This is a genomic window from Sphingobium sp. WCS2017Hpa-17, assembly GCF_031843765.1.
Lineage (GTDB): Bacteria > Pseudomonadota > Alphaproteobacteria > Sphingomonadales > Sphingomonadaceae > Sphingobium.
In genome coordinates, this window is record NZ_JAVTIV010000004.1 from 112967 (window position 1) to 228309 (window position 115343).

The 115343-nt window shown below is 64.6% G+C and carries 109 protein-coding genes, 1 tRNA gene and 1 riboswitch (2 of these 111 running past the window's edge); of the genes, 30 read left to right on the plus strand and 80 right to left on the minus strand.

Going from position 1 to position 115343, the window contains the following annotated elements; translation table 11 throughout:
• The 27 genes from gcvPB to RQH62_RS09375 all read right to left on the minus strand — a co-directional run.
• Positions 1-1006 carry the 5' portion of an aminomethyl-transferring glycine dehydrogenase subunit GcvPB gene (gcvPB, locus tag RQH62_RS09245; protein ID WP_311268471.1) on the minus strand. It extends 566 nt beyond the left edge of the window, so 1006 of the gene's 1572 nt are visible here — the first part of the coding sequence; its start codon is at positions 1004-1006; its stop codon lies beyond the left edge, outside the window.
• The gene (gcvPA, locus tag RQH62_RS09250) at positions 1003-2361 is read right to left on the minus strand and encodes an aminomethyl-transferring glycine dehydrogenase subunit GcvPA (RefSeq protein ID WP_311268472.1); all 1359 of its coding nucleotides are present in this window, start codon (positions 2359-2361) and stop codon (positions 1003-1005) included. Before gcvPA ends, gcvPB begins: the two co-directional genes overlap by 4 nt.
• A gap of 174 nt (positions 2362-2535) precedes the next feature.
• Positions 2536-2907 carry a glycine cleavage system protein GcvH gene (gene gcvH / locus RQH62_RS09255; protein ID WP_311268473.1) on the minus strand — a complete coding sequence of 124 codons (372 nt, stop codon included), beginning with the start codon at positions 2905-2907 and terminating at the stop codon, positions 2536-2538.
• 67 nt (positions 2908-2974) lie between these two features.
• Complete coding sequence (gene gcvT / locus RQH62_RS09260) at positions 2975-4123, minus strand: glycine cleavage system aminomethyltransferase GcvT (protein ID WP_311268474.1); 1149 nt, start codon at positions 4121-4123, stop codon at positions 2975-2977.
• 177 nt (positions 4124-4300) lie between these two features.
• A riboswitch (glycine riboswitch) is annotated at positions 4301-4400 on the minus strand.
• A 501-nt stretch (positions 4401-4901) separates the two neighbouring features.
• Positions 4902-6062: a deoxyguanosinetriphosphate triphosphohydrolase gene (locus RQH62_RS09265; protein WP_311268475.1), complete on the minus strand. Its 1161-nt coding sequence runs from the start codon at positions 6060-6062 to the stop codon at positions 4902-4904.
• A gap of 144 nt (positions 6063-6206) precedes the next feature.
• The gene (locus RQH62_RS09270) at positions 6207-6716 is read right to left on the minus strand and encodes a hypothetical protein (RefSeq protein WP_311268476.1); all 510 of its coding nucleotides are present in this window, start codon (positions 6714-6716) and stop codon (positions 6207-6209) included.
• A gap of 313 nt (positions 6717-7029) precedes the next feature.
• Positions 7030-8985: a tetratricopeptide repeat protein gene (locus RQH62_RS09275; protein ID WP_311268477.1), complete on the minus strand. Its 1956-nt coding sequence runs from the start codon at positions 8983-8985 to the stop codon at positions 7030-7032.
• 221 nt (positions 8986-9206) lie between these two features.
• Positions 9207-10667, minus strand: coding sequence for a cell division protein FtsZ (gene ftsZ / locus RQH62_RS09280; protein WP_311268478.1), 1461 nt, complete (start codon positions 10665-10667; stop codon positions 9207-9209).
• A gap of 107 nt (positions 10668-10774) precedes the next feature.
• A complete protein-coding gene (ftsA, locus tag RQH62_RS09285; protein ID WP_311268479.1) occupies positions 10775-12058 on the minus strand; it encodes a cell division protein FtsA in 1284 nt (427 codons plus the stop codon).
• Between the two features lie 6 nt (positions 12059-12064).
• Positions 12065-13009: a cell division protein FtsQ/DivIB gene (locus tag RQH62_RS09290; protein ID WP_311268480.1), complete on the minus strand. Its 945-nt coding sequence runs from the start codon at positions 13007-13009 to the stop codon at positions 12065-12067.
• Complete coding sequence (locus RQH62_RS09295) at positions 13002-13952, minus strand: D-alanine--D-alanine ligase (protein WP_311268481.1); 951 nt, start codon at positions 13950-13952, stop codon at positions 13002-13004. Before RQH62_RS09295 ends, RQH62_RS09290 begins: the two co-directional genes overlap by 8 nt.
• 124 nt (positions 13953-14076) lie before the next feature.
• The gene (murB, locus tag RQH62_RS09300; RefSeq protein ID WP_405053533.1) at positions 14077-14991 is read right to left on the minus strand and encodes a UDP-N-acetylmuramate dehydrogenase; all 915 of its coding nucleotides are present in this window, start codon (positions 14989-14991) and stop codon (positions 14077-14079) included.
• Positions 14973-15170, minus strand: coding sequence for a hypothetical protein (locus RQH62_RS09305; RefSeq protein ID WP_311268483.1), 198 nt, complete (start codon positions 15168-15170; stop codon positions 14973-14975). The genes murB and RQH62_RS09305 overlap by 19 nt, the downstream gene beginning before the upstream one ends.
• Positions 15170-16594, minus strand: a complete 1425-nt coding sequence (gene murC / locus RQH62_RS09310) for a UDP-N-acetylmuramate--L-alanine ligase (protein ID WP_311268484.1) — start codon at positions 16592-16594, stop codon at positions 15170-15172. Before murC ends, RQH62_RS09305 begins: the two co-directional genes overlap by 1 nt.
• A 127-nt stretch (positions 16595-16721) precedes the next feature.
• On the minus strand, positions 16722-17903 hold the full coding sequence (gene murG, locus RQH62_RS09315) for an undecaprenyldiphospho-muramoylpentapeptide beta-N-acetylglucosaminyltransferase (RefSeq protein ID WP_311268485.1): 1182 nt from the start codon (positions 17901-17903) through the stop codon (positions 16722-16724).
• On the minus strand, positions 17900-19102 hold the full coding sequence (locus RQH62_RS09320) for a putative peptidoglycan glycosyltransferase FtsW (RefSeq protein WP_311268594.1): 1203 nt from the start codon (positions 19100-19102) through the stop codon (positions 17900-17902). Before RQH62_RS09320 ends, murG begins: the two co-directional genes overlap by 4 nt.
• 49 nt (positions 19103-19151) lie before the next feature.
• The gene (murD, locus tag RQH62_RS09325; RefSeq protein WP_311268486.1) at positions 19152-20495 is read right to left on the minus strand and encodes a UDP-N-acetylmuramoyl-L-alanine--D-glutamate ligase; all 1344 of its coding nucleotides are present in this window, start codon (positions 20493-20495) and stop codon (positions 19152-19154) included.
• Between the two features lie 4 nt (positions 20496-20499).
• Positions 20500-21573: a phospho-N-acetylmuramoyl-pentapeptide-transferase gene (mraY, locus tag RQH62_RS09330; RefSeq protein ID WP_311268487.1), complete on the minus strand. Its 1074-nt coding sequence runs from the start codon at positions 21571-21573 to the stop codon at positions 20500-20502.
• A complete protein-coding gene (gene murF / locus RQH62_RS09335; RefSeq protein WP_311268488.1) occupies positions 21573-22964 on the minus strand; it encodes a UDP-N-acetylmuramoyl-tripeptide--D-alanyl-D-alanine ligase in 1392 nt (463 codons plus the stop codon). Before murF ends, mraY begins: the two co-directional genes overlap by 1 nt.
• A gap of 106 nt (positions 22965-23070) precedes the next feature.
• On the minus strand, positions 23071-24525 hold the full coding sequence (locus tag RQH62_RS09340; RefSeq protein WP_311268595.1) for a UDP-N-acetylmuramoyl-L-alanyl-D-glutamate--2,6-diaminopimelate ligase: 1455 nt from the start codon (positions 24523-24525) through the stop codon (positions 23071-23073).
• Entirely contained in the window at positions 24525-26228 is a 1704-nt protein-coding gene (locus RQH62_RS09345) for a penicillin-binding protein 2 (protein ID WP_311268489.1), read from the minus strand. The genes RQH62_RS09340 and RQH62_RS09345 overlap by 1 nt, the downstream gene beginning before the upstream one ends.
• Entirely contained in the window at positions 26228-26878 is a 651-nt protein-coding gene (locus RQH62_RS09350; RefSeq protein ID WP_311268490.1) for a colicin transporter, read from the minus strand. Before RQH62_RS09350 ends, RQH62_RS09345 begins: the two co-directional genes overlap by 1 nt.
• The gene (gene rsmH, locus RQH62_RS09355) at positions 26875-27825 is read right to left on the minus strand and encodes a 16S rRNA (cytosine(1402)-N(4))-methyltransferase RsmH (RefSeq protein WP_311268491.1); all 951 of its coding nucleotides are present in this window, start codon (positions 27823-27825) and stop codon (positions 26875-26877) included. Before rsmH ends, RQH62_RS09350 begins: the two co-directional genes overlap by 4 nt.
• Complete coding sequence (locus RQH62_RS09360) at positions 27822-28319, minus strand: division/cell wall cluster transcriptional repressor MraZ (protein WP_311268492.1); 498 nt, start codon at positions 28317-28319, stop codon at positions 27822-27824. The genes rsmH and RQH62_RS09360 overlap by 4 nt, the downstream gene beginning before the upstream one ends.
• Positions 28320-28505: 186 nt before the next feature.
• A complete protein-coding gene (locus RQH62_RS09365) occupies positions 28506-29807 on the minus strand; it encodes an ABC transporter (protein WP_311268493.1) in 1302 nt (433 codons plus the stop codon).
• Positions 29808-29837: 30 nt separating this feature from the next.
• Positions 29838-30149: a hypothetical protein gene (locus RQH62_RS09370; protein WP_311268494.1), complete on the minus strand. Its 312-nt coding sequence runs from the start codon at positions 30147-30149 to the stop codon at positions 29838-29840.
• Between the two features lie 41 nt (positions 30150-30190).
• Positions 30191-31186 carry a cysteine synthase A gene (locus RQH62_RS09375; protein WP_311268495.1) on the minus strand — a complete coding sequence of 332 codons (996 nt, stop codon included), beginning with the start codon at positions 31184-31186 and terminating at the stop codon, positions 30191-30193.
• A gap of 196 nt (positions 31187-31382) precedes the next feature.
• On the opposite strand from RQH62_RS09375, the gene RQH62_RS09380 reads away from it, so the two are divergent.
• Both RQH62_RS09380 and RQH62_RS09385 read left to right on the plus strand, forming a co-directional pair.
• Positions 31383-32369: a cell wall hydrolase gene (locus tag RQH62_RS09380; RefSeq protein ID WP_311268496.1), complete on the plus strand. Its 987-nt coding sequence runs from the start codon at positions 31383-31385 to the stop codon at positions 32367-32369.
• 362 nt (positions 32370-32731) lie between these two features.
• Complete coding sequence (locus RQH62_RS09385; RefSeq protein ID WP_056683165.1) at positions 32732-32860, plus strand: entericidin A/B family lipoprotein; 129 nt, start codon at positions 32732-32734, stop codon at positions 32858-32860.
• A gap of 309 nt (positions 32861-33169) precedes the next feature.
• Here RQH62_RS09385 and tatC read toward each other — a convergent pair whose 3' ends face one another.
• The 9 genes from tatC to RQH62_RS09430 form a co-directional block, all read right to left on the minus strand.
• The gene (tatC, locus tag RQH62_RS09390; protein WP_311268497.1) at positions 33170-33949 is read right to left on the minus strand and encodes a twin-arginine translocase subunit TatC; all 780 of its coding nucleotides are present in this window, start codon (positions 33947-33949) and stop codon (positions 33170-33172) included.
• The gene (gene tatB, locus RQH62_RS09395; RefSeq protein ID WP_311268498.1) at positions 33946-34416 is read right to left on the minus strand and encodes a Sec-independent protein translocase protein TatB; all 471 of its coding nucleotides are present in this window, start codon (positions 34414-34416) and stop codon (positions 33946-33948) included. Before tatB ends, tatC begins: the two co-directional genes overlap by 4 nt.
• Before the next feature lie 26 nt (positions 34417-34442).
• A complete protein-coding gene (locus tag RQH62_RS09400) occupies positions 34443-34688 on the minus strand; it encodes a twin-arginine translocase TatA/TatE family subunit (protein ID WP_056683173.1) in 246 nt (81 codons plus the stop codon).
• 28 nt (positions 34689-34716) lie between these two features.
• Positions 34717-35310 carry an SMC-Scp complex subunit ScpB gene (scpB, locus tag RQH62_RS09405; RefSeq protein WP_311268499.1) on the minus strand — a complete coding sequence of 198 codons (594 nt, stop codon included), beginning with the start codon at positions 35308-35310 and terminating at the stop codon, positions 34717-34719.
• Positions 35307-36098 carry a ScpA family protein gene (locus RQH62_RS09410; protein ID WP_311268500.1) on the minus strand — a complete coding sequence of 264 codons (792 nt, stop codon included), beginning with the start codon at positions 36096-36098 and terminating at the stop codon, positions 35307-35309. The genes scpB and RQH62_RS09410 overlap by 4 nt, the downstream gene beginning before the upstream one ends.
• Complete coding sequence (gene nagZ, locus RQH62_RS09415) at positions 36095-37108, minus strand: beta-N-acetylhexosaminidase (RefSeq protein ID WP_311268501.1); 1014 nt, start codon at positions 37106-37108, stop codon at positions 36095-36097. Before nagZ ends, RQH62_RS09410 begins: the two co-directional genes overlap by 4 nt.
• 66 nt (positions 37109-37174) lie before the next feature.
• Positions 37175-37897 (minus strand): SPOR domain-containing protein, encoded by a 723-nt coding sequence (locus RQH62_RS09420; RefSeq protein WP_311268502.1) that lies wholly within the window; start codon positions 37895-37897, stop codon positions 37175-37177.
• A gap of 13 nt (positions 37898-37910) precedes the next feature.
• Positions 37911-39638: an arginine--tRNA ligase gene (gene argS, locus RQH62_RS09425; protein WP_311268503.1), complete on the minus strand. Its 1728-nt coding sequence runs from the start codon at positions 39636-39638 to the stop codon at positions 37911-37913.
• Positions 39639-39798: 160 nt separating this feature from the next.
• The gene (locus RQH62_RS09430; RefSeq protein ID WP_311268504.1) at positions 39799-40407 is read right to left on the minus strand and encodes a hypothetical protein; all 609 of its coding nucleotides are present in this window, start codon (positions 40405-40407) and stop codon (positions 39799-39801) included.
• 174 nt (positions 40408-40581) lie between these two features.
• On the opposite strand from RQH62_RS09430, the gene ispH reads away from it, so the two are divergent.
• From ispH to rnhA, 3 genes are all read left to right on the plus strand, one after another.
• Positions 40582-41541 (plus strand): 4-hydroxy-3-methylbut-2-enyl diphosphate reductase, encoded by a 960-nt coding sequence (gene ispH / locus RQH62_RS09435; RefSeq protein ID WP_311268505.1) that lies wholly within the window; start codon positions 40582-40584, stop codon positions 41539-41541.
• Positions 41542-41662: 121 nt separating this feature from the next.
• Positions 41663-42640, plus strand: coding sequence for a homoserine kinase (gene thrB, locus RQH62_RS09440; protein ID WP_311268506.1), 978 nt, complete (start codon positions 41663-41665; stop codon positions 42638-42640).
• A complete protein-coding gene (gene rnhA / locus RQH62_RS09445; RefSeq protein WP_311268507.1) occupies positions 42637-43083 on the plus strand; it encodes a ribonuclease HI in 447 nt (148 codons plus the stop codon). The genes thrB and rnhA overlap by 4 nt, the downstream gene beginning before the upstream one ends.
• 9 nt (positions 43084-43092) lie before the next feature.
• Here the strand turns inward: rnhA and RQH62_RS09450 are convergent, their stop codons facing one another.
• The 3 genes from RQH62_RS09450 to RQH62_RS09460 all read right to left on the minus strand — a co-directional run bounded on the left by RQH62_RS09450 (position 43093) and on the right by RQH62_RS09460 (position 46271).
• Positions 43093-43884, minus strand: coding sequence for a nucleotidyltransferase family protein (locus tag RQH62_RS09450; protein ID WP_311268508.1), 792 nt, complete (start codon positions 43882-43884; stop codon positions 43093-43095).
• Between the two features lie 40 nt (positions 43885-43924).
• On the minus strand, positions 43925-45418 hold the full coding sequence (locus tag RQH62_RS09455; protein ID WP_311268596.1) for a M23 family metallopeptidase: 1494 nt from the start codon (positions 45416-45418) through the stop codon (positions 43925-43927).
• 226 nt (positions 45419-45644) lie between these two features.
• Positions 45645-46271 carry a glycosyltransferase family 29 protein gene (locus RQH62_RS09460; RefSeq protein WP_311268509.1) on the minus strand — a complete coding sequence of 209 codons (627 nt, stop codon included), beginning with the start codon at positions 46269-46271 and terminating at the stop codon, positions 45645-45647.
• Between the two features lie 261 nt (positions 46272-46532).
• Between RQH62_RS09460 and RQH62_RS09465 the strand changes: the two genes are divergently transcribed.
• The 5 genes from RQH62_RS09465 (at position 46533) to RQH62_RS09485 (ending at position 52151) form a co-directional block, all read left to right on the plus strand.
• Positions 46533-49337, plus strand: coding sequence for a helicase-related protein (locus tag RQH62_RS09465; RefSeq protein WP_311268510.1), 2805 nt, complete (start codon positions 46533-46535; stop codon positions 49335-49337).
• Complete coding sequence (locus tag RQH62_RS09470) at positions 49330-49626, plus strand: RNA-binding S4 domain-containing protein (protein WP_311268511.1); 297 nt, start codon at positions 49330-49332, stop codon at positions 49624-49626. The genes RQH62_RS09465 and RQH62_RS09470 overlap by 8 nt, the downstream gene beginning before the upstream one ends.
• 147 nt (positions 49627-49773) lie before the next feature.
• Complete coding sequence (gene fdxA, locus RQH62_RS09475; RefSeq protein WP_120250657.1) at positions 49774-50112, plus strand: ferredoxin FdxA; 339 nt, start codon at positions 49774-49776, stop codon at positions 50110-50112.
• 243 nt (positions 50113-50355) lie between these two features.
• Positions 50356-50883, plus strand: coding sequence for a CarD family transcriptional regulator (locus RQH62_RS09480; protein ID WP_184266835.1), 528 nt, complete (start codon positions 50356-50358; stop codon positions 50881-50883).
• 122 nt (positions 50884-51005) lie between these two features.
• On the plus strand, positions 51006-52151 hold the full coding sequence (locus tag RQH62_RS09485) for a pyridoxal phosphate-dependent aminotransferase (protein WP_311268512.1): 1146 nt from the start codon (positions 51006-51008) through the stop codon (positions 52149-52151).
• Between the two features lie 45 nt (positions 52152-52196).
• Here the strand turns inward: RQH62_RS09485 and RQH62_RS09490 are convergent, their stop codons facing one another.
• The 10 genes from RQH62_RS09490 to RQH62_RS09535 all read right to left on the minus strand — a co-directional run bounded on the left by RQH62_RS09490 (position 52197) and on the right by RQH62_RS09535 (position 62426).
• A complete protein-coding gene (locus RQH62_RS09490; protein ID WP_311268513.1) occupies positions 52197-52454 on the minus strand; it encodes a hypothetical protein in 258 nt (85 codons plus the stop codon).
• Positions 52455-52534: 80 nt separating this feature from the next.
• On the minus strand, positions 52535-53038 hold the full coding sequence (locus RQH62_RS09495; protein WP_311268514.1) for an asparaginase domain-containing protein: 504 nt from the start codon (positions 53036-53038) through the stop codon (positions 52535-52537).
• Positions 53039-53099: 61 nt separating this feature from the next.
• Complete coding sequence (proC, locus tag RQH62_RS09500) at positions 53100-53912, minus strand: pyrroline-5-carboxylate reductase (RefSeq protein ID WP_311268515.1); 813 nt, start codon at positions 53910-53912, stop codon at positions 53100-53102.
• Positions 53913-53916: 4 nt separating this feature from the next.
• Entirely contained in the window at positions 53917-54423 is a 507-nt protein-coding gene (locus tag RQH62_RS09505) for a YbjN domain-containing protein (protein ID WP_311268516.1), read from the minus strand.
• A gap of 42 nt (positions 54424-54465) precedes the next feature.
• A complete protein-coding gene (locus RQH62_RS09510; RefSeq protein WP_311268517.1) occupies positions 54466-54777 on the minus strand; it encodes an accessory factor UbiK family protein in 312 nt (103 codons plus the stop codon).
• A 44-nt stretch (positions 54778-54821) separates the two neighbouring features.
• Positions 54822-55370 carry a TspO/MBR family protein gene (locus tag RQH62_RS09515; protein ID WP_311268518.1) on the minus strand — a complete coding sequence of 183 codons (549 nt, stop codon included), beginning with the start codon at positions 55368-55370 and terminating at the stop codon, positions 54822-54824.
• Between the two features lie 25 nt (positions 55371-55395).
• The gene (locus tag RQH62_RS09520) at positions 55396-58500 is read right to left on the minus strand and encodes an efflux RND transporter permease subunit (RefSeq protein ID WP_311268519.1); all 3105 of its coding nucleotides are present in this window, start codon (positions 58498-58500) and stop codon (positions 55396-55398) included.
• The gene (locus RQH62_RS09525; protein WP_311268520.1) at positions 58500-59561 is read right to left on the minus strand and encodes an efflux RND transporter periplasmic adaptor subunit; all 1062 of its coding nucleotides are present in this window, start codon (positions 59559-59561) and stop codon (positions 58500-58502) included. The genes RQH62_RS09520 and RQH62_RS09525 overlap by 1 nt, the downstream gene beginning before the upstream one ends.
• A 97-nt stretch (positions 59562-59658) precedes the next feature.
• Positions 59659-60396, minus strand: a complete 738-nt coding sequence (locus RQH62_RS09530) for a TlyA family RNA methyltransferase (RefSeq protein WP_311268521.1) — start codon at positions 60394-60396, stop codon at positions 59659-59661.
• Complete coding sequence (locus RQH62_RS09535) at positions 60396-62426, minus strand: protein-disulfide reductase DsbD domain-containing protein (RefSeq protein ID WP_311268522.1); 2031 nt, start codon at positions 62424-62426, stop codon at positions 60396-60398. The genes RQH62_RS09530 and RQH62_RS09535 overlap by 1 nt, the downstream gene beginning before the upstream one ends.
• Positions 62427-62503: 77 nt before the next feature.
• Between RQH62_RS09535 and RQH62_RS09540 the strand changes: the two genes are divergently transcribed.
• Positions 62504-64189: an alkaline phosphatase family protein gene (locus RQH62_RS09540; RefSeq protein WP_311268523.1), complete on the plus strand. Its 1686-nt coding sequence runs from the start codon at positions 62504-62506 to the stop codon at positions 64187-64189.
• A gap of 73 nt (positions 64190-64262) precedes the next feature.
• Here the strand turns inward: RQH62_RS09540 and RQH62_RS09545 are convergent, their stop codons facing one another.
• From RQH62_RS09545 to RQH62_RS09590, 10 genes are all read right to left on the minus strand, one after another.
• Positions 64263-65483 (minus strand): hypothetical protein, encoded by a 1221-nt coding sequence (locus RQH62_RS09545; RefSeq protein ID WP_311268524.1) that lies wholly within the window; start codon positions 65481-65483, stop codon positions 64263-64265.
• A 207-nt stretch (positions 65484-65690) separates the two neighbouring features.
• Positions 65691-66698, minus strand: coding sequence for a serine O-acetyltransferase EpsC (gene epsC, locus RQH62_RS09550; RefSeq protein ID WP_311268525.1), 1008 nt, complete (start codon positions 66696-66698; stop codon positions 65691-65693).
• A 93-nt stretch (positions 66699-66791) separates the two neighbouring features.
• A complete protein-coding gene (locus RQH62_RS09555) occupies positions 66792-68120 on the minus strand; it encodes an ATP-binding protein (RefSeq protein WP_311268526.1) in 1329 nt (442 codons plus the stop codon).
• Entirely contained in the window at positions 68117-68827 is a 711-nt protein-coding gene (locus RQH62_RS09560; RefSeq protein WP_056683259.1) for a response regulator, read from the minus strand. Before RQH62_RS09560 ends, RQH62_RS09555 begins: the two co-directional genes overlap by 4 nt.
• A gap of 181 nt (positions 68828-69008) precedes the next feature.
• Positions 69009-69866 carry a TorF family putative porin gene (locus tag RQH62_RS09565; RefSeq protein ID WP_311268527.1) on the minus strand — a complete coding sequence of 286 codons (858 nt, stop codon included), beginning with the start codon at positions 69864-69866 and terminating at the stop codon, positions 69009-69011.
• Between the two features lie 293 nt (positions 69867-70159).
• On the minus strand, positions 70160-71656 hold the full coding sequence (locus RQH62_RS09570) for a SulP family inorganic anion transporter (protein ID WP_311268528.1): 1497 nt from the start codon (positions 71654-71656) through the stop codon (positions 70160-70162).
• Between the two features lie 3 nt (positions 71657-71659).
• Positions 71660-72358, minus strand: a complete 699-nt coding sequence (locus RQH62_RS09575) for a carbonic anhydrase (protein WP_311268529.1) — start codon at positions 72356-72358, stop codon at positions 71660-71662.
• A gap of 183 nt (positions 72359-72541) precedes the next feature.
• The gene (locus RQH62_RS09580) at positions 72542-73252 is read right to left on the minus strand and encodes a response regulator transcription factor (protein ID WP_311268530.1); all 711 of its coding nucleotides are present in this window, start codon (positions 73250-73252) and stop codon (positions 72542-72544) included.
• A complete protein-coding gene (locus RQH62_RS09585) occupies positions 73249-73737 on the minus strand; it encodes a hypothetical protein (protein ID WP_311268531.1) in 489 nt (162 codons plus the stop codon). Before RQH62_RS09585 ends, RQH62_RS09580 begins: the two co-directional genes overlap by 4 nt.
• A 104-nt stretch (positions 73738-73841) precedes the next feature.
• Positions 73842-74366, minus strand: coding sequence for a hypothetical protein (locus RQH62_RS09590; protein ID WP_405053534.1), 525 nt, complete (start codon positions 74364-74366; stop codon positions 73842-73844).
• Between the two features lie 219 nt (positions 74367-74585).
• Here RQH62_RS09590 and RQH62_RS09595 point away from each other — a divergent pair, with 219 nt between their 5' ends.
• The gene (locus RQH62_RS09595; protein ID WP_311268533.1) at positions 74586-75554 is read left to right on the plus strand and encodes a magnesium and cobalt transport protein CorA; all 969 of its coding nucleotides are present in this window, start codon (positions 74586-74588) and stop codon (positions 75552-75554) included.
• On the opposite strand, the gene RQH62_RS09600 is transcribed toward RQH62_RS09595, so the two are convergent.
• On the minus strand, positions 75532-76596 hold the full coding sequence (locus tag RQH62_RS09600) for a LacI family DNA-binding transcriptional regulator (RefSeq protein ID WP_311268534.1): 1065 nt from the start codon (positions 76594-76596) through the stop codon (positions 75532-75534). The genes RQH62_RS09595 and RQH62_RS09600 overlap by 23 nt on opposite strands.
• Before the next feature lie 257 nt (positions 76597-76853).
• On the opposite strand from RQH62_RS09600, the gene RQH62_RS09605 reads away from it, so the two are divergent.
• The 7 genes from RQH62_RS09605 to RQH62_RS09635 all read left to right on the plus strand — a co-directional run bounded on the left by RQH62_RS09605 (position 76854) and on the right by RQH62_RS09635 (position 88506).
• On the plus strand, positions 76854-79229 hold the full coding sequence (locus RQH62_RS09605; RefSeq protein ID WP_311268535.1) for a TonB-dependent receptor: 2376 nt from the start codon (positions 76854-76856) through the stop codon (positions 79227-79229).
• A 64-nt stretch (positions 79230-79293) separates the two neighbouring features.
• Entirely contained in the window at positions 79294-81009 is a 1716-nt protein-coding gene (locus tag RQH62_RS09610) for an arylsulfatase (protein ID WP_311268536.1), read from the plus strand.
• A gap of 17 nt (positions 81010-81026) precedes the next feature.
• Positions 81027-82715: a glycoside hydrolase family 3 N-terminal domain-containing protein gene (locus tag RQH62_RS09615; RefSeq protein ID WP_311268537.1), complete on the plus strand. Its 1689-nt coding sequence runs from the start codon at positions 81027-81029 to the stop codon at positions 82713-82715.
• The gene (locus tag RQH62_RS09620) at positions 82709-84634 is read left to right on the plus strand and encodes a glycoside hydrolase family 3 N-terminal domain-containing protein (RefSeq protein WP_311268538.1); all 1926 of its coding nucleotides are present in this window, start codon (positions 82709-82711) and stop codon (positions 84632-84634) included. Before RQH62_RS09615 ends, RQH62_RS09620 begins: the two co-directional genes overlap by 7 nt.
• An 8-nt stretch (positions 84635-84642) precedes the next feature.
• Positions 84643-85575, plus strand: coding sequence for a formylglycine-generating enzyme family protein (locus RQH62_RS09625; protein WP_311268597.1), 933 nt, complete (start codon positions 84643-84645; stop codon positions 85573-85575).
• On the plus strand, positions 85572-87215 hold the full coding sequence (locus tag RQH62_RS09630; protein WP_311268539.1) for a sulfatase: 1644 nt from the start codon (positions 85572-85574) through the stop codon (positions 87213-87215). The genes RQH62_RS09625 and RQH62_RS09630 overlap by 4 nt, the downstream gene beginning before the upstream one ends.
• 34 nt (positions 87216-87249) lie before the next feature.
• On the plus strand, positions 87250-88506 hold the full coding sequence (locus RQH62_RS09635) for an MFS transporter (RefSeq protein WP_311268540.1): 1257 nt from the start codon (positions 87250-87252) through the stop codon (positions 88504-88506).
• Between the two features lie 6 nt (positions 88507-88512).
• Here RQH62_RS09635 and RQH62_RS09640 read toward each other — a convergent pair whose 3' ends face one another.
• The 7 genes from RQH62_RS09640 to RQH62_RS09670 form a co-directional block, all read right to left on the minus strand.
• On the minus strand, positions 88513-88701 hold the full coding sequence (locus RQH62_RS09640) for a hypothetical protein (RefSeq protein ID WP_311268541.1): 189 nt from the start codon (positions 88699-88701) through the stop codon (positions 88513-88515).
• Between the two features lie 110 nt (positions 88702-88811).
• Positions 88812-89393, minus strand: a complete 582-nt coding sequence (locus tag RQH62_RS09645; protein ID WP_311268542.1) for a thioredoxin family protein — start codon at positions 89391-89393, stop codon at positions 88812-88814.
• A gap of 80 nt (positions 89394-89473) precedes the next feature.
• Positions 89474-89550: transfer RNA gene (locus tag RQH62_RS09650), tRNA-Arg, on the minus strand.
• 34 nt (positions 89551-89584) lie between these two features.
• On the minus strand, positions 89585-90064 hold the full coding sequence (locus RQH62_RS09655) for a DUF1178 family protein (RefSeq protein WP_311268543.1): 480 nt from the start codon (positions 90062-90064) through the stop codon (positions 89585-89587).
• The gene (locus RQH62_RS09660; RefSeq protein ID WP_311268598.1) at positions 90061-90891 is read right to left on the minus strand and encodes a carbon-nitrogen hydrolase family protein; all 831 of its coding nucleotides are present in this window, start codon (positions 90889-90891) and stop codon (positions 90061-90063) included. Before RQH62_RS09660 ends, RQH62_RS09655 begins: the two co-directional genes overlap by 4 nt.
• Before the next feature lie 5 nt (positions 90892-90896).
• Entirely contained in the window at positions 90897-91154 is a 258-nt protein-coding gene (gene grxC / locus RQH62_RS09665; RefSeq protein WP_311268544.1) for a glutaredoxin 3, read from the minus strand.
• Between the two features lie 49 nt (positions 91155-91203).
• Positions 91204-91941: a ComF family protein gene (locus RQH62_RS09670; protein WP_311268545.1), complete on the minus strand. Its 738-nt coding sequence runs from the start codon at positions 91939-91941 to the stop codon at positions 91204-91206.
• 41 nt (positions 91942-91982) lie between these two features.
• Here RQH62_RS09670 and RQH62_RS09675 point away from each other — a divergent pair, with 41 nt between their 5' ends.
• Positions 91983-92834, plus strand: coding sequence for a methyltransferase domain-containing protein (locus tag RQH62_RS09675; RefSeq protein WP_311268546.1), 852 nt, complete (start codon positions 91983-91985; stop codon positions 92832-92834).
• An 18-nt stretch (positions 92835-92852) separates the two neighbouring features.
• Here RQH62_RS09675 and RQH62_RS09680 read toward each other — a convergent pair whose 3' ends face one another.
• Both RQH62_RS09680 and RQH62_RS09685 read right to left on the minus strand, forming a co-directional pair.
• Positions 92853-93635: a DUF4019 domain-containing protein gene (locus RQH62_RS09680; protein ID WP_311268547.1), complete on the minus strand. Its 783-nt coding sequence runs from the start codon at positions 93633-93635 to the stop codon at positions 92853-92855.
• Positions 93636-93874: 239 nt separating this feature from the next.
• A complete protein-coding gene (locus RQH62_RS09685; protein WP_311268548.1) occupies positions 93875-94741 on the minus strand; it encodes a metallophosphoesterase in 867 nt (288 codons plus the stop codon).
• 71 nt (positions 94742-94812) lie between these two features.
• Here RQH62_RS09685 and RQH62_RS09690 point away from each other — a divergent pair, with 71 nt between their 5' ends.
• Together RQH62_RS09690 and RQH62_RS09695 are read left to right on the plus strand one after the other, a co-directional pair.
• Entirely contained in the window at positions 94813-95706 is an 894-nt protein-coding gene (locus RQH62_RS09690; protein WP_311268549.1) for a YegS/Rv2252/BmrU family lipid kinase, read from the plus strand.
• Between the two features lie 67 nt (positions 95707-95773).
• Positions 95774-97714 (plus strand): HAD-IIIC family phosphatase, encoded by a 1941-nt coding sequence (locus RQH62_RS09695; protein ID WP_311268550.1) that lies wholly within the window; start codon positions 95774-95776, stop codon positions 97712-97714.
• A 60-nt stretch (positions 97715-97774) separates the two neighbouring features.
• On the opposite strand, the gene rpsI is transcribed toward RQH62_RS09695, so the two are convergent.
• The 4 genes from rpsI to RQH62_RS09715 form a co-directional block, all read right to left on the minus strand.
• On the minus strand, positions 97775-98314 hold the full coding sequence (gene rpsI / locus RQH62_RS09700; RefSeq protein ID WP_311268551.1) for a 30S ribosomal protein S9: 540 nt from the start codon (positions 98312-98314) through the stop codon (positions 97775-97777).
• Positions 98314-98793: a 50S ribosomal protein L13 gene (gene rplM, locus RQH62_RS09705; RefSeq protein WP_084438944.1), complete on the minus strand. Its 480-nt coding sequence runs from the start codon at positions 98791-98793 to the stop codon at positions 98314-98316. Before rplM ends, rpsI begins: the two co-directional genes overlap by 1 nt.
• Positions 98794-98927: 134 nt before the next feature.
• Positions 98928-99710: a hypothetical protein gene (locus tag RQH62_RS09710; protein WP_311268552.1), complete on the minus strand. Its 783-nt coding sequence runs from the start codon at positions 99708-99710 to the stop codon at positions 98928-98930.
• Positions 99707-100738: a COX15/CtaA family protein gene (locus RQH62_RS09715; protein ID WP_311268553.1), complete on the minus strand. Its 1032-nt coding sequence runs from the start codon at positions 100736-100738 to the stop codon at positions 99707-99709. The genes RQH62_RS09710 and RQH62_RS09715 overlap by 4 nt, the downstream gene beginning before the upstream one ends.
• Positions 100739-100887: 149 nt before the next feature.
• Between RQH62_RS09715 and RQH62_RS09720 the strand changes: the two genes are divergently transcribed.
• Positions 100888-102921, plus strand: a complete 2034-nt coding sequence (locus RQH62_RS09720; protein ID WP_311268554.1) for an ATP-binding protein — start codon at positions 100888-100890, stop codon at positions 102919-102921.
• A 4-nt stretch (positions 102922-102925) separates the two neighbouring features.
• Here the strand turns inward: RQH62_RS09720 and RQH62_RS09725 are convergent, their stop codons facing one another.
• On the minus strand, positions 102926-103558 hold the full coding sequence (locus RQH62_RS09725; RefSeq protein ID WP_311268555.1) for a 2-dehydro-3-deoxy-6-phosphogalactonate aldolase: 633 nt from the start codon (positions 103556-103558) through the stop codon (positions 102926-102928).
• Positions 103555-104460 carry a 2-dehydro-3-deoxygalactonokinase gene (locus RQH62_RS09730; RefSeq protein WP_311268556.1) on the minus strand — a complete coding sequence of 302 codons (906 nt, stop codon included), beginning with the start codon at positions 104458-104460 and terminating at the stop codon, positions 103555-103557. The genes RQH62_RS09725 and RQH62_RS09730 overlap by 4 nt, the downstream gene beginning before the upstream one ends.
• 138 nt (positions 104461-104598) lie before the next feature.
• On the opposite strand from RQH62_RS09730, the gene RQH62_RS09735 reads away from it, so the two are divergent.
• From RQH62_RS09735 to RQH62_RS09750, 4 genes are all read left to right on the plus strand, one after another.
• The gene (locus RQH62_RS09735) at positions 104599-106401 is read left to right on the plus strand and encodes an IlvD/Edd family dehydratase (protein ID WP_311268557.1); all 1803 of its coding nucleotides are present in this window, start codon (positions 104599-104601) and stop codon (positions 106399-106401) included.
• 137 nt (positions 106402-106538) lie between these two features.
• Positions 106539-108116 carry an aldehyde dehydrogenase (NADP(+)) gene (locus tag RQH62_RS09740; protein ID WP_311268558.1) on the plus strand — a complete coding sequence of 526 codons (1578 nt, stop codon included), beginning with the start codon at positions 106539-106541 and terminating at the stop codon, positions 108114-108116.
• Positions 108113-109036, plus strand: a complete 924-nt coding sequence (locus RQH62_RS09745) for a Gfo/Idh/MocA family oxidoreductase (protein WP_311268559.1) — start codon at positions 108113-108115, stop codon at positions 109034-109036. Before RQH62_RS09740 ends, RQH62_RS09745 begins: the two co-directional genes overlap by 4 nt.
• A gap of 17 nt (positions 109037-109053) precedes the next feature.
• The gene (locus tag RQH62_RS09750) at positions 109054-109788 is read left to right on the plus strand and encodes an FCD domain-containing protein (RefSeq protein WP_311268560.1); all 735 of its coding nucleotides are present in this window, start codon (positions 109054-109056) and stop codon (positions 109786-109788) included.
• Between the two features lie 13 nt (positions 109789-109801).
• Here RQH62_RS09750 and RQH62_RS09755 read toward each other — a convergent pair whose 3' ends face one another.
• From RQH62_RS09755 to RQH62_RS09770, 4 genes are all read right to left on the minus strand, one after another.
• Positions 109802-110491 (minus strand): amino acid racemase, encoded by a 690-nt coding sequence (locus RQH62_RS09755; RefSeq protein WP_311268561.1) that lies wholly within the window; start codon positions 110489-110491, stop codon positions 109802-109804.
• Between the two features lie 76 nt (positions 110492-110567).
• A complete protein-coding gene (locus RQH62_RS09760; RefSeq protein ID WP_311268562.1) occupies positions 110568-111218 on the minus strand; it encodes a hypothetical protein in 651 nt (216 codons plus the stop codon).
• The gene (locus tag RQH62_RS09765) at positions 111215-111508 is read right to left on the minus strand and encodes a hypothetical protein (protein WP_311268563.1); all 294 of its coding nucleotides are present in this window, start codon (positions 111506-111508) and stop codon (positions 111215-111217) included. The genes RQH62_RS09760 and RQH62_RS09765 overlap by 4 nt, the downstream gene beginning before the upstream one ends.
• Positions 111509-111542: 34 nt before the next feature.
• The gene (locus tag RQH62_RS09770) at positions 111543-111668 is read right to left on the minus strand and encodes an aa3-type cytochrome c oxidase subunit IV (protein WP_311268564.1); all 126 of its coding nucleotides are present in this window, start codon (positions 111666-111668) and stop codon (positions 111543-111545) included.
• A 152-nt stretch (positions 111669-111820) separates the two neighbouring features.
• Here RQH62_RS09770 and RQH62_RS09775 point away from each other — a divergent pair, with 152 nt between their 5' ends.
• From RQH62_RS09775 to RQH62_RS09785, 3 genes are all read left to right on the plus strand, one after another.
• Positions 111821-113266 carry a sigma-54 dependent transcriptional regulator gene (locus RQH62_RS09775; RefSeq protein ID WP_311268599.1) on the plus strand — a complete coding sequence of 482 codons (1446 nt, stop codon included), beginning with the start codon at positions 111821-111823 and terminating at the stop codon, positions 113264-113266.
• Positions 113267-113333: 67 nt separating this feature from the next.
• Positions 113334-113975, plus strand: a complete 642-nt coding sequence (locus tag RQH62_RS09780) for a hypothetical protein (RefSeq protein ID WP_311268565.1) — start codon at positions 113334-113336, stop codon at positions 113973-113975.
• Between the two features lie 41 nt (positions 113976-114016).
• Complete coding sequence (locus RQH62_RS09785) at positions 114017-114460, plus strand: GNAT family N-acetyltransferase (protein ID WP_311268566.1); 444 nt, start codon at positions 114017-114019, stop codon at positions 114458-114460.
• A gap of 393 nt (positions 114461-114853) precedes the next feature.
• On the opposite strand, the gene folP is transcribed toward RQH62_RS09785, so the two are convergent.
• Positions 114854-115343, minus strand: partial view of a dihydropteroate synthase gene (folP, locus tag RQH62_RS09790; protein ID WP_311268567.1) — the 3' portion only. Its footprint extends 626 nt past the window's final position; only the last 490 of its 1116 coding nucleotides appear in the window; its start codon lies beyond the right edge, outside the window; it ends in the stop codon at positions 114854-114856.

Here is a 115343-nt window from a genome sequence, read left to right on the forward strand (position 1 = left end):
GCACGAACTTGTCGTCCTGCTTTTCGACGAAAGGCAGCGGGGCGAAGGGCGTGAGCGCTTCGGACAGCACGACCGGGCCGGAGCCGGGGCCGCCGCCGCCATGAGGGGTGGAGAAGGTCTTGTGCAGGTTGATGTGCATCGCGTCGACGCCCAGGTCGCCGGGGCGGACCCGGCCGACGATGGCGTTGAAGTTTGCGCCGTCGCAATAGACGAAGGCTCCGGCGGCATGGACCGCATCGGAGATCGTCTTCATGTCGCGTTCGAACAGGCCACAGGTGTTGGGGTTGGTGATCATCACCGCCGCAACATCGGGGCCAAGGCGGGCCTTGAGCGCTTCCAGATCGACGCGGCCATCCGGGGTCGCGGGAATATCCTCGACCTTATAGCCACAGAAGGCGGCGGTGGCGGGGTTGGTGCCATGGGCGCTTTCGGGGACGAGGACGACGCTGCGCGCGTCGCCGCGCGCTTCCAGCGCGGCGCGGATGGCGAGCAGACCGCACAGTTCGCCATGGGCGCCGGCTTTGGGCGACATCGCGACCGAATGCATGCCGGTCAGCGTCACCAGCCAGGCGGCCAGTTCATGGATGACGGCCAGTGCGCCCTGCACGGTGGACTGCGGCTGGAGCGGGTGGATATCGGCGAAACCGGGCATCCGCGCGACCTTTTCATTCAGGCGCGGGTTGTGCTTCATGGTGCAGCTGCCGAGCGGGAACAGGCCAAGGTCGATGGCATAGTTCTGGCGCGACAGGCGGGTGTAGTGACGCACCGTTTCCTGCTCCGACAGGCCGGGCAGGCCGATGCTGTCGGTGCGGGCGAGCGCACCGAGGCGGCGCTCCACCTTCGGCGCGTCGGCGAAATCAACGCCGGTGGTGTCGGTCGATCCGATCTCGAAGACCAGCTTTTCCTCCAGCATCAGCGCGCGGTTGCCGGTGGCGGTTGTGGGGGCCATATGCGCGTCCTCGACGGCTTGCGGGGTGGTCGGGCGACCTTCCTTGAGCATGCTCATGCCAGTTCCTCCTCAAGCGCGGCGGCAAGACTTTCGATATCCTCCGCTGTAACGGTTTCGGTCACGGCGACGACCAGGCCGTTGCCGATGGCCGGTGCGTCCGGGAACAGGCGGCCGAGCGAGACACCAGCGAGAATGCCCTTGTCAGCGAGGGTGCGGACGACTTCACGGGCATCCTTGGTCAGGACCAGCGTGAATTCGTTGAAGAAGCTGTCGTTGAGCAGCGTGACGCCCGGCACCTTCGCCAGACGATCGCCAGCCTGTACGGCGAGGCCGTGGTTCAGGCTGGCGAGGTCGCGCAGGCCGCGTTCGCCCAGCAGGGTCATGTGGATGCTGAAGGCCAGCGCACACAGGCCGGAGTTGGTGCAGATGTTCGACGTCGCCTTCTCGCGGCGGATATGCTGCTCGCGGGTGGAGAGCGTCAGCACGAAGCCACGCTTGCCCGCAGCGTCGACGGTTTCGCCGCACAGGCGACCCGGCATCTGGCGGACATATTTCTGCTTGCAGCCGAACAGGCCCAGATAGGGACCGCCAAATTGCAGGCCAACGCCGATCGACTGGCCTTCGCCCACGACGATATCCGCGCCCATATGGCCCGGCGCCTTGATCGCGCCAAGGGCTACAGGTTCCGTGACAACCGCAACCAGCAGCGCGCCGGCCGCATGGGCCGCGTCGGCCAGCGGGGTCAGGTCAGCGATGCGACCGAGAATGTCGGGATATTGGACGACGACGCAGGACGTATCCTTGTCGATCGAGGCGATCAGCGCGTCGATGTCGGTCGCGGCATCCAGCGTCGGCGCTTCATGCACCAGGGCGTCGCCGGTGAACTTCGCCATGGTGTTGGCGACCGAGACATAATGGGGATGCAGGCCCGACGAGAGCAAAGCCTTGCCGCGCTTGGTGATGCGGCGGGCCATGCCGATCGCTTCCCAGCAGGCGGTCGAGCCGTCATACATGGAGGCATTGGCAACATCGACGCCCAGCAGGCGGGCGACCTGCGTCTGGAATTCGAACAGCACCTGCAACGTACCCTGCGCGATTTCCGGCTGATAGGGCGTGTAGGCGGTCAGGAACTCGCCGCGCTGGATCAGATGATCGACGCTGGCGGGAACATGATGTTTGTAGGCGCCGGCACCCAGGAAAAAGGGCGCCTCCCCTGCCGACAGATTCTTGCGTGCCAGCGCGCCCATGTGGCGCTCGACCGCCAGTTCGCTGGCATGGTCGGGCAGGCCGGCGATGGTGCCGCTCAGGCGGGCCTCTGCGGGCACATCCACGAACAGGTCGTCGATGGACGACGCGCCGATGACGGACAGCATGTCCTGCCGGTCGGTGTCGGTAAGGGGTAAGTAGCGCATTTCGTTTTTCTCCTCCTCCCTATTAGGGAGGGTTGATCGGAGTCACGTGCCTCCGATCAAGGGGTGGGTCGCAAGCGGAGCGAGCGCTGCTCCGTGGCGATAGGGCAGTCGCTCCCTGCGGTCGCGACCCACCCCTTCCCCCTCCCTAGAAAGGGAGGGGCTTATTTTTGTTGCTTAGAGGCTCGCCACGAACTTCTTGTAGGCGGCTTCGTTCATCAGGCCCTCCAGCTCGCTGGTGTCAGCGATGCGCAGTTTGAAGAACCAGCCATCTTCTTCGGCATCGCTGTTGACCAGCGCGGGCTCGTCTTCCAGCGCGCCATTGCTCTCGACGACTTCGCCCGAGATCGGGGCATAGACGTCGGATGCGGCCTTGACCGATTCCACGACGGCGGCGTCGTCGCCCTTTTCGAAGGTCGTGCCCTCGGCAGGCAGTTCGACGAACACGATGTCGCCCAGCTGTTCCTGCGCATAATCGGTGATGCCAACGGTGGCGATTTCGCCCTCTACGTCGATCCACTCATGTTCGTCGGTGAAATAACGGCTCATTTTCTACTCCCCAGAAGTGATTTGCTTGAAAATCACGACCACCAAAAAGGTCAAAAAATATGCAGACTCAGGCCTTGCGGCGATAACGATGCGGAACGAACGGCATCGGCGCAACCACCGCGGCGATGCGCTTGCCGCGCACTTCGATTTCCAGCGCGGTCCCTTCCGCGCTGTGCGGCAGGCTGACCCAGCCCATGGCGATCGGCGCGCCCACGCTCGGCGCGAAGCCGCCGGAGGTGACTTCGCCGACCTGAGTGGCGCCGATATGGATGGTCGCGCCTTCGCGGGCCGGCAGACGGCCTTCGATCTTCAGACCCACGCGCCTGGCGCCGGGACCATCGGCCAGTTCCTTCATGACGCGGGCATGGCCGATGAAGCCACCTTCCTCGCGGCGGCGCTTCTGAATCGCGAAGCCCAGGTCCGCGCCGATGGTGCTGACGGCGGGCGACAGGTCATGGCCGTAGAGCGGCAGGCCGGCCTCCAAACGCAGCGAATCGCGCGCGCCAAGGCCGATCGGCTTGACCTGCGGCAAGGCGCACAGCGCATCGGCCAGCAGGGTCACGTCGTCGGCCGGGATGCTGATTTCAAAGCCATCCTCGCCGGTATAGCCCGAACGGCTGATCCACAGCGACACGCCGCGCCAGACGAACGGGCCGGACTGCATGAAGATGAGGTCGGCAGTTTCGGGAATGAGCGCAACGAGCGCCTCGCCCGCTTCCGGTCCTTGCAACGCCAGCAGCGCCTGATCGGCCATATGGTTCATGACGACCGCATCGGGCAGATGTTCGATGATCCAGCCGATATCATCATATTTGGTCGCGCCGTTGACGACCATATAGATGTCCGCACCATCGAAGGCATCAGCGCCGAGGCGCGATACCATCAGATCGTCGAGGATACCGCCGTCTTCGTCCAGCAGCATCGAATAGCGCTGACGGAAGGGCTTCAGCCCCGCAATGTCGCTGGGCAGGATATGTTCGAGCGCGGCGTCCACGCCTTCGCCGCTGAAGGTCAGCTGACCCATATGGCTGACATCGAACAGGCCGGCATGTTCGCGGGTCCAGCTATGTTCGGCCATGATGCCTTCATACTGGATCGGCATATGATAGCCGGCAAAGCCGACCATGCGCGCGCCACGGGCGCGGTGCCAGGCGTCGAGCGGGAGCGCTTCGAGCGGCAGGTCTTCGAAATGCGTGGCGTCTTGCGTGCCGGACATGAGCGGCCTTTCCATGCAGGAGGTGGTAGCGACAGCATAGACAGGCCCGGAGTCGGACCTGTGACAACTGCCACCCCCTCTGTCACGGAACCTGAGAGCTTTGACCAGCGGCCTTGCGGCCACATGGCTTACCCCTTCGGTGGGACAGCATCAGCCGTCCGCTTTCCAGAGTGCCTTGCGCGCGATGCGGTCCTTTAACCTGAGAGATTCCGGGGCGGTTGCTCCTTCGGTGACGGGGTGGCCTCAAAGGCTTCCCATGCTCTCCCGCATCATGCCCGGCGAACGAATCCGCCGGAGACGGATGTCGCATTGCGTCAAACGCACGGGCGCGTCAATCGGCTTGTTCTTCCTGCGCCAGACGCTGTGCCATGGCGCGGGCGGCGGTGCGGCAGGTGTTCAGTTCGGCCTGCGCGGCGGGATCGGTCAGGGTCAGGTCGGCAAAGCCCCCTCCCCTTCATACAGCGCCAGGAACCGTTCGACCCCGTTGAAATTGGAGTCTGCAATCATGCGATGGAGAAGGTCGACCTTGTCCGCCCAGACGCGCGATCATGGCGACGCAGCAGGCGGGAAAGATCGTCGAGCTGGGCGGCGAAGGCCGCGATCTGGGGGTGAAGTGCCATGGCGCGTAGGTACAAGGATGCGGTAGCGGGCGGCAAGGTGTGGGGTAGGAACGGATCGTTTCCGATCCCCCTCCACCCGTTCGCCCTGAGCCTGTCGAAGGGCGTTGCCAGCGCCCCGGCCCGACAGGCTCAGGGCGAACGGAGGTGAGGTAGTAGAGTTACGCCTCCACCACCATCTTGCCGTAGATTTCCGCATGGCGCTTTTCGGCGTAGCGATCGGTCATGCCGGCAATGAAGTCGGCGATGTGGCGGCTGCGGCTCGGCTCCTCCAGCGCGCAATCGTCGCGCCATTCAGGCGGCATCAGCGCCGGGTCGGCCTGATAGGCGGCGAACAGGTCGGTGACGATCACCCGTGCCCGGTCGGCCGCCGCCAACTGCTCGGGATGATGATAGAGGGTCGCGTACATGAAGCGCTTCAAATCACGCTCCTGCGCGGCCAGTTCCGGCGAGAAGGCGACGAGCGTGCGGCCGAGCGCGCGGACATCCTCGACCGTCTCGACACCCGACTCCGCGATATTGGCGCGGGTGGACGCGATCAGGTCATTGGCCATGACGCCGATCTGCTCGCGCACCAGTTCGCGCAGCAGACGGTCGGGCGCGACATCGGGATAGCGGGCGCGCACCCGATCCCAGCAATGTCGGACGAAAGGAACGTCCAGCAATTGGTCGAGCGTCAGCAGCCCGGCGCGCAGGCCATCGTCAATGTCGTGATTGTCATAAGCGATATCGTCCGAAATCGCGGCCAGTTGCGCCTCCAGCGAGGCATGGCTGGTAAGGTTCAGCGGGAAGAGCGCATCCAGTTCACGCATTGCCCAGCCGGGATGGTCGATCGGACCATTATGCTTGGCCAGCCCCTCCAGCATTTCCCAGCTGAGGTTGAGGCCCCGGAACCGGGGATAGGGGCTGTCGAGCAGCATCAGCGTGCGCAGCGTATGAGCGTTGTGGTCGAAACCGCCATGCGCGTCGAGCGCCTGCTCCAGCGCGTCTTCGCCCGCATGGCCGAAGGGGGGATGGCCGATGTCGTGGGCGAGGCAAAGAGCTTCGGTCAGATCTTCGTTGAGGCCCAGCGTGCGCGCGGTGGTGCGGCCGATCTGCGCTACCTCCAGGCTGTGGGTCAGGCGGACGCGGAAATGATCGCCATCGGGCGACACGAACACCTGCGTCTTGTGGCGCAGGCGGCGGAAGGCGATGGAGTGGATGATCCGGTCGCGGTCCCGCTGAAACATGTCGCGCGGCCCCCGCACCTCCCCGCCCGGTTCGGCATGGAGGCGGCCACGGCTGGCGTCGGGATGGCAGGCATAGGAGGCAAGCGTCGTCATGCCGTGCCTGTTAGCCCAAAGCGCGGCGGGTTTGAACGGCTAGTGAGAGGTGGTTGCAGATTTGCAGCTTTGGGTGGGTAGGCGACTGTCCACTTCCGGCAAAGTTTGCATGAAATGCGACATTCGGGGGCTGTCAGGCGGCGGCTACATCGCGATTTCACAACGCTGCATGAATTCATTCCATTTCGCACGCGCTTTGGAGTCCATCTCTACCGCCATCGTGTAACCCGTCGTAAATAGAGACATCATCTTGCTCTTGCCGATCTCCTTGAGTTGCTTATCCGTTTTCGAGAGGCGGATTGTAAGGTCCCAGCCAACCGCAGGGCTTTTCGCGGCCTCAGCAGGAATGAACTGCGGATCACCCTTTCCACCAAACAAGGCCATCATAGCAGCCCCCTCCGGCATAGTTGCGCCCGCGTTATCGCCAATCGGCTTGCCTGTCTTTAAATCGATAAGCTGTGTAACGCCGGTTTCGGTTATGATCACTTCATTCCGCGTGCATTCGAAACGATAAGAAACTGGACTGCCAGCACCAAAGGTAAGAACTGCACCGCGACTATCTGCCTCATGACGAAGCTCCCAGTCCGCAGCTTGTGCGCTCGCCGGAACTATGAGCGCAATTGCAATGCAGAACGTCTTCAGGTGTGGTGACATGGGCTGCTTCTCTCGGATTTTCTATCTTCTTCTAGTCGATAGCAAATCTGCGCGCTCGTCAACTGCATGAGATCACAAGGAGCAATATCGCCAACGCCGAATGAACGGCCCATTAGCCTTCATGGATACGGCCGTTTTGAGAGACACAGCATGACTGCTCGGACGGCAACAAATGGTCGATACGAGACATATCTTATTTCGTCATGCCGGGCTTGACCCGGCATCCCGTTTTCTCCGCAAGCGTCAGAAAAAGCCCCCCGGATCAAGTCCGGGGTGAAGGAAGTTAGTCGTAAATCGACCTTTTAAAGCAAGCTCACTCGCCCGCTAGTTTCTCGACCACCTCACCGGCTTCGCTGCGCCAGGCGAAGACGTCGGCGCCGTCCTTTTTCAGGCTGGCTTCCAGTTCCTTGGCGCGGGTGAAGCTGGCGAAGGGGCCGACCAGCAGGCGATTGGTGCGGCCCCAGCTGGCACTCCACGCACCTTGGGGGGCCAGGATCGTGTATTTCTTGCGCAGGCCCTTCATAGTGAAGCCGAGTGCCCCCTTGCTCTGGCCGACGCCGACCTGAAGCCAGTTGCGCGAGGGGTTGGCGGCGAGACGTTTCTTTTCCTCAGCTTCGGCCCTGGCCTTTGCATCGGCCTCCGCTTTGGCCTTAGCAGCCGCGTCCTTCTTCGCCTTGTCGGCGGCGGTCTTGGCGGCAGCCTGACGTTCGGCGCGGCGGGCGGCCTGAAGCGCGGCCACTTCGTTCAGGTCGACGGCGGCGACGCTCGACTGACGCTCGGTGTCCGGAACGTCGATCGCGTGGATGATGTCGGCCAGCGTGCGGACCATTTCGGGGTCAGGCTGCTGCGTGGCGGCGGACGGCTGGGGAACCGGAGCCGGCGGGGCAGCAGCGGGGGGCGTTTCTTCCGGTGCGGGGGTCGCGGGAGCCGATGCGGCCGACGTTGATGCAGCCGATGTGGGCGGCGTAGGCATAGGTGGCGTCGGCGTGGGCGCTTGGGCCAGCGTGATCGCGTTCAATTGCGATCCGCTGCTGGACGGCGGATTTTGCGGCGACGTGGCGCGGGGCGCGCTGGTTTCGATCGAGTCAAAGCCCGGTGCCGGCGGACCCTGCACCGTTGCATTGGGCGCTGTCGCTTGCCGCACGGGCGGCGTGGCGGGTTTCGGTTCCGGCGTGCGTGTTTCAGGCAGAGGCTGGATCTGCGGCCGCGCCTGCGGCGCAGGCGCCGTGCGGCTGGGTTGTGGCGCAGGCTGTTGCAACATCGGCTGGCGGGCGGACTGCGGCACCGGCGGCTTGGTTTCCGCCTGTGCCACCTGTGTCTGCGCCGGACGGCGGGCGACGGCCAGACGTTCGGCGCGTGCCTGACGGGCGGCTTCACGCTGCTGGCGACGCTGTTCGCTGCGGCTGAGCGGTTTCGTCTTCTCAGGCGTGGCGGCTGCGACCGTCACCGGCTTGCTATCCGGAACGGCGATGCCGGGCGCCGGGGGCGTCGGCGTGATCACGGCGATGCTGGTGCCGATCTGCTGCGGGAAATGACCGAAATGCACCGCTGCGGCCTTTTGCGCGGCGGTCAGATAAGGCATTTTCTGCATATAGGGTGTAATGGCGCCGGCCAGCTGCGCGGGCATGGTCTGCTGCGCCACCTTCTGGGCCTCAGTCTGCTTGTTGTTCATCGCCAGGATGAACGCCTTGTAGCGCCAGGCAGCCCGGTCGCTCTTGTAGAGGAGGGGTTCGAGGATTTTATCCGACGCAGCCACCTGCCCTGCGATGCCGAGCGAGGCCGCGTAGCGGCGCACCAGTTCGTCATCATTGGGCGTGCGTTGCAGCGCGGCCTGATAGTCACGTTGTGCGCCGGCCTGATCGCCGGTCATGTCCTTTGCCAGACCGCGATCGGACTGGATGGTGGTGTCGGGATAGCCCAGCCGGGCCGCCTGATCGAACAGGCGCAGCGCTTCGGTCGGGTTCTGCATCTTGAGCATCACCCGTGCCAGCCCGGCCTTGATCCGGCCATTGCCGCTCTCGATCGCGTCGGCGCGGGCATAGAAGCCGGCGGCGGCGCGGGGATCGTCGAGCGCCAGTGCAGCTTCGCCCGCACCGATCAGCGCCGCCACGTCGCGCGGGTTGGATGCGAGCTTTGCCAGATTGGCGTTGAGATCGGCAGCGCCCAGCGGGCGGACAAGCTGAGACTGGTCGAGTTGCGCCTGCGCCACGCCCGCCGGCAGCGCGCCAGCAAGACAAAGTCCGAAAATCCAGGGAGAATTCTGTTTCACATCCAGGCCTTAGAGCGTTCCGAAGTCGGCCGGGACAGCCGACGGCTGGCAGAACGCGGAAAACAAGAGATATTCAGAGCATCGTCCGATTCAATCCCGGCCGACGGTCTAGACGATCCCTTGCTGAATAGGAAATTGGTGCAACGAAAAAGCGCGCCGGGTCGCCCCAGGCAACCGACAGCGCGCTTCTTCATGGTTCCACGGCCGGAGCCGCGCAGAAATTACTGGTTGCTCTGACGATTGAGGAAACGGGGAATGTCCACGCCCGGTGCCGCATCATCAGCGCCCGCCGCCTTGTCGGCACCACGGGTCAGGCCAGCCATGCGCTCGAATAGCGTACCGCCGGTGGCGACGCGCGGTGCCGGTGCGGCGGGGGCGGCAGGTGCCGGCTGTTCGGCCGCTTCGGCGCCGAGGATCAGCTCATCTTGCCCCGCATCCTCATCATCGAAGACGGCGGCCGGCTTGGGCTGTGCGAAGGATGGTGACGGGGCGACGGGGGCCGGCGCTGCCGGCACATCCAGTTCCAGCGTTTCGGGCTGCGGCACGGGGGCCGGAGCAGGCGTCGGCGCAGGTGCGACGACGGGAGCGGGCTGGGCCACGACAGGCGCTGGCGCAGGCTTGGGCGCGGCAGTCGCAGGCTGCGACTGGGGCACCGAAACCGACGGGCGGTTGGCGAAGCTGAACGGCTGAGTCAGCGGCGCGGCATTGCCGCCCGCTTCGGCTTCGATACCGGTGGCGACCACCGACACGCGGATCTTGCCGTTGAGGCCGTCGTTAAAGGCGCTGCCCCAGATGATGTTCGCGTCCGGATCGACCAGTTCGCGGATATGGTTGGCGGCTTCGTCCACTTCCATCAGGCGCATGTCATCGCCACCGACGATGGAGACGATCACGCCCTTCGCCCCGCGCATCGACACGCCGTCCAGCAGCGGGTTGGCGATTGCCTTTTCAGCGGCCTGAAGTGCACGGCCGTCGCCCTCGGCTTCGCCGGTGCCCATCATCGCCTTGCCCATTTCGCCCATCACCGAACGGACGTCGGCAAAGTCGAGGTTGATGAGGCCGGGCATGATCATGAGATCGGTGATGCTGCGAACGCCCTGTTGCAGCACTTCGTCCGCCATCTGGAACGCTTCCTTGAAGGTCGTGTTCGGATTGGCGATCAGGAAAAGATTCTGGTTCGGAATGACGATCAGCGTATCGACATGCTTTTGCAGTTCTTCGATGCCGGCATCGGCCGACTTCATGCGGCGATTGCCTTCGAAGGTGAAGGGCTTGGTCACGACGCCGACAGTCAGGATGCCGCGATCGCGCGCAGCCTTCGCGATGACGGGGGCCGCACCCGTGCCGGTGCCGCCGCCCATGCCGGCGGTGATGAAGCACATGTGGGCGCCGTTGAGCGCCTCTTCGACCGAAGCGATGGTTTCTTCAGCAGCCGCCTTGCCGATTTCCGGGCGCGAACCGGCGCCCAGACCTTCGGTGATTTGCGGGCCAAGCTGAATACGCCGTTCGGCTGGCGAGCTGTTCAGCGCCTGCGCATCGGTATTCGCCACGATGAAGTCCACGCCTTCGACCGAAGCGGCAATCATGTTTGCGATGGCATTGCCGCCCGCGCCGCCGACGCCGATCACCGCGATCCGCGGCTTCAGTTCGTCCACATGCGGTGGGCTGATTTCAATGCTCATATAGTCTGCTCCCTCAGCTTCCTCGTCAGGAAGCAACGCCGTCATACAATGTTAACACCAGAAAATAGCGTATTTCACCAGCTATTTTCGTCTTTTTAGCATTTCGTCTAATAGTTCGTCTTCATCGCGCGCATCATGCGTTGCCACCAGAGCGGCGCACCCAGACGATGCACCGTTTGCGGCGCAGGCGCCATCGTGCGGAGATCAACCGGGTTGGAAGCGCCGTAAAGCGCGAGTCCCGCCAATGTCGCGAAGGCCGGGCCACTATGCGCTTCGGGCATGGCGGACAAGCCCCTTGGTCGCCCGACACGCACGGCGCGGCCCAGAGCGCCCTGCGCATAATCGGCAATGCCCTTCATTTCCGCGCCGCCGCCGGTCAGAACGACCTGACGCCCGGTGGAGTTGAAGCCCATGCCGGCGAGCGCCGCATTCACCTCCGTCATGATCTGGTTCAGCCGTTCGCAAATGACGCCGACCAGCGATGCGCGCGTGATCTTGCCCCCTTCCGCATTGGGTCCGGCGGCCTGCCCCGGAATCGCGATTTCGCCATGGGGCGGCGCGATTTCGATCATCTCACGGAAATCGCGGGGGTTCTGCATAGCCGAGCCATAGAAGCACTTGATCCGCTCCGCCTGGCTGCGACGGATGCCGAAGGCCGAAGCGATGTCGTCGGTAATGTCCGCCGCGCCCATCGGGATGGAATGGAGGCCAACGAGCATGCCGCCGGCATAGAGCGACACATTGGTGACGCCCGCGCCTATTTCCACCAGCGCCACGCCCAGATCGCGCTCTTCCTCCGACAGGCAGGCAAGACCCGTCGCGATCGGCGCGGCGACGATAGAATTGACGTTGAGATAGGCGCCACGCACGCACAGGTCGAGATTGGCGAGCGGCGCGCCGTCCGCCAGCACGACATGGATATCGACACCGAGCAGGTCCGCGTGCATGCCGAGCGGCTTCTTCACCGGCACCTTGCCATTGATGGTGAAGCAGGTCGGCTGCGCGTGCAGGATGATGCGGCCGTCGGGGTCTATGCCTTGCTGCCCGGTGGTAAGGAGATCGTCGATATCGGGCTGTTCGATGCGATAGCCGCCCATGTCGCGTTCCACCGTGACGACATCGCTGACGAGGGAGCCGCCCGAAAAGCTGACCCACACATCCTCGATATTGGTGCCCGCGACCCGTTCCGCCTGCTCCACGGTTTCGCGGACGGCCAGTTCGGTGCGCTCCATGTCGGCGATGAAGCCGCGACGCACGCCACGGCTTTCCCGCTGACCCGTGCCCAGGATCGCGAGTTCGCCGGTGTCGGTGCGACCTGCGATCAGCGCCGACACTTTCCAGGAGCCAATGTCGATCGCGGTAATGAGCTTTTCGACCTTGGGCTGCGCCATCTTGTCTTAGCCTTCCTCGCCTGCGTCCGGCGCCTTGGCGGTGGCCGCTGCGGCGTCGGTCGGCTTTTCCTCGACCTTGCCCTGCGGCAGGCGCAGGACGAAACGGTCGGGGTCGCGCATGTCGAATTTGACGATGCCCCGGCCCAGCAGCCGGTTAACGCCATCCATGCGCGCGAAATTCACCAGGGCACCGGCCGAATCCTTGTCGCCCTCCGGCAGGGAGAGCGTCTCACCCGATTGAAAGCGCAAGTCCCAGCGGCGGTTCCCGACCCAGGTCGCCCCGGCGAGCATGGGTTTGAGCGCAGGCGCGTTTTCCATCAGCCGGTTGAGGCCGGCGGTCTGTCGATTGGCATTGGGACCAACGACCAGCGGCAGATCCGGCATGGCGCTCGCCGACACCGACTGGAGCACGACACCCTGCACGTCGATCAGGTGCAACTGCCCTTCATGCTGCCACACGGCAACGGGGTCGCGTTCGACGATGTCGACCACCAGCGTATCGGGCAGGCGGCGGGAAATGCGTGCATCCTTGACCCAGCCGAGCTTCAGCATGTCGGCCCGCACCTTGGGCAGGTCGAGCGAGAGCATGGAGCGGTCCACCTGCCCCAACGCGATGTTATAGACGGGCAGTTCGTCCATCCGCTCGACACCGCGCACCTCGACCTTGTCGACTTCGAACCCGGCGCGGGCGGCGATATCCGCTGCCTGCTGCCGGGCCATGCCGGGCAGACCCGCGAAGATGGCGATGGATACGACGATGGCGCCGAAGATGCCGACAATCGCCCAGCTGGCCATGCGTTGCAGGGTCGCTTCACTAACCGGCAGCATTTCGACCAGCCGGTCGAGGCTGCTCTGGCGCTTGAGCGCGCGGCCACGGCCGCCTTTCGTCGCCCTGCCCTTTGCGCTGCTCAGCCGTGCGGTGCCGCCGCGCCGGATGCGTGCCTCAGCCATCGTCATGCCCCCCGGCGCGGTCCAGCGCCTCTGCCACAATAGTCTCTACCAACGTAGCATAGTCAATGCCCAGCTTCGCCGCCTGTTCGGGGACGAGGCTGAGCGAGGTCATGCCCGGCTGGGTATTGACCTCCAGCAAGAACAGCCCCTTGATGCCCTGTTCGTCATCCCAGCGAAAATCGGCGCGCGACGCGCCCTTGCAGCCGAGCAGCTGATGCGCGCGCAAAGCCAGCGCCTTGCAGGCTTCGGTGATTTCGGCCGGTATTTCGGCGGGGCAGACATGTTCGGTCATGCCGTCGGTATATTTGGCGTCGAAATCGTAGAAGCCGCTCTTGGGGCGCAGTTCGGTGACCAGCAGAGCTTCGTCCCCCAGCACGGCAGTCGTCAGCTCGCGACCGCGAATATAGGGTTCGGCGAGCAGTTCGGGGAAATCCTGCCACGGCCCGACGCTATCGCGGGCGATCGGGTTGCCGTAATTGCCCTCCGCCGTGACGATGGCGACGCCGACCGAGCTGCCTTCATTGACGGGCTTGAGCACATAGGGACGCGGCAGCGGATCGGCGGTGAACAGGCTTTCGCTCTGCACGATATGGCCGCCGGGCATGGGGATGCCATGGGGCACCAGCGCCTGCTTGGTAAGCTGCTTGTCGATCGCGATGACCGATGTGGCAAGGCCGCTATGGGTGTAGGTGAGGCCCATCAGGTCCATCATGCCCTGCACCGTGCCGTCTTCGCCGGGGACGCCATGGAGCGCGTTGAAGATTACGTCGGCCTTCGTTTCGGCCAGCCGCGCGGCGACGTTGCGGTCCATGTCGATCCGCGTGACTGTATGGCCACGTGATTCCAGCGCCTTGGCCACGCCCTCGCCCGACGACAGCGAGACGGGGCGCTCCGCCGACCAGCCGCCCATGAGGACGGCGACATGCCAGGGACCACGGCTCATAGGTAACACTCCAGAAGGTTCGTCATGCCAGCGAAGGCTGGCATCTCACTGCCTTTTGACGCAGCGGAAGAAGAAAAGAGAGATCCCAGCATTCGCTGGGATGACGGAGTGAGAATATTGCGCATCACTTCGCAACCCCGACACGCTGGATTTCCCATTCCAGTTCGACGCCGCTCCTGGCCTTCACGCGGCGGCGGACTTCCTCGCCCAGCGCTTCGATGTCTGCGCTGGTCGCCTCGCCGGTGTTGAGCAGGAAATTGGTGTGTTTTTCGCTGACCTGCGCGCCGCCCAGTTGGAGGCCACGACAGCCCGCTTCATCCACCAGCGCCCAGGCCTTGTGCCCGTCCGGGTTCTTGAAGGTCGATCCGCCGGTCTTGCTGCGCAGCGGCTGACTTTCCTCACGCGCAGTGGCGATGCGATCCATTTCGGCCTGAATTGCGGCGGGCTCGCCCGGTTCGCCCCGGAAAGTCGCGCTGACGACCACGGCGCCGTCGGTCAGGTTGGAATGGCGATAGGTGTAATGGAGGTCGCGGGCGAGCAGCGTGATCTGCTCGCCGGAGCGCAGCACGACCTCACACGACAGCAATATGTCCGCCGTCTCGCGGCCATAGGCGCCGCCGTTCATACGCACGAAACCGCCGACCGTACCGGGGATGGAGCGCAGAAATTCAAGGCCCGCTATCCCCGCGTCGCGCGCGGTGGAGGAAACGAGGATGCCCGACGCGCCAGCGCCGCAGGGCAGTGTGACCTCATCCAGCCGGTCGACCTTGGCGAAGGGCTTGCCGAGGCGCACGACCACGCCCGGCACGCCACCGTCGCGCACGATGAGGTTGGAGCCGAGGCCCAGCGCCATCACAGGGACATCTGGGTCCAGCATGGCCAGGAAATCGGACAGGTCGTCCGCATCCTTGGGCTCGAACAGCCATTGCGCCACGCCGCCCGCCTTGAACCAGACGAGCGGCGCCAGCGGGGCGTCAGCCTTGAGCGTGCCGCGAACGGGCGGGAGGGCCGTGATGGTCGTCAACCGCGCATGCCCCACAGGTTCATCCAGCCTTTCATCGCCTTCATGCTCGCCTGCCCCGCGTCATGCGCAGCAAGGCTGGTCTGGACCTGCTTCTGCGCGGCCTCCACCATGTCGCGCGCGACCTCCACACCCTGCATCTGGGCATCGATCATGCGCTTCTGCATTTCCAGGCCTACGGCGAACAGCTCGAACATCAGACGGCTTCCTTCACGCTGTTCACGGCGGCGGCGAGGCCCGCCGCCCATTTGGTGATATCGCCAGCGCCAAGGCAGATGACCATGTCGTCGGACTGGATATCGGCGGCGATGACCTTGGCCAGATCATCGGCATCGGCCACGGTCCCGGCGTGGCGATGACCGCGCCGCTTGAGGCCCGCGACCAGCGCGGCGCTGTCCACATCCTCGATCGGCTGTTCGCCAGCGGTGTAGACGGGGGCGGCGTAGACGATGTCGGCGTCATTGAACGCCTGCTGGAACTCATCCATCAGGTCGCGCAGGCGGGTGAAGCGGTGCGGCTGGACCACGGCGATGACGCGGCCCTTGGCGCCTTCGCGTGCGGCGGCGAGGACGGCCCTGATCTCGACCGGGTGGTGGCCATAATCGTCGATGACGGTGGCGGTGCCGCCCGCCACTTCGATCTCGCCGACCTTGGTGAAGCGGCGCTTCACGCCGCCGAACTTGGCGAAGCCGGTCTGGATGGTCGCATCGTCGATGCCCATTTGCAGCGCCACGCCGATCGCGGCCATGGCGTTCAGCACATTGTGACGACCGGGCATCGGCATTTCGATCCCCTCGATCCGGCGGGTCGACCCGTCGCGCTCGCGGATCTGAATGTCGAAGCGGTTGCCGCCGGGAATGGGCTGGACATTGTCGCCGCGAATGTCGGCTTGGGCCGAGAAACCATAGGTCACGATACGGCGGTCCTGCACGCGCGGCAGGATCGCCTGCACTTCGGGATGATCGAGGCAGAGCATCGCCGCGCCGTAGAAGGGCACATTGCCGACGAACTCGACGAAGGCGTCCTTGACCCGGTCGAAGCTGCCATAATGATCAAGATGTTCAGGATCGATATTGGTGACGACCGCGATCGTGCCGTCGAGACGCAGGAAACTGCCGTCGCTCTCGTCCGCTTCCACGACCATCCAGTCGCTGTTGCCGAGGCGCGCGTTGGAGCCATAGCTGTTGATGATGCCGCCGTTGATGACCGTGGGGTCCACGCCGCCGGCGTCCAACAGTGCGGCGACCATGGAGGTGGTGGTGGTCTTGCCATGGGTACCGGCGATGGCGACGGTCGATTTCAAGCGCATCAGTTCGGCGAGCATTTCGGCGCGGCGGATGACCGGGATACGGGTTTCCAGCGCCAGTTCGACTTCGGGATTGCCGCGCTTGATCGCGGTGGAGGTGACGACCACGGCAGCGTCGCCCAGATTTTCGGCCTTGTGGCCGATCATCACCTTGATCCCCTTGGCGCGCAGCCCTTCCACGACATAGCCTTCCGCCACATCGCTGCCCTGTACGCTGTAACCCAGATTATGCATCACTTCGGCGATGCCGGACATGCCGATGCCGCCGATGCCGATGAAATGGATCGTGCCGATGTCTGTGCCGACACCCTTCATGCTTTTGTCTCCGGAACCATACCGTCATCCCAGCGAAGGCTGGGATCTCTTTGTTCTTCGAGAGTGACGGGGAAAGAAGAAGTGAGATGCCAGCCTTCGCTGGCATGACGGAAAGAGGAAGCCATCATCACGCCGGCACACCCTGCAAATTCAGCGTGGTCGGGGTCGGGCCGACCTTGACCGGATCATTGACGATGGGCGCGGTGCCGATGCTTTCCAGCAGGTCGGCCATGTCGCGCGCCGCGTGAGGACGGCCGCAGTTGCGGGCGCGCTTGGCGGCGTTTTGCAGCGCGCCGGGTTCCAGCGCCATCTTCTGCATCTGCTTGGCCAGTTCGACGGCGGTGAAGCGGGCCTGCGGGATGGTGCGAGCGCCGCCGGCTTCGGTCATTTCCTTCGCATTGGCGGTCTGATGATCGTCCATCGCGCTGGGCAGCGGGATGAGGATCGCAGGGCGACCGGCGCAGGTGAGTTCGGCCAACGTGGACGCGCCAGCGCGGGCGATCACCAGATGCGACCAGCCCAGCTTTTCGGGCACATCGTTGAAATAGGTTGCAAGGTCGGCGGGTATTTCCATGTCCGCATAAGTTTTGCGGACGCGCTCGATATCTTCGGCGCGGCATTGCTGCGTGACTTGCAGGCGGCGGCGCAATGCGACCGGCAGCATCGACAGGCCTTCAGGCACGACGCTGGACAGGATGGAGGCGCCCTGGCTGCCGCCGATGACCAGCACGCGAAAGACGCTTTCGTCGGTCAGCGCGGGAAATTCCTCCTCGCGCAGTTGCTTCACTTCTTCGCGGACCGGATTGCCGATCAGGTGGACCTTGCCCGCATAGGCGTTTTTGAGGCGCTGGACGTCGGGATAGGCGGTGGCGATGGCATCAACCCGGCCGGACAGGATGCGGTTGACGCGGCCCAGCACGGCGTTCTGTTCATGGATCGCGGTCGGGATGCCATCGGCCAGCGCACCGAGCAGCGCGGGCATGGCGGGATAGCCGCCAAAGCCGACCACGGCGGTCGGGCGGAAGGTTTCGTTCAGGCGGCGCGACATCGCGCGGCCGGCCAGGATCGCCTTGAGCGCGCCGGGCCAGCTGAGCGGATTCTTGGTCATGCGGCCGGCGGGCATGATGTGGACCTGCGCCCGATTATCAGGGGCTTTATCGAAGATGCCGGGGATCTTCGCGCCGCGCTCATCGGTGACGAGCGCGACATGATGGCCGCGCGCCATCAGTTCCTCCGCCACGGCGTGCGCTGGAATCATATGACCCCCCGTCCCGCCGGCGGCGAGGACGAAGTGACGGGAAATGCTCATCGACCACTCCATTTGACGACCGTGTGCCGACCCATGAAGGGGTTGCGCCGCGTGAATGCGAGCAGCAGGCCGACGCCGATACAAAGCGCCAGCATAGAGGAGCCACCGTAGCTGATAAAGGGCAGCGTCATGCCTTTTGACGGAAATATCTGCGCATTGACGCCCATATTGATGATCGCCTGAAGCCCGAACTGGGTGGTGAGGCCGGCGGCGGCGAGGATGGTGAAATTATCTTCTTCGTCCAGCAGGCGCAGCAGCACGCGCACCACGATGGCGAGATAGACGCAGGCGATGGCGATGCAGGCGAGCAGGCCGAATTCTTCGCCGATGACCGAGAAGATATAGTCGGTATGCGCTTCGGGCAGGCGGAACTTGTTCTGGCCACCGCCCGGCCCGACGCCGGTAAAGCCGCCATGGGATATGGTGCGGAAGGCGAGATCGGTCTGGTCCGGGCCGGCATCAAGCTGGACGCCGATGCCAAGGAAATCGTTCACGCGCTGCCGGCCATTTTCATAGAACATGTAGACCGCGACCAGCCCCGCCAGCGCCACGCCACCCATCGCGCCGATGAAGCGCATCGATACGCCCGACAGCAGCAGCAGCACGCCAAGGCAGGCGCAGAAGATCACGGTCTGGCCAAAGTCCGGCTGACGCATCAGGACCAGCGCGATCAGGCCGGTAACGCAGAAGCTCAAGGGCACGACCGGCAGGCTCATATCCTTGGCGCGCAAAGACAGCAGCCATGCGAGCGACACGACGAAGACGGGTTTCAGGAATTCCGAGGGTTGGAAACGGAATCCGGGCAGGTCGATCCAGCGCTTGGCCCCGTTCACCGTCGATCCCAGGATCGGCACGCACAATAGCATGACGAAGAAGAAGGCGCAGCCGAAGATGGCGAGCCGCCGCGCCTGCGGCCGGGGCAGCATGGAGATGATGAGCATGATCGGCAGGCCGATGAACACCCACATCAACTGGCGATAGAAATAGATGAGCGGATTGACCGCGACCGAGGCGGTCGACCGGTCGATCGCGGCCACGGGCGATGCCGCCGCGACCGCGACCAGCCCGATCGCCATCAGCGTGACGATCAGCGACAGGAGGACGCGGTCGATTTCCCAGAACCAGATGGCGAGCGCCGTCCGTTCGCGCGGCACGGTGCGGGTGCGGAAACCCTTCACCAGTTCGCCAGCCTTGAACATCCGTGTCGTCCCTTCCCTGCCCATCGTGTCGCCCCCGACTTGTGGTGGTTTATTCGGCAATAGAGTCCAGCGCCGCGACGGCGGCGGCGAAGGCATCGCCGCGCGCTTCGAAATCGCGAAACTGGTCGAAACTGGCGCAAGCGGGCGACAACAGCACCACATCCCCCGGCTGCGCGATGCGCGCGGCGCGGCGGACGGCGGCGCTTAGCATTTCACTGTCATCCACCGCCATATGCGGCCGCAGCAGATCGGCGAACATATGCCCCGCTTCACCGATGGTATAGGCGTGGGCGATGTTGGCGAAATGCGGGACGCACTCGTCCAGATTGTCCGACTTGGCGACGCCGCCTAAAATCCAGTGGATGCGTGGGCGTCCGTCCTTCGCGGGCCATGCGGCGAGCGCGGGCGCGGTGGAGGCGGCGTTGGTCGCCTTGCTATCGTTGACGTACAGGACGCCATTGTGGGTGCCGACCGCCTGCATGCGGTGGGGAAGCGAGGCGTAGCTGGTGAGGGCTGCTTTGGTCGTTGCCGGGTCGATGCCAAGTACGGCCGCAGCCACCATCGCAACAGCGGCATTTTGGGCGTTGTGCGGACCTTGAAGCGCAGGCCAACCCAGCTGTTCTATCGGATCGACTTGCGACGAGACAACCTCGACCACGTCCTGCCCATCGCCACGCATGTTGCATACGTCGTTGATGATGGACTGACTCGATCCATCCTCCGCAGCAATCACCGCGCTATGACCAGCCGACTGCATCGCGAACAACCGCGCCTTGGACGCGACATAGCCTTCGAAGCCGTCATAACGATCCAGATGATCCGGCGTGATGTTGAGCAGCACCGCGACGTCGCAGTCCAGGCTGTGGGTCAGGTCGATCTGGTAGCTGGACAGTTCCAGCACATAGACGCCCACGCCGTGCAGGTTTGGCTCCAGCGGCGGCTGGCTGAGGATCGGCAGGCCGATATTGCCGCCCATCACCGTGGGGAAACCCGCCTGCTCGATGATATGGTGGATCAGCGCCGTGGTGGTCGACTTACCGTTGGTGCCGGTGATGCCGACGACCTTGTGCGGCGGCAGCGTCGGTCGGGCGAGCGCGAACAATTCGATATCGCCGATGATCGGCACGCCAGCGATCTTCGCGCGCATCGCGATGGGGTGACGATTAAGCGGCACGCCCGGCGACACGACGATGCCGTCGAAGCCGGCAAGGTCGATCTCCATCGGATCGCCCAGTTCCGCCTTGCGCTCGACCAGCGCGCGGGCTTCTTCCCGGCTGTCCCACGCGACGACACGCGCGCCGCTGGCGACCAGCGTGTCGACCGTGGCGAGGCCCGAACGGGCGAGGCCCAGAACGGCGTAGGTCTTTCCCTTGAAAGCGTCCGAAACGATCATCCGCTTACCTCAGCTTCAAGGTGGCAAGGCCGGCGAGCGCCAGGATGAAGGCGATGATCCAGAAGCGGATCACGACGGTGGGTTCGGCCCAGCCCATCTGTTCGAAATGATGGTGGATCGGCGCCATCTTGAACACGCGCCTGCCGGTGCGTTTGTAGAAGAAGACCTGGATGATGACCGACAGGGCCTCCACGACGAAAAGCCCGCCGATGATGCCCAGCACGATTTCATGATGGGCGGTGACGGCTATCACGCCGATCGTGCCGCCCAGCGCGAGGCTGCCGGTGTCGCCCATGAAGACGGCGGCCGGCGGCGCGTTGAACCAGAGGAAGGCGAGGCCCGCGCCGATGATCGCGCCGCAAAGAATGGTGAGGTTGCCGGCGCCCGGCACATGGGGGATGCCCAGATAGGCGGCGAAGTCCGCGCGGCCGACCAGATAGACGATCAGCATGAAGGCGAGGCTGGCGATGATGACCGGCATGGTGGCGAGGCCGTCCAGCCCGTCGGTCAGGTTCACCGCATTGCCGAACGCGACTATGACGAAGGCGGCGAAGCAGAAGTAGAATGGCCCAAGCTCGATAGCGGGGCCATTGTAGAAGGGCACGTAGAGCGCGGTATTGCCATGCTGATGGACGATCATCCACGCGGCCACGCCAGCGATCAGGAACTCGGCGGCCAGTCGCGCCTTGCCCGACAGCCCCTTGTGGCTGGCCTTGGTCACCTTGTCATAATCGTCGAGGAAGCCGATCGCGCCGAAACCCAGAGTCACGAACAGGCAGGCCCACACATAGGTGGATTCAAGATCCATCCACAGCAGCACCGAAATGACCATGGAGGTCAGGATCATCAGGCCGCCCATGGTCGGCGTGCCACGCTTGGCCAGATGGCTCTGCGGGCCATCGTCGCGGATCGGCTGTCCCTTGCCCTGACGGACGCGCAGCCAGCCGATGAATTTGGGACCGATGACGAGGCCGATCAGCAGCGCAGTGAAGATCGCAGCCCCTGCCCGGAAGGACAGGTAACGGATCAGGTTGAAGATGCCTGCGAAATCCAGGGTTTCGGCCAGCCAGTAGAGCATTAGTTCGTATCTCCGTCACGGACGCTCTCGGCTAGGGCGGCGACCAGGCGGGACAGACCCACGCCGTTGGAGCCCTTGACCAGGATCGCGTCGCCCGCGCGCATTTCGGTTTGGATGAGGGGGATGGCCGCCGCCGTGTCGGCGACATGGACAAAGGGAATGACGCCGGCCAGCGCATCGGCCAACGGAGCCATTTCCGCGCCGACCAATATGGCATGATCGACCCTGCCAGCCTCCAACGGTTCGGCGAGGCCGGCGTGGAGTTCGACGCTGCGGTCGCCCAGTTCACGCATACCGCCCAATATGGCGATGCGGCGATCCGCCTTTTCGCGGCCAAGCTGGGTCAGCGTCGCCTTCATGGACAGCGGATTGGCGTTGTAGCTTTCGTCGATCAGCAGCGCTTCGCCGCCAGCAATCGGCAGGATGCGCCGCTCGCCCCGGCCCGGCAGGCCCGGCATTTCGGCGAGCGCAAGACCGGTTGCGGCAAGATCGCCGCCCACCGCCTCGACCGCAGCCAGCACGGCCAGCGCATTGGACACCCAATGGTCGCCCGGCGCGGCGACGGTGAAGCAGAGTTCGGCGCCCGGCAGGGTTGCCGTGACCAGCGTGCCACCGCCCGGCGCGGGCACAGCTTCGCGCGCGCAGACATCGGCCTGCGGGCTGGTGCCGAAGGTCAGGATACGGCCGGCATGGCGCTCCGCTTTGTTGTAGAGCGTGGCCACATGCGGGCTGTCATAGGGGATGATCGCGGTGCCGCCGGGTTGCAGCCCCTCGAAGATTTCCGCCTTGGCCTCGGCGATCTTCGCTTCGGTGCCGAAAAATTCGATATGGGCCGGCGCTATGGCGGTGACGATGGCGACATGGGGACGGACTTGTCGTGTCAGTGCGGACAGTTCGCCGGCATGGTTCATACCCATTTCGAACACGCCAAAAGCGGTATCGCGCGCCATGCGCGACAGGCTCAAGGGCACGCCGACATGGTTGTTGTAGCTTTTGACCGAGCGATGCACGGCACCCGGCGCGGCACGATCCAGCGCCTGGAACAGCGCCTCCTTCGTGCCGGTCTTGCCGACCGATCCGGTGACTCCGATCACCTTGCCATTCATGCGCTTGCGCGACGCCTTGCCCAACGCTTCGAGTGCGCGGGCGCTGTCGGGGACGAGGATATGGGGATGATCGACCGCTTCGCTGACGATCGCACCGGCAGCCCCCTGACCGAAGGCCTTGGCGACGAATTTATGGCCATCGGTCGCCTCGCCCTTCATTGCGACGAACAGGTCGCCCTGCCCCACTTCGCGGCTGTCGAAGGCGACGCCCGAAACGGCAAACGGCGCCGACGCGGCGCCGCCTGTGGCCTCGGCGATTTCGGCGGAGGTCCAGAGGGCGGTCATTTGCTGCTCCTCTGCATAAACGTCCGTTCGTGCTGAGCCTGTCGAAGCACTTGCACGCCCTTCGACAGGCTCAGGGCGAACGGACGGTAGTGGACGATTCCCTTATTCAACCCGCGCACTCCCGCGCCACGGTGACGTCATCGAAGGGGAGGACGCGGTCGCCGATGATCTGGCCCTGTTCATGGCCCTTGCCGGCGAGCAGGACGATATCGTCCCCGCCCGCCTGACCGATGGCAGCGGCGATGGCGGCGCGGCGACCGCCGATTTCCTCGGCCTGCGGCGCGCCCGCCAGCACGGCGGCGCGGATCGCAGAGGGTTCTTCCGAACGGGGATTGTCGTCGGTGACGATGACATGGTCGGACAGTTCCGCCGCGACCTTGCCCATCAGGGGGCGCTTGCCCGCGTCACGATCGCCGCCGGCGCCGAACAGGGTGATGAGCTTGCCGCGCGTATGCGGGCGCAGCGCCTCTATCGCGGCCTTCAGGCCATCGGGCGTATGGGCGTAATCGACATAGACGGGCGCGCCCGCCTTGCTGATGACCGCGCGTTCCAGCCGCCCCCGCACCGGCTGGACCCGGCCGAGCAGTTCCATGACCTTGGCCGTGTCACCGCCGGTCGCGATGACGAGGCCGGCGGCGGTCAGCGCATTGGCCGCCTGATAGGCGCCAATCAGCGGCAGGTTGACCTTGTGGATCTTGCCATCAGCTTCGACCTCCAGCGCCTGACCCAACTGGGTCGGGGTGCGGTTGGCGAGCCGAAGAGCCTGCCCCTGCACCCCGACGCTCAGCACCCGAAGCCCCCGCTTCGTAGCGCGCTGGATGACCTTGTCCGACCATGCGTCGTCGGCCCAGACGACCGCCGTGCCATCGGCCGACACGACTTCGTCGAACAGCCGCATCTTGGCGTCGAAATAGCTGTCCATGTCGCCATGATAGTCGAGATGGTCGCGCGACAGGTTGGTGAAGGCGCCGGCGGCGACCGGCAGCCCTTCGGTCCGATACTGGTCGAGGCCATGGCTGGAGGCTTCAAACGCGGCATGGGTGATGCCTTCGCGCTTCAGACCCGACATGTTAGCAAGGAAGGTGACGATGTCCGGTGTGGTGAGGCCGGTCGACACCTGATCCACCGCCGTAGTCACGCCCAGCGTGCCGATCGACGCGGACTTGTGGCCCAGCATGCGCCACAACTGGCGGGCGAGTTCGACCGTGCTGGTCTTGCCATTGGTGCCGGTGACGGCAACGGTCACGTCCGGGAAGGGCGCGAAATAGCGGGCGGCCATCAGCGCCAACAGGCGGCGCGGATTGGCGTGGGCGATATGGATCGCCCCCTCGACCTTCGCCTCCGGTCGGGCGACGATGGCGACCGCGCCGGCCTTCACCGCATCGGGAATATAATCCTCGCCATTGACGCGCAGGCCCTGGAACGCGCCGAAGACGGTGCCGGGCGCGACCTTGCGATTGTCGATGGCGAAGCCGGTCACAGACGCGTCAAGGCCGGCAGTGCCGCCGACCTTGTCCGAACCATCCGCATCCAGCCCCTCGATAAGCGACCCGAGGCGCATCATTCTTTCTCCTTGTCGCCGTGCAGCAGCGGCATCAGATCCGAGATATCCACGTCACGGCTTTCGTCCGGCATCACGCCCAGCATCGGGCCAGTGCGCTCCACCACCCGCTTGACCACCGGGGCGGCGGTCCAGGCAGCGGTGCGCAGGCCATATTGACCGGTCGCCTCGTCCATGATCGCGACCACGACATAGCGGGGATTATCCATCGGGAAGGCAGAAGCGAAAGTCGTCACGAGCGAAGTCTTGTTATAGCGCCCCTCCTGGGGCTTTTCGGCGGAACCCGTCTTGCCGCCCACCCGGAATCCCTTGGCGTCGGCGCTTCGTCCTGTACCCGCCGACACGATCATCCGCAACAGTTGCCGCATCCGCGCGCTGGTGGCGGCGGTGAAGACGCGGCGCCCTTCGGGCACTTCGTCGGGGCGCAGCTTGCGCATGGTGGCGGGACGCCAGATGCCGCCATTGACAAGCGCCGCGTAGGCCGCCGCCAGATGCAGCGGCGTGACCGCGATGCCATGGCCATAGGCCGTGGTCATGCTGGTGATGCGGCCCCAGCTGGACGGCCAGATGCCCTTGGCCCGTTCATTGAACTCGATCGGCGCGCGCTGGTCGAAATCCAGGCTGCGGAACATCTTCTGCAACGGCTCCGCGCCCATTTCGTCGGCGATGCGCGCGGTGCCGATATTGGAACTGTGCACCAAAATTTCCGGCACGTTGATCCAGCGGCCAAGCGAGTGATCGTCGCGGATGCGGAAGCCGGCGACGGCGAGCGGCGCGGTGGCATCATAGCGCTTGCTCATCGACGTAACGACGCCGGCATCCATGGCCGCCGCGATCGACAGCGGCTTGAAGGACGAACCCAGTTCGTAGCGGGCCTGCACCATATGGTTGCAGAGCGGCGATTCGCTGCACGTCTTGCCCGCGTAATTTTGCAACTTGTTCGGATCGAAAACGGGGATGGAGGCCATGGCGATGATCTCGCCGGTATTGGCGTCCATGATGATGCCGCCCGCGCCCTTCGCTCTGGTCTGTACCAGTTGCGCGTACAGTTCACTTTCCAGCGCGCCCTGCACCCGGCTGTCGATAGAGATGGCGAAGGGCTTGCCCCGCTGCGCCGCCTGCGTCAGCCGGTCGTTGAAGGCGGCCTCCACGCCCATGCCGCCTTCCCCTTCGGCATTTGGGGCAAAGCCCAGCACATGGGCCGCCAGCGTGCGCTGCGGATAGAGGCGCTCCTTCTCGCGCGGAAATTCGATGCCGATTTCGCCCAGCGCGTTCACCGCTGCTACTTCTTCGGGCAGGGCACGACGGCGCAGATAGGCCCAGCCACGGCCGGTCAGCTTCTTGTAGAAGGCCGCTTCGGGTTCATCCGGGAAGATTTCGTGCAGCTTGCGGGCCAGTTCGCCCGGATCGCCAATCAGCTTGGACGGGCGCACCGCCACCGAATAGGCATCCATGGTGCGGGCCAGCGGCACGCCGTTGCGATCGACGATGTCCGCGCGCGCAGGCAGGAAGGGCGACAGGCTGCCGTCACCCGCATTGCCATGCGCAAAAATGCCGACCCAGACGAGTCGGCCAATGACGATGGCGGTGATGAGCATGAACAGGATCAGCAGCAGCATCAGCCGGTTGTGGGCGATGGCGGTCAGGTTGACCCGCGCTCGCCCGGCCCGTTCGCCGCCCGGCTGGACAATGATCGTGGCCATCAGCGCGCCTCCTTGCGCTTCTCGCGCGCCGCCCGCGCGCTGAGATCGCCCAAGGTGCTGTCGTCCAGCAGCTTGGCATCGAGCATCGCCATCCGCTCCGCCTTGCGCGCGATCGGATTGGGCTTCGACACATCGGCATCGGCCTTAGCCTGCTGCGCGGGGGTACGGGGCGCAGGCTTGGGCAGCTTGTCGACGGCGTCGGCAGCATGGGCTTCGCGGATCACCGCGATATCGCTGCGGATCTGCGTCGCGGCCGGACTTTCCGGGGCCTTTTGCGGGGCAGACGGCAGATCGGCCGGGGTTTCGACCATCGCCACCATCACCGGCGGCGCGACATAATCGGGACCGTTGGGCTGCACGCCGTCCAGATGGGCCAGCGCGCGCTCACCACCCAGATATTGCTGGGCGCTGGGCGTCGAATACATGAAGTCGTCCTGATTCCAGCGTTCCAGCTGACGCATGGAGGCGCGGGCGCTGAATTCCGTTTCCAGATAGCGAATGTCGGCCTTTGCCCGTGCAATCTGCGCCCGGACCTTCATCAGCTCGTTACGTTCGGTCGCGACCTTCAGCGACACCATATAGGCGCCCAGCGCACCCAGCGCGACGAGGATCACCCAGATCAGGCTCTGCAACCTCTTGACGGCGATCATGAGCGGGCACTCCGGGCGGAAGAGGACTGGGCGGGGGCAGATGTACGAATGGCGGCGCGCAGCGTGGCGGATCGGGCGCGGGGGTTGCGCGCCAGTTCGGCCTCGCCCGGCTTCACCGCCTTGGCGGGCTTGGCGAAGGTCGGCTGCGGCCCGGCGGCCCGTTCGGGCAGATGCCGCGAACCGCCGCTGTCGCCGCCGCTACGATTGCGCAGAAACTGTTTGACGATCCGGTCTTCCAGACTGTGGAAGGTGACGATCGCCAGACGACCGCCCTCCTCCAGCAGCGCTTCGGCCGCGTCCAGCGCCAGTTCCAGCTCCTCCAGTTCGCGATTCACATGGATGCGGATCGCCTGGAAGGTGCGGGTCGCCGGGTCTTTCTTGTCATGCGGCTTGTGGCCCAGCGCCTTGCGGACGACGGCGGCCAGCTGACCGGTGCGCTCCAGCGGGCGCGCGTCCACGATCGCGCGGGCGACACGGCGCGACTTGGGCTCGTCGCCATAGCGGTAGATGACGTTGGCAATCTCTTCCTCAGACGCCGTATTGAGGAAATCGGCGGCGCTCATGCCGTCCTGGCTCATCGTCATGGTGAGCGGACCGTCGGACTGGAAGGAGAAGCCGCGCTCCGCCCGGTCGAGCTGCATCGAGGATACGCCGATATCGAGCGTGATGCCCGACACTTTGTCGACGCCGCGCTCCGCCAGCAACTCCGCCATGCGCGAAAATTCGCCGGGGATCAGCGTGATCTGATGCGCGTCGGCCACCGCCTGCCCTTCGCGGATCGCATCGGGGTCGCGATCGAAGGCGAAGACGCGGGCGCCGGCGCGGGCCATGGCGCTCGAATAGCCACCCGCGCCGAAGGTGCCATCGACATGGATCTCGCCGGGGTTGACGGCGAGGGCATCGAGGACTTCGTCGATCAGGACGGGAATGTGCGGGGCGTCACTCATTTGGCCGCCCCTTCCACGCGTGCGTCGATCCAGCGACGGACCTTGTTTCGGATCAGCGCCGGGCGGTCCGAGCTTTCGACCAGCGCCTCGGGCTTCCAGATCTGGAAGTAACGCCCCACGCCATAGAAGAAGATCGCGTCCGTGATGCCAGCTTCTTCCTTGATATCGGGGTGGAGGAAGAATCGGCCGGCATCATCGAAATTCACGTCCTCGATCGTGCCGAGGCGATTTTCGCGTTCCAGATCGGCGTTGAAGTCGCGGCCGGCCTCATAGGCCTGACGCTCCAGCTTCTCGACCTCTTCGAACAGAAACTGCTTGTGGGACAGGCCAAAGCCAGTGGCGCAACCATTGTCGAAATGAACCGACAGGCACAGGCGATTGTCGCCGCCGCTCGCCTGTTTGACCAGCTTGCGCATCTCCAGGGGCAGCACGAAACGGCCTTTGCCGTCCGCGACGCTGAATGCGTTGCCCGAATAGAGAATGACGTCCGACACTCTGGCGACCTGGTCCCTTGTTTTCGGGGCACAGGCCGCCCGTCGCCGGAATCACGAGAACACCATCCAGCGCACAGGACAACGCAAAGCCTGACGAACCCCAATGCCTGTTTTCCTACCAAGCATGGGGGTGGACTGCAATGGGAAAGCATGGGTGGTGATGGGAAAAGACGGTGGAATACGGGACTAACCGGATTTGTTATCTTTCAGGCCATCACATTCCCCTTCTGTTCTGGGGCTGAAACCCCGCCTTTCCCCGCCAAAGACCATCGCGCCCAGCATCGCCCATATCGTCCCAGCCAAAAGCGCCCACCTGAGTCCCCGGATGACGTCGTGCGACTCCCCCATCCAGCGCCGGTCGCCGGTGATGGCAGCGCCACCCAGCCAATGGACGACGCGTGCGGGCGTATCGGCCACCCAATAGCGGGGGTGGAGGGGGTAAGCGGGATCAGCCAGCCAGAGCCGGTCGTCGATCGGATCGGCATCGCCCAGCAGCAAAACCGCACCCTTCCCCATGGGCTTGCGCTGCACGATCCAGTCACCCGGCCCCACCCAACGCCCGTCCGCGCCCGACTGATAGGCCTGCACGCCCGACAGGGTCACAAGATAGCCGTCGGGCGTGCGGTAGCGGATTTCCTCATCCTTCACGGCGAAAGGCCTGAAACCCCAATGGCCGAGCAAAGGCTGCAACAGGCTGGCGGCGGGCGCGCGGCGGCGATCCCCCAGCGGCAGGTCGGACGGCCAGCGCAACAGGGGGTCGGCCAGCACCAGCGCCGTCCCGCCATCCCGCACCCATTGGTCGATCGCGACGAGCTGCACAGGGGTCAGCGCGCGCGGCTGGGCCAGCAGCACGCGGCGGGCGCCGGATGCCTTGAGTTGCAGCGGGTCGTCCAGCGGCGTGACGATGAAGCGGGCACGCAAGATCGTGACGATCGGCGCGTCGCGCGGCCCATCCCGTCCCGCTTCATCCCAGAAGAGTGGCAGGCCGCTGATGACCGCAAGGGTGGGACGATCCGGGACAGGCCGGATCGGTTGCGCCGGGCCGCGCCAGAGGAGGAGCACGGCGCAGGCGATCAGACCGATTCCGACAGCCGTTCGTTTCGAGCGTGTCGCGAAACGCATGGACGGCGCTGACAGCTTCTCGACTTCGCTCGAAGCGAACGGAAAGGGACTAACTAACGCGCCGCCGAACATGGAGAGCAACGCTACGGTCAGCAGCTCGGCCGCCGCCAGCAGATCCGGCGCGCGCGCTGCCGCCAACATGCAGAAGACCAGCGCCATCCCGACGCCACCCAGCGCTACCCAGACCTGCATCACCCAATCCCGGCGCGCGAGCAGCAACCCCACCGCACCAAGCACCAAGGCTGCCGGCAGACCCCAATCCCAGGGATCGGCCTGTCCTGTCAGGAAAGCGCGCCGCAACCCCACCAGAAAAAGAGCGACCGACGGCAGCCAGAACCACAGGAATCGCTTCAGGCCGGCCTTCATCGGCAGTCATGCCATCGCGATCGCATTGCCTTAGCGCTGCTGTTGCGCGGGGTCGCGGTCCATGGGTTTGCGGATATTGGGATCGGGCTGAAGGTCGGGCACGATCGGCGCCTGCTCCGGCGCGGGCTGTACGCCGAGTTCCGCCAGCGGTTCCTTGGGCGAGACGGCATTTTGCGTCTGGCTCAGCGTCGGCACCACCGGAGGCGGCAACGCAGCATCGTCCATTCGCGCCTTTTCGATCACGATATTGGCGAGGCCGACCAGCAGCACGACGCCCGCCAGACCGGTGAGGCCGATCTGGACGCGCTGCAACCCTTCCTGACGGCGGGGTGTTTCAGCCATGCTTGCGCTCTTATTGCCTTCGCCGCGACCCGTGTCGACGATCATGCAGTCTGCGCGAGCCAGGGGAAGACCGTCAAGCCCTTAGATTCCAGCCATTGCCGGTTGTAGAGGGTCGACAGGTAGCGGAAGCCGGTGTCGCACAGGATCGTCGCGATCCGCTTGCCCGGCCCCAATTGCTTCGCTAGCGCCACCGCGCCGGCGACATTGATGCCCGACGACAGGCCCAGACACAGCCCTTCCTCCGCCAGCAGGCGGCGGACCCAGAGCAGCCCGTCTTCATCGGAAATGCGGAATTGCGTGTCGATCGGCGCGCCGTCCAGATTGGCGGTGATACGCCCCTGACCAATGCCTTCGGCGACTGACGAACCTTCCGCCTTCAATTCGCCATGGGCGTAATAGTTGAACAGCGCCGCGCCATGCGGGTCGCTCAAGGCAATGGTGATCGCCTCATCCTTGGCCTTGAGGCCCAGACCCACGCCCGCGATCGTGCCGCCGGTCCCTGCCGCACAGGTGAAGCCGTCGATCCGACCGTCCATCTGCGTCCAGATTTCCTCGGCTGTACCGACGATATGCGCCTTGCGATTGGCAATATTGTCGAACTGGTTGGCCCAGATCGCCCCTTCCGTCTCCTCCGCCAGCCGGCGCGAGGTGTGGACGAAATGGCCGGGATTCGAATAGGGCGCCGCTGGCACCGTCACCAGTTCCGCGCCCAGCGCGCGCAGCGTGTCCATCTTTTCCCGGCTCTGCGTCTCGGGCATGACGATGATCGACTTATAACCCTTGGCATTGGCGACCAGCGCCAGGCCGATTCCGGTATTGCCCGCCGTCCCTTCGACGATCGTGCCGCCGGGCTTGAGCAGCCCTTTCTCCTCGGCATCATTGACGATGAACAGCGCAGCGCGATCTTTCACGGACGCACCGGGATTGGCGAATTCGCATTTGGCGAAAATGTCGCAGCCCGTCTCCTGTGAGGGGCCGGCGAGGCGCACCATCGGCGTATTACCGATCAGCGCGAGACTATCTGATTGAAGCAGCATGGATACCCGCATAGCCCGGCGCGAGCGGCTTTGCCAAGCAAGGGAATGATGATCGGGGCAAAGCGCGCATTTTAACCTTTGCGCGCATCGCCGTCCCATCGCGGCACAGGGGCAATTGCGGGGAGGAAAGAATAAGGATTTTCCGCTAAGGGCTTGGCGGCGGGCGACAGCGGGTCGCTGCTATAATGGGTTTGATATGCGGTTGCCGGCGCAGATGCGGGGATGGAGGGGGCATGGCGCAATCTTGGCGATCGCACTGCTGCTGCTCGTCGCGCCGCGCCTGATCACCGCCGCGCCGCTCGACATGCTGGGCGGCGATCAGGATATCACCCATGCCGATCCGTCCGAGGAATCCGCGCAGAATTTCCCCGGCTCCGCGTTTTTCTATGCGCAGGGTGCGTTCGATCCGGTGCCGGGCGTCGCCACGGTGCAAAGCGAGCATGTGCTGGGACTGGACGAGGCGAAGGCGGCGCCGGCGATGGTGTTTCGCGGGCTGACCGGCATCGATAGCTATCGCGCGCTCAACTGCCTGACATCGGCCATCTATTATGAAGCGGCCAATGAACCGGACGACGGCCAGCGCGCGGTGGCGCAGGTGGTGCTGAACCGGGTGCGTAGCCCGCTCTGGCCCAACACGGTCTGCGGCGTCGTCTATCAGGGGTCAGAACGCACCGACTTTCGATGCCAGTTCACCTTCAGCTGCGACGGCGCCATGGCGCGGATGCCGGCCGCCGCCGCGTGGGTGCGGGCACGGCGCGTTGCGGAACAGGCGCTGGCCGGCCATGTCTACACCCCGGTCGGCCTGGCCACCCATTATCATACGCTGGCGGTCCGGCCCGAATGGTCATCCAGTCTTCAGGCGGTGGCGGTGATCGGCGCGCACATTTTCTACCGCAATCCGGGGTTCAACGGCACACCCGCTGCCTTCCGCATACCCTATCTGGGGCGGGAGACGATTTCCGGCCCGGCCCGCACCAGTTGGCCGGCAAAGCCGGTCGTGCCGGTGGAGACACTGGCGCCCGCTTATGTCCCACTGCCCTCCGCCCCGCTGCCGGCCGGCCCGGCACAGGGCACGCCGCCTGTCGGATGGACGCCCGCTCCCAAGTCGCGGCAGGCCGATGACGGTCTGCCGGAATCCACCATCCGGCCGGAGTATCGCAACACAGGCCGGCCGCTGATCTGATCTTTTTTCCGCCCGATCGCGATTTTCTTCTGGTTAATAATCCGCTCACCATCGAAGCAGCTGTAAAAAAAGCATTTAAAAAAGCGCATTTTTTTGGCTGTCGCGGGAACCGATCCGGGTCGCGGCGGGTTCTACATTTCGGATAGCAAATCTTTTGCCCCCCGCTCTTGCTATCCACAAAATATGAGCCCGGAACGCTTCCCCCCCGACGCGTTCCGGGCTCAGAATTTTTCCGGGGCAGTTTTCTTCTTGAAATCATTATTCTTTCCGGCTGCGGAACGTATCTTCCCAGCGTGGGTTCTTCCCTTCGTCACCAGGATGGCGTTGCCGTCCGGTCACAGAATTTGACGAGGAGACTTTCGATGACGAAGAAAATCCTGGCTGCCGTGCTGCTCACGGGTTCGCTGATGGTCGCCGCGTGCAACACGGTCGAGGGCGCTGGTCGCGACGTACAGAGCGCCGGCAAGGCCGTGGAAAAGAGCGCGAACTAAGCGCTGCGGATTGCACGTTTCACTACCCCCTCCCTAGCATGGCCCGCCCTTCGACAAGGCGGGCCTTTTTTTGGTGGGTGGAGGATGGGGCACCGGGTCGGCGATTTTGGCCAGAGGCGCATTTGCGGCCACCCGATAGCCGTCACCCCAGCGTAGACTGGAATCTCGGGCGGTAGAGGAAGTCGCGCTATCCGTTTACGCAGCAATCGCCTGCCTGAGATCCCAGCCTACGCTGGGATGACGGCATTGCGAGCGCTCGATCTGAAAACCGACAGGCCCATCCATACATCCCATAACCGCAGTTCCGGCTCAGGCCGAAGCCTCTTCTGCCGCTTCCACTTTCGCGGCCCTGCGATCGGTGAACCAGATGGCGATGATGGTGATTTCGTAGAGCAGCAGCAGCGGGATCGCGAGCATCAGTTGCGACACGACGTCAGGAGGGGTCAGCACCGCGGCCAAAATGAAGGCAGCCACGATCATGTAACGACGCATGCCGATCAACTGCGCGCGCGTCACGAAACCCGCGCGGTTGAGCAGCATCAGCAACACTGGCATCAGGAAGCTAATACCAAAGGCCAGAATGAACTGCATGACAAGGCCGAGATAAGCGTCCGCACTGGGCAGTGCCTCTACCGACAGGCCGCTGCTATTCCCCTGAAACTCCAGGAAGAAGTGGAAAGCCGTCGGCATCACCACGAAATAGGCGAGGCTGGCGCCCATGGCGAACAGAAAGGGCGTCGCTAGGATGAAAGGCAGCAGCGCTTTCTTTTCCTTGGCATACAGCCCCGGCGCGACGAAGGCCCATAGCTGGTTAGCGATGATCGGGAAGGACAGGCAGAAAGCGCCGAAAAACGCGATCTTCACCTGAACGAAAAAGGCTTCGTACAATTTGGTATAGACCAGCCTGCCGCCGCCGTCGCCGAACGCCTCCTTGAGCGGATGGACCAGAATCGCGAACAACTGCTCCGAAAAATAGAAGCAGATCGCACCGGTCAGGACCAGCGCATAGACGCATTTGAGCAAACGGCCGCGCAATTCGATCAGGTGGTCGAGCAAGGGCGCCTTGCTGTCATCGATATCGTTGATCATACCGCCGCATCACCCTTGAGGGGCTGGGCTGCCGCCGCGTCGGCCACATAGGGCGGTCCGTCGCTGGCCGATGTCGCAACCGGCACGGTGGGCGCCGCGACCGGTGCCGATTCGGCAACGAAGGGTGGTTTTTCTACCGGTGCGGATTCGGCGACATAGGGCGGCGTATCCTGCCCCCCGTCCTGCGCCGACGTTTCGACCGGCGCGGGGAGCACATCGGCCGATGTCTCAGGCGGATGCTCTTCCATGATCCGCTTGTTCTGCGCCGCCCATTTCTTTTCCAGCTCTTCCAGTTCCACTTCGCGCACCATGGCGTCGATGCCGGTGCGGAAATGACGGGCCATGCCCTGCGCCTTGCCCACGATCTGCCCCACCTTGTAGAGCGCGCGCGGCAAGTCCTTCGGCCCGATCACGATCACGGCAATGATCACGATCACCAGAAATTCGGACGAATCGATACCAAACATGCGGGACTATCGGCCTTGCTGGAGGATCAGGCCTTGGTCTTTTCTTCGGTCGCGCTGGGCGTCGGCGCGTCCTGCTCGGGCACGCGATGGCCGTCGATGCGCACGGCGGGCTTGGCCGGCGTCACATCGTCGTCATCGTCGGCCATGCCCTTCTTGAAGCTCTTGATGCCCTTGGCCACGTCGCCCATCAGGCCGGAAATACGACCGCCACCGAACAGCAGCATGACGACCAGGAGCACGATCACCCAGTGCATCAGCGAGAAGGAACCCATTTTTCAATTCTCCTAGTAGAGGGCCTATCTAGGCCTCTTCGTCGTCATTTTCCAGAACGGATTGACCGCCCATACCCTCCAGCGCCAAATCGACGGGGTCGAGCAGGCCAGCGGCGCGCAAATCGTCCATTCCGGGAAGGTCGCGACGGCTGCTAAGCCCGAAATGTGACAAAAAATCTACGCTGGTCGCATAGATGAGCGGACGGCCGGGCACTTCGCGCCGGCCGGCGGGGCGGACCCAGCCCGCTTCCATCAGCACGTCCAGAGTCCCCTTGGCCACCTGAACCCCGCGAATGGCTTCGATTTCCGCGCGGCTGACCGGCTCGTGATAGGCGATTATCGCCAGCGTCTCCATCGCCGCGCGTGACAGTTTGCGCGGTTCGTCCTTCTCGCGCCGCAGAATATGGGCGAGATCGCTCGCAGTCTGGAAATGCCAGCGACCGCCCCGCTCGACCAGATTGATGCCGCGTCCGGCATAGTGCGTCGCCAGCGCTTGCAACGCTACGTTGAGGTCGCCGCTGTCGCCCACATGCAGCTTGAGTTCCGTCGGGGTCAGCGGTGCCTCCGCCACGAACAGGGCCGCCTCCACCGCGCGCAGGAAATCATCCGGTTCCATGCTCATGCCGTGCCTCCGTGATTCGGCGCGGGCGCGCGCAGGTAGATGGGGGCGAATATCCCATCCTGCTGCATTTCCAGCCGCCCCTGCCGCGCCAGCTCCAATGCCGCAACAAAGCTGCTGGCCAGTGCCGACTTGGCTTTTGGCGCATCCAGATCGGGCGGCAGGAAGGATTCGAGCCGGGTCCAGTCGATCGCCGTGCCGACCAGCGATCCGACCCGCTGGATAGCCTCGTCCAGCGTCATCACCGGCCGCAACGCGATGGTGTGGACGACCGGCTGGGTCCGGGCGCGAATCTGGCCATAGGCCTGAATCAGGTCATAAAGGCTGGCGCGCCATTGCGCCTTCTTGATCAGCCGCAGTCCTTCGGGCTTGCGCCGGGTAAAGACGTCGCGCCCTACCCGGTCGCGCGCCATCAGCCGGGCGGCGGCATCCCGCATCGCGTGGAGCCGCTGGAGCCGCAATTGCAGCCGCAGCGCCATTTCCTCCGGGCTGGGGTCTTCCTGCTCCTGCCGGGGCAACAGCAGCGCGGATTTGAGATAGGCGAGCCAGGCCGCCATCACCAGATAATCAGCTGCCAGTTCCAGCCGCAACTGCCGCGCGCCCTCGATAAATTCCAGATATTGCTCGGTCAGCGCCAGGATGGAGATTTCGCGCAGGTCGACCTTCTGGTTACGCGCGAGGCTGAGCAGCAGGTCGAGCGGCCCCTCCCACGCATCGAAGCTGAGGAAGAGGGTTTCCGGCAGCGTCTCAGGATTGGGAACAGCCGGCTGGCTGAACAGATCTTCGGTCAAGCGAGCGCCAGCCCCAGCAGCGAATCGCGCGTCGCCAGCAATTCTTCCAGTTCCGGCTGATCGCCCCCGCGCGTCACCGACGCCATCGCCCGGCCGAGCCGCGCGCGTGCCTGATCGGTGATATCGGGCAGCAGGTCGGCGATGCCGACCATATCGTCCATCCGCCCCCAGCAGTTGAGCGCCAGATCGCAACCCGCCGCGACCACGCCGGCGGCCAGTTCGGGGATGCTGCCCCGCAGCGCCTTCATATCAAGATCATCGGACATGAGCAGCCCGTCGAAACCGATGCGCTGGCGGATGATTTCGCCGATGATTTTAGGCGACAGGCTGGCCGGTTTCTCCGCATCCCATTCGGTATAGACGACATGGGCGGTCATACCCATCGGCGCACGATTGAGAGTGCGGAAGGGCGCCAGATCGGTTTCCAGCGCATTGAGGTTGGCATTGACGATCGGCAACGCCAGATGACTGTCCACCATCGCCCGACCATGGCCCGGCATATGCTTGACGATACCGACCACGCCGCCTTCGGCCAAACCTTCCAGCGTGGCGCGGCCCAGCGCCGCGACCCGCATCGGATCGGCGCCCAGCGTGCGGTCGCCCATGATGTCGCTCGCCCCATCCTGCCGCACATCCAGCAGCGGCAACGCATCGACGGTGATACCGACTTCCGCCAGCGTCAGCGCGATGGCGCGAGCATTGGCGCGCGCAGCGGCAATCGCGCTGGACGGGGCGACGTCATAGAGTCGGTCGAACGCTGCGCCGGGCGGGAAGCTGGGCCAGACGGGCGCCTGCATCCGGGCCACCCGGCCGCCCTCCTGGTCGATCATGATCAGCAGATCGTCGCGGCCATGCAGGCTGCGCAAATCGTCGGTCAGTGCCCGCACCTGCGCCCGGTCGGCGATGTTGCGCCTAAACAGGATATAGCCGGCCGGATCGGCCTCCGCGAAGAAGGCGCGTTCGTCGGCGGTCAGGGTTTCGCCGGAAAGACCGAAGATAACGGGTTTCATACCCGCGATGGTAGCGAGAGAAAGCGCGATTGTCGAAGGGGAAGAGCAGCGCCCTTCCCCCTCATGTCAGTTCACGACCATGCAGCTTTCGCCAGCTACCTTCAGCTTGCCGCAGATGGTGCCGGCCTGTCCACCGGCGCTGGCGCGCAGGCGGTAGACAGTGCCGCCGCCGACTTGGGCCGGCTCGACCGTCATGGCGAGCGGGGCAAGATAGGCGAAGCGCTTGGACAGCTTGGTCCAGGCATCCTTGGCGCCCGATGCGCTGCCATAGGCGCCGAGCTGGATCATCGCGCCGCCCGCAGCCGGCTTGGCCGTTGCGGTCGGGCGCGCGCTGGTTTCGTCTGTGACGCGCGCGGTCACGCTGGCAGCGGGTTTGTTGGGCGCGGCCGGTGCAGGACCGGCTGGTGCAGGCGCCGTCTTCGCGATCGGCGCTTCGGGCACGCGGCTGGGATCGATACGGCCGTCGCGCGCCACGCCTTCGCTGGCGGCGAAGCTGGCATCGCCTTCACCATCGAACTTCTTGGCGTCAGCCTCATTGGCGGCGATCTTGTAATCCTCGGTCGGCGCAGCGATCAGTTGCCCCTCGCCCGCGCCGCCGCCGCCATTGCGATTCTGCATCCACCAGACGCCCGCGACCACCGCGCCGATCAGTGCGAGGCCGAGCAGGATCAGGCCCAGCAACCGCATGGGCGAGATGCGGTCATCCGCCTCATCGTCAATGGCCGGCTCCAGCCAGGGCAGACGATCCTCGTCGTCCAGATCCAGTCGTCCGCGCGCATAATCGCTCATGGTGTTCAGCGCCTCACTGCATTTCCGTCAGGGCCGCAACGCCCATCAGCGCCAGACCGTTGCGGATAATCTGCCCTATTCCTTGTGCAAGGAAAAGGCGCGTTGCGGTCAACGCCGGCTGATCGGCCAGGATGACGCGCGCCTGCGGATCATCATTGCCCATATTCCACCACCCATGGAAGGCGGAGGCCAAGTCATTGAGATAGAAGGCAACACGGTGCGGTTCGCGGGCTTGCGCCGCCCCTTCCACGACGCGCGGGAATTGCGCGGCGAGCTTGACCATATTCAGCTCCGCCGTCCCAAGAAGGGACAGGTCGGGCGCGGGCAGCACGATCCCGGCCTCCTGCGCGCGGCGGCCGAGCGAGGAAATGCGGGCATGGGCGTATTGGACGTAGAAGACCGGATTGTCCTTCGACGCTTCCACTACCTTGGCAAAGTCGAAGTCCATCTGGGCGTCGGCCTTGCGCGTCAGCATCGTGAAGCGGACGACGTCCTTGCCCACTTCCTTAACCACATCGGCCAAAGTCACGAAATTGCCGGCGCGCTTGGACATTTTCACCGGCTCGCCATCGCGTAGCAGGCGGACCATCTGGATGAGCTTGACGTCGAACCGCGCTTTGCCCTCGGTCAGGGCGGCGACGGCGGCCTGGATGCGCTTCACCGTGCCGGCATGGTCGGCGCCCCAGATGTCGATCAACTGGTCGGCGTTCTGCGCCTTCTGGTAATGATAGGCCATGTCGGCACCGAAATAGGTCCAGCTGCCGTTCGACTTCTTGATCGGGCGATCCTGATCGTCGCCGAACTTCGTCGAGCGGAACAGGGGTAGTTCCACCGGCTCCCAATCGTCGGGCAGTTCGCCCTTGGGCGCTTCCAGCACTCCGTCATAGACGAGGTCGTGGGCGCGCAGCCAGGCTTCAGCCTGTTCCGGCTTGCCCGCCGCCTGTAACTCCGCCTCGGACGAGAAAAGGTCGTGATGGATACCGAGCAGCGCGAGGTCATCGCGGATCATGTCCATCATCTTCGCCACGGCGACGGTGCGGAAGGTGACGAGCCAGTCGGCTTCGGGCGCGCCGACAAATTTGTCGCCATATTCGGCGGCCAACGCCTGCCCCACCGGGACGAGATAGTCGCCGGGATAGAGGCCTTCGGGAATCGCGCCGACATCCTCGCCCAGCGCTTCGCGGTAACGGACATGCGCCGAGCGGGCGAGCACGTCGACCTGACCGCCCGCATCGTTGATATAATATTCGCGTATGACCTTATGCCCGGCATATTCCAGCAGCGTGGCGAGCGCGTCGCCCACCACCGCGCCGCGACAATGGCCCATATGCATGGGACCGGTCGGGTTGGCCGAGACATATTCGACATTGACGGTCACGCCCTGCCCGAAATCGGACCGGCCATAGTCATCGGCATCCACATGGATCGCGGCCAGTTCCGCGCGCCAGGTCGGATCGTTCAGCGTCAGGTTGATGAAGCCGGGACCGGCGATGGTCGCGCTTTCGACCTCATCCAGCGCCTGCAACTTGGTGACGATCGCATCGGCCAGCGCGCGCGGGTTGGTGCCGGCGGGCTTGGCCAGCACCATGGCGGCGTTGGTCGCCAGATCGCCATGCGATGGATCGCGCGGCGGCTCGACCGTCACCGGCTTGCGGTTGAGGCCAGCGGGCAACGTGCCATCAGCCTCCAGCGCGTCGAGCACGGTATCGAGATGGGCGGTGAAACGGGTGTAAAGGGACATTATGCCTGGTCCTATATCGCCCGTTCGTCCTGAGTAGCCATTGAGCGAAGTCGAAATGGCGTATCGAAGGACTGCATCGCACCCATGCTTCGATACGGGGCTTCGACAAGCTCAGCCCCTACTCAGCACGAACGGCTAAATTGAGTAAGTCGAGCGAGCCTTAACGGGTCGCGTTATATCGGAGCTGATCCTGGGTCAGGTTGAAACCCACGAGCAGCTCGAAGCTGGTCTTCTGGAGCGCCGCCTTGACGTCCGGCTGGGCGAAGGGGTCGATCGCCGCGTCGGCGTCGCCGGCCTTGCGCTTCGCCGTGATCTTCTGCTGGATTTCGGCGGGCAACGTGGCGGCGGCCTTTTCGACATAGCTGCCGGCCTTCGCCTGCGCGCTGGCGCGATAGTCGCCGGCCGCGAAGTTCAGCGTCACCTGCCCGACCCGCTTGGCGATCACGGCGTTGCCGCCACGCACCACGGCCGAGAAATAGGGCAAGGTCACCTGCCGCGCCGCGCTGGCGTCGCTGCGCCGGGCGTTCACGGTGAAGGTCGCCTCGGTGTAGAATTGGGCGCCATCCGCGCAGGTGGAGCGCAAATTGGTGATATCGGCCACCACATCGATCGCCGCCGCGTCGGTCCGGCCGGGCGCGGTGAAGAGCGTGATATCGCCGGTTTGCGCGGGGATCGCCGCCGTCGGGCAGGCCGAACGCACGGCGACGATACCGCCGGTCGCATCAATCTCACCACGCCGCGAGCAGCCCGCCAGAGCCAGGGCCAACATTCCGGTCAGGGCGATAGGAGACAATTTCACAGGCAGATATTCCTTCGATTGGCCCACAAGACCAGACGCTTTGCGCTTCCTTATCCATCCGCCGCCTGCCACGCAACTGCCCATCCCCTCCAACCATAAGGAAGCGGCTTTCATCCGGCGCTACATTCGCCTAAGCGGCAGGACATGACGCACGCGCCCGCCACCCGCCCGCCGATGAAGCTCCTGATCGCTGCCCCGCGCGGCTTCTGCGCCGGGGTCGACCGAGCGATCATCATCGTCGAAAAGGCGATCGAAGCTTATGGCGCGCCGGTCTATGTTCGCCATGAAATCGTCCATAACAAGTTCGTGGTCGATGGACTGAAGGCCAAGGGCGCGATCTTCGTGGAAAGCCTGGATCAGGTGCCCGACGGCGTACCGGTCGTCTTTTCCGCCCATGGCGTGCCCAAGGCGGTGCCGGCCAAGGCGGAAAAGCGCGGCCTCTCCTATCTGGACGCCACCTGCCCGCTGGTCAGCAAGGTCCATCGTCAGGCCGAACGGCAGGTCGCGGCCGGGCGCCATATCCTGTTCATCGGGCATAAAGGGCATCCTGAAGTGATCGGAACGTTCGGTCAGGTACCGGATGGCACGATGACGCTGATCGAAACGGTCGAGGATGCCGAGGCGCTTGCTCCCGCCGATCCCGACAATCTCGCCTTCCTGACGCAGACGACATTGTCGGTGGACGATACCGCTGCGATCGTCGCCACGCTGGAACGCCGCTTCCCCACCATTTCCGCGCCGAAGGGCGAGGATATCTGCTACGCGACGTCCAACCGCCAGACGGCGGTGAAGGCGATCGCAGCGCAGTGCGACGCCGTCTATGTGATCGGCGCGCCCAACAGCTCCAATTCGCTGCGGCTGGTGGAGGTCGCCGAACGGGAAGGTACCCCTGCCCGCCTGATCCAGCGCGCGAGCGAAATCGACTTCGACTGGCTGGAGGGCGTGAAGACGCTGGGCCTGACCGCCGGTGCATCCGCCCCCGAAGTGCTGGTACGCGAGGTGGTGGACCGGCTGGCGGAGCGCTTCGCGGTCGAGGAAGAGCAGGTGGAAACCGCGCGCGAAACGATCGCCTTCAAACTGCCGCGCGGACTGGAAGCGGCCTGAACCTTTGTGAAAACAGGTTTTTCATCCGTCATTGCGAGCGTAGCGAAGCAATCCAGTGGCGGCACGATGGATTGCTTCGCTACGCTCGCAATGACGATCCTCCAGATGAAGATAGTGTGAAATGGCCGTCTACACCCACGTCCCCGCCGAAGAGATCGACGCCTTCCTCACCCGTTATGACGCCGGCCGGCTTGTGTCGGCCAAGGGCATTGCCGAGGGGGTGGAGAACAGCAATTATCTGCTGGAAACCACCGGCCATGATGGGCACGGCCATCGCTACATCCTGACGCTCTATGAAAAGCGGGTGGATGAGGCGGACCTGCCCTTTTTCATGGACCTGCTCGACCATCTGGGCGCGCGCGGTTGCCTGGTCCCCCGCTTCATCGCCGATCGGGAGGGCAAGCGGCTCCAGCAATTGTCGGGTCGCCCCGCCTGCCTGATCGAGTTCCTGACCGGCATCAGCGTCACTGAACCGACCGCCGGGCAGGCGCGCGCCGCCGGCGTGGCGCTGGGCGAATTGCACAAGGCGGCGCAGGGCTTTGCCAGTGAGCGCCGCAATGCACTGGACAAGGATGGCTGGCACGCGCTGGCGGCAAAATGCGGCGAAGATTTCGACCAGATCGAACCGGGCCTTGGCGCGCGTGTCGCGGCGGAACTGGCCTTTCTCGACGCCCATTGGCCCGCCGACCTGCCGCGTTCGGTGATCCATGCCGATCTCTTCCCCGACAATGTGCTGATGCTGGGCGATGAAGTCACTGGCCTCATCGACTTCTATTTCAGTTGCACCGACATTCGGGCCTATGATCTGGCGGTCACGCATAGCGCGTGGTGCTTCAGCAATGACGGCGCGATCTGGCATGGCGACCGGGCCGAGGCGATGGGCGAAGGCTATGCTGCCGCGCATGGCCTGAGTGATGCCGAGCGGGCCGCCTTCCCGATATTGTGCCGAGGCGCAGCTTTGCGCTTCTTGCTGACGCGCGCTTATGACTGGATCAACACACCCGCCGATGCGATGGTGACGCGCAAGGATCCGCTCGCCTATCTGCGCCGGCTGGATTTCTATGCCAAGGCCGATCCGGCGGAATTGCTGGGCGCATGACCGACCTTCCCAAAGTGGAGATTTTCACCGACGGCGCGTGCAAGGGCAATCCCGGCCCCGGCGGCTGGGGCGCGGTGCTGCGCTTTGGCGACACGGAGAAGGACATTTCCGGCGGCGAGGCGCAGACGACCAATAACCGCATGGAAATGATGGCGGCGGTCGAGGCGCTCAATATGCTCAAGAAACCCTGTCAGGTGACGCTCTATACCGACAGCAAATATGTGATGGACGGCATCACCAAATGGGTGTTCGGCTGGCAGAAGAAGGGCTGGCGCACCGCCGACAACAAGCCGGTCAAGAATGTCGAAATCTGGCAAATGCTGCTGAAGGCCGCCGCACCGCACAAGGTGACGTGGCAATGGGTGAAGGGCCATGCCGGCCACCCGGAAAATGAGCGGGCCGACGCGCTGGCCTGCGCGGCGGCGGAGAGTTTCCGGAAATAAGGCGACCGGTCAGCGCCGCAGGATCGCCTCGATCAGCGTCACATCTTCCGGCTTATCGGCGTCGATACAGGCTTCCGGGCTGTCCATCGCGACCAGCCGCGCGGTCAGGCCGAACTTGCGGCCGATCCGCGCCATCCCGCCGCGCAGCGTCAGGATGCGCAGCAACGCGCCCAGCAGCGCGAAGGGGCCGAAGGCGGCAAGAATCTTCCAGCCCTTCTTGCGGTTCTGCTCCACCTCCTGCCACAGGCTGATGATCGCGCTGGCCTTGTCGCTGCCGAACCAGAAGATGTTCGCGCCCGACCACCAGCCGTCGCGGAATTTGAGCCAGGTGCGGCGCGATTGCGGATAGCGGGCCAGCAGGGTCGCCCGCTCGACCATGGCGACCGCGACGTCCGCCCCGCTCGCTTCCGCCACGAACTGGTCCAGCATGGCGCGGTCGAGCAGCACATGGTCGGCCGTGGTCATCAGGATCGGAAACGGCACGTCGCCCCCCTCCAGCAGCGCCAGCAGCGAGGCGGCGATGCCCTGCCCGCCCTTTTCGAAGCGCACACGCGGATGCTCCGCCAGCCAGGCGGTGGCGGGATCGGCGGCGAACAGGTCCGCGCGCTGGGTCAGGATCACCACCTGCCCGATCGCGGGATGATCCAGCAGCGCGCGCGCCGGGCGATTGATCATCGGCTCGCCGCCCACCGGGACGAGCGGCTTGACCGCCACCCCGGCAGCCTGCGCCAGGGGATCGGGAATGGGGCGCGCACCCGCGAGCAGGATGGCGGTGACTGCGGCGGGGCGAGGAGAGGTCATAGCCGCGCGTTAGCGGAGCCACCCCGTGGCGGAAAGGGACTTATTTGCCCGAAGCCACGGGAGCGGCCGGTGCCTTTTGCGCGAAATTGTCGTGCAAGCCGACGCGCAAGCCCTGATATTGCGCCAGTCGTGCGCGGAAGGCGGACAGTTCTGCCCCTGCCAACTGCGCCGTCGTGGTGAACTTCACCGACAGCGGATTGACCGTCGCGCCATTGCGATACAGCTCATAATGGAGATGCGGTCCGGTCGACAGGCCGGTCGATCCGACATAGCCGATCACCTGACCACGCCGCACCCGCTGACCCGGTGCCGCAGCGATGCGACTCATATGAGCATAGCCGGTTGCCAGGCCGCCGCCATGCTGGATGCGAACATAATTGCCATGGCCGCCATGCCGCCCGGCAAAGGCGACCACGCCATCGGTCACGGCGTAGATGGGCGATCCGTAGCGCGCCGCAAAGTCGATGCCCGCGTGCATGCGGGTATAGCCCAATATCGGGTGACGCCGCTGGCCATAGCCCGACGACATGCGCCCGGCGACCGGCGCGGACAAGACGCCGCGACGTTCGCCCACGCCCGACGCCTCGAACCATTCGGTGCGGCCGTCCTTCGTCCATTTCAGCATGTCGACCGACTTGCCGCGCGATCGCCGGAGGCCGGCATAGAGGAGGTCGCCCACCTCCACATCGCCGGTTTCGGCGCGGCGATATTCGGTGACGATGTCGTAGCGGTCGCCCGCGCCGATGCCGCCCAGATCGACCTGCCCCGCGATGACGCGCAGGAAGGCCTGAACCGCCTTGGGCGGCGCACCGGCTGCGCGGGCCGAGCGATAGATGCTGTCGCCGACCACGCCCTGAATGCGCAGCGGCGTATTGTCGACGCGGATCGGGATGCGCCTGACCGACAGCACGCCGCCTGCGCGCGTCAGCTCCAGATTGAGGTCGAGCCGGGCGCGGAAGGCCAGCTTGTCGAGCGGACGCGGCCGGTCGCGGCTGGTGCGACGGCCCAAGATGATGTCGAGCCGCGTGCCGGGCTTCACGCCCTCGCTCATGTCGCCACCGACCATCGCCGTCACGGTGGCGACGTCACCGCCGCTGACCCCCGCGCGCGACAAAGCGCGGGCCAGCGTGTCGCTGCTGCCGATCTGGGCACTAAGTTCGATCTGCGGCCGCTCCGGCGTCTCGCGCAACGGCTGCACCGCGTCGGTCGCGCCCATATGCCGCCCGCTGTCCGCGCCGAGCGCGAGCGGCGTCATCATCTGGCTGCGCACCTCGTCATAATGCGCGTCGCTCAGACCTGGGCCGGGCAGCCCTGGAATCGGCTGAAAGGAAGGCGAGAGGTAGAGCGCCGTGGCACAGAGGCCGAAACAGGTGGCGAGGCCCCGGAACCATGTGAGGCTGCCGACCCGTTCGGCAAGGTCGGGGACCAGATCGACCTCATCCGCCCAGTCGCGCAGGCGCGTGCGCCAGTCGCGGGGCTGCGGCGCGGCACCGGCACCGGCACGCGCGAGGGAATCGGCCATCCACAGCGACATCGACGCGCCGCCCTGTTGCGATCCCAACTGGCTTTCCTGAAACAAACCCGCGACCCCAAAGGCATTTTTATCATTGCTGCGCCGGCAACGTCCCCCGCGCCATGCGTGGGCGGGACTGTTGTGAACGCATAGGGTTAAAGTCAAATAAAGACGTTTGAGTGACGAGCATCCATGCGACGAACCGTGTCGATCATGCGAGCGAACCCCGTGCGCGCGTCTGCTCCTTCTACCGATTGATGCGGATCGCCCCTTGATCTGCCATGGCGTTCAAGACCTCGAACTCCAGTTCCGGCGGACAGTGCCAGCCCAGATGCTGATAGGTATGCGCCGATGATCGGGCGAAGAAGTGGGTCTTCCACCCCTTCTGCTGGATATCCTCAACCTCGATGCCGTAAATATCGACCGGCTTTTCCGGCAATTTTGGTCCGAGCAGCAGCGACAGGATCGTGATGCCCGACCGGGGCGGGCGCTTGTGCTTGTAGCGCTTGTCGATCATGCGATTGATGATGGAAAAACACCGTTTGCGCACGAATTCCTCGAAATCCTTGTGGAAATAGCAGCGTGCCGGATCGACGCCATGCTCCACCAGGAAATCGACATTGTCCAGCTTGGTCAGGATCGGACAATCCATGGTCGCAAAATTGCGGCGATAGGCTTCCGCCTTTTCCGGAATGATCGTCTCCGCCACATAGAGAAGATCGGTCTTCGACCCGACATCGGAAACAAATCCGTCAAGCTGGGCGCGATTGAAACGAACAACGGTGCGGTGCGCGTCGATGCGGGGACCATTGCCGGCATTCAGCAGAATGGACGAGCTGCCAACCACGGCGACATCGTCTGCCAGGAGGTCCATGCCACCCAGAATATCATATTTTCGCGGCACAACAGCGCCGCGGGCGTCTATTCCCGCCTGAACAAAATCATGCATCATCGTGCTGAAAACTCGTCTGAACCCCGTTGAATCGGAAAACTATTGTCCCGTTACAGCGGGGTCAAGCGACGATAGTTTTCGCTTGATCGCAGAGCATTGATATCGCGGCCATGGCCCGATCCAACGGAAACGCAGCGAAACACCCTTGCGGGTTCCTGCCGCTTACCCGACATAGGGCGGACCATGGCCCAGTTCGCCCGTTCCCCCATCACCGCCGTCCTGGGCCCAACCAATACCGGCAAGACCCACCTCGCCGTGGAGCGCATGTGCGGCCATTCGAGCGGCATGATGGGCTTTCCGCTGCGCCTGCTGGCGCGCGAAGTTTATGACCGGGTGGTCGCGATCAAGGGGCCGCAATTGGTGGCGCTCATCACCGGTGAGGAAAAGATCATCCCGCCCGGTGCGCGCTATTTCCTGTGTACCGCCGAATCCATGCCGATCAGCGGCGGGCGCGAGACGGGAACCAAAGAGGATTTCGCTTTTGTCGCGCTGGACGAGGCGCAACTGGGATCGGACCCTGAACGTGGTCATATCTTCACGGATCGACTGCTGCGCGCACGCGGCCGGGAAGAGACGATGATCCTGGGCTCCGCCAGCATCAGCCGGCTGGTCAAGGCGCTTGTCCCCGATGTCGAAATCATCGGCCGCCCGCGCTTTTCCACCCTCTCCTATGCTGGCGCGAAGAAGCTGTCGCGCCTGCCCAAACGGTCCGCCATCGTCGCCTTTTCGGCCGAAGAGGTTTACGCTGTCGCCGAAATGCTGCGCCGTTTCCGGGGCGGTGCGGCGGTGGTGATGGGCGCGCTCAGCCCCCGTACCCGCAATTCGCAGGTACAGATGTTTTTAAATGGCGAGGTCGACTATCTGGTCGCGACCGATGCGATCGGCATGGGCCTGAACCTCGACGTCGCGCATGTCGCCTTTGCATCCCTGCGCAAATATGACGGTCGCCGCAGCCGCCGCCTGACCGTCAGCGAAATGGCGCAGATCGCCGGGCGCGCGGGCCGTCATCACAAGGATGGCACGTTCGGCAGCCTGGGCGGTGAGGATGGCGACGCCGCCTTCACGCCCGAAGAGATCGAAGCGATCGAAGCACATCGCTTCCCGCCGATCGAACAGCTTTTCTGGCGGAATGGCACGCCGAATACCGACCGGCTGGAGCATTTGCTGGCCGATCTGGAACAGAAGCCGCAGCGTCCAGAACTGCGCGCAGCGCCCGAGGCGGTGGACCTTGCCGTATTACGCAGGATGGCCGACGATCCGCTGGTGATCGAGCGGGTCAAAGGCAAGCGACAGGTGGAACGGCTATGGAGCGCCTGCGGCCTGCCCGATTTCCAGAAGCTGGGCGCGGACCATCATGGCCGCACCGTCAGTCGCATCTGGCAATTCCTGTCCGAAGGCACCGGTCATATCCCGCGCGACTGGTTCGCCCAGAATCTGGCCCGGCTCGATTCGGTGCAGGGCGATATCGACACGCTGTCGGGCCGGATCGCCGCCGCGCGAACATGGTCCTACATCGCACACCGCCCCGACTGGCTGGCCCATCCCGCCGAAATGGCAGAACGCACCCGCGCGCTGGAGGAAAAGCTGTCCGATGCGCTCCACGCCGCGCTGACGCAGCGTTTCGTCGATCGGCGCACCTCCGTCCTGCTGCGCGATATCGGGCAGAATGCGAGCAACCTGCCGGTCACGGTGGAGCCGGATGGGAGCGTCTGTGTCGATGGCGAGACGATCGGAAAACTTGACGGCTTCCGATTCTCGGTCGATCCCGCTACGCGACATCAGGATCGAAAGATGTTGCTGGCGGCCGCGGAACGGCGCCTTGGAAAGGTATTACGAGTGAAGGCAGACGAATTGGTGGGCGCGGCGGATACGGATTTCGCGCTCATGGACGAAGCAGGACAGGCACCGGGCATCGCCTGGGGCGAAACGCCGGTGGCATCGCTGCTGGCGGGACCAAATCTGCTGGCCCCGGAAATTCGGCTGGATCGCGCGCTACTTAGCCTGGGTCAGGATGTGCAGAAGCAGGTTGCGACCCGCCTCGCCGCCTGGGTTGAGGCGCAGAAGCAGAAGCATCTCCTCCCCCTCGTCAAGATGAGCGAGAGCGCGTCCGATCCGGAAGTCCCCGCTGTCGTGCGCGCCGTCTTTGCCCAGCTGGGTGATGCCGGCGGCGTCATCGCGCGCACCGATCTCGATTCGGCGCTCGGCCATCTCGACAAGGATCAGCGCCATCTGCTGCGCAAGGCGGGCATCGATATCGGCGTGCTCGACATTTATCATCCCGGCCTGTTGAAGCCCGGCGCGGCACGCTGGCGCTCGGCGCTGCTGGCGGCGCGCATCGCCAAGCCGTGCCTGCCGCTGCCCGGCCCCGGCCTGACGCTGATCCCGGCGGGCGAGAAGTTCGAACAGATGGGCGCGCGCATCGCCGGTTTCCGTGGCTTTGGCGACCAGATGCTGCGCATCGACATGGCCGAACGCATGGCCCGCGCCGCGCATGAAGCCATCGCCAAGAACGAAGCCTTCACCCATGCCAGCCCGCAAATCGTCTCGCTCGGCCTTTCCGAACCGTCCTTCCTGCAACTGATGCGCCTTGCCGGCTTCCGTCCGGTCACGCCGCCGGCACCGGCAGCGGTGGAGGAAGCCTCTGTGCAAGCCGCCGAAACCCCGGCGGAAGGCACGGACGCTGTAGAAGGCACCACCGAAGCGCAGCCGGCGCCCGCCGCTGGCGCCAACTGGGCGTTCAGGGGCCGGCAGAAGCCGCGTGGCGATCGTCCGCAAAATGGCCGCCCGCATCAGGGTCAACAGGCCCGCAACCAGCAACCGCGCGACGGCAAGGACAGCGGCAAGCCCAGCGGCGGCAACCGTCGTTCCGACAAGGATGGCCGTCCGCCGCGCGCCGGTTCGCCCCACCCCGCCTCGCCCGGCAGCACGCCGGCGCCGGCCAATAACGCCTTTGCCGGTCTGGCCGACCTGCTCGGCCGCAATGGCTGACCCGGTGTCCGGCGTCGGCCATGGGCCGACGCTGCGCATCGACAAATATCTGTGGTTCGTCCGGCTGTGCTCCAGCCGGTCGAACGCACAGAAATTGGCCGAAGATGGTCATATCCGCCTGAACGGTCGCCGGATCGACCGTGCCCACTCCCCCGTGCGGGCGGGCGACCTCATCACCTTCCCCCATTTCGACAAGGTGCGCGTCGTCCGCGTCGCCGCCCTGCCGTCACGGCGCGGCCCCGCGCCGGAAGCCCAGGCCTGCTATGAGGAACTGACGGTCGGCGGGTGAACCGCCGGCTCTGATGCAGGCCCGCAAAATTGCGAGTCGTTCGCACGAAACCGGCCCTAAAGCCCTGACAACAATATCCTCATTGACCTTCGCGCGTGTGGGGCATAGCAGGGCCGCGCTTTTTCCAATCCTACGAGTGCCCAGACAATGACCTATGTCGTGACCGACAATTGCATCCGCTGCAAATATATGGATTGCGTCGAGGTCTGCCCCGTCGACTGTTTCTACGAGGGCGAGAATATGCTGGTCATCAACCCGAACGAGTGTATCGACTGCGGCGTGTGCGAACCGGAATGCCCGGCCGAAGCCATCCTGCCCGATACCGAAAACGGCCTGGAAAAATGGCTGGAGCTGAACACCAAATTTTCGGCCGAATGGCCGAACATCACGGTGAAGGGCGAAGCCCCCGCCGATGCCGACGAAATGAGCGGCGTGGAGAATAAGCTGGAGAAGTTCTTCTCGCCCGAACCGGGTGAAGGCAGCTAAGCCCGGCGCTGCGGCGTCCCATATTGCGCCACAAGAACAGACCCACCCCCAGACATTGTGTCCGGGGGTGGTAATTTTGTTACGAATCTGCTAAATAGGTCCGCGACGGCCGGATGCTCCCTATCATCCGGCTCTGGAGAATACGCTTCATGTCTTGACGGTGGCGCCGTGGACCCCTCGGCATTTGTCTCGCGCATCTGCCCCGCGACGGCCCGTTTCCCGGTTGAATTGGAAAGGTATCAAATGGCTGCCAAGGCGCTGTCCTTTGACGTTGGTGATTATGTCGTTTACCCCAAGCATGGCGTGGGCCGTGTCATCGAGCTTCAGAAGGAGCAGATTGCGGGCATGGAACTGGAGCTGTATGTGCTCCGCTTCGAAAAGGAGCGCATGACGCTCCGCGTGCCGACCAACAAGGCCGAAGGCGTGGGCATGCGCAAGCTGTCCTCCAACAAGACCCTCGAAGAATCGATGGAAACGCTCAAGGGCAAGCCCAAGGTCAAGCGTACCATGTGGTCGCGCCGCGCCCAGGAATATGAAGCGAAGATCAATTCGGGCGACCTGGTGTCGATCGCCGAAGTGACCCGCGACCTGTTCCGTGCCGACGATCAGCCGGAACAGAGCTATTCGGAACGCCAGATCTTCGAAGCGGCCTCCAGCCGCCTCGCGCGCGAACTCGCGGCGATGGAAGAGACGGACGAGCCGACCGCGCTCAAGAAGATCCTGCGCATCCTCAATGAGGCCGCACCCAAGCATGCGAAGGTCGAAGGCTAAGCGCCTTCCCCTCTGAAAAAGGAAAGAGGGCGTCCGGCAACGGGCGCCCTTTCTCTTTGGCCGCTGCGGAAAAGCCGCTCTGGTCCGTTTCCTATCCTGTAACAGCAGGACAGGGGACCATCATGGACGCACGGCAGGATCTTCTCGAACGTGGCTATTCCCGGCGACAGGCCGCCCGCATCATGGGCGTGCTGGGCGCGGGCGTTGCGGCCGCCAGCGCCGGGACGCCGCTATGGGCGCAGCGCAATGACGGCCCGGAGGAAGGCAATCTTCCCAAGGTCCGCATCGGCTCCAACGAATGCTGGACCGGCCCCTTCCCCGTCGCGCAGGCGGAAGCGGCCAAGATCATCGGCCATGCCAATTTCTATCACCCCGGCACCGAAGTCACCGACTTCAAAAAGACGCTCGCCACGATCGAGGGCGTGCCCGCCGACCATATCCTGCCCTGGCCCGGCTCCAGCGATCCGCTCTCGCGCATCGTCGTGGCCTTTTGCTCGCCGAAAAAGGGGCTGGTAACGGCGGACGTCAGCTATGAACAGCCCTGGGGCACCGCCGAATGGGCTGGCGCGAAAGTGACCAAGGTGCCGCTGACCAGCGACTATCGCCATGATGTGAAGGCGATGCTGGCCGCCGATCCGCAGGCCGGCCTCTATTATGTCTGCTCGCCCAACAACCCCACCGGCACGATCACGCCGATCGCGGACATCGAATGGCTGATCGCCAACAAGCCTGCCGGTTCGGTCGTGCTGGTGGACGAGGCTTATCTCCATTTCTCCCACGCCAAGTCTGCCGCCTATCTGGCCGCCAAGCGCGACGATGTGGTCGTGCTGCGCACTTTCTCCAAGCTGTTCGGCATGGCGGGCATGCGGCTGGGCGCTACCATCGCATCGCCCGCGCTGCACGAACAACTGATGCGTTATGACGGCAAGCGCATGTCGACCAACCTGCCGCTGCCTTCCGTCGTGTGCGGCACGGTCGCCCTGACGCAAAAGGCGCTGATCGAACAGCGCCGCGCCGAAATGATCGCAGCGCGCGACTATACGTTCGCGCACCTCAAGAAGCGCGGGATCAAATTCATCCCCTCGGACGCCAATATGTTCATGGTCGATTGGGGCAAGCCGGCCAAGGGCGTGCAGGATCAGTTCCTGGCGGCGGGTGTCGGCATCGGCCGCAACTGGGCACCCTGGCCCACCATGTCGCGCGTGACCGTCGGCTCCATGGCCGACATGCAGGCCTTCTGCGCCGCGCTCGACAAGATCATGGTCTGACAGACAAAAAGGGGCTGGCCACCTGCCGCGCCAGCCCCTTGACATTCATTCCTTCTTGACCGCTCCGGCGGCGTCCTTGGCCGCGTCGCCGACATCGCTTGCGGCATCGCCCACCTGCTGCGCTGCGGTCGATACCGCGTTATCCTTGCTCTTCTGGCTGCTGATCAGGAAGAAAGCAGCCACCGCCACCACGACGACCAGCAGCAGGATCGCGATGGTCGTGCCACCGCCGCCGCTGCGCTTTTCGATGATGGTCGTGTGCGTCACCGGACGCTCCTGATAATCGGACCGGTCATCGGTCATGTCTTGCTCCTCCTCGTCATGCCACCCGCCCGTTTCAATGCCGGGCGAGGGATGTTGTTCCGGGAGCGAGACGGTCGCGTTCAGTCCTGCGTCGGTACGAAGGCGCCCTTGGCGCGATCCTTCACTACCTTGTCCGCGCGAAACACGGACCCGCTCATGGTGATATAGACGCCCGGCTCCGCCACCTGCGCCGTCGCGAAGGCCATGCCGAGGTTGAAGCTGGCATCACTCTCGCCGAAGCGGGCGGGGGCCAGCGCGCCGACCAGCACGATGGTCTTGCCCTCGATGCCAGCCAGTTCCCTGGCGGTGTCGGTCATCGTGTCGGTGCCATGGGTGATGACGATATGCTTTTCGCGGGCGGCAGCGACGCGCGCGACGATCAGCGCCCGGTCCGTCTCGTCCAGTTCCAGACTGTCCTTGCGCGTCACTTCCTCGATGCGGAAGGGGCGCTTGACCCGCGCGACCTCCAGCAGCTTGGCCATCACCGTTTCGCCGACCTGATAGTCCGACAGGGCATCGAAATAGACCTTGTCGATGGTCCCACCGGTGGTGAGCAGCAGGATCGGGGTTTCAGGCGGCAACATGGGCGACTCCAGGGTAATTTGGGCGCGCCTTACCGCAAAAGCGGCTTGCCCGGAACCGTGCTTATTCCCCGCGCGCCATCGCTTCGCCGCGATCGCGGGCAGCGGCCAGCGTATCGGTTAGCAGCGCCAGCAGTCGCTCGTCGGCGTCCAGCACGTTAAGGCCCTGGCGCGTCATGCCGCCGGGGCTGGCCACCTGATCGGCGAGCGTGGCCGGACTTACGGAGGCGCGCGCGGCCATGTTCGCCGATCCCTGCACCGTCGCCAGCGCCATGCGCGCGGCCTGATCGGCGGGAACGCCGATCGCCTCGCCCGCACGCGCCAGCGCATCGACGAAGCGGAACAGGAAAGCCGGGCCGCAACCCGACAGCGCCGTCACCTGATTGAACAAAGCTTCGTCCGCAATCCATTCGACCAGCCCCAAAGGCTGGATCAGCGCGCCGATCGCATTGCGGGCGGCGGGATCGGTGGCGTCGTCGCTGAACAGCGCCGTCACCCCCTCGCCCAACCCAACCGGCAGGTTGGGCATGGCCCGCACGATATCGCGCGCAATCGGGAAGCGGCTGCGCAGTTCCGCCAATGTCGTGCCGGCCAGGATCGATATGATCCGCGTGTCAGCCACGCAGAGCGGGGACAGTGCGGCTGCGACATCGGCGATCTGATAGGGCTTCATGCCCAGCAGCACAGTGGTGCCGGCAGGCAAGACGGCAGGATAGTCCTTCACCACCGCGACGCCATCGGCCACCGGCTTCCCACTGGGGCGCAACACGGTGACACGGGCCGGCTCCAGCCCCTGGCTTAGCCAACGGGACAACATCTGCCCCGCCATGTTGCCGCAACCGACGAGAAACAGGTGATCAGGCCAGATGGCAGTCATAAGATCAGGCCTCGCCGCGGGTTTCGATCAGGCTGGCGGAAATCGCTTCGGTCGGCGACTTGCCGCCCCACAGCACGAACTGGAACACCGGATAGAAGCGCTCGCATTCATCGATCGCGGTTTCGACCAGCAATTGCGCCTGATCCAGCGTCAACGTGCCGCCCGCACCCAGCAGGGCGCCGTGACGGAACAGGATGATGCCGCTGGACGACCATAGCTCGAAATGGCCGAGCCACAGCTGTTCGTTGATCAGGCCCAGCGTCTCATAGATTGTGCCGCGCTTCTCTTCGCTGACGCGAATGTCGGGCAGCGCCAGCAGTTGCAGCACCTGATCCTCGTCGCGCCAGATGCCGCGCAGCTCATATTGCGCCCACGATCCCTGGGTATTGGCGACGATCTCGTCCTCGCCGACCTGCTCGTAGCTCCAGCCATGCGCCTCGAAATAGGCGGCCAGCATGTCGATCGGCGCGGCTTCCCCACCGCCATGTTCGAATTCGTCACTATCCATCATCGGCGCGCCTTATCACCGCATGCGGCGAAAGGACAGAAGCGATCAGTCCGCGTCCTTCGCCCCGCCCGCCGGCTTGGTCTTGGCCGCCTTGACTGACTTCGTCACCGGTTCACCCGCCTTGCCTTCCAGCGCATCGAGGCGCGCCTTGAGCAGTTCGACCTCTTCGCGTGCTGTGGCGGCGACGGCCTTCACCGCGTCAAACTCCTCACGCGACACGAAATCCATGCCGCCGATCCAGTCCTTCGCTCGCTCACGCGCATTGGATTCGAATTCGCGCGTCATACCCGCCACGGTGCCGGCAGCGCCATTCACCAGCTTGGCCAGATCGTCGAAGAAGCGGTTTTCGCTCTGCATTGCTCTCATCCTCTGTGCGGCGCGCAGGGGAGCGCGCCTGTAAATCATATCTGGGTTCTGAGCGCCGGAGCGACAAGGGTCGCCGCGTCGGGGTTCAGGCGGCCGATCTCATAGTTGAGGAAAGAGGCGAAGGCCAGCCATGCCAGATAAGGCAGCAGCAGCACGCCAGCCAGGCGACGAATGCGCCAGAATAGCGCCGTCGTCACCGCAACCAGAACGGTGAGGATCAAGATCAGCGCCAGTGCGCTGCCGACCTGATGCGCACGGAAGAACAACGGCGACCAGGTCAGGTTGAGCAGCAACTGCACCAGAAACAGCGCGATCGCTCCGCCTCGCCCCTGCGCCCCGCGCGCATGTAACACGATGGCGAAGGCCAGCGCCATCAACACATAGAGGATGGTCCAGACGACGCCGAAGGCCCAGCCCGGCGGCATCAGCAGGGGCTTTTCCAGCGCATCGAACCAGCGATTGCCATAGCCGCTATTGGCGAGACGCCCGGACATGAAACCGAGGAAGACGATCGCGGGCACCGTCACCAGCGCCCAGCGCAGATAGGCAAGACGCAACTGACCGGGCGACGCAATCTCGTTCATCGGCAACGCAGCTCCAAAACATACGTTATTCGGCGGGTTCCGGCGAATCCTTGAGTGCCGAATCCAGCTTTCGACTGACGGTTTGCGGAGAAACCGTCCGCTTGGCAACGCGGGAATAGAAGATCGGGATCAGGAACAATGTGATCAGCGTCGCCATGCTGACACCGAACACCACGACCGTACCGATCGAATGGCGCGCCGCCGCCCCTGCCCCGCCGCGAATGACCAGCGGCACCGCGCCGATGACGGTCGCGATGGAGGTCATCAGGATCGGGCGCAGACGGCGCTTGGCGGCTTCACGAATGGCATCGGCAATCTCCATCCCCTCGTCGCGCAACTGGTTGGCGAACTCGACGATCAGGATGCCGTTCTTGGCGGCGAGGCCGACCAGCATGACGATGCCGATCTGGCTGTAGAGGTTGATCGACCCACCGGTGATCGCCAGCCCCAGCGCACCGCCCGCCACCGCCAGCGGCACGGTGGCGATGATGACGCCGGGATGGACGAAACTTTCGAACTGAGCGGCCAGTAGCAGGTAGACGAGCAGGATGGTCAGGCCGAACACGAGCCAGATCGACCCGCCGGTTTCGCGCAGCGACTGGCTTTCCCCGCGATAGCCGATCGCGAGCACTTCGGGCGACTGGCGCGCCTGATCCTCCAGGAAGCTCAGCGCCTCGCCCAGCGACGTACCCGGAGCCAGTGCGCCAGTCAGGGTGATGGCGCGCAGTTTGTTGTAGCGGTTGAGCTGGCGGGGACCGGCCACTTCGCGGATGGTCACCAGCGCCGACAACGGCACCAGCGCCCCGCTCCGCGACCGCACGTTGATCCGTTCAAGGTCTGCGCGTGTCCGGCGGCCGTCATCCTCCGCCTGCACCAGCACGCGATATTCCTCGCCCCGATCGACATAGGTGCCGACGCGGCGGGAACCGAGCAGGCTTTGCAGTGCCTGACTGACGTCATTGACCGAAACGCCCAGATCGCCGGCTCGCGCCAGATCAGTTTCGATCCGCATCTGCGGTTTGGTTTCCTTGTAATCGCTGTCGACGTTGATGAGGCCAGGATAGGCGGCCGCCGCCGCCATGATCCGGTCGCGCGCGGCAACCAACCCCTCATAGGTCGCACCCGCCAGCACGATATTGACCGGCAGGCCGCGTCCACGTCCCAGCCCCGATCGCGGCGCGGCATTGCCGCGAACCCCCGGCTGGTCGGCGATCACCTTGTTGACGATGGTCGCGACCTCGGCCGTGGTGATGGTGCGATCTTCCCACGGCCGCAGGAAGGCGATGACATTGCCGTTGTTGAAATCGTCCGTGGCGCCAAAGCCGCCGGGCGTGCGGATGACGAGGTTCTGAAGCGTGCCATCCTTGCGCAGGAAGGCCAGATCGTCCTCGATCTTCTTCATGTAGGCCATCATGCGGTTGAAACCGGTGCCTTCCGGTGCGCTGATATTGGCTTCCACCACGCCGGTATCCTCGGCCGGCGCCAGTTCGCTGGGCAGGCGGGTGAAGATGACGCCCGCTACGCCCAGAAACAGCAGCACCCCCAGCAACGGCAGCAATGGCTTGCGAAGGGCACCATCCAGCCAGCGCGCATAGCCCCCCTCCAGCCGCTGGAAGCGATCGTCGATCCAGCGCGCCAGACGGCCGCGTTCGGCGGTCTTGAGCAGCTTGGAACACATCATCGGCGCCAAGCTGAGGGAGATGAAGCCGGAGAAGGCGATGGCCGCGATCATGGCGATGGCCAGTTCGCGGAACAGCAGCCCGGTCTGGCCCGCGAGGAACATGACCGGCACGAACACGGCGCACACCACCAGCGTGGTGGAAATGATGGCGAAGCCCACCTGCCGCGTGCCGAGATAAGCGGCGACCAGCGGATCGTCCCCCTGCTCGACGCGATGATAGACATTTTCCAGCACGACGATGGCGTCATCGACCACCAGACCGATCGCCAGCACGAAGGCAAGCAGTGTCAGCAGGTTGATCGACAAACCAAGCAGCCACATGACGGCGCAGGTGGCGAGCAGGCAGATCGGCACCGTGACCGCAGGGATGATGGTCGCGCGCACCGACCCCAGAAACAGGAAGATGACGAGGATGACGAGCAGGGCCGCTTCGGCCAGCGTGTCATAGACATTGTCGATCGCGCGCTCGATGAACAGCGATTCGTCAGTGCCGATGGCGACGCGCATCCCCTTTGGCAGGGTCGGCTCCAGTTCCTTGATCAGCGCCTTGGCCTTTTGCGCGACCTCCAGCGTGTTGGCGCCCGACTGGCGGATGATGCCGATACCGATCGCCGTGCCCTGATTGGACCGGAAACTGCTATAGGGATTTTCCGCACCTTCCTCGATCCGGGCGACGTCGCCCAGCATCACCAGATGCCCGTCCGCGCCCCGCCCGACGACCAGCCGGGCGAACTCGTCCGGCGTGGCAAAGGGGCGCTCGACGCGCAGCGTCTGGTTCTGGTCCTTCGATTCAAAGCGGCCGGCGGGCAGTTCGACATTCTGGGCGCGCAGGGCGGATTCGACATCGGCCGGCGTCAGGCCGAGCGATGCCAGCTTTTCCGCGTTGAACCAGATGCGGGTCGACGGGCGCGCTTCGCCGCCGATGGTGACGCGCGCTACCCCGTCGATCGCGGCGAAGCGGTCGGCGACATTGCGGTCGAGATAATCGCTGATCTGGATCGGCGACCAGCCCGGCCGCGAAAAGGCGAGGAACAGGATCGAGCGCGCATCAGAATCGACCTTGCGGATTTCCGGTGCCAGCGCATCCTCCGGCAGATCCTCCACCACCGAACCGACACGGTCGCGCACATCGTTGGCGGCGCTGTCGATGTCGCGCGAAGGATCGAATTCGATATTGATGTTGGACGTGCCGTCCTGCGACGTGGAGGTGATCGTCTGGATGCCCTGCACCCCCGCGACCGCGTCCTCGATCAGCTGGGTGATCCGGCTTTCGACCACCGATGCTGCCGCGCCGGTGTAACTGGTTTCGACCGACACGACCGGTGGATCGGTGTCGGGATATTCGCGTACCGACAGGCTCATCCAGCCGACGACGCCGACGATGCAGAGCAGCACCGCAACGACGGCGGCGAAGACCGGACGGCGGACGGAAAGATCGGAAAGCTGCATCAGCGCGCGCCCTTGGCCGATCCGTCCTTCGACTTTGCATCCGCCTTGTCACCGGGCAGGCGCACGGTCGCGCCATCGGTCAGCTTCACGACGCCTTCGGTCACGACCATCTGCCCCGGCTTCACGCCGCCCAATATCTCGACCCGGCCGTCCTGACGAATGCCGGTATCGACCTTCACCCGCTTGGCCGTGCGATCCTCGACAATGAAGACGAAGCGCTCATCGCCGTCGCCCACCACCGACAGTTCCGGCACCGACAGCGACTGGCGCTGGCGGGCCAGCACGCTGACGGTCAGCAGCATACCGGGTTTCAGCGCCTTGTCGGGATTGGGCAGGATCGCCCGGACCTTCACCGCGCGGGTGGCGGGGTCGATGATCGGGTCGATCGTGGCGATGGTGCCGTTGAACGGACGGTCGGGCCATGCGGCCGACACCGCCTTGATCGGCATGCCGGGGCGGATCATCGCCAGCCGGGTTTCGGGGATGGTGAAATCCAGCTTGATCCTGCTGATGTCGCTGACCGTTGCGATCGGCGTCCCGGCGGTCACGATCGCACCGGGCGACACGGTGCGCAGCGACACCCAGCCACCAAAGGGCGCGCGGATCACGCGGTCGCCGATCGAGGCCCGCGCCAGTTGCGCGTTAGCGCGGGCGGCGTTGGAGAGCGCCACCTGCTGCTCCAGCGTGGCGCCGGTGGCAAAGCCGCGATCCTTGAGCGCCTGGATACGCTGCAACTGCTGGCCCGCTTGCAGGGCGGTCGCTTCCGCTGCGGCCAGTTCGGCCTTTTCCTGACCAACCGCCAGCCGGGCGATCACCTGACCCTTGGCAACAAAACCGCCATCGGCAAAGTTCAGCATGTCGATCCGCTCCGTCACCGGCGCGGACAGCACGACCTGCTCATTGGCGAGCGCGGTGCCGACCGCTTCGACATTGTCAGTGAAGCCGGCTGGCGCAATCGCCTGCGCCTCCACCAGCGGAACGGCGCGCGGTTTCTGCTGCTTCTCACCGCTGCAACCGGCAAGACAAAGGGCGGTGAGAATGACAGGCAAATAAGGACGCATGGCGGAGGGCTATCGGGCCTTTCAGGGCGACACAATGGGAAGCTTTGTCGCAATATGTATCAGTATATGTCGGGGGCTGAGAACGAAGCTGAAGCCGTTATCCACCAAGCCGGGCATAGAGAAGAAATTCCACATTGCCCTGCGGCCCGGTAATCGGACTTTGCGTCAGCCCTGCGACAGTCCAGCCCTGCGCCACGACCCAGTCCTTCACCTCGGCGCAGACCCGGTCATGCACCGCGGAATCGCGCACGACGCCATTCTTGCCGACCTCTTCGCGCCGCGCCTCGAACTGCGGCTTGATGAGCGCGACCATCTGCGCGCCGGGCCTGGCGAAGCCCATCGGCTTTTCCAGCACCTTGGCCAGCGAGATGAAGCTGGCGTCGCATACGATGATGTCCACCGCTTTGGCGATATGGGCGTCGGTCAGGATACGGGCGCTGGTCTGTTCATGGACGATAACGCGGTCGTCGGAGCGTAGCTTCCAGGCGAGCTGGTTGGTGCCACTGTCGACCGCATAGACCTTCGCCGCGCCGTTGGTCAGCAGCACGTCAGTGAAGCCGCCGGTCGAGGAGCCGACGTCGATCGCGACGAAGCCGGTGACGTCTATGCCAAATTCCTCGATCGCATGGGCCAGCTTGATGCCGCCGCGCGATACCCAGGGATGATCGCGGCCGCGCACATCGAGGTCGGCGTCGGCCGCGACCTGCTGCCCGGCCTTCTCCACCTTCTTGTCGCCAAGGAAGACAAGGCCGGCGAGGATCAGCGCCTGCGCACGGGCGCGGCTTTCGGCAAGACCATTGTCGACGAGCAACTGATCGGCACGAACCTTCGCCATCAGCGCACCAATCCGGTCAGAGTGGCGGGGGTCAGCAATTGCGGCAAGGTCTGGGCCTCCTTGCCCGGCGCATACCATAGGTAAAGGGGAACGCCGGAACGCCCCTGACTTTCCAGAAAGCGGGTGATGGCGGGATCAGCATTGGTCCAGTCGCCGACCATCACGGTGACGCCGGCCTTGTCGAAGGCAGCACGGGTTTCCGCCCGGTCGATGGCGGCGGCCTCGTTCGCCTTGCAGGTCAGGCACCAGTCGGCGGTGAAATAGAGGAAGACAGGCTTGTTGGCCGCACGCAGTTCGGCGAGTTTTGCGACAGCGAATTGGACAGTTGAATCGCCTGCTTTCGCGAGAGCCGGCGCGCTGGTCGGCAGAGCGTAAGCACCGGCGGTCAGGATCGCCAGACCGGCGATGGCGGCGATCAGGCCCCCGCCCTTGCCCCGCCGCTGGCGACCGCCCAGTCCCCAGAGCAGCAGGGCGAGCAGCAACGCCGCCGACAGGCCGATCGTCATGCCCGGAACGCCGCGCTGTTGCCCCAGCAGCCAGGTGAGGCCCAGCGCGGTCAGGAACATGGGAATGGCGAGGATTTTCTGGAACGTCCCCATCCAGCCACCGGGCTTAGGCAAACGATTGCGAAGTGCTGGCGCCCATGCGAGCAGCAGGAAGGGCAGCGCAAGGCCAAGGCCCAGCCCCGCAAACACCGCCAGCGCGGCCGGCAACGGCAGCAGCAGCGCCGCGCCCATCGCCGCCGCCATGAATGGCCCGGTGCATGGCGTCGCGACGAAGGCGACCAAGGCGCCGGTCCAGAAGGAACCGGCCACGCCGCCCTTCCCGACCAGTCCTTCACCGCCGCCATAGGCGCGAAGCTCGAACAGGCCGGCCAAGTTGAAGGCGATCGCCGTCACCAGCAGCAGCAGCGCAAGAATGATGCGCGGGTCTTGCAACTGGAAGGCCCAGCCGACCGCGCCACCCGCCGCGCGCAACGCCAGTAACAGGCCGCCCAGCGCGAGGCAGGTGAGGATGATGCCGGCGGTGTAGGCCAGCGCCTCCCGCCGGACGATGCGTTCGTCGCCGCCCGCCTTGGCCAGCTTCATCGCCTTGAGGCCGAGGATCGGGAAGACGCAGGGCATGATGTTGAGCAGCAGCCCGCCCAGCAGCGCCCCGCCCAAGGCCGCGAAGATCGCGCCCCACTGGCCGTCGCCCGATGCACCACCCTCAACATCGCCCGGCCTGGCCGTCAGCAGGAAACCGACATGGTCGCCCGTCCGCAAGACCGCCCGCACGGTGCCGCCCTTGGCGCCTTCGGCCGCGTCGGTTTCCAGCAGCAATTTGTCGCCCTGCCGCGTCACCGCCTGCGGGGCGGCGTTGCGGATCAATCCTTCTGCCAGCGCAAAAAGATGGACGTCACTGGCCTGCGCATTCGCCGGGAAGGGTACCGACAGGCGCAGCTTGCCGTCCCTGATCGCATAGGTCGCCTCCGACCCCAGCGGGCGCGGCAAATGGGTGCGCCAGCCATCGAAGCGCGCGCGCGTCGCCGTCACGACCTGACCATCGCCCACGACCAGATCCAGCGTCAGGTCGCCCCCTTCCGGCACGCACACCTTATCGGTGCAGGCCAGCCATTGCGCCGCTGCCTTCACCGGCAGGCGCGTACCCGGCGCTATGTCGGCTGCAACCTTCAGGTCCGCCAGCACCGCATAGGGGCCTTCATAAACATGGTTCATCAGGCCGGAGATCAGTAAAGTTTCGGGCACCGGATAGCGCAGGGCGCCGACGGTCACGCCCTTTGGCAACGTCCAGTCGACGGTCATGCCCAGCCCCGCGTCGCCCGGATTTTCCCAATAGCCGTGCCAGCCCTGTTCCGGCACCATGGCAAAGGCGATGGTGGTGCCCTCGCCCGCCTTGGGCACCGCGCTTTCCGCCGCCAGCGTGGCGGCGATATGCGCCGCGCCGCCACCGAAGGCGCTTTGCGCCTGTGCGGTAGTGAGGCCTGCCAACAGGGCAAGCGTCATGAATATGACTTGAAAAATCCGCATCGGGCCTCTGGTCGGTCAGGTGCAAGGGGGCTAGGTCGCTCCCTATCCGCCGTCAAGGCATGAGAAGGTCATAGAATATGTTGAAACGAGTCGCCGCCGCCCTGTTGCTCGCCACCGCTCTGGCTCCCGTCACGCCCATCGTGGCGCAAAGCCCCGTGCCGGCGCCCGCCGCAACTCCTGCGCCCGCGACCGTTCCTGCCTCTGGGCCAAAGCTGATCGTCGCGATCAGCGTCGACCAGTTTTCCGCCGACCTGTTCAGCGAATATCGCCAATATTATACCGGCGGACTCAAGCGCCTGACCAGCGAAGGCGTCGTCTTCCCGCGCGGTTATCAGAGCCATGCCGCGACCGAAACCTGCCCCGGCCATTCCACCATCCTGACCGGCAGCCGCCCGTCGCGCACCGGCATCATCGCCAATAACTGGTTCGACCTGAATGCCAAGCGCGACGACAAGAACGTCTATTGCGCCGAGGATGAGAACCAGCCCGGCACCGACAGCGACCATTATGAAGCATCCTATCTGCATCTGAAGGTGCCGACGCTGGGCGGCCGGATGAAGATCGCCAACCCCGCCACCCGCGTCGTGTCGGTCGCAGGCAAGGATCGCGCGGCGATCATGATGGGCGGCAGCACCGCCGATCAGGCCTGGTGGCTCAGCCCCAAGGGCTATGTCAGCTACAAGGGCATCGCCGTCCCGCCGCTGGTCGCCAAGGTGAACGAGGTGTTTGCCCAGCGTCTGGCGCAGCCCAATGCCGGGTTCGAACTGCCCGCCCAGTGTGTGTCGAAGGATTTTGCGGTGCAGGCTGGGAACAAGACGGTCGGTACCGGCCGCTTCGCCCGGCCGGCCGGCGACTATAACGGCTTCCGCATTTCCCCCGAACAGGATGCGCTGACGCTGGCCTTCGCCGCCGCCGCGATTGACAGCATGGCCCTTGGCAAGCAGGCGCAGACCGATATCATTTCGATCGGCCTGTCGGCGACCGATTATGTCGGCCACATCTATGGCACCGAAGGCACCGAAAGCTGCATCCAGATTGACCGGCTGGACCGCGAACTAGGCGCCTTCTTCGACAAGCTGGACAAGGACGGCATCGACTATGTCGTGGTGCTGACCGCCGACCATGGCGGCCATGACCTGCCCGAACGCCACCAGCTGAACGCCATGCCGATGGAGCAGCGCGTGGACAAGGCGCTGACGCCCAAGGCGCTGAACGCCACCATCGCCGAGAAGGTCGGCATGGCCGGCAAGAAGGTCATCTGGGGCGATGGTCCGGCCGGCGACCTCTATTTCAACAAGGGGCTGACCACCGCGCAGCGGGCGAAGGTGGAGGCCGCAACCCTGGCCTATCTGCGCGCCCATCCGCAGGTGCAGACCGTCTTTACCAAGGCGGAAATAGCCGCCACCCCGTCCCCCTCCGGCCCGCCGGAAAGCTGGAGCCTGATCCAGGAAGCGCGCGCCAGCTTCTATCCTGCGCGGTCGGGCGACCTGCTTGTGCTGCTGAAGCCGCGCGTCATGTCGATCCCGGAAAGCGCCGTGATGGGCGCGGTCGCCACCCATGGTTCGCCCTGGGACACGGATCGCCGCGTGCCGATCCTGTTCTGGCGCAAGGGGATGCAGCATTTCGAGCAGCCGCTGGGCGTCGAGACGGTCGACATCCTGCCGACGCTGGCCGCGCTCATCAAGCTGCCCGTACCCAAGGATGAGATTGACGGTCGCTGTCTGGATCTGATCGCGGGCGATGGGGATAGCTGCGCGCAGTAAATGGCGTCATCAGAAGTGACGCGATCGGACCGGGCGATGCCGGGTGCGATCGCGTCGACTGCCTGCCGGGTGGTCAGTTCGCGCTTTCCTTGACCGATTTTTCCTTGCGCGCCAGCCGATCGATCGAGTCCGGCACCAACCGTTCCGCAAAGCCGGCAATGAAGGCAAGTAGCATCATGCGCAATATGTCGGCGCCGTAGAAAAAGCCCAGCGCACCCGATAATTTTGCTATTCCTTCCGGTACTTCATCCGGCGCCTGCTCTACATAAGATCCATCTTTGAGAAGTTGCGACTTTTGCTCTCCAGCGGGCGATTTATTCGCTTTGCTCTCGCTCTTCTCCTCCACAATGATCCTGTTGGCGGTCAGGCTTGGCACGAAACGTACATTCAAACCCAGCGCATCGGTGGCCCCCGACACCACCGCCAGATAGGCGACCAGCGCGAACACGCCTCCGACCACGATCGACGCGGCCACGCTTTCACGGCTGTAGTTGAGTGACACCAGTTCATTGAATGGATCGGACACCAGAATATTCTGGCCACCAATATCCTGAAATTTCCGGATGATGCTGACGACTGCACCGACCATGCCGGTCAGGAACACCAGAATAAGTGCCGTTGGCATCCACGGCATCGACCAGGGACGAGCCGACAGCCATGCCGGCGTCACCGTCGTCGCCAGCCAGAAGATTGCCGCGATGATGCCGACAATCACCAGCACGCGTGACAGCAGCCACCATTTGAACGACGCGAGCGTTTGTTCCCGTTGCGCGTTCAAAATATAAAGCTGCTGCATATAGGTGGAGAGGCTGAGCAGATCGGCCCTTATTTCCTTCGCAAGGTCCCGCTTTGCCTTATCCATCGATGGGGGCAGCGACCCTTCATATTCGATCAACGCTTTTTGCGGCGCGACACGGCGCATCCGGTCCAGCAGGATCCATCGCCGTGCCACCAGGAAGTCATCCGGGATGATCGCGATCAATTGAGCGTCGATCTTCACATAGGATTTGAACCGCTCAGCCTCTGGCTGGCTGGAATCTTCAAAGGCTTTCTCAAGTCCCACCACCTTTGTCTGGCATTGCTCCGCCGCCAGACGCTCGGCAGAGCCCGCCGGCAGACTTTCGATCCGCTGTTCCAGATAGGTTTGGGTGGATGCCAGGAGAACCGCTATGCATTGCCCATAAGCCTCGACGGTAGGATCAAGACCCTTGTCCGGCTTGAAAGGCCCAACTTCATTATCACCAAGCACCAACCGGATGATGAATGTGTGAAAGCGTCGAAACCAGTCCCCCATGACCTGCCCCCCGAATTCATGCCAACAGCATGCCATCGACCCGCAACACATGACACGAATCAGATTTCATCAAGAGCGACCGGATTATGAAATAATGATATGGATCACACTGTATACCATCAAGTCATTTGCACCGTTTTCGATGTTATTATTGGAAAACTTCAAACAGAAAAATGATAAATATCGACTTTATAACGAAAAATAGAATCAAATATTCTCCCCGATCCCGTCCGTTGCCTCTTCAACCAAGGCATGGACGCGGTGTGGGGCGGAAACCTGGACGCGGCTGGTCACTTCATAATGGGCCTTGGCCTGCCGCACATTGCTGTCGGCGGGCACGCTATCGGTCAGCCAGACATTGCCGCCGATGACCGACCGGCTGCCCACGATGATCCGTCCCAGCACCGTCGCGCCGGCGTAGATCACCACATCATCCTCGATGATCGGATGGCGCGGCAGGGCCTTTTCCAGCGCCCCTTTCTCGTCCGCAGGAAAACTGCGCGCGCCCAGCGTCACGCCCTGATAGAGGCGCACCCGCGCGCCCACGATCGCGGTTTCACCGATCACCACGCCGGTGCCATGGTCAATGAAGAAGGACGGACCGATCTTCGCGCCGGGATGGATGTCGATCCCGGTCTTGCCATGCGCGATCTCCGAAATGATCCGCGCCACCAGTGGCGCGCCCAGTTCATAAAGGCGGTGCGCCAGCCGGTGATGGATGATCGCCAGCATGGAGGGGTAGCAGATCAGCACCTCGTCCACGCTGCGCGCGGCAGGATCGCCCAGAAAGGCGGCATCGACATCGGTATCGAGCAAGGCGCGCAGGGCAGGCAGGCTGTCGGCAAAGGCCGCGATGATGCGGGCCGCTTCCTTGTCCACCACCTGGATCGGCTGATCCTTCAGCGCATAGATCAGCTCCAGCCGGAGCTGGCCATAAAGACGACTGAGAACCGTCTGTAGCGTTTCGGCAACATAGGCATCCTCATTATGCAGGCGCACAAAGCTGGGGCCGAGACGCAGGGGGAAGAGCGCACCGCAGAGCGACTGGGTGATGTTGGCCAGATTGGCGCGTGAGGGAAAGCCTTCCGCGCCATATTCGGCATGATGCTGCTGCGACTGGCGCCAGCGGCTCCGCGCCGCACTCAATTCCGCTACCAGCCTGTCCACGTCCCAATACCCTTCGACGATCGGATCGTCGTCCTGTCCATCTACCATCTTGTCCGCCTTCATGCGCTTATTGCCGGGGGCATAGCGTGGTGGCAGGGACAGAGATAAACGAGTTTTGCTTGGGGCCGAACAGTTTCTCTTTTAGCTGCGCCCCGTCTGCCTGGGCAGGTGCAGGCAGATTTCGGCGCGCAGGCCGCCTTCGGGCCGATTGGCGAGGATGAACTGCCCCCCCTCCGCCGTCACCGCCTTTTGCACGATCGCCAACCCCAGTCCCAGCCCGCGCGTGTTGCGCTGGCGCGCGTCGTCGAGCCGGGAGAAAGGTCGTAACACCTCCTCCAGCCGCTCACGCGGGATGCCGGGGCCGTCATCATCGACGCGGATCAGCACCTCATTGCCCTTGCGCGCCAGCGAGACGCGGGCGCGCTCACCATAATGAAGCGCATTCTCGATCAGGTTGCGCACCGCCCGGCGCAGCGACAGGCCGCGCACTTCCATTTCCAGATGGTCCGGCCCGTCATATTCGACATCCTGATCATGGTCCTGAAACGCATCGACAATGGTGGCGATGCTGACGGCGATGTCGGTGCGCACCGGCGGCTCAGGATCTTTCTCGCCCCCAAGGAAGGCGAGCAGCGATTCCAGCATCGCGCCCATTTCCTCCAGGTCGCCGCCCATGGCCTCCTGTACTTCGGGGTCTTTCACCAGTTCCAGCCGCAATTGCAGCCGGGCGAGCGGCGTGCGCAGATCATGGCCGACTGCGGCCAGCGTCTCGGTCCGCTCGTCGATCAGGCGGTGCATGCGCGCCTGCATCGCGTTGAAGGCGGTGATGAGATTGCGCACATCATTGGTGCCGGCTTCGGGCACGATCACTTCGGAACCGCGACCGATCCGGTGCGTCGCATGGGTCAGGTCGCGCAACGGCGCCAGCGTCCGGCGGATCAGCAGCAGGCCCGCCAGCAGCAACGCCAATACCGGGATCAGCGCCAGCCCCAGCCGACCGAGGGTGAAGGCCCATTTACCGCCGCTGTGGTGCATGCCGAAATAGAGCCAGCTGCCGTCATGCAGTTGCAGCCCGCCATTGATCTCCGAATGACGGCCCGGCGTCAGGCGCAGCCACAGGCCGGATTTCTCCAGACTCGGTTCCCAGTCGATAATCTGGCGCCGCATCCGCTCCAGTTCGGGCGACAGCGGCGGCGGCGGCGGCGCGGCCGGCGACCAGTGGACGTCGTAGCGATCGGTGGTTAGTTGCAGGCCCAGCGCCGGGCGCTCGCCGCGGGGCTGTTCGACCAGCAGCTTGCGCGCGATGACCAGATGCTCGGCCAGACGCCGCGCCTCGTCATCCTGCAAGGACAAATGGCTGGCCCGCTCATAGACGAGCGTACCGACGGCAAATTCCAGCGTGACGGTCAGCAGCAGGATCGCGCAGAGCCGGCCCAGCAGGCCGAGCGATCCCCTGAACTGCCGCCTCAAGCCCGGCTGACCTCTGCATTGAACATATAGCCGACGCCGCGCACGGTGGTGATCGGCGCGCCCTTGTCCTGCGTGGACAATTTACGGCGCAGGCGGCTGACCAGCACGTCGATGCTGCGGTCGGAACTGTCGCCCATGCGGGTGCGGGACAATTCGATGAGCCGTTCGCGCGCGATGACCCGCTGCGGGTGGCTGAGGAAGGAGCCGAGCAGGTCGAACTCCGCCCCGGTCAGTTCCACGATCGCACCGGTGGGCGAGCGCAGTTCACGGCGGGGGAAGTTGACGCTCCAGCCGTCGAAATGGGCTTCGCTCTCGCGATGCTCGTCCGGGCCGCGCTCCACGCCGACGCGGCGCAGGATGGCGCGGATGCGGGCGATCAGTTCGCGGGTGCCGAACGGCTTGGGCAGGTAATCGTCCGCGCCCAGTTCCAGCCCGACGATGCGGTCCGTCTCGCTGCCCTTGGCGCTGATGAAGATGATGGGGACATCGCTCTTGCGGCGGATCTGGCGGCAGAGGTCAATGCCATTGGTGCCCGGCAGCATGACGTCCAGCACGACCAGATCGACCGGACCGGCATCGAAAGCCACCCACATTTCCGGGCCGGAGGATGCGGGGCGCACCTGATAGCCATGTTCCTGAAGCGCGCGGGCGGTCAGCGTGCGCAGCGGCGGATCGTCTTCGACGAGGATGATCGACGGGGCGGTCATGAAAGCGTCAGCGCACAAAATGTCATGGTCAGGAGATAGGCCCCGCCGGATCGGGGGTCAACCGCGCGGCCCCGCCCAAAGGGGCAATCGCGACTGGAGCAACAATTTGTCACGACAGCGAAAAGGGCCGGCCCGACGAGGTGTCGAACCGGCCCTTTTCAAACGTTGCGAAGGCGTCGGATCAGAAGGCGGCCGTCAGTGAGAAAACGATCTGGCTGCGCGCGATCGACTTGCCAGCATTGTCGGCATCCACGACCTCGAAATTCGGGCGGATGTAATTTTCCTCGACGCGGGCGATGTCGGTGTCGACATAGGCGATACCCAGCGTCAGCGGCGTGCCAGGGATGGCGACGTCCGCGCCGACCAGCCAGTCCATATATTTGCCGGTCGGCGCGATCGAGGTACCATTCGGGCCGAGGCCGCTATTGCCCTTCGAATAGCCCAGATGCGCCTTCAGCGAAACCGGCGTGTTGGGAACCGCACCGCTCACATCAACCCAGGTGTAGAGGTTGTCGTTCTTCTTGCCGGGATTGTCGGGAATGCCGGTCGCGTAGCTGGCGGAGCCGTTATACCATTTACCCAGCGCCTGCTGCTTGGGCGCATAGGCGATGCCGACCAGACCCTTTACCGGGCCGAGCTGGCTCGACAGCTTGACATAGGGTTCGGCGAAATCGGTTTCATCCGCACCCGACGGATACATGTACCAGGTCAGGCCGACGTCCAGCGTGGTGGTTTCGTTGATCGGGATGGCATAGCCGGCGAACAGGTCCAGCTCGATGCCGGCGCCACCGAAGGTGCCCCAACCAGCGAGGTTCGATGCCCAGGTGCCGACATAGGCGCCGCTTTCATGCGTGGCGGTGATGCCGCCCTGCACGGCCATGGCCTTGTCCGACTGCGACACGCCACGGAAGCGATAGTCGGACACGAGGCCGACGCTGCCGGAAACGGTGACGGGGCTGGCGGGTTCTTCCTGTGCGAAAGCCGGGGCGCTGGAGAGGAGCGCGAGGGCGGCACAGGCGATTTGGTACTTCATGAACATTCCCCTTTTACGTTGGAATGTTCCGTCCTGCATCCGCCGCCCAGGGATCTGTTTTGATCGCCCCCGATGCCAGCGGATGCCTATGGACTATGCCGTCCCGGCCGTCCCGCAAACCGCTTTTGCCGCAAGTGCGAAAGGATCGAGCCTGCTGTGATATGCAAAGCACGGTTCTTTGCCAATGTGATAACTTAACATTGCTATTATGTTTCCAGCGGAAATGGAGGCAAAAAGAAACCGCCGCGCCTGAGAGCAGGCACGGCGGCTCAAATAGGTCGCCTGTATTAAGGGGGGGGTCAGGCGACCAGTTGGCGCATCCGTCCGGTTGCGCCGAAATATTCGACTGGGGCGCCCGCGCCGCGACGGCGATCAACCCACTCCCGCAGCATTTCCGCGCAGGTATGGTCGATATGGCCCAGACGCTCGACATTCAGGATGACAAGGCCGGCCGCCGGCAGCGATTCGAGCTTGGCCGACAGTTTGGGCAGGCTGAGGAAGGTGGCGGTGCCACGCAGCGCCACTTCATGCGCCTCGCCCCGACTTTCATCCTCCACCTTCAGGCGCAGGCGGGTGGCGTGGGGCACAAGTTCCAGCATCGACAGGCCGATGCCCACCAGCACGCCGGTCAGCAGGTCGGTTGCTACGACGCAGATCAGGGTCGCCGCCCAGACGATCGCCGGCAGCGGACCGTAAAGGTGGAACAGATGCTTGACATGGGCCACGCTCACCAGACGAACGCCGGTGATGACGAGGATGCCGGCCAGCGCCGCCATCGGGATTTCACGCAACAACCAGGGCAGCAGCGCCACGAAGCCCAGGATCCAGACGCCGTGCAGAACCGCCGACATACGGGTCTTGGCGCCAGCCTGTACGTTCGCCGAGGACCGGACAATCACGCCGGTCATCGGCAGCGCGCCGGCAAAGCCGCAGAGCAGATTGCCCACGCCCTGCGCGCTCAGTTCGCGGTTATAGTTGGTGCGCACGCCGTCATGCATACGATCGACGGCGGCTGCCGACAGCAACGTCTCGGCACTGGCGATGAAGGCGATGGCGAAGGCGGTCGCGATCACGGTCGGGTTCATCAGCTGCGCCAGCAGCCCGCCTTCGGGCAACGTCACGGCAGCAACGATCGATTCGGGCACGATGACACGCGCGACGTTCAGGCCCAGCGCGAAGGCGACCAGCGTCGCAGCCACCACGCCGACCAGAGCGCCCGGCACCAGCTTCATCGAAGCAGGGCGGAACTTCTCCCAGCCCAGCATGCTGAAGATGGTAACGAGGCCGACCGCAAAGGCGGTAACGGTGTCGCCGTTCGACAGGCCCAGTATCTGGCCCGGCATGGCGATCAGGTTATGCAGACCGCTCGACAAAGGCTTATCGTCGAACAGCACATGGAACTGGCCGACTACGATCAGAACGCCGATGCCTGCCAGCATGCCGTGGACGACAGCCGGCGAAATGGCGCGGAACCAGCCGCCGACTTTCAGCAGACCCGCGACGACCTGAATGGCCCCCGCCAGAATCAGGATCGGGCCGAGGGCGGAAAGCCCCTGTTCCCGAACAATTTCAAAGACGATGACGGCCAGACCGGCGGCCGGGCCGCTGACCTGCAACGGTGAACCCGCCAGCAGGCCGACGACGATACCGCCGATGATGCCGGTGATCAGGCCCTTTTCCGGCGGCACGCCGGACGCGATGGCGATGCCCATGCAGAGCGGCATGGCCACCAGAAAGACGACGATCGACGCCGTGAAGTCGCGGCCGAAATTGCCGCCGGAAAGAGCCTTCAACATGATTTACTCCGCCGCTTGGGCATAGGCCGATTCGCCGGCAAGGCGACGGCCGTGGGGAAGTGCGACCGGCATCGGCTGGCCTTCGCGCAGGGGCGAGAAGCGACCGGTTTCGCCGTCGAGGCCGAGCACCTGGCCGGCATGAATGTCGACATACCAGCCGTGCAGCGCGATCTCACCACGGGCGATGCCCGATGCGATCGACGGGTGGGTGCGCAGATGCGCCAACTGCACCACGACATTTTCCAGCGCCATGTTGCGCAGCTTTTCAGCGTCGCTCAGGTCGGCGGAATAATTTTCGGCGCACACCTTCTGCGCGGCATGGCTGTGACGCAACCAGGCGGCGACGTTGGGCATGGCTGTCAGGTCGGCATTGGTGGCCAGCGCCTTCATCGCGCCGCAGTCACTGTGACCGCACACGATGATGTCGCGCACGCCCAGAACCATTACGGCATATTCGACCGTCGCGGTCACGCCGCCCAGCTGACTGGCATGGGGCGGCACGATGTTGCCGGCGTTGCGGCACACGAACAGGTCGCCGGGGGCAGCCTGCATGATCTGTTCGGGAACGATGCGCGAATCCGCGCAGGAGATCATCAGTGCCTTGGGGCTCTGGCCATGGTTGGCCAGTTGATTGTACAGCGTGCTTTCGCTGGGGTAGACCTTGGTTTCAAAGTCAAAAACGCGACCGATAAGCTCGTTCATGGAGTCTATCCTCTTCTTTGAATGACTATCTGCCGGCCAGGGGGCGGACCGGTGTAGTTTGAAGGATAGACATGGGTTTTTGCTGCGGCGCAGCGGGATTGTTAAAAACTATGTCTGACTAATGAAGCGCCGGAAATCGCGCAAAACCGCGAAAAATGGCGGTTTTGCGCAATCCTTTGCCGGTCAGCGCCGATCGACCACCGCGCTGAACATGTATCCGACGCCCCGGACAGTAACAATCGGGGCAGGACGACCGCCCTCCCCCAGCTTGCGCCGCAACCGGCTGACCAGCACGTCGATGCTGCGATCCGAAGAGGGCGTGTCGCGCACCCCCGCCAGTTCCATCAGGCGGGTGCGGGCAATCACCGTCTGAGCATGATCGAGAAAGACCGACAGCAGCGAAAATTCCGCCGCAGTCAGATCCACCCCTCCGCCGCCGGGCGCAGTGACTTCGCGCCGGGCGAAATCCACCACCCAGCCGTCGAAGATCGCCTCAGTCTGGCGACGCAGCCCCAATACCCGTTCGCCCCGGCCACGCCGCAGTACCGCGCGCAACCGGGCGGCCAGTTCGCGCGCCGAATAGGGCTTGGCCATATAATCGTCGGCGCCCAGTTCCAGCCCGACCACCCGGTCAACCTCCGAACTGTTCGCCGCGACCAGGATGATGGGCACGTCGCTGCGTTCGCGCACGTCGCGACACAGATCCAGCCCGTCGGGCCCCCGCAGCGCCGCGTCCAGCACGACCGCGCCAACCGGCGTGCTAGTCAGGGCGTTGTAGATATCATGGGCCGACGCCGCCGGCAGGGCACGAAAGCCGCTCTGCTCCAGATATTCGCGTATCTTCTGTCGCAGATCCTGATGCGTTTCTGCGACCAATATCAGCGGTGGGCTCATCCGCCTTTCACGGCGCCCTTGGTCAGCGCATGCACGCCGTCCAGTTCGTTCACCAGCACGGCGCGGTCCTGCTGCGCGACGGCGACCGCTTCGGCGGAGCGGTCCGCCACATGGCGGGCGACCTGCGCATCGATCTGATGGCGGGCGGCGGTGCAGGTGCCCGCGTAGCTGCCCGACAGCGGTGCGAACCGATAGATCGCCTTGCCAAAGGCAGGAACAGCCTGCCCCTGCGCTGCGACGGCGCGGTTCACGCTGATGTCGGCCTGCCAGCGGCAGACGGGGATGGCGCCGCGATTGGCAAAACGCGGTTCGACTTCGCGCAGGCTGATGCTCGGCTGGGCCTGATAGCTGGCCGTATAGGCCTGCGCGCCATGGCTGATGTCGGTGCTGTGGATGGTGCTGGGAGCGACGGCGAGCGCCGCTACGCTGGATGCCAGGATCAGGAACATGGACTTCTCCTCTGCGACATGGGCGATCTGCGCCATCTTGGCCGGGCAGATGCGGATGACAGAGGATTAAGGCTGGCAAATGTCTCCGTAATTTGCCGGATGTAACAAATCATTGCTGGAGCCCGGTTTCAGGCAATGATTCATTGCGCCGCCAGCAATATCGGCTGCGACTCAGGCAGCATTGCGCCGCGAATATGGCCGATCAGAGCGGACAGCCAGAGGGCGTCACCCGCCGCACTGTGCCGTGTCGCCCCCTGCCGGTCGGCAAAGGCCACGGCGGCACCGATACGCGCCTCGTCCGCGCACGCCTCGTCGAACAGGGTAGCGACATGCTCGATCGCGAAAGGCGAAGGCGTGCCCGCTGCGGCTGCCAGCGTATCGAGCCAATATTGGTCGATCAGGCTGTCGGCGACGACGCGGCGACCCTGCGTCGCGGCGACCAGTTCGGCCAGCACGACCGATGCGGGCAGCCCTTCACATGCGATCCGCTCGCGGCTGAGGCCATGGAGCGCTTCGGCTTCCGGGGTCCAGTCCCAGCCGGCCCAGTCGTCATGCGGACGGATCAGCCAACTGCGCGACATGGCGCCATCCGCTATCCCCACTTCGATCGGGAAGGACCGTCCATGGCGCGGCAGGCAGGACGCCTCGAAGTCGATAGTCGTGATGTGCAAAGCACAGCTCCATATTCTCGTGCAGCCTGCCCTCTCCAAGCATGTGCCGCGCGTTCTTCTATGCGCCCCTTTCGCCCTGAACTATGTCATGGCGAAGTCAATCGCCACCCCCTTCAGCAAAAATCATATGGGTTGAAGCAGGGCTGCGGCGAAAGGCAGGACGACGACGCCATTGTCTGCTAGCGAACGGAAACCAAAGGGAAACACAGTGCCATGACCGTCGTCGCCGCCTATCTTTATCGCAACGGCCAGCGGGTCCGCCCGGTGGCGATCGACGAACGGATCGACTGCGCGCCCGACAAGTCCGAATTCATCTGGATCGGCGTGGCCGAACCGACGGAGGAAGAGATGCAGATCCTGGCCCGTACCTATGGCCTGCATCCGCTGGCGGTGGAGGATGCAATCAAGGCCAACCAGCTGCCCAAGATCGACATTTACGGCGACCAGTTGTTCGTTGTCGCGCGCACCGCCCATGTCGAGGGCGACGCCATCTGCTATGGCGAAACCGCGCTGTTCGTCGGCCCCAGCCATATCATCAGCGTCCGCCATGGATCGGCCCGCGCCCATCTGGCACTGCGCGAGGAACTGGAGGCCGTGCCGTCTCGCCTCGCGCAGGGAGTGGACTATGTGCTGCACGCCATCCTCGACTTCATCGTCGATGGCTATCTGCCGATCATCGAGGGGATCGAGGAGGAGGTGCTGGAGATGGAGCAGCAGATGATCGACCATTTCCTGCGCCGCGACGACATAACCCGCATCTTCAGTCTGCGCCGCCAGCTGATCCGGTTCCAGCGCATCCTGGTGCCGATGCAGGAGGTGGCGACCAAGTTCGTGAAGATGGATCTGCCTTGTATCGACCCGGAAGCGCGCCCCTATTTCAGCGATGTGCGCGACCATGTCCGCCGGGTGCAGACGATGGTGGACGACCTGCGCGAGATCCTGAACAGCGTGTTCGAATCAAGCAACCTGCTGGAACAGCAGCGCACCGGCGACATTACCCGGCAACTGGCCGCCTGGGCCGCGATTCTGGCTGTGCCGACTGCGATCGCCGGCATTTACGGCATGAATTTCGAGCATATGCCCGAACTCAAGAGCGTATATGGCTATCCGGTGGTGCTGGGCGTGATCGCGATCATCTGCACCCTGCTCTACAGCCGGTTCAAGAAGCTGAAGTGGCTGTAGCCAGCGGCGCGGCGACCGATTCGCGGATCACCAGTTCGTGCGGCAGATAGTCGTTCACCCGTTCGACATCGCCGGCTCCGCCCCGCGCCAGAGCGATCGCCAGCGTCGCCGCCTGCGCCGAAATCTGCTTGCCCGGATGCTTGACCGTGGTCAGCGACGGCCAGATTTTCACCGCGATCGGCGTGTCGTCGAACCCCACCACCGACAGGTCGCGCGGCACGTCCAGCCCACGCCGATGCGCCAGCGAGACGATCGCGGCGGCCATGTCGTCATTGCTGGCGAAGATGGCGGTCGGGCGATCGGACCGGTCCAGCAATTCTTCCCCAGCCGCCAGCCCCGACTCGAAGCTCATGTCGCCCGCCACGACCAACTCTGGGCGGATCGGCAGGCCCGCCTCGCGTAGCGCCGCCTGATAGCCTTCACAGCGTGTTCGGTGGATGAGATGCCCGACGCCACCCCGGATGAAACCGATATTCCGGTGCCCCAGCTCGATCAGATAGGCGGTCATGTCTCGTGCAGCGCCGAAATCGTCGATCCGCACACAATGATCGCCGGGCAGCGCGTCACCCGGCGACATCGCCACCACCGGCACCGGGAAATCGCGGGTCAGACCATGACGGTTGGCGACCTCGCAATAAGGCGGGACGATCAGGATCGCATGAGCGCCATTTTCCACCAGCCCCTGCATCTGTTGCGCGATCTCCTTCGGATCGCCGCTTTCCAAGGGACGCAGCAACAGTTGCGCGCCGAGTCGGCTGGTCGCATCCAGCGCGCCGACGAGGATGGAACTGAGAAACGCATTCTCGATATTGCGATAGAGCAGGCCGATCCGGGTCGCGCTGGCGCTCGCCAAGGAGCGCGCTGCCATGTTGGGCACGTAATTGAGTTCGCGCACCGCCGCCATCACCGTGTCGCGGGTGCTTTGCCGGACTTTCGGACTGTTATTCAATACGTTGGATACCGTCATGGCCGACACGCCGGCATGGTCCGCAACGGTCTGAATGGTGATGGCCTGACTGGCGCGGCGCCCCGAACGGGCCATGATGAATAACTCCCTGACAGGCGCACCCCGCGCCTTGCCCGCCTGTTTAACGCTATATTCCGGGCGGTTGCAAATTGGTGCAGCCGCCCCTGTTGCAGGAAATCCGCAACTTTCCGGAAAAATGTAGCGCTAAAATATTGCTGTTGACATCATCGCCGCCGGATAAGATTTAGCGCTACAACCAAGTGGTCAACCGCTGGTGGGTTTCATTTTGCACGACCGCGCGTCGATACAGGCGCCGGACAAGGGGAGGATATATGCGCTTTTCCAAGATTATGACGTTGCGCCGCGCCGCGGTGTCCGCACTCAGCCTGGGTATCGCCCTGGCCCCTGCCGCTGCGATGGCGCAGGACGCCGCGCCGCAGGCGCCGCAGGACGGCACCGACATCGTCGTCACCGCGCAGAAGCGCGCCGAGCGCCTTCAGGACGTGCCGCTGGCCGTGACCGCCGTGGGCGCTGACACGCTCGCCAACCGCCAGATCAACGACAGCAGCTCGCTGGTACAGGCCGTGCCCTCGCTGACCTTCCAGCAGGGCGCCACCCCCACCAACAGCAGCTTCCGCATCCGCGGCATCGGCACCGCCCTGTTCGGTCAGGGCGTCGAATCCTCCGTCTCCACCGTGGTCGACGGCGTCGTCGCCGTGCGTCAGACGCAGGGCTTCACCGACCTTGCCGATATCGAGCGCGTCGAAGTGCTGCGCGGCCCGCAGGGCACGCTGTTCGGCAAGAACGCCACCGCCGGCGTCGTCAACGTCACCACCGCCCGCCCCTCACGCGAATTTGAGGGCAAGGCCGAAGCGACCATCGCCGAACATGGCGAATATCGCGCCCGTGGCACCGTGTCCGGCCCGATCAGCGACACGCTGCGCGCTCGCGTCACCGGCTTCTACAATGACGTGCGCGGTGTCGCCCGCAACATCGCCACCGGCGGCTGGGACAATGGCTCGAAGAGCTGGGGCGTACGTGGCAAGCTGGAATGGGATGCGACCGAAAATCTGAACCTGCTGTTCGCGGCCGAATATCGCAAGACGGATGCCGATTGCTGCGCCTCCACCTGGATCGCGATCACCAACCCGAACCTGCAAACGCTGGTCGGCCCGATCGACGCCACCCGGAACAACCGCACGCTCAATGACGAGACGGTAACGCGTTCCAACAGCAAGCAGCAGACCTATTCGTTGCAGGCCGACTGGGATCTGGGCGGCGCGACCATCACCTCGATCAGCGCCTATCAGAAATATTATCTGGACGTGAACCAGCCGATCGAGCGCATCAACAGCGACGTGCCGCTGTTCGTCGGCAGCAACGCGACCTATGCCTATTTCAGCCAGAACCATGGCATCGTGGACCTTTCGGCCTTCAGCCAGGAACTGCGCATTGCCAATAATGGCAATAGCGACCTCAACTATGTCGCCGGCGTCTTCTACATGCACTCCGACATCGAACGCCCGTTCGATCGCCGCCGTGCCCGCTGCACCGCCGGCACCTTTGGCGAGCCCTGCGCCACCAGCAACATCATCTGGCAGTCGGCCAAGAGCGACATCCGCCTGAAGCAGGACAGCATCGCCGCTTTCGGTCAGGTCGATTATCGCATCACCGGCGGCCTGAAGGCCATCGGTGGCCTGCGCGTGCAATATGAAAAGGGCACCAACAGCGGCACCCGCACCGCCCCGATCGTGGCGGGCGACGTGATCTTTCCCGGCAATGCCTCGACCAGCGGCTCCATCACCGCCAGCGACACCGCTGTCACCGGCAAGGCGGGCCTGCAATATGAATTCAGCCGCAATGCACAGGTCTATGGCAGCTATACCCGTGGCTATAAGGGCCTGGGTTATGAGATGGAAATCTCCGCCGACCTCGCCAACCAGCGCGTGCTGGAGCCGGAACATGTCAACGCCTATGAACTGGGCTTCAAGGGTCGCACCGCCGACGGCGTGCTGAGCGTCAGCACGGCCCTGTTCCTGGCCGACTACAGCAATCTTCAGGTGCAGGCGAACCGCTCCGACATCGCGTCGGGCGTGGTCCAGTTCGTGTCCACCAACGCCGGCAAGTCGCGCACCAAGGGCTTTGAAATCGAGGCCACCGTGCGCCCCGACGATCATTTCAGCCTGACCGGCGCCGTCACCTATTCGGATGCGAAGATCGACATCGATGGCCTGAACTGCCCGCAGCAGATCGCCGCCACCGCGCCGGTCATGACCGGCACGCCGGTCAATGTCTGCTACCGCACGGCCGCCGGCGTCACCCCGACGCAGAATCTGCGCGGCGCCACCCTGCCCGTCAGCCCGAAGTGGAAGATCAGCATCGCGCCGCGTTATGAAGCGCAGATTCCCGGTACCGACTATGCCGGCTTTGCGCAGGTGGGCGTCAACTTCCAGAGCGCGATGAACTTCTCTGTCGAGCAGGACCCGCTGCTGGAACAGCCCGCTTATGCGCTGGTCGATGCCAGCATCGGCGTGAAGCAGCTGGACGGCCGCTACAGCCTGACCCTGTTCGTCAAGAATCTGTTCGATGAAAATTATCTGACCAGCATCGGCCACACCTCCTTCCTGGGCGGCAATTATGATCTGGTCGGTACCTTCAACAAGGATGCGGATCGCTATTTCGGCGCCACGCTCGGCGTGAAGTTCTGATCGGTCGGGCGCGGCGGCGGATAGTCGCCGCGCCCTGTTCTTTACGGGCGAAGGAGCAGGACTAATGGGCAAGCGTTTCTTGATGGCGGCCACCATGCTGACGGCGGCGATCGGCCTGTCCGGCGCCAGCGCCGCACCGAAACCGCTGGCTCCGGTCACGGCGAACAAACCCAACATCGTCCTCATCGTCCTTGATGATGTCGGCTTTTCGGACCTCGGCGCTTTCGGCTCCGAAATCCGCACCCCCAATATCGATGCGCTGGCCGCTGGCGGGCTGCGCTACAACCGGTTCGACAGCAAGGCAATCTGCACCGCCACCCGCGCCGCGCTGCTGACCGGGCGCAATCACCAGACGGTGCGCATGGCGGACCTGCCGACCAATACGCGCACCACCGACATGAGCCGCGATCGCGGCGAGTTGCCCACCAACGCCCAGATGCTGCCACAGGCGCTGAAAGCCGCGGGCTATCGCACCTATGGCGTGGGCAAATGGCATCTTGGCCCCGAATATGAGGATGGCAAAGCGGGCAATAATGCCAGCTGGCCGCTCCAGCGTGGCTTCGATCGTTTCTATGGTTTCTACAGCGGCTGGACCGATCAATATCATCCCGACCTGATCGACGGGAACAGCACCCCGCCCAAGCCCGACAAACCGGGCTATCATTTCTCGGCCGACATGGCGGACCATGCCATCGCCGATATCGACGATGCGGCGGGCAAACCCTTCTTCCTCTATTTCGCGATGGGTGCCGGCCATGCCCCGTTGCAGGTGCCCCGCGCCTATATCGATCATTATCGCGGCACCTATGAAAAGGGCTGGGACGCGCTGCGCGCCGAACGCTTCGAACGGATGCAAAAGGCGGGCATCATCCCCGCCAGTGCCGTCAACACGATCCGCGCGGCCGGCGATCGCGCATGGGATCAGCTCAGCGCTGACGAACAGGCCGTCTTCGCCCGTTACATGGCGACCTATGCCGGTTTCCTGGAACATGCCGACGCGCAGATCGGCCGGGTCGTCCAGCGGCTCAAGGACAGCGGCCAATATGACAACAGCATCATCCTGCTGATCTCTGACAATGGCGCCGCATCCGAGGCCGGTCAGGAGGGCAGCTTTGAGAAGATGTACCGCCCCAACAAGTTGAGCTTCGCCGAGCAGCGCGCGCGCATCGACGATATCGGCACCGACAAGTTGCAACCCGAATATCCCCGCCCCTGGGCCTGGGCCGGCGGCACGCCGTTCCGGCGCTACAAGGTGTGGCCCTATGCCGGGGGTGTGCGCACGCCGATGATCCTCTCATGGCCGGCCGCCATCAGGGACAAGGGCGCGGTGCGCAGCCAGATGGTCGATCCGATCGATCTGGCCCCCACCTTGCTGGATGCCGCCGGCACCGGCTTTGCCCGCAGCGTCGATGGCGTAGCGCAGGTGCCCGTCGCCGGGCGATCCATCCGCGGCACCTTCAACAATCCGAACGCCGCCGCCCGGCCGGTCCAATATTTCGAGCTGCGTGGCCAGCGCGCGATCACGGCGGGCCACTGGCGCGCGGTCGCGATGCACCAATATGGCACCGACTTCGCCAAGGACCGGTGGGAATTGTTCGACCTGTCGAAGGACTTTTCCGAAAGCACCGACCTGGCCGCCAGCCACCCTGCCAAACTGGCGGAGATGAAGGCGCTCTGGTGGCAGGAAGCACGCAAATACAGCACGCCCGCCCTGGCCGAACCGCCCGAAATCTTCGCCAAGCGCGCCCGCTATGACGACGCCTTCACCGATCCGAAATGAGTAACGCCATCTCCACTTTGACTTCCCCCCTTTCACCCGGTGCCGGTCCTCTGTTCCTCTCCCCGGAGGACATGGCCTGGGTGGAAAATACCCGCGACGCGATGAGCGTCGAGGCGCAGATCGCGCAGCTCTTCGTCCTGTCCGCGCGCCATGACAGCATCGCGGAAACCGACGGCCTGCTCGGCCATGCGCCGGGCGGCATCCACCGCTTCCCGACCCATGATCTGGACGCCGCCTGGGCCGCGACGCGCCATGCGGTCGAGCGGTCGGAAATTCCGCTGATCCTGTCCGGCGATATCGAGGGCGGCACGGTCAGCGCGCCCTTCACCACCGCCATCCCCAACCAGATGGGCATCGCCGCCTGCGACGATCTGGACCTGAGCGCCGCTCTTGCCCGCATCGTCGGGCAGGAAAGCCGGGCGCTGGGCTATAACTGGTCCTTCACCCCCGTGGTCGACATCAACCGCGCCTTCCGCAACGCGGTGGTCGGCACCCGCTCCTATGGCTCCGACCCCGACCGCATTTTGGCGCAGGCCCGCGCCTATGTCAGCGCGCTACAGGCACAGGGCGTTGCCGCCTGCGCGAAACACTGGCCGGGCGATGGCCTCGACGATCGCGACCAGCATCTCGTCACCAGCGTCAACGACATGGACATGGACGAATGGCGCGCGACCTTCGGCCGCATCTTCGGCGCGCTGGTCGATGATGGCGTGATGACGATCATGTCGGCGCATATCGCCCTGCCCGCCTATATCCGCGAAAAGATGTCGAGTGCGGGCGCGCAGGCGTTCGAACCCGCCTCCGTATCCCGCCTGCTGAACGAAGACCTGCTGCGTGGCGAACTGGGTTTTGACGGCCTGATCGTGTCCGACGCCACCGTCATGGGCGGCCTCACCAGCTGGATGGCGCGCGCCGAGGCGGTGCCGGCCGTGATCGAAGGCGGCTGCGACGTCTTCCTCTTCAGCCGCGATCCGGTCGCCGACATGGGCTTCATGTTGCAGGGCCTGCGCGACGGCTGCCTTTCGGAACAGCGCCTGCACGATGCCGTCACTCGCTTCCTGATGCTGAAGGCGAAGCTCGGCCTGCACCGCATGACGCCGGACGAACGCATCGCCCCGGTCGACCAGACCCGCGCCCTGCTGCGCCAGCCCGCCCATCTGGATCAGGCCGCCCGCGCCGCTGCCGCCAGCATCACGCTGGTCAAGGATCGCGACACGCTGATCCCGATCGCGCCGGACAAGCATAAGCGCATACTCATCATGTCGGACGAAGGGGCTAGCTTCTTTTCCGGCGCGCCCGAACGCGATTTTACACCGCTGATCGACGGGCTCGAAAGCCGCGGCTTCGTCGTGCGCCATTTCGATCCCGAAGCGATGCCGACGCCGGAAGACACCGACCTCATCCTCTATCTGATCGGGCAGGAAGCCACGCCCGCGCTCAGCCATATCTTCCTCGATTTCGCCCGGCTGCATGCCAGCCCGCGCAACGGGATGATCCAGTTCAACCGGGAAATCCCGACCCTGCTCATCTCCTTCGGCCAGCCCTATTATCTGTATGACGCGCCGAATTTCGCGACCTATATCAACGCCTATGCTTCGCTGCCCGATGTGCAGACGGCATTGGTGGAGCGGCTGACGGGCGACGCGGCCTTCACCGGCAACAGTCCGGTCGACGCCTTTTGCGGGAAGGAACAATTGTCATGGTGATGCGCAGGATCGTGGCGGCATCGCTGCTGGCAATCGCACTGGGTGGCGCAGGATCGCCCCCGCCCGCCGGCTGGCGCGACCTCAACCATAATGGCCGTCTTGACCGTTATGAGGACAGCCGCGCGCCCATCGACGCGCGGGTCGAGGATTTGCTGAAGCAAATGACGCTGGCGGAAAAGGCCGGGATGCTGTTGCACGGCACCCTGCCCACGCCCGGTTCCGCGATTGGTTTTGCCGGCAAGACCTATGATGCCGACGCGACCGCCAGGCTGATGAACGATCGCCATATCAGCAGCTTCATCACCCGTCTGGTGGTCGCGCCGTCAGAGCTTGCCGCGCAGAATAATGCCGTGCAGAAACTGGCGGAGGCCAGCCGCCTCGGCATCCCCGCCACGATCAGTACCGATCCGCGCCACCATTTTCAGGCGACTTTGGGCGCCAGCACCACCGGCGGCGGCTTCTCGCTGTGGCCCGACACGCTGGGCTTCGCCGCGCTGGGCGACACCGAAACGGTGCGCCGCTTCGGCGACATCGCGCGGCAGGAATATCGCGCCGTCGGCATCCATATGGCCCTCTCGCCGCAGGCCGACCTCGCCACCGAACCGCGCTGGCCGCGCTTTGCCGCCACCTTCGGGTCCGATCCTGCGGAAGTATCGCGCCTTGCCGGCGCCTATGTCGATGGCTTCCAGCATGGCCGCGCCGGGGTCCGTCCCGATGGCGTCGCCACCGTGGTCAAACACTGGGTCGGCTATGGCGCGGAGCCGGAGGGTTTCGACGGCCACAATCATTATGGCCGCAACGCGCCGCTGACTGACGCCGCCTTCGCTCAGCATATCCGCGCCTTCGACGACAGCCTCGCCGCCCATAGCGCCGGCGTCATGCCCACCTATGTCATCGTGCAGGGTCCGAAGATCGCCGGCCAGCCGATCGAACCGGTCGCCGCCGGCTTCAACAAGCAGATGCTGACCGGCCTGCTGCGCGGGGAGAAGGGCTTTTCCGGCCTGATCGTCTCCGACTGGTCGATCACCAATGATTGCCCGCAGGCCTGCATGGCGCCGGATGCGCAGAACCCGCAGACCCCCGCCTCGATCGGCACGCCATGGGGCATGGAGACGGCCGACAAGACGACCCGTTTCGCCAAGGGGCTGAATGCCGGCATCGACCAGTTTGGCGGCGCGAACGATCCCGCCCCGATACTGGATGCGATCGCCAAGGGCCTCGTCAGCGAAAAGCGGATCGATGAGTCCGTCCGCCGCGTGCTGCGCCTGAAGTTCGAACAGGGGCTGTTCGACAATCCCTATGTCGATGAAGCCGCCGCCGCCCGCATCGTCGGCAACCCACAGGCGCAAGCCGAGGCGGATGCCGTCCAGCGCGCCAGTCAGGTGCTGCTGCGCAACGACAGCGCCACCCTGCCGATCGCGCCGAGCAAGCGCATCTGGTTGCACAATGTCGATGCCGCCGCCGCCCGCGCCGCCGGCTTCACCGTGGTCGAAGACCCGGCACAGGCAGACATCGCCCTGGTCCGCACCGCCACCCCATTCGAAACGCTGCACCCGCATCATTTCTTCGGCGCGCGCCAGCATGAAGGGCGGCTGGATTTCCGCGCCGACGACAAGGATGTGCAGGCGATTGCCCGCGCCTCCGCCCATGTGCCCACCATCGTCGCGGTGGAGATGGACCGCCCCGCGATCCTGACCGCGATCGAGCCGATGACGAAGGCCATGCTCGTCACCTTCGGCGCCAGCGATGCCGCCGTGCTGGACGTGATCACCGGCCGTGCCGTAGCAAAAGGGCGTATGCCCTTCTCGCTCCCCCGCTCCATGGCCGATGTCGAGGCGCAAAGCCCCGATCTGCCCGATGATGGCCCCGCCCCCGCCTATCCGCGCGGTGCCGGGATCGTCCTGAAGGCTGCCCGGTGACGGACGGCATGATCCACCTGCCCGGCGGCGCCTTCCTGATGGGGTCGGACCGCTTCTACCCGGAGGAAGCGCCGGTGCGCCGGGTGCAGGTGGATGGCTTCCGGATCGACGAAACGCCTGTCACCAACCGCGACTTCGCCCGTTTCGTCGAGGCGACCGGCCATGTCACGCTGGCGGAGATTGCGCCGGACCCGAAGGATTATCCCGGCATGGACCCGGCCATGGCGCAGGCGGGATCGCTGCTGTTCCAGCGCACCGGTGGTCCGGTGTCACTCGACGATTATAGCCAATGGTGGCAGTTCAGCTTCGGCACCGACTGGCGCCATCCTCATGGCCCGGACAGCCGGATCGAGGGGCTGGAGGATCATCCCGTCGTCCATGTCGCCTATGCCGATGCGGAGGCCTATGCCAAATGGGCCGGCAAGGCGCTGCCGACCGAGGCGGAATGGGAATATGCCGCACGCGGCGGGCTGGACGGCGCGGACTATGCCTGGGGCGATACACTGGCGCCCGATGGCAAGATGATGGCCAATTACTGGCAGGGCGCCTTCCCATACGGCAACACGCTGGAGGACGGCTATGAACGCACGTCCCCGGTACGCACCTATGCGGCGAACGGCCATGGCCTGTACGACATGATCGGCAATGTCTGGGAATGGACGACCGACTGGTTCGCCCAGCCCCGGATCGAGCGCAAGACGAAGGGTAGCTGCTGCGTCCCCGCCAACCCGCGCGGCGGCACGAAGCGCGAGAGTTTCGATCCCGCCACGCCCGACATCGCCATTCCGCGCAAGGTGCTGAAGGGCGGATCGCATCTGTGCGCCGCCAATTATTGCCAGCGCTATCGCCCCGCCGCCCGCCATCCGCAGGCGGTGGACAGCGCGACCAGCCATATCGGCTTTCGCTGCATCATCCGGGACAAGAAGGGAACCCGTCCATGACCAACGCCCGCCGCGCGCTGCGCGCCGCCGCGATCGCCGCCTGCACCCTGCTGGGTCCGGGCGCCTTTGCGAAGCCGGTGAACGCGCCGCAGCCAAAGCCGACCAACATGATCTTCGTGCTGGTGGACGATCTGCGTTACGACGCGATGGGCTTTCTGACGCCGGGCCTCCAGACGCCGAATATCGACCGGCTGGCCAAGGACGGCGTCTATTTCCCCAATGCCGTCGTCACATCCTCGCTCTGCTCGCCCAGCCGCGCGACCATCCTGACCGGTCAGACCGCGCGCAACCATGGCGTCGTGGACAATAATAACAGTTCGGAGGAAGGGCTGACCTTCTTCCCCAAATATCTGCAACAGGCAGGCTATCAGACCGGCTTTTTCGGCAAATGGCATATGGGCTTCGACACCGATGCCCCGCGCGACGGCTTCGACAAATGGGTCAGTTTCAAGGGCCAAGGCACCTATTTCCCGACCGAACAGCTCAGCCCCGAAAAGATCGCAGCGGGCGATCGGCAGATGCTCAACGTCGATGGCGCGCATGTGAAGCGCACCGGCTATATCACCGACGAACTGACCGATTATGCGATGAACTGGCTGGAAAACGGCCGCGACCAGTCCAAGCCCTTCTTCCTCTATTTGAGCCACAAGGCGGTCCATAGCGATCCGCTGCCGCCCGACCGCTACAAGGCGCAATATAGCGACCTGAAAATCAATCTGCCCGCCAGCATGGCGAACACGCCGGAAAATAATGCAGGCAAGCCGCTCTGGGTCCGTAACCAGCGCAATAGCTGGCACGGCGCAGACTTCCCCTATCACACCAACAACCCCATGACGGAGCAGGTCCGCGACTATTATCGCACCCTGTCCCCCGTGGATGAGAGCCTGGGTCGCATCCTGGCCTATCTGAAGACGAACCATCTCGATAAAAATACGATGGTGGTTTTCTATTCCGACAACGGCTTCCTGATCGGGGAACATGGGCTGATCGACAAGCGCAACGCCTATGAACCCTCCGTGCGCGTGCCGATGATCGTCTGGGCGCCGGGCATGGTGCCCAAGGGCGTGACCAATCCCGCTGTGGTCCGCAATCTCGACCTCGCGCCGACCTTCCTCGACATCGCCCATGTGGCGAAACCCGCGCAGATGGAGGGCAAGAGCTTCCTGCCCGTCGTCGAGGGCAAGATCGACGAAAAGACCTGGAATCCTGGCGATTTCGTCTATGAATATTATTGGGAATGGAGCTTCCCGCAGACCCCCACCACCTTCGCGATCGAGCGCGACCGGGTAAAATATATCCAATATCATGGCGTCTGGGATCTGGAGGAACTGTACGACCTCAAGACCGACCCGGACGAGATGCACAATCTGATCGAAGACTCCAAATGGCTGGATACCAGGATCACCCTGCGCAAGGCGCTGTTCGAGCAACTGGCCAACAATAAGGGCGCCCATGTCGTCCCCTATACCCGCAAGACCAGTTCCGGCCTCGTCCACCGCAATATCGAAGGCCCGCACGCCGCCGACTTCCCGGCCGACTGGTATGTGCAGCCCAACCTGCCGACCAAGATGAACGACCTGTTCGCCGACAGCCCGGCCAAGGCTAAGGCGGACGCCGAAGGCAAAAGCTACCACCCTTAATTCTGGCCCCCGGCCCTTCTGAAAGTTCGCGTCGATGACCGCATCTCCTTCGCCGGAAACCACCCGCCCCGCTGTTTCGCTGGGCTTCGTCGCCATCTATGTGCTGGCGCAGTTCGGCATCTGGGTCGCGCTGCTGACGCCGGTGGTGATGACACTGGCGCTGCGCGTCGGCGAGATTGCGAGCGAGGCGGAGAAGGGCCGCTGGCTGGGCATCATCCTGGCGATCGGCGGCTTCGTCGCGCTGGTGGCGACTCCCATCTGCGGCGCCCTGTCGGATCGCACGCGCAGCCGTTTCGGTCGCCGCCGCCCCTGGCTGCTGGGTGGGCTGGTCGTCGCCGGCGCGGGCCTGCTGCTGCTTGGCCTTGCCCCCAATCTGCTGTTGCTGGGCCTGGGCTGGATCATCTGTCAGGCGGGGTTCAACGCTATGCAGGCCGGCTGCCTGCCGATCCTGCCCGATATCATCCCCGTCCGCTGGCAGGGCCGCGTCGCGGGCATGCTGGGCATGACCTCCACCATGGGCACCTTCGCGGGCAGCTGGATCACCCAATATACGCAGGGATCGTCGCTGCTGATGTTCCTCGCGCCCTTCGCGATCACGATCGTCAGCATCACCATCCTCTGCCTGATCCTGCCTGATCGGCCTGCAGAAGGTAACGATGATCGCCGCCTCGGCCCCATCGCCATGCTGCGCGCGATCGGCGCGCCGTTCCGCGACTGGGACTTTAGCTGGGCCTTTGGCAGCCGCTTCCTTATCATGATGGCCTGGTCGTTCCTGCTGACCTACCAGCTTTTCTTCCTGACCGACCAGCTATCGCTGGCCAAGGCCGACGCGACACAGGTGATGGTCAAATCCATGGCGATCATCGCCACCGCGACCATCGCCATCTCGCTGGTCGGCGGCTTCATCACCGACTGGACCGGCCGCCGCAAGCCGCTGGTCTTCCTCGCCGCCGCGCTGGAGGGCGCCGGTTTCCTGACGATCGCCCTCGCCCCGTCCGTCTCGCAATTCCTGATCGGGGTGGCCATGGCCGGCATCGGCAAGGGCCTTTATTTCGCGGTCGACCTGGCCCTGCTGGCCGCCATCCTGCCCCGGCCGGAAGATAGCGCGAAGGATATGGGCGTGTTCCAGATCGCCAACAGCCTGCCCCAATCGCTCGCCCCGGCGATCGCGCCGATCATCCTCGCCATCGGCAGCGCGCAGGGCAATGATTATGCCGCCATCTATTTCGTCGGCTGTCTCTTCGCCCTGCTGGGCGCCGTCACCATCTGCCCGGTGCGCCGGTCCAGATAAGCCGGATCAGGCGGCTGCGCCCAGCATCCGTTCGATCGCGGTGACATGGGCCAGCACCGGCCGCGCCTGAAAAAAGTCGCGCAGGTCGATATAGCCCAACTCGCGGATTCGCGCTGCCACGGCATAGCGGGTGTCGTCGTTCAGGATCGCGGCAATCCGCCGCTTGAGCGCCTGTAGTCGGGTTTCGATGGTCATGAACTGGCCTCCATGATGATCGGTTGCACATATATCAGGGCGCATATCCTGCGGCTTGCCAAGGGCAGGCCGCCACGTTCCCGGTCGGAACGCCCTGATTGTCCGACCGGTCACACCCATTGGGCCAGCCAGTCCGCCAGCGCCTGCGGCGTCATGTGACGCGCATCGGCCAGAGCGAACAGATGGCCATCGTTGAGCAGCCGGTCGGTCTTGGGATCGACCACCAGCAGGGCGGGAACGCCCTTCAACTTGTCGATGCCATAATGACCGGCAATCTGCTGATTCTTGTTGAGCCGGCCGATATCGACCGTCACCACCTCATAATGTCTGCGCAGGAAGGCCTTGACCTCCGGCAGTTCGAATACCCCAGCCAGCACCCGGCAATCCGGACACCAGTTGCCGCCCAGATCGATCAGCAAGCGCTTGCCACTGGCCCTTGCGCGCGCCTTGGCAGCGGCGACGGCACGATCGGCATCGGCCTTTTCATCATAGGGCAGCGGCAACGGCTGGCGCAGCGCATCCAGACTGGTCGCCGCCACCTTCGGCGCCCGCGCGGCCGATAACGGACCAACCGCGACGGCAGCCAACAGGACAACAGCACCCAGACCGACAACCGCTTTCACATGGGACTCCCGATAATGTCCGGTCAGGATGTCGCTGTCAGCGCCAGCGGGATAATGAGAATATCTCATAGGATCGCGCGCCATGCTCAATCGACGCGCAGGGGCAATCGCAGGCCAGCGCCATGCGATGCTTTAACGGATCAAGGAAATGGTGCACCCGACGGGATTCGAACCCATGGCCCTTAGATTAGGAATCTAATGCTCTATCCTGCTGAGCTACGGGTGCCCGGCGACGGCTCTATTGCGCGTCGCGGTTCCGGTCAATTCTTAGCTTGCGGCGGAATCACCGGAAAAGGCAGCGGCGCCACCTCCACCCCTTCGGCAATCAGCGCCTTGGCTTCGGCCGGTGCGACTTCGCCATGGATGCTGGCGCGGTCCTGTTCGCCATAGTGCATGGCGCGAGCCTGCTCGGCAAAGCCGCGCCCGACCCAGGTCGAGCCTTCCAGCGCCTTGGCCTGCGCCTGCCCCAAGGCTTCGACCAGCGCCTGCATCTTCGCCTGATCGGCGACGTTCATCACCGGCGCGGTCGGCTCGGCCTGCGCGGATGGGGCGCGCTCGGCACGACTATTACCCTTGGCCCCCACGGCCGGCGCCATCACCGCCTTGGTCACATCCGCGTCGCCGCACATGGGACAAGTCAGCAACCCGCGCGCCTTCTGGTCGGCATAATCGGCGCTGGCCCCGAACCATGCTTCGAACACATGGCCCTGGCCCGCACATTTCAGGTCGAACACGATCACGAAACAGTCACGTCCTTCGGTATCATACGGCGGTTGGCGATGGCGGGCACGCGCCCGCGCACATCCCCTATGCGCGACAGGTCGATATCCGCAAGTGCCATCCCCGCTGTCTCGCCCATGTCGAGCAGAACCTCGCCCCACGGATCAATCACCACGCTATGGCCATAGGTGATGCGGCCATCCTCATGTTGCCCCACCTGCGCCGTCGCGATGACATAGCAACCCGCCTCGATCGCCCGCGCGCGCAGCAGTATATGCCAATGCGCCTGCCCCGTCGGCACGGTGAAGGCGGCCGGCGCCAGCAGGATCGTCGCGCCGGCATTGGTCAGCGCGCGATAGAGGTCGGGGAAGCGCATGTCGTAGCAGATGGAAAAGCCCATCCGCCCCCATGGCGTATCGCCCGCGACGACCTGCTCGCCCGGCCCATAGACAGAGGATTCGCGCCAGCTCTCCCCCGTCGCCAGATCGACGTCGAACAGGTGAATCTTGTCGTAGCGCGCCCGGATTTCGCCCGCATCGTCGATCAGGAAACTGCGATTGGCCCAGCGCCCGTCGGCCCGCTCCCCCTTCAGCGGCAGCGACCCGATATGCACCCACAGCCCTTCGCGCGCCGCAGCCTCCCGCACGGCGGCCAGCACCACATCCTCCGCTTCGTTGCGCAGCGTATTCGCCGCCCGCGCCCGGTCGCGGTCCAGACAGCCCGCCATTTCAGGCGTGAAGAGCATGTCCGCGCCCTCGCCCTTGGCCCGTTTCATCATCTCCACGATGGCGGCGGCGTTGGCGGCGGGATCGACCCCGCTGGTCATCTGGAACAGGGCAGCGCGCAACTTGCTCATAGGCCCAGCAAGGCGTCCAGCTTGCCCGCGCGGTTCAGCGCGGACAGATCGTCGCTGCCGCCGACATGGGCGCCATCGATGAAGATTTGCGGCACGCTGGTGCGGCCGGGCGCGCGCTCCAGCATTTCCTCACGCTTGGGACCACCCATCGTGATATCATATTCCTCGAACGCCACGCCCTTGTCGGTCAGCAGCGCCTTGGCCCGCGCGCAATAGCCGCACCAGTCCTTGGTATAGATTTCGACTTTCGCCATGATATCCGGAAACTCCTTTCCCCCGAAATTGGGGTAAAGCAGCGCTTTGTCAATCGACGGCGTCCGGCAACACCCGCGCCCAGCACAGCAGCCGCACCTCCGTCGCACCGCCGCGCTTCAGCATCTTCGCGCAGGCCGCCGCCGTCGCCCCGCTGGTATGGACATCGTCGATCAATAATATGCGCCGGCCCTTCACGCCCCGCCCTTCCCCCAGCGCGAAGGCGCCACGCACCATCTTCGCCCGCGCCTTCGGATTCAGGCCCCTGAGTGGCGCGGTGCGCTTCACCCGCCGCAACGCCTGCTTCTCCACCGGCCATCCTGTCAGCCGCCCCAGATGATCCGCAATCAGTGCCGACTGGTTGAAGCCCCTGCTCCACAAGCGCCAGCGATGCAGCGGAACCGGCACGATCAGCGCTTCCTGATCCCCCGCATGACGCAGCATCTGCCGCGCGATCAGCCGGGCGAGGCCGATGCGCCGCCCATATTTCAGCCGCAGCGCCACCGTCCGCGCCACATCGCCATAGGCCAGCACCGCCCTCGCGCTATCCCATGGCGGCGGATCGGCCATGCAGGCGCCGCACTCCGCGCCCTCGCCCATGTCGTGCGGGAACGGAACACCGCAACGCGCGCAGCAGGGTTCCCCCAGCATCACCATCCCACCCCAGCAGGACAGGCAGAAAGCGAAATCCTCGGCCACGATGGCACCGCAGCCGGGGCAGCGCGGCGGCAGCGCATAATCGACCGCAGGCTGCAAAAGCCCCTTGAGAAGCGAGAGGACAGGCATCATCTGCCTTGTCCGCACTTCGCGCCCGATGCACAAGGCCCGCCATGGACTCCCGCCCCGACATTTTCGACCGCGCACGCCGCGCACGCAATCGCGACCGCATGCTTCCCGCCTTTGCCGAGTATGACTTTCTGCATCGCGCGATGCTGAACGAACTGCTCGACCGGCTGGCCGATGTGCAGCGCGATTTGCCTGAAGTGCTGCTGGTCGGCTGCCCCGATGGCAGCGCGAAGGCTGCACTGGAAGCCATGGGCAAGCGCGTCGCCTGCGCCGATCCCGGCTTTCTGGCGGCCAGGGCGGGAGGCGGGGTGCAGGCGGACGAAGACGCTCTGCCCTTCGCCGACGACAGTTTCGACCTCATCATCGCCTGTGGCACGCTCGACAGCGTCAACGACCTGCCCGGCGCGCTGATCCTGATGCGCCGCGTGCTGCGCCCCGACGGGCTGATGCTGGCCGCCTTCACCGGCGCGGGCAGCCTGCCCCGCCTCAAGGCCGCCCTGCTCGCGGCCGAAGGCGATCGCCCCGGCCAGCATGTCCATCCGCAGGTCGATGTGCGCTCTGCCGGCGACCTGCTCAGCCGCGCGGGCTTCACCATGCCGGTCGCGGACGGCGACATGCTGAACATCCGCTATGGCGATGTGGTGCGGCTGATGCATGACCTGCGCTTCATGGGCGCTGGCAATGCGCTGGCGACACGCGCCCCCGTCCTGAACCGCAATGTCCTGATGCGCGCAGCGAGCCATTTCGCCGACGCCGCCGATCCGGATGGCCGCACCGCAGAGCAGGTGGCGATCATCTACCTGTCCGGCTGGAAACCCGATCCCAGCCAGGCCGCGCCGGCCAAACGCGGCAGCGCCACGGTGTCGCTCGCGGCGGCGCTCAAGGGGAAGGGTTGATCCTTCCCCCGCGCGCGCTCACTCGATGGTGACGCCCGCGACGCGCCATACACCGTCCTGCTTGTCCAGACTGACCGTTTCGATCGCGTCGGCCTTGTTGGCGTAGCTGGTACGAAATTTCACTACTTCATAGCCATAGGGCGGCGCAGGCAGATTTTCCTGACTGAGGAAGGTACGGGACACAACAGCGCCCAGCGGCACCCTGACCTTTTCCGACGTATCGGCCCAGACTTTCGCTGTATTCATCTTGCGAAAGGAAGCTGTCGTTCCGCGATAGCTGTCGTCCCATTTCCCCTGATCCACCAGCGCCAGCCATTGGCGGGCCGCGTCCACCACCTGGGGGTCGGTTACCGCGCTGGCAGTAACGGGGGCGGTCTGCGCGGCTGGTATATTCTGCGGCGTAGCGGCCAATGCCAGCAGGCCAAGAACGAATATCATGAGCGTTACTCCGATGATGATCCGGGCAGGGCGAACCGCCTGCCCCGCGCCGCCGGTCGGCGCCGCATCCTGATCGGCCGGAGTGGCCGCCGCATCTTCCCCTATTTCCGTGTCCCCGATCAAATGGGGGATCGCCATACCCAGCCCGTCGCCCTCTGCCTCCAGCAGCAGTCGGGCCGCCTCGCGACTGCTCGACACCGCCATCTTGCGCCGCGCATCGCGCAACCGCTCGTTGATCGTGTGAACCGAAAGGCCCAGACTGCGCGCGATCGATTTGGCATCATGGCCACGCACGATCAGGCGCAGCGTCTGCTTCTCCTTCTCGGTCAGCGCCCAGCCCATATCCGTCATCTGCATGCTCATAGGGTGGAAACCTAAGTCCCCCCGACAATAGCAGCTACCCCCAAAAATTTGTATTGAAGTCGCAGAGGCACGCAGCTCTGACTGCTCAAGCACCTGTCCTATATCGCCTCGGTCATGATAAGCCATGGAACCCGGTTCGATCACCCGATCCACCGCCCCATCAGATAGGAAAGATAATGTCCTACTCCGCACATATTATGTCAAAATCGGCGGGAAATGTGCGAAGTTAACGGCCGCCATCAACCGACTGCCGCGTCCCCAACCGTCGGCATATCTTCCACGACCCTCGATGCCCAGCCTTCGCCATCATGGGCATATTCGACATGGCTCGCGCGGCGGAAGGCCGCGCCGTCCCACACGATCACCTGCAACTCGATCTCGTTGTTGCGGCGGACATGCAGCCAGTTGAAACTTTGCGGCTCAGCGTTGCGCAGCCGGGTCGAGGTGGCGGTCCCCGCCTGAATCACCAGCGCGCCGCCACTATGTTCGACCATCTTTTGTGCCGCCTCCGCATAGGTGCGGTGGAAATGGCCAGCCAGCGCCAGATGCACACCGGTCTCGCACGCGGCCTTCACCGCATCGTCATGCCGGCCGACAGCCTCGCTCAGTTCGCCACCCTTGCCGATCGGCATGGCGAACAGCGGATGATGGGTGACGAGGATGCGGGTCTTGTCCGGCGGTACCTTCGCGAAACGATCGCGCAGCAGGTCCATCTGGTCATGGTTGATCCGCCCGTCCTTGATCGTCAGCGACCGGGCCGTGTTGATCCCCAGGATCGCGACCTCCCGATCCTCATAGAAAGGGCAGAGGTCATTGCTGATATAGCGTTTGTAGCGCGCCAGCGGCCGCGTGAAACGCCGCACTACATCATAGAGCGGCACATCATGATTGCCCGGCACCACCAGCGTCTTCAGCCCCGCGCCATGCAGCCGGTTGAGCCAGGCGGCAGCCTGCCGGAACTGCTCCACCCGCGCCCGCTGGGTGAAATCGCCGCTGATGACGATCAGGTCGGGCCGACGTTCCTCCAGCCAGGCGGTGGCGGCGTCCACGATCTTGCGATCATTGGCGCCAAAGTGAATGTCGGACAGATGTGCGATGCGAGCCATGCCGAAGTAACGATTGCACGCCACAGGGTTTCCCAACGGACCCGAAACCCTTCCTGCGGAGTTATTGCGGCATGGAAACGAAACCGCTCCCCAAGGACGCCATATTGGTCGTCAACGCCCATAGCCGACGCGGGCAGGATGTTTTCGCGCAGGCCAAGGAAAAACTGGAGGCTGCCGGCGTTGGCCTGATCGCCGCCCATGCGGTGGAAGACCCGGAACGGATGGCCGCCACCGTCCGCGAAGCCGTGGAAAGCGGCGCGCCGATGGTGATCGTCGGCGGCGGCGACGGCTCCATGTCGGGCACGGTGGACGAACTGGTCGGCAAGGATTGCGTCTTTGGCGTGCTGCCACTCGGCACCGCGAACAGCTTCGCCCGGACGCTCGGCCTGCCGCTCGATCTTGATGGCGCGGTGCAGGCGATCGCCACCGGCCAGCGTCGCCGCGTCGACCTCGGCATGATCGACCAAGATTATTTCGTCAACGCCGCCTCGCTGGGCCTCTCGCCGATGATCGGGCGGACGGTGCCGCACAAGCTGAAACGCTATCTGGGGCGGATCGGCTATCTGATGTGGGCCGTGAAATGCTCGGTCGGCTTCCGCGCCTTCCGCCTGACGATCGACGATGGCGAGAAGGAGCGGCGCATGTGGTCAACAGAGGTGCGCATCCTCAACGGCCCCTATCATGGCGGCGTCGAACTGTCCGACCATGCCGATGTCGATACTGGCGAAATCGTGGTGCAGGCCGTCGTCGGCCGCAGCAAACCGCGCCTCGCCTGGGACTGGTATGCCAAATTCTTCAAACTGCGCGACCGTAACGCGCATACCGAGGAGTTTCACGGCCGCTCCTTCAGGATCGACACCGTGCCCCGCCAGCGTATCTCGATCGACGGCGAGGTGCTGGCGAAGACGCCCGTCACGGTGAAGGTCGCGGCGGGCGCGATCGATGTCGCCGTGCCGGCCGCCTAGGGACGGATGCTTGCCAAATCGGCAAGGCGCGGCAAGAAGGCGTCACGCAAGGCCAATGTGAGGATCCATGCCCCAATATCCGGACCAGATCCGCAAATTATGGAAATCGGACCTGTTCCGCCTGATGCGGATGATCGTTTCCCCCCAGGCACGCGCCAAATTCCACGTTGCCCCCGGCCCGGCGCCATCGACGCTGGTCGAGCCCCGGCATAGCGACCATCGCTATCGCAATCCGGTCGACCTGCGCGTCCGCGACGTGCCGATCCGCCGCGCCCTCGTCATCGGCTCCTGCCTCGCACAGGCCTATGCCGACTATCGCGGCTTCGCGCCGCATTTCGACTGCGATTTCGTCCTTGCCAACTTCGCGTATGAATTGCCGGCCACCCCGCCCCGCCCGGTCGCAGACTATGACTTTCAGCTGGTCAGCCCCGCCTATCGGGTGATCGTGCCGGAATATGGCTTCTTCACCATCCCCTATAGCGACCTTGCGGGTTATGAGCGCTTCTTCGCGGAATGTTGCGACCGGCTCGATATGATGCTGGCCTCGCTGCTGGCCTGGAACCGCGACCACCAACTGCTCAGCTTCGTCACCAATTTCCTCGTACCGCAGCAAAATCCGATGGGCCGCCTTCTCCCGTCCCACGACCTGCGCAACCCGGCCTTTTTCGTCGAACGGCTGAACGAGCATCTACATCGGCGCCTGACCGATTATCCCAACGCCCATATGATCGACATCGCCGCTATCGCGCGCAATTTCGGCCAGAAGCTGATCCAGGACGATCATGTCTGGCACCAGTCCCATGGCAGCTATCTGGGCGACTGGGATCATGAAGTGGATGGCGGCCGGATCGAACCGACCTATCCCGCCAGCCATTTCTACCCACTCAAGACCTCGCTCTTCTTCAAGGCCGTGTGGGAAGAAATTGGCGGCGCCTATCGCATCATCCACCAGATTGATCCGGTGAAGATGGTCGTGGTCGATCTGGACGATACATTGTGGCGCGGCGTCATGGCCGAAGACGCCCTCAGCCATACCGAACCGCTGGAGGGCTGGCCGCTGGGCGTCATTGATGCGCTCGCAACGCTGCGCAAGCGCGGGCTGCTGCTAGCGATCCTGAGCAAGAATGAAGAGGCCAAGGTCGAGGCTTTATGGCCGGACGTCCTGCGCCCGATCTTCCCCCTCTCCGCCTTTGCCAGCCGCCGGATCAACTGGCGGCCCAAGGCGGAAAATATGGCAGAACTGCTGAAGGAGACGAACCTCCTGCCGAAAAATGTCGTCTTCATCGACGATAATCCGGTCGAGCGCGCGGCGATGAAGGCGGCCTGGCCCGACATTCGCGTGCTGGGCGATCACCCCTATCTGCTGCGCCGCATCCTGCTCTGGGCGCCTGAAACACAGGTGCCTGCCATCACCGCGGAATCCGCGAACCGTACCGATATGATCCAGGCGCAGATCGTACGCGACACCGCCCGCAGCAGCATGACCCGCGAGACATTCCTGGCCGAACTGAACGTGCGGATCACGCCAGTCACGATCCACGATGTCCGCCATGCGCTGTTCCCGCGCGCGCTGGAACTCATCAACAAGACCAACCAGTTCAACACCACCGGCGAGCGCTGGACGATGGAACGGCTGGCCGCGCTATTCGATAGCGGCGGGCATCTGGCAACCTTTGCCGTGACCGACAAATTCTCTGCCTATGGCACCGTCGTCGTCGCCATCCTGGCGCCGATGCAGATCGTACAGATGGTCATGAGTTGCCGGGTAATCGGTCTGGGCGTCGAACAGGCGGCACTGGCCTGGATCATCGGCACGATGCGGCCGGACGGCGATATCCGCCTGACGGCGCCACTGATCGAAACGAAGGATAATCTGCCCGCGCGCGATCTCTATCGCCAGGCCGGCTTCACGCAGCAGGGCGACCAATGGATTTTGGATGGTACCTGCGCCGCCATACCCGCCCATATCCGTATCGAAGGCGACGCCAAGGCTGCGGCCATCGCCTGAACCCACGAAAAAGGGGCCGGAAAACCGGCCCCTTCCCTGTTTTTCGTATTCCGAAGAAACTTAGCGCTTCGAGAACTGGAAGCTACGACGGGCCTTGGCCTTACCGTACTTCTTACGCTCGACGACACGGCTGTCGCGAGTCAGGAAGCCTTCGGCCTTGACCGCGCTGCGCAGCGCCGGTTCGTACTTCGACAGCGCCTGGGCGATGCCGTGCTTCACGGCGCCGGCCTGACCCGACAGACCGCCGCCCTTGACGGTGGCGATCACGTCATACTGACCTTCACGCTCGGTCACGCCAAACGGCTGGTTGATCACCAGACGCAGGGTCGGACGGGCGAAATAGATTTCCTGATCGCGGCCGTTGACCGTGATCTTGCCGGTGCCGGGCTTGACCCACACACGGGCAACGGCATCCTTACGACGGCCGGTGGCGTAGGCGCGACCGAGGTTGTCGATTTCCTGATCGCGCAGCGGAGCCGAAGGCTGAACCGGAGCGGCAGCGACGGGCGCTTCGCCTTCCACGGCGGCCGGAGCGGCAGCCACGGGAGCGTTCGCAGCGATCGCCGCGAGGTCGGACAGGGACTGGCGGTTATCGGACATTATGCACCCACCTTGTTCTTGCGGTTGCGCGACGCGAAATCGAGCACTTCGGGGTTCTGGGCTTCATGGGCGTGTTCGGCACCAGCGAAAATGCGCAGGTTGCGCATCTGCTGACGGCCCAGCGGACCACGGGGGATCATACGCTCGACGGCCTTTTCCAGGACGCGCTCGGGGAAACGGCCTTCCAGGATCTTCTGGGGGGTGGTTTCCTTGATGCCGCCGGCATAACCGGTGTGCTTGTAGTAAACCTTGTCGGTCAGCTTGCGACCGGTGAACTTCACCTTGCCGGCGTTGATGATGATGACATTGTCACCGCAATCGACGTGGGGCGTGAAGCTGGTCTTGTGCTTGCCGCGCAGGATATTCGCGACGGTCGAGGCGAGGCGACCCACGACGAGGCCTTCGGCGTCGATCAGGATCCACTTCTTTTCGACCGTTGCCGGGGTTGCCGGCTTGGTGGTCTTCATCAGCGCCTTCATGGTGCCAATACTCCAGATGAAAAATGAAACCGGGCGCCGTTACCGACACCCGGAAGTGGGGCGCTAATGACGGGAGTGGCGCGGGAAGTCAAGAGATTCGGGGCGTTTTGCGGCGGGTAAAATAATACCACCGTCTATTCGGCCGGTGTCAGGGTGCGGCTTTCGACCAAAGGCTGCCCGCCCGCAATCAGGCTTCGCTCCTGACTTTCGACCAGGCCAGTGGCCCGCGACAGGCGATATTTGATCGAAACCTGCACGCCGTCCCCGGCCAGCTTTTCGTCCAGATCCAGCATGTCGCCATTCTGGCTGGCCAGCATCAGCGTGCCTTCCACCGGCACCGGACGAACGAGCGGCGACCCCGCCACGCTGCGCAATCCACGCCCCGCGCCACCTGCGACATCGCTACCGGCGAAAAGGAAGAGCGGCCGCAATTCACCCGATAGCAAAGACAGACGCCCTTCAACCGACAGGCCGTCGAACAGGGCGCGTACCTTTTGCGCCGCCTGCTGGCGCTCGCTCCCCGGCTCGGCGGCCACGGCATCGACGCCGGCGCGCACCTTGGTCCAGATCGCGTCTTCATCGTCCAGCGCCACGACCTTGCCTTGCCCGTCCAGCCGGAAGCGCATGGGGATCCCGACCAACGGCCCTAATGCCGAGCGGTAGGGCTGCGCGCCCGATGCCGCAGCGTCCGTGTCGATTGCCCGCAGCGTAACGGTAAGGGCATAGCCCTCTCCCGCCCGCTCGAACCGCAGTTCGCGCGTCGCGGTGAAAGCACTGACCTTCCCCGCCACCGGCCGATGTTGCTCGATCCGGTAGGTCAGTGCCCGATCGATCGGTGGCGCGAAGGGAATGGCGATCGTCTGCGCCGCGACCGGCTGCGCCAGCGCGGCCGCAAAAATGGCCAGCAACGTCCTCAACGGCGCGCGCCCACGGCATGCGCGCCCCAGGCGGCGGCGGCCACGACCAGCGCACCAACAGCCTGATGCAGCACCGCCAGCGGCAGGACGATGCCGCTGACGACGGTGGCGATACCGAGCAATATCTGCGTCCCCAGCGCCGCATTGATGGCGATCGACGCGCCGCGCTGTCCCGCCTTCTTGGCCCGGCGCGCCAGCAGGATCAGCATTACGGCGGCAACCCAGGCCCACCAGCGATGCAGGAAATGGACGAGATAGGGATCGCTCGATACGGTGGTCCAAAGCGACCCCATCCAACTGATTCCTTCCGGCACCAGATGGTCGTTCATCAACGGCCAGGTGTTGGACACATAGCCCGCGTCCAGCCCGGCCGTGAAGGCGCCCAGCATCAGTTGCACCAGCAGGACCAGCAGCACCGCCAGCGCGAACGGGGTCAGCACCGCCGGCCGCGCCGCACCGGAGCGCACCAGCGCGCGCAGGTCGAGCGCCGTCCAGATCAGGCCACCGATGATGAACAGCGCCGTCAGCAGATGGACGGCCAGCCGATAATGGCTGACATCGGTGCGCACCGACAGGCCCGACTTCACCATCCACCAGCCGATCGCGCCCTGCAACCCGCCCAAAGCGAGGAGTGCGACAAGCCGGGGACCATAGCCGGCGGGAATGGCGCGCCGCGCCGCGAACCAGATCAGCGGCAGCGCAAAGGCCACCCCGATCAACCGGCCGAGCAGTCGGTGCAGCCATTCCCAGAAGAAGATGAACTGAAAATCGGACAGGGTCATGCCCTGGCGCAATTGCTGATATTCAGGGATCTGCTGATAGAGACGGAACGCCTCCATCCACTGATCATGGGTCAGCGGCGGAATCGCGCCGGTAATCGGCTTCCACTGGGTGATCGACAGGCCGGATTCGGTCAGGCGCGTAATGCCGCCCACCACCACCATGCAGAAGACCAGAAACGCCACGACCAGCAACCAGCGGGCAATGGCGGCGGGGCGCGGAGCGCGAAACGAAACGGACGCTGTCATGGCCCGGTCCATGCGCCGATGCCAGTCCCTTTTCAAGCCATGCCGGCGCAGATCAGGCATGGACAAATTACCCCAGGGACTGGCAGTTGGGGAAACAAATCACGCCACGAGGCGTATCAAACTCACTTGGTTTAATGCAGGGATTTTCCATGACCGCCGCACCGACCGGCATAGCTGCGATGATCGCTGCACAGGGACCGGTCGGGGCTCTTACCGCTGCGCTGGACGACAGTTCCCCGCTTGGCCCGGTCGACCGCTGGTCGCCTATTCTGGTGTCCACTGTCCGCCTGATGCTGTCGTCGAAGGCAGAGATCGTCCTGTTCTGGGGGCCGCAATATTGCGCCCTTTATAATGAAACCTACGTCCCCACGATAGGCGACAAACATCCCCATGTACTGGGCCGCCCCGGCAGCGAAGGCTGGGCAGAGCTTTGGGATGATCTCGGCCCGCTGTTGCATACGGTGTATGAAGACGGCGAAACCGTCCACGCCAAGGATCGCCCTTTCTATATCGAGCGCGACAATGGGCGGGGCGAACATGTCTATTTTGACATCAGCTATTCGCCGGTATTTGAAGGCGACGGATCGATCGGCGGCGTCCTGTGCATCGTCAGCGAAACCACGCAGCGGGTGCTGGCCGAACGCGCGATGCTGGCCGAGCGCAACCGCCTCTGGGCACTGGCGCGCGACCCCTTCCTGATCGCAGACACCGCTGGCATCTGGCTTGCCGCCAGCCCCGCCTGGACCGACATATTAGGCTGGACCGAAGAGGATCTGATCGGTCGAACATCGCAATGGATGGAACATCCCGACGATATCGCGGCCACCCGAGGACGCATCGACGATCTGGCCCATGGCGAAACGGTGATGCGCTTCGACAATCGGTTCCGGGCGAAGGATGGCAGCTATCGCACCTTCAGCTGGACCGCCGTGCCGGAGGGCGACATCATCTATTGCGTCGCCCGCGATGTGACCGACCAGCGCGCCCACGCCCGCACGCTGGCCGCTACCGAAGCCGCCTTGCGACAGGCGCAGAAGATGGAGACGCTGGGGCAGTTGACCGGCGGCGTGGCGCATGATTTCAACAATCTGTTGCAGATCGTGACCGGCAATCTGGAATTGTTGCAACGCGCCCTGCCCGCCGATGCCCGGCGGCTGCACAATATGGTGTCGCGCGCCGCAGCCGGTGCGGACCGGGCAACCATATTGACGCAGCGACTTCTTGCCTTCGCCCGACGCCAACCGCTTGCCCCGCGCCCGACCGACCCCAATCTGCTGATCACCGGCATGTCGGACATGCTGCACCGGACGCTGGGGGAGACGATCCGGGTCACGACGATCGAAACGCCGCAAAGCTGGCCGATCGAGGTCGACGTCAACCAGATGGAAAATGCGCTGCTCAATCTGGCTGTCAATGCACGCGATGCCATGCCGGATGGCGGCCGATTGACGATCGAGGTCGCCAATCGGGTCATCGAAACCGAGCTAGACGGCGACCTGACGCCGGGCGCCTATGTGGTGATTTGCGTATCGGACACGGGCGAAGGCATGGATGCGGACACGCTGGCGCAGGCGATCGAACCTTTCTTCACCACCAAGGAGGTTGGGCGCGGTACCGGCCTTGGCCTGTCGATGGTCTATGGCTTCATCAAACAGTCGGGCGGCCATATGCGCGTTCAGTCGCAACCCGAACAGGGCACCAGCGTTCGCCTCTATCTCCCCCGCCATCATGGCAGCGCCGCGGCCAATGATGCGCAGGATGTACCGTCCACACCACTGCGTGGCGGTGCCGAGACGATCCTGCTGTGTGAGGATGATGACAATGTCCGCGCCTATTCGCTCGAAGTGCTGCGTGACCTTGGCTATGATGTGATCGCCGCCAGCGACGGCCCCGCCGCCCTCACCGCGTTGGAGACGGCGGAGCGGCCGGTCGACCTGCTCTTCACCGATGTGGTGCTGCCCGGCGGCATGACCGGCGCCGATCTCAGCCGTACCGCCCGGACCCGCTGGCCCGACCTCAAGATATTGTTCACCACCGGTTATGCCCGCGACGCCATCGTCCATCATGGCCGACTGGACGCGGGCGTGGACCTGCTCACCAAGCCCTTTGGCTATGCCGATCTGGCCGCGAAGATTCGCGAGGTGCTGGATCGGGCGGAAGAGCGGACCGAAGGAGTGGCCTGAAGACTCAGGCTATAGTTGCTTTCCATGCCGCCACCAGATCACGCCCGCGCTGGCCGACCGTCGCGGCATCGTCGCCCGGCCTGTAAAGCGCGCCGCCGACTCCAATTCCTTCGCAGCCGCCTGCCAGCCACTGGCCGATCGTATCCGCGCCCGTGCCACCCACGGCCCAGACACCGACATGTTTCGGCAGAACATCCTTGACCGCCTTCACATAGGCTGCGCCCAGTTGCGCCGCCGGAAACAATTTGATGCGCTTCGCGCCCGCCGCGATCGCGGCAAAGGCTTCGCTGGGCGTCATGAAGCCGGGGAGCAATTCCAGCCCCAGTTCGGCACCGCGCGCAATGACGGCAGGATTGGTGTTGGGCGTCACCATGATGCGCCCGCCTGCGCCATGCAATTGCTCGACCGCCTCGATGCCCAGCACCGTACCCCCACCGATCAATGCGCGGTCGCCGAACGCATCCTGCATCGCCGCGATGCTCTGCAGTGGCTCGGGCGAATTGAATGGCACCTCAAGGATGCGGATGCCCGCTTCGACCAGCGCCGCGCTGACGTCGATCGCCTCTTCAGGCTTGATGCCACGCAGAATGGCGCAGACCGGCGGCGCGCCGTCGGCCAGCAATTCGTCGAGCGTCATACCGTCAATTCTCCTGCAAAACCAAGGCCCGCAAGCGCGCAGCCGTCACCATCCAGCGCACGAGACGCTATGCCCCGTGCGTCGAGCGCCTGCGCATAGCGGGCGGACAGGCGCTTGTCCCCGATCAGCACGGCACCGTCCGCGCCGCTCAGCGTGGTCATGATCTCCGCAATCTCGCAGCCGATCAGCAGGCCGGACAGATAGCCCAGCGCCCAGTCGGCGGAACGCCCACTACGCAGGCGCATCGTCCGCGCCGCGAACAACGACTGCAACAGCTTCGCATCGCCCGCGCGCGCCAGCCCTTCGGCAAAACCGACAGCCTCTTCGGCAGTATCGGCCATCTCGACCTTCGGTCCCAAGGTGGACCTGTCCCGCAGCAACGCGAACAGTTCGCCGGTCGGCATGGTGCGGAAGGCGACGATCCGACCATCCTCCACCAGCGACCATTTATTGTGCGTTCCGGGAAGCACGATCAGATGTCGGCCGACAGCCAGCGACGGATCTCGCACCAGAGCGCCGAATATCTGCGTTTCTTCGCCCCGCATGACATCGGGAATGCCGTCGGCATCCTCACAAGCAAGACCAGCCATGATGCTGAGCGGCACGCCCTGCCAGTCAAAGCGCACGGCCACCCCGCGCCAGTCATCCACATTGGCAGGACAGTCCGCATAGGGCGCCTCCATCCAACCATCACGCGCGCCAACCATGCCGCATAGCGTGATAGAATCAGGCGCACCATCCGCCATCCATGGGGCGATGGTTTCGGCGAAGGCCCCTGCGGCCCCACGGCCAACGACGCCGATGCCCGGACCGTCGCGGCGGGCGACGATCGCGCCCTCCTCGACGCGGAACAGCCGTAGCCGACTGGTCCCCCAATCGCCGATCACTGCAAAGCCGGTCATTGTGCCCCTCGCCCAACTTTATTTATGTTAGCGCTCACACTACCCCACTTCGGGTGCTTGAAATTCTATTTGTCTGAGTATATCAGGAGGGCGAGCGCGTCAACGCGCCATGCCCAATTTTTGCGTCAGGATGCCCCGATGAGCGATTCGCCCAAGACTGCCCCGAAGCTGCGCAGCCGCGCCTGGTTCGACAACCCAGACAATATCGACATGACCTCGCTCTATCTGGAGCGGTACCTCAACTTCGGCCTGTCTCTGGAAGAACTGCGCAGCGGCAAGCCGATCATCGGCATCGCCCAGACCGGCAGCGACCTGTCGCCCTGCAACCGCCATCATCTGGTGCTGGCCGAGCGCATGCGCGAGGGCATTCGCGAAATGGGCGGCATCGCGCTGGAATTTCCGGTCCACCCGATTCAGGAAACCGGCAAGCGCCCGACCGCCGGTCTTGACCGCAACTTGGCCTATCTGGGCCTGGTCGAAGCCATGTATGGCTATCCGCTCGACGGCGTGATCCTGACCAGCGGTTGCGACAAGACCACCCCGGCGCTGCTGATGGCCGCCGCCACCGTCAACATCCCGGCGATCGCCCTGTCGGTCGGTCCGATGCTGAACGGCTGGCACAAGGGTGAGCGCACCGGTTCGGGCACGATCGTGTGGCATGGCCGCCAGTTGCTGGCCGCCGGCAAGATTGACGACGAGGGCTTCATCAAGCTGGTCGCATCGTCCGCGCCGTCGACCGGTTTCTGCAACACGATGGGCACCGCCAGCACCATGAATGCGCTGGCCGAAGCACTGGGCATGATGCTGCCGGGCAGCGCGGCGATCCCTGCCCCCTATCGCGACCGTCAGGAAGCGGCCTGGCGCACCGGCAAGCGCATCGTGGAAATGGTGCATGAGGATCTGAAGCCCTCCGACATCATGACGCTCGACGCGTTCCACAACGCCATCGTCGCCAACTCGGCGATCGGCGGGTCGACCAACGCGCCGATCCACCTTGCCGCGATCGCCCGCCACATGGGCGTCGAGCTGCCGCTGAAGGATTGGGAGACGGTCGGTCACAAGGTGCCACTGCTGGTCAACATGCAGCCCGCCGGCGAATATCTGGGCGAGGATTATTACCGCGCTGGCGGCCTGCCCGCCGTCATCAGCCAGTTGATCGATCAGGGCCTGATCAAGGAAGGCGCCATGACCGTCAATGGCAAGACCATGGGCGAAAATTGCAAGGGCGTGGAGATTGAGGACGAAAAGGTCATCCGTCCGTTCAACCAGCCGCTGAAGGACGAAGCGGGCTTCCTGGTGCTGACCGGCAACCTGTTCGACGAAGCGGTCATGAAGACCAGCGTGATCAGCGACGAGTTCCGCCAGCGTTACCTGTCGAACCCCGACGATCCCGAAGCCTTTGAAGGCCCGGCGGTCGTGTTCGATGGTCCCGAAGACTATCACCACCGGATCGACGATCCGTCGGTCGGCATCACCGCCGACACGCTGATGTTCATGCGCGGCGCTGGCCCGATCGGCTATCCGGGCGCAGCGGAAGTCGTGAACATGCGTCCGCCCGCTTACCTGATCACCGAAGGCGTGTCCGCCCTGCCCTGCATCGGCGATGGCCGTCAGTCGGGCACGAGCGGCAGCCCTTCGATCCTGAACGCGTCGCCCGAAGCGGCGGCCATGGGTGGCCTCGCCCTGCTGGAAACCGGCGACCGCGTCCGCATGGACCTGAAGGCCGGCACGGTGAACGTGCTGATTTCCGACGAGGAACTGGAAGCCCGCCGCGCGAAGCTGGTGGCCGAGGGCGGCTTCAAATATCCCGCCTCGCAGACGCCGTGGCAGGAAATCCAGCGCTCGGTCGTGGGCCAGATGAACACCGGCGCCATCCTGGAAGGCGCGGAGAAATATCAGCGTATCGCCCAGACCATGGGCCTGCCGCGCGACAACCACTAATAGCCTCTTGAAAGGATGGGGCGGCACGCCATTTGTGCCGCCCCATCCTTCCGATTTCAGCATCATCCATGCCGCAAAAGGGTCAGATCCCTTGCGCATGATCGACTAGTCATTCCGACCCCCTTCAGGAGACGACAATGTTCAACGGAGCCATCCTCATCGGCGCGAACGAGCGCACCAGCGGCGAGCCTTTCTACGCCATCAACCCGGCCACCGGCGAAAAGGGCGACGTCGCCTTCTCCAGCGCCATGCCAGCCGAAGTCGAGGAAGCCGCCGCGCTGGCCGACGCCGCGTTCGAGAGCTTCTCGACGCTGTCGCCGGACGCCCGCGCGACCTTCCTGGAAACGGTGGCCGACAATATCGTCGCCATCGGCGACCTGCTGATCGAAACCGCCATGGCCGAAACCGGCCTGCCGCGCGCCCGTCTGGAAGGCGAGCGTGGCCGCACCGTGGGCCAGTTGCGCCTGTTCGCCAGCTATGTGCGCCTGGGCGACTGGCTGGACGCCACCATCGACAAGGCGCTACCGGATCGCGCCCCTCTGCCGCGCGCCGACCTGCGCCGCGTCAACCATTCGGTCGGCCCCGTCGCCGTGTTCGGTGCGTCCAATTTCCCGCTCGCCTTCTCGGTCGCGGGCGGTGATACCGCATCGGCCTTCGCCGCCGGTTCGCCCGTCGTCGTCAAGGGCCATAGCGCCCACCCCGGCACCGGTGAACTGGTCGCCCGCGCCATTCAGGCTGCCGCGAAGGCGCTGGGCCTGCATGAAGGCGTCTTCTCCTACCTGCCGGGCGCCAACCGCGCGCTGGGCACCTCGCTGGTCGCCGACCATCGCATCAAGGCCGTCGGCTTCACCGGTTCGCGCGGTGGCGGCACGGCGCTGATGAAGATCGCGGCCGAACGCGCCGAACCGATCCCGGTCTATGCCGAAATGTCGTCGATCAACCCGGTCGTCCTGCTGCCCGGCGCACTGGCGGCCAAGGCCGAAGCGCTCGGCACCGCCTTCGTCGGTTCGCTGACCATGGGTTCGGGCCAGTTCTGCACCAACCCCGGCCTGGTGATCGCTCTGGACGGCCCGGACCTCGACACGTTCGTCGCTGCTGCCGCTACCGCCCTGTCGGGCGCCGCGCCGCAGGTCATGCTGACGCCGGGCATCCACGCCGCCTATGAACAGGGCGTTGCCGCCCTCGTCGGCGCCGATGGCGTCACCACCGTCGCCCGTGGCACCGACCCCGAAGGCGTCAACCGTGGCCAGGCCGCCTTCTTCGCGACCGACAGCGCGACCTTCAAGTCGAACCCGGTCATCGCTGAAGAAGTCTTCGGCTCCTCCTCGGTACTCATCCGCTGCTCCAGCATCGAAGAGGTCATCGCGACCATCGCCGGTCTGGAAGGCCAGCTGACCGCAACGCTGCATATCGGCGAAGGCGATGAAGGCGATGCCGCCAAGCTGCTGCCGACCCTGTCGCGCAAGGTCGGCCGCATCCTGACCAACGGCTGGCCCACTGGCGTCGAAGTGACCCATGCCATGGTCCATGGCGGTCCCTTCCCGTCGACCGCCGATGGCCGTTCGACCTCGGTCGGTACGCTGGCGATGATGCGCTTCCTGCGCCCCGTCTGCTATCAGGACGTGCCCGATGCGCTGCTGCCTGCCGCGCTTCAGGACGCTAACCCCTGGGGCCTGACGCGCCGTAACGAAGGCAAGCTGGACGTCGCAGCATGACGATCAGGGCAGGTCTGGTAGGGCTCGGCAAGATCGCGCGCGATCAGCACCTGCCCGCGATCGAGAAGATCGACGGCATCGAACTGGTCGCCGTCGCCAGCCGCAACGCGCAGGGTGAAGGGGTGAATAATTACCCCGATCTCGGCGCGATGCTGGTGGGCGAACCCGATCTGGATGCCGTCATCCTCTGCCAGCCGCCGCAGGTCCGCTATCATGCGGCCCGGCAGGCGCTGCTGGCAGGCAAGCATGTGTTTCTGGAAAAACCGCCGGGCGCGACCGTGTCCGAAGTAGAGGCGCTGACGGCGCTGGCCAAGGCGCAGGGCGTCACGCTGTACGCCAGCTGGCACAGCCGCTACGCCGCCGCCGTGGCGCAGGCCAAAGCGTGGATCGCGGAACGCAAGGTCGAGCGGATCGATATCCAGTGGCGCGAGGATGTCCGCCACTGGCATCCGGGCCAGCCCTGGATATGGGAAGCGGGCGGATTCGGCGTGTTCGATCCGGGCATCAACGCCCTGTCGATCCTGACCGAAATCGTCGGCGAACCCATCACCGTGCTGTCGGCACAGCTGGAAGTGCCGTCGAACAAGCAGGCGCCCATCGGCGCGACCCTGGCCATGGCGACGGCGTCGGGCGCGGCGATCGACACCGTGTTCGACTGGCGCCAAACCGGTCCGCAGACATGGGACATCGCAGTCGACACCGACAAGGGCAGCCTGCTCCTGTCCGAAGGCGGCAACACGCTGCGTCTGGACGGCGAAGTGCAATTGAAGGCGCCGGACGAGGAATATCCGACCATGTACCGCCGTTTCGTCGGGCTGGTGGCGGACAAGGCGATCGACGCCGACACCGCACCGCTGCGACTGGTGGCGGACGCCTTCCTTTGCGGGCGGCATTGCCCTACGGCAGCGTTCGAGGACTAAAGCATAGGAGCAGGCATTTGGGTAGCGGGCGCAAGATCGGATCGGAGGAAAGCGTGCTGCGCATCCATCAGACGATCGCCCGCGACCTGGGCACCGCCATCCTGACTGGTCGGCACAAGCCGGGCGAATTGTTCGAAGGCGAGATCGAGGCGTCGGAGCGCCTGGGCGTGTCCCGCACCGCCTATCGCGAGGCGGTGCGCATCCTGATCGCCAAGGGGATGCTGGAAAGCCGGCCCAAGGCGGGCACTCGCGTCCTGCCGCGCAGCCGCTGGAATGTGCTGGACCCTGAAATGCTGGCGTGGATGTTCGCGGGTGAGCCAGACGCCGGTTTCATCCGCGATCTGTTCGAACTGCGCGGCGTGATCGAACCGGCGGCCGCCGAATTTGCCGCGCGCCGCCGCACCGACGAGCAACTGGCGACGATGGAAGCGGCGCTGGCGGAAATGGGACGCTTTGGCCTGTCCACGCCCGACGGCCGCGCCGCCGACCAGCGTTTTCATCACGCCGTGCTGGCTGCCACCCATAATGACGCGCTGGAGGCGCTGGCCAGTTCGGTCGGCGCGGCCGTCAGCTGGACCACCACGTTCAAGCATCGCAAGAAGCTGATGCCACGCGATCCCCTGCCCGACCATCGCGCCGTGTTTCAGGCGATCGCCGCCCGCGACACCGCCGCCGCGCGCACCGCGATGGTCGAATTGCTGCGCCTGGCGCTCGCCGACATGGATATCGCAATCAACGAGCCGGGGGGCTGAACAGCCCCTGAGTTCAACCCAAAATAAACTCCACTCCCGCCTTCGCGTGGATGCCGGTGCAGTCGTAGATCGGCAGGACATTGGCCTTCACGTCCACGATCAGCTCCAGTTCGGTGCAGGCCAGCACCACCGCCTGCACATCTTCCTTCGCGATGTCGGTCAGTTCCGACTTCATGTAGCGTTCGGATTCCTTGCTGATCTTGCCCACCGTCAGTTCGTCATAGACGATCTTGTCGATCCGTTCGGCCAGTTCCATGTCGGCCGGCAGCAGCGACACGCCATGCGCGACGAGGCGCTGGCGGTAGAATTTCTCGGTCATCACGTTGCGCGTACCGATCAACGCAGCCTTCTCGATCCCGTCGGCCTGCATCCGGTCGCCCACCACTTCGGCGATGTGGATGATGGGAATGCCGACCTCCGCCTGCACCTTGTCATAGACGCGGTGCATGGAATTGGCGCAGATGAGCAGGCTTTCCGCGCCCGCCTGCTCCAGCCGGCGGGCCGACGCGATCAGCCTGGCGGCGGCGGCGTCCCAGTCCGCCTCGCTCTGGCATCCCGCGACGGAGGCGAAGTCCAGGCTGTCGATCAGCAGCGGCGCGCTATGCTGGCCGCCAAGCGCGCGATGCACCGCCTGGTTGATGATTGCATAATAGCGGGCGGTGGAAGTCCAGCTGAGGCCGCCGATCAGGCCGAGTGTGTGCAATGCGTGTCTCCGCTGCGCAGGAAAGGGATCAGATAGCCAAGCGTTAGGGGAAGCACGCCCCGCTGGGCAAGGCTCTTTACGCAGCCCGTCCCAAGGCCCGCGCGCGCCACCCCAGACGCAGCCCGGCCACGCCCGCCATGCCGCCGACCAATAGCAGCGCGCTGTTACCCAGCGCCAGCCCCAGCGCCGCCGCCGACCAGCCCGCGCCGCTGCCGACCAGCGCCAGGCCCGACTGCGTCCGCCGGACCAGCATCATCAGCGCGCCAATCGCCACCAGCCCGCCGATCGCAACGCCAGCCATCAACAGCGCGCCATGGGCGGGCATGACATGGCCCTGCCCATCCACCAGCGCGAAGGCGAAGGGATTGAGGAACAGGGCCACACAAGTCGCCATCCCCGCCAGCCCCAACAGGCCATAGGCCACCATCACCAGCCAGGGCAGCCGATGTGCCCCGCACCGCCGCGCCAGCGTCAGGCCGATACTGCCGCCGATCGCCAAAGCGCTTGCGATTTCGGGCAGGTTGACGACATCGTGGCTGTAGAGCGCGGCGCCCACCGCCAACATGCCGCCCGCCAGCGCAAGCCGGTTGCCGGCGCGATGCCCGCGCAGCCACAGCGCACACAACAGCAGCGCGGCGGCCGCAAACCACATGCCCGCCACCAGCGGCGAAGGATCCACCCCGTCGATCCGTGCGCCCAGCCATGACGGGTCGAAGGCGGCACTCATGCGTCACCCTCGCTGCCTTCATCATCTACCGGCGGCCAGCGCCGTTCCGGCACGCCGACCAGCAGCACGGCCGCCACGCTGGCGATGAGGACGGCAAACAAGGCAAGATAGCGGGCGCTGGCGCTCCCGGCTTCAGCGGCGGCGATCACGGCACCGACCAGCATGATCGCGGGCAATGCGCCGACACCCGCGCGCCAGAGCGGGCGATCCGGGTCGGCATCAGGCCGGGCGGCGATGAAGCCGCCCGCAACGGCCAGCAGGAACAGGGGCAACAGGCTGGCGCCGTTCATGCCCCCTCCATCCGGTAATGAAAGGCTGGAACGATCAGCTGGCGATCAGCAGGACGACCAGCGCAGCGAGAGCGACGGAAACGATCGTACCCCATTTCACGAAACCGATGAAGCTGTCATAAGTCTGGTTCGCGGCCTTCATATTGCCTTCCGACGCCATATCCTGTCCCCTTGTCGCGATGATTGTGCCCATCTCTTATCGTCTGGGGCCCATGGCCTCAACCCGCAGCGCTCAAGAAAATTCCGTGCGGTTAAGCCTGCCTTTACCCCCTGCGCTTACCATCATGTCCAGCTTTGCACATGAGGGGTTTGATGACGCGCGACGGCGTACCGATGCTGATGCTGATCGACGACGAACCGGCCCAACGGCGGCTGGTATCGGCGCTGGGCGCGCGCGCAGGATGGCGCACCATCTTCGCCGCCGACGGCGAGACCGCCATCGCCACGCTGGGCACGCAGGACGGGATGCAACTGGACGCGGTCATCCTGGACCAATGGAGTCCGGACTATGAACCGTCCGGCCTGATCCGCGAGATTCGCGCCCGCCGCCCGGCATTGCCGATCCTGATCCTGACCGCGCATAACAATGTCGCCGTCGCCGTGGAGGCGATGCGCGCCGGCGCCACCGATTATCTGTCCAAACCGATCGCACCCGAACGGCTGCTCGCGGCGCTCAATGCGACGCTGGCCGAAGGTGCAGCGGCAGGCGAGTTGCGCCCGCTGACCGAAAAGATCACCGCCCCGCTCTCCTTCGAGGATGTGGTCGGTTCCGCCCCGCAATTCCGCGCGGCGCTGGCCATCGCGGCCAAGGCGGCGCGCGCCCGCGTCCCCGTGCTGATCGAGGGCGAAAGCGGCGTCGGCAAGGATGTGATCGCACGCGCCATCCATGCCGCTTCGCCCCGCCACAAACAGGCGATGGTCACGGTCAATTGCGGCGCCATTCCCGCCAATCTGGTCGAATCGGAACTGTTCGGCCATGAGCGCGGCGCCTTCACCGGCGCGTTCGACCGCCATGTCGGCCGGTTCGCCAGCGCGGACATGGGCACCATCTTTCTGGACGAAGTCAGCGAAATGCCGCTGGACGCGCAGGTCAAGCTGCTGCGCGTATTGCAGGATGGCGAGGTCCAGCCGATCGGCGCCCGCCGCCCGTCCCATGTCGACGTCCGCGTCATCGCCGCGACCAACAAGCGGCTGATCGAGGAGGTCGAGGCCGGCCGTTTCCGCGAGGATCTCTATTATCGCCTCAATGTCGTCCAATTGACCGTGCCGCCGCTGCGCGAGCGGATGGGCGACATCCCGGCCTTGTCGCGCCACCTGCTCGCCCGCATCGCCACCCAGCCGGGGCTGCGCGGCCTGGGCGTCACCGACGATGCGCTGGCGCTGCTGATGCAGCATGGCTGGCCGGGCAATGTCCGCCAGTTGCAGAACGCCCTCTTCCGCGCCGCCGTATTGTGCGAGGGCGACGCGCTGACGCCGCAGGATTTCCCGCAGATCGCCGCGCATATTCAGGCGGGCAGCGCCAGCGTCCTGCCGATGCGCCCGCGCGCCGCCGGTCAACCGCATCGCGACGGCGCGGGCATCACCCTGTTCGAGGGGGATGGCCATGTCCGCCAGCTGGCAGAGATAGAGGCCGACGTCATTCGCCTCGCCATCGGTCATTATCGCGGCCGCATGACGGAGGTCGCCCGGCGGCTGGGCATCGGCCGGTCCACCCTTTACCGCAAGCTCGCCGAACTGGGCATCGACAGCGCTGCGTGAACCGGTCAACGCCATCGACTTGCTTGCGGCGTTGAAATATCTGCGCGGCTATGCTTTGGATCGGGCCATGAAACATCCAGCCCTCGCCGCCCTGATCCCCCTCGTGCTGCTCGCCGGTTGCGGCCGGACCGAAAAGGTCGCCGACATGCCGAGCCAGGAGGAACTGGCCAACGCCGCCAATGCCGCCGCGGCCAATGCGATCGCCAATGCGCAGGCGGACGAGGTCGAGAACCGCAATTATGTGAACCAGACGCGCGGCTTTTCCGTCACCTTCCCCGAAGGCTGGACCATCGACAAGGACGCCAGCAACGCCGACGGCGCGGTCTATCAGGATCCGGGTGCCGGCGCGGACGTCCGCGTCTTCTGGCAGAAGAATGACAATGACCAGACGCTCCAGCAGATCGTCGAAGCGGTCAGCAGCGGGGCCGAAGGGGTCGATGGCGACTTCATCGGCGAGAATGAATATCGCGGCACCGCCAATGACGGCGAAGGCAATAATGTGGCGCTGCGCCTGCTCAAGCAGGCAGACGGATCGATCGTGACCGCCACCTTCGTCTATCCCGAAATGCTGAGCGAACAATATCAGGGCGTCGCCGAACAGACGCTGGCCAGCCTGCGCGCCTTTGCGCCCAAGGCTGAGGCGGAAGCGGCCGCAGCAGCGCCCGCCACCAATGCCGCCACACCGGCCGCGAAGAAGCCCGCCAACTGACGCTGACGATCCGCTGCTTCACCCCCGCCGACCAGCCGGGAGTGCTGGACCTGATCCTGACGATCCAGCGCGACGAATATGGCATCGCCATCACCGCGCAGGACCAACCGGACCTGAGCGATATTCCGGCCTTTTATCAGAGTGGCACCGGCGACTTCTGGGTTGCGCAGGACGATGGTCGACTGGTCGGCACGATCGCGCTCAGGGATATCGGTGCGGGTCAGGCGGCGCTGCGCAAGATGTTCGTCGTCGCCAGCCATCGCGGACGATCAGCCGGCGTGGCGCAGGCGTTGCTGGACACGCTGATGACGGAGGCGCGGGACCGGGGCGTCGCGCAGATCTGGCTGGGCACCACCGATCGCTTTCTGGCCGCGCATCGCTTCTACGAGAAGAATGGTTTTGGGTTGGTGCAACCCGAAGCGCTGCCCGACCGCTTTCCCAGAATGGCCGTTGACAGCCGTTTTTATGGACTGCGGATCGGTTGACCGGTGTAGCGAGAGTAGGAAGCGCGGCGCTTAACTTCGCACATTTCCCGCTGGTTTCGACATTACGTAACAAGAGTGGGATATTTTGTTACGTGGGTGAGATGCGGCGATAGAGCGAGACGGACCGTAGCAGTCCAGGCCGGCGTAGGACAGCTTTGGGTGGATGGCGGACGTTTCTTACCCCTCTCCCTTGAGGGAGAGGGGTGCGTAGACTTGGCAGCTTGCTGCCTAGTCGAAGCTGGGTGAGGGGGGACAACCTCACGCTAATACGCCAGTCTTGCGCCAGCCCCCACCCCTCATCCAACTTCGCCTAACCGCTACGCGGTAAGGCTTCGTATCCTTCTCCCTCCGGGGGAGAAGGAAGGTCCGCCTATGCTCGAAACCAGCCAGCCCTCAAACCGCGCTCAGTCCCGCATCCGCCAAGCCGCGCCACAGGTGCAGCGCCTGCACGCTTTCCTTGACGTCATGCACGCGCACCATCTGCGCGCCGAGCTGCGCCGCGCGGAAGGCGAGCGCGACGGAGCCGCCCAGACGTTCCGCCGCCGGCGCCTCGTTCGACAGGGCGCCGATCAACCGCTTGCGGCTGCCCGCAAAGAGCAAGGGCACGCCCAGCGCCTGAAAGGTGGCGAGGCCATTCACCAGCGCCAGATTGTCCGCCAGGCTCTTACCGAAACCAAGGCCCGGATCGACCATGATGTTCGAGCGCGCGATGCCCGCCGCCTGCGCCGCCGCGATTCGCGCCTCCAGATGATCGAACACATCGGCCACGACGTCACCATAGCCGGCGGGATTGTCATGCGGATCGTCGCCTGCCGACGGCGCGTGCATCAGGATGACCGGGCAGCCGGCCTTGGCCACCACCTCCAGGCTGCGCGGATCATGC

Bases quoted from the DNA above. Each gene is read 5' to 3' on its own strand.
- RQH62_RS09455 (WP_311268596.1), bottom strand. From the start codon at position 45,418: ATGTCGCTGTGGATGGCCGATTCCCTCGCGCGTGCCGGTGCCGGTGCC.
- epsC (WP_311268525.1), bottom strand. From the start codon at position 66,698: ATGGTAGATGGACAGGACGACGATCCGATCGTCGAAGGGTATTGGGAC.
- RQH62_RS09585 (WP_311268531.1), bottom strand. From the start codon at position 73,737: ATGGCGCAGATCGCCCATGTCGCAGAGGAGAAGTCCATGTTCCTGATC.
- RQH62_RS09595 (WP_311268533.1), top strand. From the start codon at position 74,586: ATGACCGTCGTCGCCGCCTATCTTTATCGCAACGGCCAGCGGGTCCGC.
- RQH62_RS09530 (WP_311268521.1), bottom strand. From the start codon at position 60,396: ATGGCGAAGGTTCGTGCCGATCAGTTGCTCGTCGACAATGGTCTTGCC.
- RQH62_RS09720 (WP_311268554.1), top strand. From the start codon at position 100,888: ATGACCGCCGCACCGACCGGCATAGCTGCGATGATCGCTGCACAGGGA.
- RQH62_RS09495 (WP_311268514.1), bottom strand. From the start codon at position 53,038: ATGTTGCCGCCTGAAACCCCGATCCTGCTGCTCACCACCGGTGGGACC.
- RQH62_RS09580 (WP_311268530.1), bottom strand. From the start codon at position 73,252: ATGAGCCCACCGCTGATATTGGTCGCAGAAACGCATCAGGATCTGCGA.
- proC (WP_311268515.1), bottom strand. From the start codon at position 53,912: ATGACTGCCATCTGGCCTGATCACCTGTTTCTCGTCGGTTGCGGCAAC.
- murF (WP_311268488.1), bottom strand. From the start codon at position 22,964: ATGACCGCCCTCTGGACCTCCGCCGAAATCGCCGAGGCCACAGGCGGC.
- RQH62_RS09625 (WP_311268597.1), top strand. From the start codon at position 84,643: ATGATCCACCTGCCCGGCGGCGCCTTCCTGATGGGGTCGGACCGCTTC.
- RQH62_RS09345 (WP_311268489.1), bottom strand. From the start codon at position 26,228: ATGGCCACGATCATTGTCCAGCCGGGCGGCGAACGGGCCGGGCGAGCG.
- RQH62_RS09565 (WP_311268527.1), bottom strand. From the start codon at position 69,866: ATGTTCATGAAGTACCAAATCGCCTGTGCCGCCCTCGCGCTCCTCTCC.
- RQH62_RS09375 (WP_311268495.1), bottom strand. From the start codon at position 31,186: ATGCTGCTTCAATCAGATAGTCTCGCGCTGATCGGTAATACGCCGATG.
- gcvPA (WP_311268472.1), bottom strand. From the start codon at position 2,361: ATGCGCTACTTACCCCTTACCGACACCGACCGGCAGGACATGCTGTCC.
- RQH62_RS09695 (WP_311268550.1), top strand. From the start codon at position 95,774: ATGCCCCAATATCCGGACCAGATCCGCAAATTATGGAAATCGGACCTG.
- RQH62_RS09465 (WP_311268510.1), top strand. From the start codon at position 46,533: ATGGCCCAGTTCGCCCGTTCCCCCATCACCGCCGTCCTGGGCCCAACC.
- RQH62_RS09735 (WP_311268557.1), top strand. From the start codon at position 104,599: ATGAGCGATTCGCCCAAGACTGCCCCGAAGCTGCGCAGCCGCGCCTGG.
- RQH62_RS09490 (WP_311268513.1), bottom strand. From the start codon at position 52,454: ATGACCGATGACCGGTCCGATTATCAGGAGCGTCCGGTGACGCACACG.
- RQH62_RS09320 (WP_311268594.1), bottom strand. From the start codon at position 19,102: ATGTTCAAGGCTGGCGAACTGGTGAAGGGTTTCCGCACCCGCACCGTG.
- tatC (WP_311268497.1), bottom strand. From the start codon at position 33,949: ATGATCAACGATATCGATGACAGCAAGGCGCCCTTGCTCGACCACCTG.
- RQH62_RS09460 (WP_311268509.1), bottom strand. From the start codon at position 46,271: ATGGACCTCCTGGCAGACGATGTCGCCGTGGTTGGCAGCTCGTCCATT.
- murD (WP_311268486.1), bottom strand. From the start codon at position 20,495: ATGATCGTTTCGGACGCTTTCAAGGGAAAGACCTACGCCGTTCTGGGC.
- RQH62_RS09295 (WP_311268481.1), bottom strand. From the start codon at position 13,952: ATGAGCCGTGGTCCCTGGCATGTCGCCGTCCTCATGGGCGGCTGGTCG.
- mraY (WP_311268487.1), bottom strand. From the start codon at position 21,573: ATGCTCTACTGGCTGGCCGAAACCCTGGATTTCGCAGGCATCTTCAAC.
- RQH62_RS09400 (WP_056683173.1), bottom strand. From the start codon at position 34,688: ATGGGTTCCTTCTCGCTGATGCACTGGGTGATCGTGCTCCTGGTCGTC.
- rplM (WP_084438944.1), bottom strand. From the start codon at position 98,793: ATGAAGGCGCTGATGAAGACCACCAAGCCGGCAACCCCGGCAACGGTC.
- RQH62_RS09770 (WP_311268564.1), bottom strand. From the start codon at position 111,668: ATGGCGTCGGAAGGCAATATGAAGGCCGCGAACCAGACTTATGACAGC.
- rnhA (WP_311268507.1), top strand. From the start codon at position 42,637: ATGACCGACCTTCCCAAAGTGGAGATTTTCACCGACGGCGCGTGCAAG.
- RQH62_RS09685 (WP_311268548.1), bottom strand. From the start codon at position 94,741: ATGGCTCGCATCGCACATCTGTCCGACATTCACTTTGGCGCCAATGAT.
- RQH62_RS09470 (WP_311268511.1), top strand. From the start codon at position 49,330: ATGGCTGACCCGGTGTCCGGCGTCGGCCATGGGCCGACGCTGCGCATC.
- ftsA (WP_311268479.1), bottom strand. From the start codon at position 12,058: ATGGCGCAGCCCAAGGTCGAAAAGCTCATTACCGCGATCGACATTGGC.
- RQH62_RS09290 (WP_311268480.1), bottom strand. From the start codon at position 13,009: ATGGCTGAGGCACGCATCCGGCGCGGCGGCACCGCACGGCTGAGCAGC.
- RQH62_RS09605 (WP_311268535.1), top strand. From the start codon at position 76,854: ATGCGCTTTTCCAAGATTATGACGTTGCGCCGCGCCGCGGTGTCCGCA.
- RQH62_RS09340 (WP_311268595.1), bottom strand. From the start codon at position 24,525: ATGCGCCTCGGGTCGCTTATCGAGGGGCTGGATGCGGATGGTTCGGAC.
- RQH62_RS09540 (WP_311268523.1), top strand. From the start codon at position 62,504: ATGTTGAAACGAGTCGCCGCCGCCCTGTTGCTCGCCACCGCTCTGGCT.
- RQH62_RS09370 (WP_311268494.1), bottom strand. From the start codon at position 30,149: ATGGCTGAAACACCCCGCCGTCAGGAAGGGTTGCAGCGCGTCCAGATC.
- RQH62_RS09730 (WP_311268556.1), bottom strand. From the start codon at position 104,460: ATGACCGGCTTTGCAGTGATCGGCGATTGGGGGACCAGTCGGCTACGG.
- RQH62_RS09430 (WP_311268504.1), bottom strand. From the start codon at position 40,407: ATGTTGGCCCTGGCTCTGGCGGGCTGCTCGCGGCGTGGTGAGATTGAT.
- RQH62_RS09485 (WP_311268512.1), top strand. From the start codon at position 51,006: ATGGACGCACGGCAGGATCTTCTCGAACGTGGCTATTCCCGGCGACAG.
- gcvH (WP_311268473.1), bottom strand. From the start codon at position 2,907: ATGAGCCGTTATTTCACCGACGAACATGAGTGGATCGACGTAGAGGGC.
- RQH62_RS09675 (WP_311268546.1), top strand. From the start codon at position 91,983: ATGGACTCCCGCCCCGACATTTTCGACCGCGCACGCCGCGCACGCAAT.
- RQH62_RS09680 (WP_311268547.1), bottom strand. From the start codon at position 93,635: ATGAGCATGCAGATGACGGATATGGGCTGGGCGCTGACCGAGAAGGAG.
- RQH62_RS09575 (WP_311268529.1), bottom strand. From the start codon at position 72,358: ATGAACGAGCTTATCGGTCGCGTTTTTGACTTTGAAACCAAGGTCTAC.
- RQH62_RS09640 (WP_311268541.1), bottom strand. From the start codon at position 88,701: ATGACCATCGAAACCCGACTACAGGCGCTCAAGCGGCGGATTGCCGCG.
- argS (WP_311268503.1), bottom strand. From the start codon at position 39,638: ATGTCCCTTTACACCCGTTTCACCGCCCATCTCGATACCGTGCTCGAC.
- RQH62_RS09420 (WP_311268502.1), bottom strand. From the start codon at position 37,897: ATGAGCGATTATGCGCGCGGACGACTGGATCTGGACGACGAGGATCGT.
- RQH62_RS09545 (WP_311268524.1), bottom strand. From the start codon at position 65,483: ATGGGGGACTGGTTTCGACGCTTTCACACATTCATCATCCGGTTGGTG.
- RQH62_RS09350 (WP_311268490.1), bottom strand. From the start codon at position 26,878: ATGATCGCCGTCAAGAGGTTGCAGAGCCTGATCTGGGTGATCCTCGTC.
- tatB (WP_311268498.1), bottom strand. From the start codon at position 34,416: ATGTTTGGTATCGATTCGTCCGAATTTCTGGTGATCGTGATCATTGCC.
- RQH62_RS09745 (WP_311268559.1), top strand. From the start codon at position 108,113: ATGACGATCAGGGCAGGTCTGGTAGGGCTCGGCAAGATCGCGCGCGAT.
- RQH62_RS09480 (WP_184266835.1), top strand. From the start codon at position 50,356: ATGGCTGCCAAGGCGCTGTCCTTTGACGTTGGTGATTATGTCGTTTAC.
- RQH62_RS09520 (WP_311268519.1), bottom strand. From the start codon at position 58,500: ATGCAGCTTTCCGATCTTTCCGTCCGCCGTCCGGTCTTCGCCGCCGTC.
- RQH62_RS09365 (WP_311268493.1), bottom strand. From the start codon at position 29,807: ATGAAGGCCGGCCTGAAGCGATTCCTGTGGTTCTGGCTGCCGTCGGTC.
- grxC (WP_311268544.1), bottom strand. From the start codon at position 91,154: ATGGCGAAAGTCGAAATCTATACCAAGGACTGGTGCGGCTATTGCGCG.
- RQH62_RS09740 (WP_311268558.1), top strand. From the start codon at position 106,539: ATGTTCAACGGAGCCATCCTCATCGGCGCGAACGAGCGCACCAGCGGC.
- nagZ (WP_311268501.1), bottom strand. From the start codon at position 37,108: ATGAAACCCGTTATCTTCGGTCTTTCCGGCGAAACCCTGACCGCCGAC.
- RQH62_RS09505 (WP_311268516.1), bottom strand. From the start codon at position 54,423: ATGATGGATAGTGACGAATTCGAACATGGCGGTGGGGAAGCCGCGCCG.
- RQH62_RS09630 (WP_311268539.1), top strand. From the start codon at position 85,572: ATGACCAACGCCCGCCGCGCGCTGCGCGCCGCCGCGATCGCCGCCTGC.
- fdxA (WP_120250657.1), top strand. From the start codon at position 49,774: ATGACCTATGTCGTGACCGACAATTGCATCCGCTGCAAATATATGGAT.
- ispH (WP_311268505.1), top strand. From the start codon at position 40,582: ATGACGCACGCGCCCGCCACCCGCCCGCCGATGAAGCTCCTGATCGCT.
- RQH62_RS09690 (WP_311268549.1), top strand. From the start codon at position 94,813: ATGGAAACGAAACCGCTCCCCAAGGACGCCATATTGGTCGTCAACGCC.
- RQH62_RS09765 (WP_311268563.1), bottom strand. From the start codon at position 111,508: ATGAACGGCGCCAGCCTGTTGCCCCTGTTCCTGCTGGCCGTTGCGGGC.
- RQH62_RS09450 (WP_311268508.1), bottom strand. From the start codon at position 43,884: ATGACCTCTCCTCGCCCCGCCGCAGTCACCGCCATCCTGCTCGCGGGT.
- murG (WP_311268485.1), bottom strand. From the start codon at position 17,903: ATGAGCATTTCCCGTCACTTCGTCCTCGCCGCCGGCGGGACGGGGGGT.
- RQH62_RS09780 (WP_311268565.1), top strand. From the start codon at position 113,334: ATGAAACATCCAGCCCTCGCCGCCCTGATCCCCCTCGTGCTGCTCGCC.
- RQH62_RS09385 (WP_056683165.1), top strand. From the start codon at position 32,732: ATGACGAAGAAAATCCTGGCTGCCGTGCTGCTCACGGGTTCGCTGATG.
- RQH62_RS09645 (WP_311268542.1), bottom strand. From the start codon at position 89,393: ATGAGATATTCTCATTATCCCGCTGGCGCTGACAGCGACATCCTGACC.
- thrB (WP_311268506.1), top strand. From the start codon at position 41,663: ATGGCCGTCTACACCCACGTCCCCGCCGAAGAGATCGACGCCTTCCTC.
- RQH62_RS09620 (WP_311268538.1), top strand. From the start codon at position 82,709: ATGGTGATGCGCAGGATCGTGGCGGCATCGCTGCTGGCAATCGCACTG.
- murC (WP_311268484.1), bottom strand. From the start codon at position 16,594: ATGAAGGGTGTCGGCACAGACATCGGCACGATCCATTTCATCGGCATC.
- gcvT (WP_311268474.1), bottom strand. From the start codon at position 4,123: ATGTCCGGCACGCAAGACGCCACGCATTTCGAAGACCTGCCGCTCGAA.
- RQH62_RS09305 (WP_311268483.1), bottom strand. From the start codon at position 15,170: ATGTTCGAGCTGTTCGCCGTAGGCCTGGAAATGCAGAAGCGCATGATC.
- ftsZ (WP_311268478.1), bottom strand. From the start codon at position 10,667: ATGAGCATTGAAATCAGCCCACCGCATGTGGACGAACTGAAGCCGCGG.
- RQH62_RS09635 (WP_311268540.1), top strand. From the start codon at position 87,250: ATGACCGCATCTCCTTCGCCGGAAACCACCCGCCCCGCTGTTTCGCTG.
- RQH62_RS09510 (WP_311268517.1), bottom strand. From the start codon at position 54,777: ATGCAGAGCGAAAACCGCTTCTTCGACGATCTGGCCAAGCTGGTGAAT.
- RQH62_RS09270 (WP_311268476.1), bottom strand. From the start codon at position 6,716: ATGTCACCACACCTGAAGACGTTCTGCATTGCAATTGCGCTCATAGTT.
- RQH62_RS09570 (WP_311268528.1), bottom strand. From the start codon at position 71,656: ATGTTGAAGGCTCTTTCCGGCGGCAATTTCGGCCGCGACTTCACGGCG.
- RQH62_RS09775 (WP_311268599.1), top strand. From the start codon at position 111,821: ATGACGCGCGACGGCGTACCGATGCTGATGCTGATCGACGACGAACCG.
- RQH62_RS09515 (WP_311268518.1), bottom strand. From the start codon at position 55,370: ATGAACGAGATTGCGTCGCCCGGTCAGTTGCGTCTTGCCTATCTGCGC.
- RQH62_RS09715 (WP_311268553.1), bottom strand. From the start codon at position 100,738: ATGACAGCGTCCGTTTCGTTTCGCGCTCCGCGCCCCGCCGCCATTGCC.
- RQH62_RS09265 (WP_311268475.1), bottom strand. From the start codon at position 6,062: ATGACGACGCTTGCCTCCTATGCCTGCCATCCCGACGCCAGCCGTGGC.
- RQH62_RS09535 (WP_311268522.1), bottom strand. From the start codon at position 62,426: ATGCGGATTTTTCAAGTCATATTCATGACGCTTGCCCTGTTGGCAGGC.
- scpB (WP_311268499.1), bottom strand. From the start codon at position 35,310: ATGAGCATGGAACCGGATGATTTCCTGCGCGCGGTGGAGGCGGCCCTG.
- RQH62_RS09600 (WP_311268534.1), bottom strand. From the start codon at position 76,596: ATGGCCCGTTCGGGGCGCCGCGCCAGTCAGGCCATCACCATTCAGACC.
- RQH62_RS09560 (WP_056683259.1), bottom strand. From the start codon at position 68,827: ATGACCGCCCCGTCGATCATCCTCGTCGAAGACGATCCGCCGCTGCGC.
- RQH62_RS09725 (WP_311268555.1), bottom strand. From the start codon at position 103,558: ATGACGCTCGACGAATTGCTGGCCGACGGCGCGCCGCCGGTCTGCGCC.
- RQH62_RS09525 (WP_311268520.1), bottom strand. From the start codon at position 59,561: ATGCGTCCTTATTTGCCTGTCATTCTCACCGCCCTTTGTCTTGCCGGT.
- rpsI (WP_311268551.1), bottom strand. From the start codon at position 98,314: ATGTCCGATAACCGCCAGTCCCTGTCCGACCTCGCGGCGATCGCTGCG.
- RQH62_RS09380 (WP_311268496.1), top strand. From the start codon at position 31,383: ATGCGGTTGCCGGCGCAGATGCGGGGATGGAGGGGGCATGGCGCAATC.
- RQH62_RS09670 (WP_311268545.1), bottom strand. From the start codon at position 91,941: ATGATGCCTGTCCTCTCGCTTCTCAAGGGGCTTTTGCAGCCTGCGGTC.
- RQH62_RS09760 (WP_311268562.1), bottom strand. From the start codon at position 111,218: ATGAGTGCCGCCTTCGACCCGTCATGGCTGGGCGCACGGATCGACGGG.
- RQH62_RS09610 (WP_311268536.1), top strand. From the start codon at position 79,294: ATGGGCAAGCGTTTCTTGATGGCGGCCACCATGCTGACGGCGGCGATC.
- rsmH (WP_311268491.1), bottom strand. From the start codon at position 27,825: ATGAGTGACGCCCCGCACATTCCCGTCCTGATCGACGAAGTCCTCGAT.